Source organism: Saccharopolyspora griseoalba (genome assembly GCF_042665275.1).
GTDB lineage: Bacteria > Actinomycetota > Actinomycetes > Mycobacteriales > Pseudonocardiaceae > Saccharopolyspora > Saccharopolyspora griseoalba.
In genome coordinates this window covers 57,034-172,376 of record NZ_JBHTCJ010000003.1, presented here as the reverse complement: position 1 = coordinate 172,376, position 115,343 = coordinate 57,034, and the positions used below count along the sequence as shown (strand labels likewise).

Below are 115,343 nucleotides of genomic sequence, written 5' to 3'. Positions count from 1 at the left end.
CAGTCCGGTGACCGCGGAGGTCATGGCGCCACGACGCCCGCGGCCTGCACGCGCTCGGCGTCCTCCCGGTACTTCAGCACGGCGCCCAGCGTGGTCGCGGCGGACTCGGCGTCCAGCGCGTCGGCGCCGATGGCCTGCAGGGCCTGCGCCCAGTCCAGCGCCTCGGCCACCCCGGGCGGCTTGAGCAGCTCCATCTGGCGCATCCGCTGCAGCGCGGCGGCGACCTGCTCGGCGAGCCTCGCCTCCAGCCCGGGCAGGCGGCGGCGCAGGATCGCCACCTCGCGCTCCAGGCCGGGGTGCTCCAGCCAGTGGTAGAGGCAGCGGCGCTTGAGCGCGTCGTGCACCTCGCGGGTGCGGTTGGAGGTCAGGATCACCACCGGCGGTTCGGCCGCGCGCACCTCGCCGTACTCCGGGATGCTCACCGCGTACTCCGAGAGCACCTCCAGCAGGAAGGCCTCGAACTCGTCGTCGGCGCGGTCGATCTCGTCGACCAGCAGCACGCACGGCGCCTCCTGCAGGGCGCGCAGCAACGGTCGGGCCAGCAGGAATCGCGGGGTGTACAGGGAGGATTCGGCGGCTTCGGCGTCGATCTCGCCGCCGGAAGCGGCTTCGAGGGTGCGCAGGTGCAGCAGCTGGCGCGGGAAGTCCCAGTCGTAGAGCGCCTGGGCGGCGTCGATGCCCTCGTGGCACTGCAACCGGATGAGGTTCACGTCCAGCGCGGCGGCCAGCGCCTGGGCCAGGGCCGTCTTGCCGGTGCCGGGCTCGCCCTCGCACAGCAGCGGGCGACGCATCTGCATCGCCAGGAACGCCGCCGTGGCGATCCCCTCGTCGGGCAGATATCCCGTTTCGTCCAGCTTCGTGGACACCTCGGACGGGGATTTCATCCGGAACGCGTCAGCCTCCGCCATGCTTCGAGCCTATGCGACCGAACCGCGCGAGGCGATGGCTCACCGCGTCCTCCCCGGCGCGGCCGGCGCGCCCCGATCGTCCACATGCGACCGAGCGGGCGCCGGACCGGGCCTCGTCCCGGGCCGTAGGATTCCCGGGCATGAGCAGGTTCGCCGGGTTCCCCGCGCACGTCGAGCAGCACATCGGCCGAGTCCGCGGCGCCGAGAGCAGCGTGACCGAGTCCGGGCGGGACCGCGGCTACTCCCTGGTGCTCTGCGACCACTCGGACGGCGCGCACGTGACCGTGCTGACCAGCGGGCTGCGCGACCGCACCGCCGGGGCTCCGCTGCCGCAGGAGCTGCTGTGCACCCTGCGCGCGGACCAGGAGATCTACGCCAAGCACCTGGTGGGCGTGATCGCCGAGCTGCTGACCGAGTCGAAGAGCCGGGTCGGCTACGGCGCGCTGATCATGAACGACCGGGTGCTGCTGCCGGACAGCGAGGTCGCCGGCGCGCTCGCGGCCCCGCACCCCTACCTCGGCGACGACTTCGACGTGCTGCTCGACGGCGAGGAGCCGGCGCTGCAGCTGATCACGCTCATCCCGATCTCCCGCAGCGAGGCGCAGCTGGTCTCCCGCTACGGCCGCGACGCCCTCTACGACCAGTGGGAGAAGCTCGAAGCCGACCTCACCGACCTCACCCGCCCCACGGCGTCCTGACGCCACCACCGCGACCACGACGCCCCCGACCGGGCGGACCTCCGAGAACCCTCGAATTCCACCCCTCGAACTCGAGGCGATTCGGCGGGCGGAGTTCGAGGGCTCTTTCGGCGGGGTCAGGTGAGGGTGCTGGGGGCTCGTCGGACGAAGGTGTCCAGGACGCCGTCGGCCAGCATGATCGGGCCCTCGGGGCGGACCTGCGTCGGGTCGGCCTGCAGGGCGCCGGCCCGGTCGGCGGCTTCCTCGGCGCGCTGGAAGGCGTCGCGCGCGGCGCCCTCCTCACCGTCGGTCCTTGCCCGGAGCCCGTCCACTGTGGCCAGCAGGGCGTCGCCCCAGCGGTCGGTGGCGGTCAACCACGGCTCGGAGTCGGCCACGAAGTCCGCGGCCGCGCCCCGCCGGATCTGCTCGGGGGCGTCGGCGATCGCCCGCGCGTACCGGCGCAGGTCCTCCAGGGCCTGGTCCCGGGTGCCGTTCTGCCAGCCCGCGCGGAAGCTCTCCAACCGGCGGGCCAGCTCGGGAGCCGGGTCCTGCCAAGGACTTCCGCTGGCCAGCGGGGCCATGTGGTTGAGGTCGAAGAAGACCAGGAGCGCGTCCGCGGTCTTCGGGTCGGCCGTCAGCCCGGGCTCGCCACCGGCGAACCGGTCGCCCGCGAGGTACTCGGCAGCCGCCCGCGAGGCGCGCTTCGGGTCGAACTTCTCGTCGTTCCAGGCGAAGTCGGCCGCTCCGATCTCGACGACCTTGCTCGCCGCCGCCTGGTTCATCGGGTTGACGACCGCACCGGTGAGCTGCTCGGACAGTCCGTTCTGCCGCTTGGCGTACGGTCCGAGCAGCAACCGCCCGGCCGAGCCGTCGAAGTCGTTGACCGGGTAGTTGTCCCACAGGAACAGCTTGCGTCCCCAGACCTGCTCGGCCTTGCGCGCGTCCTCGACGGTGATCCGCGGCGGGATCACGCCGTCACCGGTCCACATCACCAGCACCCGCGGATCCAGCACCTCGCGGATCGCGGTCTTGTACCCGGAGTCCTCGACGTCGGAGTACTCGGTGGGCACGAACTGCAGCGGGGTCGAGCCCGGGTGGGTGTCGACGAACTCGTGCTGCACCCGGTTGAGCAGGTCGGCCTGCGCCCGGCCCGCGGCCTCCTCCGACGGCGCGCCGTAGGCCTGCTGGTCGCCGGAGCAGTTCCAGCTGGTGTAGGAGATGTCGTCCAGCGGCAGCGAGAAGTCCCGCACGCCGGAGTCGTACATCACCTGGAGCTTGGCGAGCAGCGCCTGGAAGTGCGCGGGATCGCTGTAGCAGATCGAGTTGCCCGGGGAGAGCGCGTAGGTGAACCGAACGTGGTGGCGCTGCGCCTGCCCGATCAGCTCCTGCACCTCGGCCAGCTTCTCCGGCGGGTACGGCTGGTCCCACTGCTCCCGGTGGTACGGGTCGTCCTTGGGCGCGTAGATGTAGGTGTTGAGCTTCATGTCGCCGTAGAAGGCGAGCTGGTCCATCCGCTCCTGGTGCGTCCACGGTGGGCCGTAGAAACCCTCGATGGCGCCGCGGTTGGGCATCGCGGGCTCGTCGAGCACCCCGACCCCGGCGATCCGGCCCGGCGAGGCGATCTGGCGCAGCGTCTGCACGCCGTAGTAGACCCCGGCCGGGTCGCCCGCGCCGATGATCAGCGCCGGGTCCTCGCCACCGCTGGCGGCCAGCACGTAGCTCTCCGGGTCCATGTTCGCGGGCGCGCCGTAGTGCATCGCCTGCAGGCCCTTGACGATCATCGGGGAGTTGCGGCCGCCGATGCGGATCCGCAGGTCGGCCTCCGGGCTGCGCTGCCCGGGCTGGCGGACCAGCACCTCCGAGGCGCCTGCCATCCGCAGCACCTGGGTGGCCAGGTCGATGGTCGGCTGGTCGGCGATCGGGTCCACGATGACCTCGACGGTGCCGTGCACCGCGATGTCGTCGCCGAGCCGCGTCATCTCGGTCGGCTGCGGGGTCACCTGGGGCACGCCCTCGCCGGGCAGCGAGACCGGCGCGTCCTCGGCCGGCTGCTGCCCCGGCTCGGGTGGTGGCGCGTTGGTGCACCCGGCCGCCAGCACCCCCACCGCCGCGAGGACCACCGCGACGGACCTGGTCTTGAGACGACGCATCAACCCACCTCACCTGGAGCTGCGGAACCAAACCAGGAGAACACACCGGCGAACCGGCCCGTCGCGGGGACCCGGAACGCGCAGAAGGGCCGCCCCCGCGGACGGGGACGGCCCTTCGAGCGTGCGGAACCTCAGGCTCCGAGCACGGCGGTCATCACATCATGCCGCCCATGCCACCCATCGGGTCACCGCCGGCGGCAGCGGCGGCGCCGCCGTTCTCCTCCGGCTTGTCGGCGACCACGGCCTCGGTGGTCAGGAACAGCGCGGCGATGGAGGCCGCGTTCTGCAGCGCGGAGCGGGTGACCTTGGCCGGGTCGATGACGCCGGCCTCGATCAGGTCCTCGTACTCGCCGGTCGCGGCGTTCAGGCCGGTGCCCGGGGTGAGGTTCTTGACCTTCTCCGCGACGACGCCGCCCTCGAGGCCGGCGTTGACCGCGATCTGCTTCAGCGGGGCCTCGACGGCCAGCTTGACGCTGTTCGCACCGGTCGCCTCGTCGCCCTCCAGCTTGAGGCCGTCGAAGGCGGTCTGGGCGGCCTGCAGCAGGGCGACGCCACCGCCGGCGACGACACCCTCCTCGACGGCGGCCTTGGCGTTGCGGACCGCGTCCTCGATGCGGTGCTTGCGCTCCTTGAGCTCGACCTCGGTCGCCGCACCGGCCTTGATGACGGCCACGCCGCCGGCCAGCTTGGCCAGCCGCTCCTGCAGCTTCTCGCGGTCGTAGTCGGAGTCCGAGCGCTCGATCTCGGCGCGGATCTCGTTGACCCGGCCGGCGATCTGCTCGTCGTCGCCAGCGCCCTCGACGATGGTGGTCTCGTCCTTGGTGACGACGACCTTGCGGGCCTGGCCCAGCAGCGGCAGGTCGGCGTTCTCCAGCTTGAGGCCGACCTCCTCGCTGATGACCTGACCGCCGGTCAGGATGGCCATGTCCTGCAGCATCGCCTTGCGGCGGTCACCGAAGCCCGGGGCCTTGACGGCGACGGACTTGAAGGTGCCGCGGATCTTGTTGACCACCAGCGTGGACAGGGCCTCGCCCTCGACGTCCTCGGAGATGATCAGCAGCGGCTTGTTGGCCTGCATGACCTTCTCCAGCAGCGGGAGCAGGTCCTTGATGTTCGAGATCTTCGAGCTCAGCAGCAGGATGTACGGGTCGTCGAGCGACGCCTCCATCCGCTCCGTGTCGGTCACGAAGTAGGGCGAGATGTAGCCCTTGTCGAAGCGCATGCCCTCGGTGAGCTCGAGCTCGAGCCCGAAGGTGTTGCTCTCCTCGACGGTGATGACGCCTTCCTTGCCGACCTTGTCCATCGACTCGGCGATGAGCTCGCCGATCTGGCGGTCGCCGGCCGAGATCGCGGCGGTGGCGGCGATCTGGTCCTTGGTCTCGATCTCCTTGGCGTTCTTGAGCAGCTGCTCGGAGATCGCCTCGGTGGCCTTCTCGATGCCCCGCTTCAGGGCGATCGGGGAAGCGCCGGCCGCGACGTTGCGCAGGCCCTCGCGCACCAGCGCCTGGGCCAGCACGGTGGCGGTGGTGGTGCCGTCGCCCGCGACGTCGTCGGTCTTCTTGGCGACCTCCTTGACCAGCTCGGCCCCGATCTTCTCCCACGGGTCCTCGAGCTCGATCTCCTTGGCGATCGAGACGCCGTCGTTGGTGATGGTCGGCGCGCCCCACTTCTTCTCGAGCACGACGTTGCGGCCCTTCGGGCCGAGCGTCACCTTGACGGCGTCGGCGAGGTTGTTCATGCCGCGCTCAAGACCGCGGCGGGCGTCCTCGTCGAACGCGATCATCTTGGCCATTGCGGTGTGGTCCTCCACCTATCAGGACGCCGCGGTGTGGATTCACACGCCACGGCAGGACTCGTGCTCGGCCAGGCTCGGTGCCCGCGACGGACGACCGCTCGGCGACCACCGCCATTCGGGGTCGCCGGGGGCGGCCTCACCGTCCCGACCTGGCACTCGAACTTGCTGAGTGCCAGTACCGTGTTTAGCACTCACGCAGGGCGAGTGCAAGCAAGGCCCCGCCCGAGGGGCGTCGGAGGTCACTCGCCCGTGCCCGGCACGGCCGACCTGTCGCGAAACGCCCCTCACACGGACGTGGCCATCACCGCGAAGACGATCACGATGACCGCGAAGGCCAACCCGGCCAGCAGCGGGACGATCCACTTCGCCGAACCGCCGGAGGAGGGCTTGGCCAACGAGGCCGAGCTGGCCGGCATCGGCGGGCGCAGCCGCTGCGGCCCCTGCTGCACCGGCGGAGCGCCCTGCTGCGGCGGGCCCGGCCGGGGCGGGGCGGGCTGCGGCCCGGGGACGACCGGCTGCGGACCGGAAGGCGGGCCGTGCGGGCGCATGGCCCGCGAGGGCGCGGGCACCTCTCCCGGCGCGGGCCCGCACGCGGCGCGCGCGGCGGTGATCATCTCCTGGCAGCTCGCGAAGCGCTGCTCGGGACGCTTGGCCATCGCGCGGCGCAGCACGTCGTCGACCGGCGGCGGCAGCGCCACCAGCGCGCCGGGCGCCGGCGGCGCGGCGGCGAGGTGGCCCTGGATGATCTCGGGGACCTGCCCCTGGAAGGGCGGGCGCCCGGTCAGGCAGGCGAACAGCATGCAGGCCAGCGCGTACTGGTCGGTGCGGCCGTCGACCGGCTCGCCGCGCAGGTGCTCCGGGGCCGCGTAGGTGGGCGAGCCGAGGAAGTCGCCGCCGGCGGTGCGGTGCCCGGTCGCGCCGCGCCGGGTGAGCCCGAAGTCGGCGAGGTAGACGTGCTCGTGCGCGGACTCGCGCGTGGTCACCAGCACGTTGGCCGGCTTGAGGTCGAGGTGCACCAGCCCCTGCTCGTGCAGGGTGTCCAGCGCCTCGGCGATCTGCCCGAGCAGCTCCAGGGCGCGCTTGGGCGAGATCGGGCCGTCGGAGACGAGGCTGGCCAGGTCGGACCCGTCGACCAGCCGCATCGCGATGTAGAGCATGCCGTCGACTTCGCCGAAGTCGTAGAGCGGCACGATGTTGGCGTGGTCGATGGCCGAGGTGTTGCGGGCCTCGTCGACGAAGCGCTCGCGGAACTCCGCGTCCCCGGTGATGTGCTCGCCCATCACCTTCAGCGCGACCTTGCGGCCCAGCCGGATGTCGGTGGCGCGGTACATCACGCTCATCCCGCCGCGGCCCAGCACTCCTTCGATCTTGTAGTGGCCGAGCCGCTGCCCGGTGAGATCTTCCGACACATCGGGCACCCTAACGCCCGCCTCGCGCACGCGGGGGCGGGTTGGCGCACTCGAACGAACGCCGGCCCGGCTCCCAGGGGAACCGGGCCGACACCTCGCGGTTGTGCTTTCGGTCGTGCTGGCCTGGGCGCTGTTGGTCGCTGCTCGATCCCGCAGCCACGCCGGACGAGACCGGAGGCAGTCCGGACGCTCAGACCTTCGTGACACCGTCTGCTTGCGTGCGGCCGTCGCGGCCGGCCTTGACTTCGAATTCCACGCGATCCCCCTCGGAAAGCGTGCGGAACCCGGACATGTTGATCGCGGAGTAATGGACGAACACGTCGGACCCACCATCAGTGGCGATGAATCCGTAGCCCTTCTCCGAGTTGAACCACTTGACCGTGCCGACCGCCACGGCGTCCTCCTAAAGAAATGTGATGCACGGCGCGAGCGCCGCTGGAGCAACGGCCAGACTACCCCCGAAATTCGGTGTCGTCTCGGGGTCCGCAATACAACTTTTCCGTTAAGCGCTGGGCCGAACGGGTGGCCCTCTCAGCCACGGAACGTTATCCGCCGCAACCAATTCCCCCGCTTGCACCAATCCTTTTCCACTCCCGGCGAAACCATTGCCGAAAGCCTTTGTTCGGCCGATCGAACGAGTCCGGCCTTCCGCCTCGCGGAACGGTGCTATCCGCGCTGCGGGCCGAGCCCATTGGACTTCAGCCAGGAGACCAATGCCCGCGGATTGCGCGTTTGGGTCAGCACCTGGCCCGGTCCGGCGAAATCGAAAACCAGGCCCTCCCCGCTCTTGAGCGATTGAGCCGCGCCCTGGTGCAGCTGGCGCAGCCGGCTCTGCGCGGTGTCGGCGTAGGCGACCACGTGCCCGGTGTCGATCGTGACGTACTCACCGGGCTGCAAGGTCACCACGTCCAGCGCGCCGTAGCAGGCCACCAGCGCCGACCCCTGTCCGCTGAGGTGGGTGAGGAACCCGCCCTCGCCGCCGAAGAGGTTCTGGAACCCGCCCCACCGGGTCTCCAGCTGCACGGTGGCCGCCGCGGCGAGCCAGCAGCCCTTGGTCACGCACCACCCGGTCCGCCCGTCGAGCTCCAGAACGTTGAGGTCGCCGGGCAGCTGCGGCGCGACGTCGACCCACCCGCCCTGCTGCGGCGCGGTGTAGGTGGACACGTAGAACGACTCGCCGCCCATCGCCGCGCGGGCCAGCGACTTGAGGAAGCCGCCCTGAGCCTTGGCCTCCGCGGTCACCCCGTAGCTGGTCGCCAGCATCGAACCGGACTCGACCAGCACCGGCTCGCCGGGCGCGAGCACCAGCCTGCCGACGCCGTAGGACGGCGTGTGCCGAGTGCGAACCTGCACCGCGATCCCCCGCTCCGCCGGCACCCTGCCGGCTCCGGGGAATTCTAGGTTCGCGCGGACCCCGTCGGCGGGGGCCGCGCATTCTCGCATCCGGACAGCCGAGATCGACTCACCGCCGCCGACGACAAGGAGGGGTCCGATGACCGATGATGCGTACGTGTCGTCTCTCAACTCCCCCTCAGAGCTGACGCCCGTCGAGGAGCACCGGGCCAAGGTCGCCGCCCTGCTGCGCCGCACCCCGGTGGAGACCAGGCCGCTGGCCGACTGCCTCGGGCTCGCGCTGGCCGAGGACCTCGTCGCGCCGATCCCGTTGCCCTCCTTCGACAACTCCGCGATGGACGGCTACGCCGTGCGGTCGGCGGACCTGGCCGCCGCCAGCGCCGAGGAGCCGGTGAAGCTGCCGGTCGTCGAGGACGTCCCGGCCGGCCGGGTGGACGTGCCGCCGCTGCGGCCGGGCACCGCGCACCGGATCATGACCGGTGCGCAGCTGACGCCGGGCGCCGACGCGGTGCTGCCGGTGGAGCGCACCGACGGCGGCACCGACGAGGTCGCGCTGTTCGCGAGCGTCCAGCCCGGCCAGCACGTGCGGCGCGCCGGGGAGGACCTGACCGCCGGCACCACCGTGCTCACCGCGGGCACCCGGCTCGGCGCCGCGCAGCTGGGCGTGGCCGCGGCCGTCGGCGCGGCCGAGCTGCCGGTGCACCGGCCGGTGCGGGTGCTGGTGCTGTCCACCGGCTCCGAGCTGGTCGAACCGGGCGAACCGCTGGAGCGCGGGCAGATCTACGAGTCCAACGGGCTCATGCTGGACGCGGCCGTCCGCGAGGCCGGCGGCGATCCGACGCTGCTGCGCTTCGTGCCCGACGACGTGGACGCCTTCCACGCGGCGCTGGCCGAGCACATCGGTTCGGCCGACCTGCTGCTGACCTCGGGCGGCGTGAGCGCCGGGGCCTACGAGGTGGTCAAGGACGCGCTGCGGGGCAACGGCGTGGAGTTCAGCAAGGTGGCGATGCAGCCGGGCATGCCGCAGGGCTGCGGCCGCTACCGGGACGCGTTCGCGGTGGTCACGCTGCCCGGGAACCCGGTGAGCTCGATGGTGTCCTTCGAGGTCTTCGTGCGACCCGCGATGCTGGCGGCCGCCGGGCACCGGGAGACCGGCCGCAAGGTGCGGCAGGCCGCGCTGGCGGAGTCGCTGAGCGCTCCCGCGGGCAAGCGCCAGTTCCGCCGCGGCGTGTTCGACCCGGCCACCGGCGAGGTGAGCCTGCAGGGCGCGCCCGGGTCGCACCTGCTGGGCAGCCTGGCCAGGGCGAACTGCCTGCTGTCCATCCCGGAGGACGTCACCGAGCTCGCGGCCAAGTCCACTGTGGACGTGATGTTGCTGGACTAGCTCCGTTCGATATCGCTTGACACACCCCCGTTGACGATGCGACGAGCGGTCGCGAAGACTGCGAGTCCCGTCCCCCCGATTCCCCTCGGAGTTTGAGCACGTGCGTGGCCCTTGGCGCGCCGCCGTAGCGCTGGCATTGCACATCGGTTTCTTCCTGGCGTCGGTGATGCTGGTCATCGGCCTGGTGATGATGGCGGGAATGACCTTCCGGCACTCCACGACCACCGGCCTGAAGGTGCTGTTCGCAGCAGTCGTGGTCGGCGCCGTGGTGGCCATCGGCCTGCGGGCCGTGCTGCGCACCCGCGTGCGCGAGCGCGGCGCCCCGCTGGACAGCGTCCAGCAGAAGAACCTGTGGCGGCTGACCGAATCCATCGCCGAATCCACCGATTCGCCGATGCCCGACCAAATCCGCATCACCTCCGAACCGGGCATCGCGATCCGCGAGGACACCGCGCTGCTCGGCCTGCGCACCCGCACCCGCTACCTGGAGATCGGCTTACCGGCGCTGGCCGCGCTCAACTCCGCCGAGCTCAGCGCCGGGATCGCCCGCGCGGTCGGGCGGCTGACCGGCCGCAGCAAGCTCACCGTGCTGGCGCACCGGGCGCTGGCCAGCGTGCGGCGCACCGTCGACGGGCTCACCACCGGCCCGGTGAAGTGGCTGTTCGCCGGCTACGCGCGGGTGTTCACCGCGATCGCGGCGACCACGACCAAGGACCTGGTGCAGGCGGGCGACGCGGCCGCGGTCCGGGTGGCCGGGCGCAAGGTCGCGGTGATGCAGCTGCGCAAGTCGGTGGCCGTCGACCTCGCCTGGCCCGAGTACAGCGAGTCCTACCTGAGCATGGCCGCGGCGATCGGGCACGCGCCGGACGTGCTGCTGGGCTTCCGCAACTTCGTGGAGCACCCGGTGCGCAGGCCCGACCTGGCCGAGCGCGCCAAGCGGACCATCGCCGAGGACCCCGGCGACCCGCCGCTGCGGACGCGCATCGAGGCGATGAAGCGGATGCCCGGCGGCGGGGAGCCCGAGCCCGACGAGCGGCCGGCGTTCGCGCTGCTGCGCAAGCCGCGCAAGACCGTCCCGGAGCTGGAGGACCAGCTGCTGGTCAACGACCTCCAGCAGCGCCTGCCCTGGCCGGAGATCGCCCGGCAGGCGGGTGCCGCGCAGGTCGCCGAGCAGGCGGCGCGGCTGAGCGCGGCGGTGGCCCAGTCCGGGCTGCCGATCGAGCCCTCGATCGCCGGGGTGCTCGCCGCGATCCACCGCGGCCAGGGCCGGGAGCTGGTCAACCCGGTGCTCAACCCGGGCCTGCACCCCTCGCTGATCGACCAGGCAGCCGAGGACACGCTCACCGAGCTGCTGGGCGCGGCCGCGGTCGACGCGCTGATCTGCGCCCGCCGGGCGCACCACGAGCTGGACTGGGGCGGGCCCTCGGTGGTGCGGCTGGCCAACGGCCGCCCGCTGGACCCGGACCGGCTGGTGCGGCCGGCGGTGGCCGATCCGCGGCTGATCCCGGGCCTGCACCGGGTGCTGGTGGACCTGGGCGTGCCGCTGACGCACAGCCGCGAACCCGCCGCCGAGCCCGAGCCCACGCTGGCGGGCATCGTCAGCCCGATCCAGGCCTCGGGCAGCGGTTACGACCTGCTGGTCACCGACCGCGGCCTGCTGCTGCTGCCGAGCTCGGCCACGGCCACCAAGAGGCTGATGGCCGGGGCGCTGGCCAGGTTGCGCGAGGCCGAGCAGGAGCAGCTGGGCGAGCTGGAGGCCACGCCGATCGAGGAGCTGCGCGGCCAGCCCGGAGCGCAGTGGGTGGACAGCCGGGACGTGGCCAGCGCCCGGCTCGACCAGGACCGCACCGGCTGGGTGCTGGAGCTGGACCTCTACCTCGACGAGTACGCGATGTCCACGCTCGACGAGCTGTCGGTGACCGAGACCGGAGGGGTGTCCACGCTGGTGCTGCGCAGCAGCGCCGACGGCGTCGAGCACGGCGCTCCGTACCACGGGCTCGGTGAGCTGATGGGCGCCCGGATGGAGCTGGAGGAGGCCGCGGCGGCCACCGACTGACTGCCCCACTCCCGAGCGATGGCGACGGAGCTTCGTTGACGCGGAGTTACGAAAGATCTAGCCAATGTCCTCCGATAGCGGCTACGGACATGATGTGAACTCAATTACACTAGAAGTCACGTCACGATTGGTTGATCAGCACATCTCCATCATGTCCGTCCCGACACCTTCGCTTGCCAGGTGCGGCGGACTTGCCGAAGGTCCGTGTGCCGTCGGGGGGCGCACGGACACCCAGAGGACCCGCGGGGACGTCTACGGGGAGACGCACCGCGGGTCCTCTGCTGCTCGCGCGGTACCGCTGCGCGGCGGTGCGGGCGGCCAGGCCCCGGCGCGCCACCGCGCGGCGGACCGCTCGCGCGTGCGGGGGACTACCCTTTTCGGCTAGATGTCCGTGCAGGTCGCGCGGCTCCTTCTTGATCGACTGCGCCCCCTGGCGCAGGTCGCGCCGAAGCGTCCGCGATGCTGTACGACAACAGCGCGCACGCGCGCGGGGAGACCGCCGCGCAGCGCTGACCTGACCGCCGACGCAGGGGCGCGACACCTCGAGATGAGCACCGAACCGAACAAGAACCCGCTGGCGCACCTGGTTGCGCTGGCCCGCGACACCATTCCCCCGATGCACCCGGCCGGCAAGCCGTTCGTCCTCGGCGCCGCCGTCGCCACGCTGCTGCTGCGCAGGCTGTGGCGGCCGGCCGGAGCGCTCGGCGCGGTGCTGACCGCCTGGTGCGCGTGGTTCTTCCGCGAGCCCGCCCGCGCCACGCCCGCCCGCGAGGGCCTCGCCGTGGCCCCGGCCGACGGCACCGTCTCGCACGTCGAGTCGGCCGTGCCCCCGCCGGAGCTGGGCCTCGGCGACCAGCCGATGACCCGCATCAGCGCGTTCCTGACCATCTTCGACGTGCACGTCCAGCGGATCCCGATCAGCGGCAAGGTGGACACCCTGGTCTACCGGCCGGGCAAGTTCCTCTCGGCCGACCTGGACAAGGCCAGCGAGGAGAACGAGCGCAACTCCGCGGTCATCCGCGGCGAGGACGGCACCCGCGTCGCGGTGGTGCAGATCGCCGGGCTGGTGGCCCGGCGGATCGTCTGCGAGATCGGCGAGGGCGACCTGGTGCGGGCCGGCAACACCTACGGCCTGATCCGCTTCGGCTCCCGCGTGGACCTCTACGTGCCCGCGGAGAGCAAGATCCTCGTCGAGCCCGGTCAGCGGACCATCGGCGGCGAGACCGCCCTGGCGGAACTGCCCCGGCGATGAGCATGCGCACCACGCCCGGCGTCCGGCTGCTGCCCAACGCGATCACGGTCCTGGCCATGTGCGCGGGGCTGTCGGCGGTGCAGTTCGCGCTCGACCAGAACCTGCCGGGGGCGATCGCCGCGGTCGCGACGGCCGCGGTGCTCGACGGGCTGGACGGCCGGATAGCGCGCCTGCTGGACGCGACCTCCAAGATGGGCGCCGAGCTGGACTCGCTGGCCGACGCGATGTCCTTCGGCGTGGCCCCGGCCCTGACCCTCTACGCCTGGCACCTGCAGAACAACCGGCTCGGTTGGGTCATCGCGCTGCTGTTCGCGGTCTGCATGGTGCTGCGGCTGGCCCGGTTCAACACGCTGCTCGACGACGAGGACCAGCCGCCCTTCGCCAAGGAGTTCTTCGTCGGCGTGCCCGCGCCGGCCGCGGGCCTGCTGGCGCTGCTGCCGCTGACGCTCACCGCGCACTTCGGCTACCAGGGCTGGTGGGCCAACCAGGTGCTGGTGATGATCTGGATGGTGCTGGTGGCCGCGCTGGCGGTCAGCCGGGTGCCGACGCTGTCGCTCAAGACCGCCAAGGTGCCGCCGCGCGCGGTCGCGCCGCTGCTGGTGCTGGTGGCCGCGCTGGCCGCGGCGATCATCGTCTTCCCGCTGATCTCGCTGGCGATCGCGATGGTGCTGTACCTGCTGCACGTCCCCTACGCGGTCTACCGCTACCAGTGGCTGGCCAAGCACCCCGAGGCCTGGAGCGCCCCGCCGCGCGAGCGGCGCGCCATCCGGCGGCGCTCCCGCAGGCGGCTCGGGCTGCGCCCGCCGCGCAACATCGCCGGTGCCGCCCGCCGGGTCCGGCTCCCCCGTAGGCCGACCGCCCCCGGCGGCCCGCGCCGCTCCTGGCGACGCCTGGAGCTGCGCCGCAACCGCGAGGACTGAGCCCGCGCAGAACGGGGCGCCCGCGCCGGGCGCCCCGTTCTGCACGTCCGGAGCCGGTTTTGCGCATAGGGTCGGGGCGTGGCTTCGATCGGGTTGACTGCTCGGGTATCGGGTTCGGCGCGGGACTCGCGGCGCGGGGTGGTGCGGCTGCACCCGGAGGTGCTCGACGCGCTGGGGCTGCGCGCGTGGAGCGCGGTGCGGCTCACCGGTGCGCGGGAGACGGTCGCGCTGGCCGCCGCGGCCGACGCGGCCGGACCGGCCGGCGTGGTGCTCGTCGACGACATCGCGCTGATGAACCTGGGCATGACCGAGGGCTCCGAGGTCGTCGTGTCGCCGACCGAGGTCGACGTGGCGCAGCACGTCGCGGTCAGCGGCTCCCGGATGGCCGAGGCGACGGTCTCCCCGGAGACCGTCCGGATGGCCCTGACCGGCAAGGTCTTCACCACCGGCGACACGGTCTCGCTGCTCCCCCAGGACGTCGCCCCCAGCACGGCCACCAACGCCGCCGAGGTCCGGCGCAAGATGTCCACCTCGATCGGGGGCACCTGGACCACCGAGCTCGTCACCATCACCAGCACCACCCCCGACGCCCCCACCACGGTCCACCCCACGACCGCGATCACCTGGCACCGCTCCGACCGCGAAATTCCAGGGAGTTCCACCGGCGAAGTTCGAGGGAGTTCGGCGCCTGCCCCAGGGCCGGGTGACACCGGATCGGGTGGTTCCGAGGCGGAGCCGGTCCTTCGGGTCGACGAACTGGTGGGGAGCCAGGAGAGCGCTCGCCGGTTGGGCGAGTGGTTGCGGCTGGCCTTCGAGCAGCCGGAGCTGCTGCGCCGGCTGGGCGCGGATCCCCGGCTGGGCGTGCTGGTGAGCGGACCGCCGGGGGTCGGGAAGAAGACCCTGGCCCGGGCCGTGGGCGCCGACGTCGGGGCCGAGGTCGTGGAGGTCCCGGCCGCCGGGATCGCGGCGCTGGAGGCGCGGACCGCCGCCGAGCGGCTGCGGGAGGCGATCGGGCGCGCCACCTCCGCACCGGGCGATCGGATACTGCTGCTCACCGACGTCGAGGCGCTGCTGCCGGAGAACGACCCGCCGCCGCTGGCCACCGTCGCGCTGGACGCGATCCGGGAGGCCATCGGGCAGGACCGGCTGGCCGTGGTGGTGACCAGCTCGCGCCCGCAATCGGTGGATCCGCGGCTGCGCGAGCCGGGCGTGGTCGACCGCGAGCTCACCATCGGGCTGCCCGACGACCGGACCCGCGCCGAGCTGCTCACCTCGCTGCTGCGGCACGCACCGCTCGACGACGACGTGCACGTGGACGAGATCGCCGAGCGCACACCGGGTTTCGTGGTCGCCGACCTGCTCGCGCTGTGCCGGGAGGCCGCGGTGGGCGCCGCCCTGCGGCACAGCGAGGACCCGGACGCGGCGCGCATCCGCAGGCAGGACCTCTTCGACGCGCTCACCTCGGTGCGCCCCATCTCGATGTCCACATCGGACAACCTGCAGACCGGCGGCCTGACGCTGGCCGACGTCGGCGACATGGCCGAGGTCAAGCAGGCCCTGACCGAGACCGTGCTGTGGCCGCTGCAGTACCCCGACTCGTTCACCCGCCTGGGCGTGGACCCGCCGCGCGGCGTGCTGCTCTACGGCCCGCCGGGCTGCGGCAAGACGTTCCTGGTCCGCGCGCTCGCCGGCAGCGGCAGGCTCAACGTGCTCACCGTCAAGGGCGCGGAGCTGATGGACAAGTGGGTCGGCGAGTCCGAGCGCGCGGTGCGCGAGCTGTTCCTGCGCGCCCGCGGGGCCGCGCCCGCGCTGGTCTTCCTGGACGAGGTCGACGCGCTCGCCCCGCGGCGCGGCCAGTCGAGCGATTCCGGGGTGGGCGATCGGGTGGTGGCCGCGCTGCTGACCGAGCTCGACGGGGTCGAGCCGATGCGCGAGGTGGTCGTGCTGGCCGCGACCAACCGCCCCGAGCTCATCGACCCCGCCCTGCTGCGACCGGGCCGCCTGGAACGGCTCGTCCAGGTCCCGCCGCCGGACGCCGATGCGCGCCGGGAGATCTTGGCCTCGGCGGCGAAGAACACCCCGCTGGCCGGCGATGTGGACCTGACCTCGCTGGCCGCCGACCTGGAGGGCTACTCGGCGGCCGACTGCGCCGCCCTGGTCCGGGAGGCGGCGCTGACCGCGATGCGCGAGTCGCTCGCGGCCGCGGAGGTCACGGCCGCGCACCTGGCGACGGCCCGCCGGAGCGTGCGGCCCTCGCTGGACCGCGCGCAGCTGGAGGCCCTCGCCGCGTACGCGGAGAACCAGCAGCGCTGACCGAAACTTTCAGGCGCACAGCACCCGTTTGCGGGCGATCATCACCTTGACCCCCGCGTGCCGGAACCGCATCCTTTCTCCGATTTCCCCCGGAGGAGGAGCTGGCAGATGCGACGAGGTGCGTGGCGAAGGTTATTGAAAGTTTCGACGGCGCTGGTGGCTCCCGTGGCGCTGGCGGTGGGCCTGCTGGGCCCCGCCGCCGCGGCCGAGCCGCCCGCCGACGGCGCGGGCTCGGACTCGGGCTCGGGCTACGACGACTCCTACGACGGCTCGCAGATGTGGCTGAACTACGTCCGCGTCGACGACGACGAGCTGCGCGAGCAGTACGCGCGCCGGGCGGGTTCGGTCGTGGTGCAGAACGCCGACGCGAACGAGTCCTACCGGCACACCCCCGACCTGCGGATGGCACCGGGCTCCGACGAGCGCCTGGCCACCTCCACCCTCGGCGCCGCGCGCGACGAGCTCACCCGCGGGCTCAGCGGCCTGCTCGGCGAGGAGGTCCCGGCCCGAGCGGTCCGGGGCTCGCAGGCCCCGGACGGCGCCGTGGTGGTCGGCACCCCGGAGAGCTCGGAGATCGTGCGCGCGCACGCCGGCGACCTCTCCGGCCTGGCCGACGACGGCTACCGGATCCGCACGGTGCGCGACGGCGGGACGGCCTTCACCGTCGTGGCCGCCAAGACCGACATCGGTGCCCTCTACGGCAGCTACGCGCTGCTGCGGCGGATGCAGACGCACGAGTCGATCGCCCACCTCGACGCCGACCGGTCACCGAAGATCGACCGTAGGCACCTCAACTACTGGGAGACCACGCGCCTCTACGCGGGCAACGACGCCGACGGCACCGGCGGGCTCGACGGCGAGAGCGGCGCCATCTTCAACTTCGACGCCACCGGGGCCAGCGCTGACCGCAACCTGCCGGTCGTCCTGGACCGCTACATCGTGATGGCCCGCGCGCTGGCCTCGGTCGGCATCACCGGGATCACCATCAACAACGTCAACGCCGAGGCGAAGTACCTGACCCCGGAGTACGTCGAGCAGGAGGCCGCGCTCGCCGACGCGCTGCGGCCCTACGGCATCCGGCTCGCGCTGTCGATCCGCTACGACGCCCCGACCGACGAGCGCTTCGCCCCGGACACGCTCACCGAGGACCAGCTCGACCCGACCGGCCGCCCCTTCCGCGACTGGTGGAACCGGCACGCCCGCCGGGTCCAGGAGGCCATCCCGGACCTGCAGGGCTTCACGGTCAAGGCGAACTCGGAGGGCGAACCCGGGCCGCAGGACTTCGGGCACGACCACGGCGACGGCGCCAACGGCATCGCCGCCGCCCTCGAACCGCTCGGCATGACGGTGGACTGGCGCACGTTCGTCTACGACCCGGAGGTGGACGACGACCGGCTCAAGCGGGCGTACCTGGAGTTCAACCCGATCGACGACGAAGTCCAGCCCGACGGCACCAGGGGCCGGTTCGCCGACAACGTGTTCCTGCAGACGAAGAACGGCCCGCTGGACTTCCAGGCCCGCGAACCGCTCAACCCGATGTTCGGGCGGATGGAGAACACCAAGCAGGCCATGGAACTGCAGATCACCCAGGAGTACACCGGCCAGAGCACGATGCTGGACTACCTCGCCCCGATGTGGCAGGAGGTCCTGCGCACCGACACCCGCGCCACCGACGTCCCGCCGGGCGAGCGGCTGGCGGGCGACATCGTGGACGGCAGCGCCTACGGCGGCAGGGAATCCGCGATCGTCGGCGTGGCCAACCTGGGCAACGCGGACAACCTGACCGGGCACCACTTCGCCCAGTCCAACCTGTTCGCCTTCGGCAGGCTGGCCTGGGACTGGGAGCAGGACGCGCGCGACATCGCCGCCGACTGGACCCGGATGACCTGGAGCAACGACGAGCACGTCGTGAACACCGTCGTGCGGATGATGATGGGCTCCAACGAGGCCCTGGTGGACTACCAGACCCCGCTGGGCGTGGCGCACCAGTTCACCGCCGACCAGCACTACGACCCGAACCCGTCGCAGTTCGTGCAGAAGGACGACTGGAGCCCGCGCTACTACAACAAGGCCGACACCGCCGGGCTGGGCTACGACCGCTCCCCCTCCGGCAGCGACTTCACCTCGCAGTACTTCCCCGCGCTGGCCCAGCGCTACGGCACCCTGGAGAGCACCCCGGAGGAGCTGCTGATGTGGTTCCACCACGTGCCGTGGGATCACGCGATGGACAACGGGAAACCGTTCTGGCGGGAGCTGGTGCACCGGTACCAGCGCGGCGTGCAGTACGTGACCTGGATGCGCGAGGCCTGGGCCGGGCTCGAACCGCACCTGGACGCCCGCCGGTTCCAGGAGGTCTCGGCCAAGCTCGCCGAGCACGAGGCGGACGCGGCCAACTGGCGGGACACCTGCGTGGCGTACTGGCAGGAGTTCAGCGACCGGCCGATCCCGACCGACGACGGGCTGACCTCGGCGTCCATCACCGTCGGCGGCACCACGTTCGACGGCTTCGACCTGTCCCAGGACTCCTACCGGATCCCCGTCGCCGCGGGCGGCTCGCCGGAGATCACCGAGGTGCGCACCGCCGATCCGCGAGCGCGGGCCGAGATCGTCTCGCAGGCCGGCGAGGTCCCGGGCACCGCGGTGGTCAAGGTCCGCTCCGCGGCGCCCTACGGCCCGGTGGTGAAGAACTACCGGTTCGAGATGGTGCCGGACACGACGCTGCGGAGCCTGTCGGTCAACGGCAAGCCCCTGGAGTCCTTCGACCCGAACCGGCTCGACTACGACGCCGTGCTGCCCACCGGCAGCGAATCGGCCGCTGTGGACGCCGTGGCGGCGGACCCGGCTGCGACCGTCCACATCGAACAAGCCCGGGGCGCGACCGGAACCGCTGAGGTCGTGGTGTCCAACCAGGACACCAGAACCACCTACGAGGTGCAGCTGTCCACCGCGATCGACGGCAGCGACGAGTTCACCGGCGGCGCGCTCGGCGAGCGGTGGAACTGGGTCCGCGAGGACGCCGCGAACTGGCGGCTCGGCGGAGGCGCCCTCTCGATCACCTCCCAGCGGGGTGACCTGCGAGGCGGCACCAACACGGCGAAGAACCTCGCGCTGCAGGAGGTCAACGGCGACTGGTCGGCCGAGACCGCGGTGCGCCTCTCCCGCCCGGTCGAGCAGGAGAACGAGCAGGCCGGACTGCTCGCCTACGCCGACGACGACAACTACGTCGAGCTCGCCTGGGAGATGGCCGATGCCGGAGCGGAGATCGACCAGCGGCGGCTCGTGCTGCTGAGCGAGCGCGACGGCGAGGTCAGCACGCAGGAGATCACCGGGGCCAACGCGCAGCGGCTGCTCGACGGCGGCGTGCTGTGGCTGCGCCTGACCAAGTCCGGTGACGCCTACCGGGCGTACTACTCCACCGACGGCGAGACCTACCGGTTCTTCGGCCCGGCGAGGATGGACCGGGATCCCACCGGGGCGGGGCTGACGGCCTTCAACCGGGCGGGCGAGTCGACGGACCTCACGGCCTCGTTCGACCACTTCCGCGTCCGCAGCGAAGGGGAGGAGGTCCCGGCCGCCTGAGGGACCGCGGCCGCGACGGGAACGGCCCGCAGCGCTCCGCGGAGCGCTGCGGGCCGTTCCGGCTCACTTCACCTTGCTCGGCCCCTGGTAGTCGTTGGTGATGATCGCGATGATGCCGTCTCCGGAGCGCTCGATCTCCGGGAAGCGCGGCTTGGCCTCCGCGCCGAAGTAGGCGGCGACCTCCTCGGCCAGCTTCTCCTCGGAGGTGCCCGGCCGGTAGTAGAAGGTCGTGGTCGGCACCGTGGTCCGCGCGTAGTTGCCGACCTCCGGCACCTCGTACCCGGAGCGCTTGAAGTCCTCGGCCGCGCGGTGCGCCAGCCCGCTGATGGTGCTGTTGTTGAACACCCGCACCACGATCTTCTGGTCCGGCCGATCCGGGGCCTGCTCCGACGTCGTCGGCGGGCGCTGCGAAGTCGTCGGCGGCTCGGCGCTGGAGGTGCGCGGCGGGGGCGTCACCTCCGGCGGGGGCGGCGGCGCGAGAACCGAGGTCTCCGGCGGGGTCTGCGCGGGCGGCGGCTGCACCTGCGACGTCTTCGGCGGCGCGGCGGCCGAAGGACTCTCGTCCTCGGACAGCAGCGTCACCGTGCCGAACCCGGCGGCGACCACGCCGACTCCGATCAGCCCGAAGCCGAGCAGCTTGGCCCGGCTGGGCCCGCCGGACGGTTCCCCAACACTCATCAGTGCAACTCGATTCCCAGTCGTTGGGCGGCCCGCGCCCGTTGCCGTGCCGCCCTGGCCTTGCGCAATCTCTTGATCAGCATAGGGTCCGCCCGCAGCGCGGCCGGAGAGTCCAGCAGGGTGTTGAGCAACTGGTAGTAGCGCGACGCCGACATGTCGAACAGTTCCCGGATGGCCGCGTCCTTCTTGCCGGAGCGCTTCCACCACTGCGCCTCGAAGGCGAGGATCCCGCGCTCCCGATCGGTGAGCTCGCGGTCGGTGACCGGCTCCGGCGCGGGGCGCGGCTCCGGCGGCGATTCGACGACCGGCTGGACCGGCTGGGTGACCGGCTCGGCCAGGCGCAGCCGCCTGCGGTCCGGAGCCTGCCGGTGCTGCGCGCGCGCCAGTTGCTCGCACTGACGAGCGATCTCCTGCGCGGTCAGCATCTGCGCGGCGTCCATAAGCTCCTCGCGCGGTCGCCGGAATCACACGACTGTCATTCCGCCCCAATTACACCATGCCCGGGCTCGTCCGGTGAGCCGATCACGACACGACGGCGCGGACAAGTACCCGCCGTTCCCCCGCCCGGGGAACCGATAAAGTCCCCCGCATGGCTGTTCACCCCATCCGCGTGTACGGGGACCCCGTGCTGCACCACCCGACCCGCCGGGTCGAGGAGTTCGACGACCAGCTCAAGGCGCTCGTCGAGGACATGTTCGAGACCATGGCGGCGGCCAACGGGGTGGGGCTGGCGGCCAACCAGATCGGCGTCGACCTGCGGCTTTTCGTCTACGACTGCCCGGACGACGAGGGGGTCCAGCACCGCGGCCTGGTGGTCAACCCGGAGCTGACCACCTCGGACGTCCCGGAGACCATGCCGGACCCGGACGAGGACCAGGAGGGCTGCCTGTCGGTTCCCGGCGAGTCCTACCCGACCGGACGCGCGAGCTGGGCCAAGGTCACCGGGTCGGATGCGGACGGCAACCCGGTCGAGGTCGAGGGCACCGGCTTCTTCGCCCGCTGCCTGCAGCACGAGACCGATCACCTGGACGGCTACGTCTACCTCGATCGGCTGATCGGTCGGAACACCCGCGCCGCGAAGAAGATGATCAAGCGCAACGGCTGGGGCGCGCCCGGGCTGAGCTGGGACCCCGCCACCGAGGGCGACCCCTTCGGCGACTGATGAAGTCGCGCTCGGTGCTGCCATCCGGATGACGCGGGGTTGGCAGCACCGCGCGCCGGCCGTAGGGTCTGCGTCGCAAACCACAAATCCGCGGGAGCTCGCACCGGAAGCGGGCTGAGAGGGCGGCTGGAGATCAGCGGGGCCGCCGACCGCAGAACCTGACCGGATAATGCCGGCGTAGGGAGTGAACGGCCGTGGCCGACGTGCGTCCGAATCCGTCCGGGATCACCACCGGAGCGATCAACGGATCTCGAAAAGTCTTCAGCAGCACCGAATCCGGGCTGCACGTGCCGTTCCGCCGCATCGAGCTGACCAACGGTGAGCACCTCGACGTCTACGACACCTCGGGGCCTTACACCGACGAGACCGCCACCATCGACGTGCACGGCGGGCTGCCTCGAACGCGAGCGGGATGGACCGACGGACGGGACCACCGGACCCAGCTGAGCTGGGCGAAGGCGGGTGCGATCACCCGCGAGATGGAGTTCATCGCCGAGCGCGAGGGCGTGCCGGCCGAGCTGGTGCGCGACGAGGTCGCCGCCGGCCGCGCGGTGATCCCGGCCAACCGGTGCCACCCGGAGAGCGAGCCGATGATCATCGGCAAGAACTTCCTGGTCAAGGTCAACGCCAACATCGGCAACTCCGCGGTGACCTCCTCGGTCGAGGAGGAGGTGGAGAAGATGGTGTGGGCGACCCGCTGGGGCGCCGACACCGTGATGGACCTGTCCACCGGCAAGCGCATCCACGAGACCCGCGAGCGCATCCTGCGCAACTCGCCGGTGCCGATCGGCACCGTGCCGATCTACCAGGCGCTGGAGAAGGTCGACGGCGATCCGGCCTCGCTGACCTGGGAGATCTACCGGGACACCGTGATCGAGCAGTGCGAGCAGGGCGTGGACTACATGACCGTGCACGCCGGCGTGCTGCTGCGCTACGTGCCGCTGACCGCGCAGCGGGTCACCGGCATCGTCTCCCGCGGCGGCTCGATCATGGCCGCCTGGTGTCTGGCGCACCACCAGGAGAGCTTCCTGTACACCCACTTCAGCGAGCTCTGCGAGATCCTGCGGGACTACGACGTGACGTTCTCGCTGGGCGACGGCCTGCGCCCCGGCTCGATCGCCGACGCCAACGACCGCGCGCAGTTCGCCGAGCTGGAGACCCTCGGCGAGCTCACGCACATCGCCCGCGAGCACGACGTGCAGGTGATGATCGAAGGCCCCGGGCACGTGCCGATGCACAAGATCGCCGAGAACGTGCGGCTGGAGGAGGAGCTGTGCGGGGAGGCGCCCTTCTACACGCTCGGGCCGCTGACCACCGACATCGCCCCGGCCTACGACCACATCACCTCGGGCATCGGCGCGGCGATGATCGCCCAGGCCGGCACCGCGATGCTCTGCTACGTCACGCCCAAGGAGCACCTGGGCCTGCCCAACCGGGACGACGTCAAGACCGGCGTGATCACCTACAAGATCGCCGCGCACGCCGCCGACCTGGCCAAGGGCCACCCGCGCGCGCAGGAGCGCGACGACGCGCTCTCCACCGCGCGCTTCGAGTTCCGCTGGACCGACCAGTTCAACCTGTCGCTGGACCCGGACACCGCCAAGGAGTTCCACGACGAGACGCTGCCGGCCGAACCGGCCAAGACCGCGCACTTCTGCTCCATGTGCGGGCCGAAGTTCTGCTCGATGAAGATCACCCAGGACGTCCGCAAGTTCGCCGAGGAACGCGGGCTGACCAGCGTTGAAGCCATCGAGGAGGGCATGCGGGAGAAGTCCGAGGAGTTCACCCGCACCGGCGGCGAGGTCTACCTGCCGATCGCGGCCGACAACTGATCCGGCGCTGGGGCGGCTCCACCCGGAGTCGCCCCAGCGGCCTCAGAAGGCGCGGTCACCTCCTGCGTCGTTGTCGTCTCGCACAGCAATCACCACCTCTGGCGATCTTGCGATCTTCCTGGTCACGAGCGCATCCGGAAACGTTCGAGCCGTCGGCAGCTGGGCAATTCCGGCGCATCGGCGGCACGTAGCATCGTGGGAATGCACGACAAGACCGCTCCGCCCACCGCGCTGACCATCGCCGGGTCGGACTCCGGCGGGAGCGCCGGGATGCACGCCGACCTGCGCACCTTCTTCGCCTGCGGGGTGCACGGCACGACCGCCGTGACCGCGGTGACCGTGCAGAACACCGTCGGCGTGACCGGGCTGGTGGAGATCCCGCCGGAGACGGTCGCCGCGCAGGTCGAGGCGGTGGCCTCGGACATCGGCGTGGACGCCGCCAAGACCGGCGTGCTGGCCTCGGCGGCCACCATCGACGCGGTGCTGGAGGTCTGCGACCGGCACGGCATCGGGCGCGGCGGGCGGTCGCCCTTCGTGGTGGACCCGGTGGCCGCCTCCCGCAGCGGGGAGCCGCTGCTGCGCGAGGACGCCCTGGACGCGCTGCGGCACCGCGCCTTCCCGCGCGCCACGCTGGCCACCCCGAACCTCGACGAGGTGCGGCTGCTGACCGGTCTCGACGCGCGCAGCCGCGGCGACCTGCTGGACGCGGCCAAGGCGATCCACGACTTCGGGCCGCAGTGGGTGCTGATCAAGAGCGGCCACCTGCCGGACGATCCCGAGTGCGTGGACCTGCTCTTCGACGGCGAGACGGCGCTGGAGCTGCCGGGGCCGCGCTACTCCACCGAGCACACCCACGGCGCGGGCGACGTGTTCGCCTCGGCGATCACCTCGGCGCTGGCCAAGGGGGCGTCGGTGCCGGACGCGGTCCGCGCGGGCAAGCGGTTCGTCACCCGCAGCGTCGCGGACGCCTACCCGCTGGGCGCCGGCGTGGGACCGGTATCGACCTTCTGGCGGATCAGTCCCCGCTCGTACTAGTGATCGTTGCCGCCTGATGGGGTGATCGTCATCCGGTTCCTGTAACCCAATCGGTGTGGTTCATCGACAAAGAAGCGGAGAGGCGCGTAAGCCCCAGGGCGTTGGGGCGCGGGCTGCGTGCGAGCGATGACAGGGGTTTGAAGCGGCGTGGTCAATTCGGTGCGGACTTGGGTCCGGGGATGGCTCACCAACGAGGCGGGCGTGCCCGATCCCCGGCAGCGGCAGTACGCCGTGCTGGTGCTGATCACGGTCGTCGCGGGCACTGTGCTCGGCTGGTTCTTCGAGCTGCAGGCCCCGGCGCTGATCGCGGGGCTCACCGCCGTGCTCGCGCTGACCGCCACCAGCGGCCAGTCGTTGCAGTCCGACCTGCACCGGTTCGCCTGGTTCGGCCCCGCCGTGGTGCTGATCATGGCGATCGGGCCGGTGCTCACCGAGGTCCCGGTGCTGGCGGGCGCCGCGGTGGCCCTGGTGGTGTTCGGCACCGGCATGCTGCCCGCGCTCGGCGAGCACTACCGGATCGGCGGGCAGATCTTCGCCGCCGCGACGCTGGTGTCCACCACGACCGGCATCGGCATCCGCGAACCGTTCCCGGTGCTGCTGGCCGCGGCCGTGCTCGGCGGGCTGCTCGCGCTGGCGCTGCGGATGCTGATGGGGCTGTCCGACCCGGGCCGCGCCACCCGGCACGCGGTGGCGGGCACGCTGCTGCGCCCCGGGCCCGGGGTGCTCGAGTCGGCCGCCGCGGCATGGCGCGCCGACGGCTCGGCCACCTGGCTCGGCGAGGTGCTGGCGGGTGCCGCTCGATTCCGCGCGGCGCGGGAGACGCTGCTGGCCCAGGCCCAGCAGAGCGACCGCATGGAGGCCGAGCGGCTGCGCGCGATCGTCGCCGAGGCCGACGCCGTGGCCGGCGAGCTGGCCCGCGCGGTGCGGGCCCGCGCCTGCACCGGCCTGCCGATGATCGCCCGGCGCGACCCGGCCGAGGCGGTCCTGGCCCGGGGCGGCCGGCAGGACCTGCCGGACGCCGCGCGGGGCCTCAACCAGGGCTTGGAGCGCATCCGCGCCTCGGTGGTGCGCCGCGACGAGACCTCGGTGCCCCCGCCCGCCGAGGGCCAGCGCAAGGAGCGGCTGCTCGCGGCGGTGCGCGCGCACCTGTCGTTCCGCTCCTCGCTGTTCCGGCACGCGCTGCGCTGCACCCTGGCGGTCACCGTGGGCATGGTGATCGTGCTGCTGCTGCGCGACCCGTCGGCTTCGAGCCTGCTGCTCGGGCTCTACGTGGTGCTGGCCCCCGCGGCGCGGGACAGCATGACCGGCGCCCTGGAGCGCACCGGCGGCGCGGTGCTCGGCGTGACCGCGCTGGCCCTGCTGATCAGCCTGGTCCCGTTCACCTACCTGCTGATCCCGGTGGTGGTCGCCGGGATGCTGCTGAACATGCCGAAGCTGCGCGCGGAGTTCCAGGTCGTGCTGAGCTGCCTGATCGTGGTCACCGTGGTCGACCAGGCGCTGGTGCTGGACCGCCCGCTGGTCAACGTGGGCATCAGCTTCGCGGCGAACACCGCGGTGGGCGCGGCGATCGCGCTGTTCGTGGGCTACGTGAGCTACCTGGTGCTGCCCAGCAGCATCCTGCCCGACGTGCGCGGCGCGGTGCGCTCCACGGTGTGGGCGGTCTCCGAGCTGCTGCGCAGCGTGCGGGCCTCCGGCCAGGGCGCCGACCTGCCGAAGGCGCTGCAGGCGGCCAACGTCCTCGCGCTGCGCCGCACGCAGGACCTGCTGGGCATGCCCGCGCTGCTGGACGGCACCGGCGAGGAGACCGACGACGACCGCGCCACCCGCAGCGCCGCGATCGCGCTGGACTCGCTGCGCCAGGACGTGGCCACCCTGGCCTTCCGCCCCACCGAGGAGCGGGAGGTGGCCGTCCCGGCGCTGCGCGCGGTGGACGACCTGCTCGGCGGCAAGCCCACGGCCAAGATCCCGGACGTGCCCACCGGCAGCGCGGTGGCCTCGGAGCTGCTGGCCAGCTCCCTGGTGGAGAACGCGCTGCACGCCCGCCAGGCCATCGACCAGGCATTCGGCCTGACCAACCCGTGGAAGAGCTACACCATCACGTTCCTGCGCCCGGAACGCCTGCACATCCGCTGACGCGCGGGTCGTGCGCTCTTTTCATCAGAAGAAGTCCCCCCGAGCACTTCGCGCTCGGCGGGACTCCTGATGAAAAAGTGCTTCCGCCGCCGAAGCGTTCAGCCCATCGGCCTGCCGGGGCTGGAGGCCTGGGCCCAGTAGCGCTGCGGGATCCGGCCCGCCTGGGACGCGAGCCGGCCCGCCTCGACCGCGGAGCGCATCGCCAGGGCCATCCGCTCCGGGTCCTGCGCCCTGGTGACCGCGGTGGCCAGCAGGACCGCGGAGCAGCCGAGCTCCATGGCCTGCGCGGCGTCCGACGCGGTGCCGATCCCGGCGTCGAGGATGATCGGCACCGAAGCTCGGGAGACGATCATCTCGATGTTGTGCGGGTTGCGGATGCCCAGGCCGGTGCCGATCGGCGAGCCCAGCGGCATCACCGCCGCGCAGCCGACCTCCTCCAGCTTGAGCGCCAGAGCGGGGTCGTCGTTGGTGTAGGCGAGCACGACGAAGCCCTGGTCGACCAGCTGCTCGGCGGCGTCGAGCAGCTCCACCGGATCGGGCAGCAGGGTGTCCTCGTCGGCGACGACCTCCAGCTTGATCCAGTTGGTCTCCAGCGCCTCGCGGGCCAGCTGGGCGGTCAGCACCGCCTCGGCCGCGGTGCGGCAGCCCGCGGTGTTCGGCAGCGGCTCGATGCCGTGCCTGCGCAGCAGGTCGAACACGCCCGTGCCGCCCTCCGCGTCGACGCGGCGCATGGCCACCGTCGTCAGCTCGGTACCGGAGGCCAGCAGCGCGCGCTCCAGGATCGAGAGGTTCGCGGCCCCTCCGGTCCCGGTGATCAGGCGGGAGCCGAACTTCCGGTCGGCGATCACCAGTGGGTCGTCCATGCTCATCCTCCTTGGACCGCGGTGAGGACCTCGATCGTGGCGCCGGGTTCGAGGGCGGTGTCCGGCCAGGACGCGCGCGGCACGACCGCGCCGTCGACGGCCACCGCGACCCCGCGTTCCGCGACGCCGAAGTCGTCCAGCACCGACGCCAGCGTGGCGTCGGCACCGACCTCCTTGGCGTCGCCGTTGATGACGACGTTCACTGCTGTCCTCCGAATCGACTCGGATCGGTTGCCTTGATCAGCGCGTCCGGTTCCTCGCCGCGCAGCATCGCGAGCACGGCGCGCACCGTGACCGGGGTGAGCAGGAAGCCTCCGCGGTGGTGGCCGGTCGCGGCCAGCACCCCCGGTTCCAGCTCGCCGATGATCGGCAGGTTGTCCTCGGTGCTCGGGCGCAGGCCCGCGGTTGCTTCGACCAGCTCGTACTCGGCGATGCCCGGCATCACGGTCTCGGCGTCGCCGAGCAAATCGCGCACGCCGCCGACGGTGACCTCGGTGTCGAAGCCGACCTCGTGCTGGGTGGCGCCGAGGACCAGTCCGCCGTCCGCGCGCGGCACCAGGTAGGTCGGGCGGCCGTGCACCGGGCCGCGCACGGTGCGCACCGGCGGCGGCAGCGCGGTGCCGCGCCTGCGCAGCCGCAGGATCTCGCCCTTGACCGGGCGGATGCGCTCGGCCAGCGCGGGGTGCAGCGTCCCGGAGCGCGCACCGGCGGAGATGATCGCGAGATCGCACTCCACCGCCGAATCGGCGAGGTCCACCGCACCCGGGCGGACGCGGGTGGCCGCCTCCGCGACGAACTCCGCTCCGGCCGCGGCGGCCGCGGCCCGCAGCGCTTCCAGGGCGACGCGGTTGTCCACCGCGAGGTCGCCGGGCACGTCCAGACCGCCGCGCACGGCGGGCCCCAGCGAGGGTTCGAGCTTGCGGAGCTCGCGGCCGGTCAGCCGGGTCACGCTGCGGCCCAGGTCGGCCAGGTGACCGGCGACGCCGTCGAGCTCCCCGCGATCGGCGGTGTCCACGCCGATCATCAGCGTGCCCTCGCGGCGCAGGCCGGACTCCCGGCCCGCGGCGCGCGCCAGCTCGTCGGCGAACTCCGGCCAGAGCTCCAGCGACGCCGAGCCCAGCTCCAGCAGCTCCTCCTCGCCGGGCCAGGCCTCGGCCAGCGGTGCGAGCATCCCGCCCGCCACGTGCGAGGCGCCCGATGCCGGTGCGGGGTCGATCAGCCGCACCCGGTACCCGGCCGCGGCCGCCTTCCAGGCGATGGAAAGGCCGATCACTCCGCCGCCCACGACGGCGACGTGCTCGATTCGCTGCAACAACACTCCACGCTCCCTGCGCCGGCATGACCCGGTTCAGGTTCGACGGTCGGGGCCTCGTGCCCCCTCTCAGCCCGGTAGCCGGGCTCCCGTGCTCACCGCCCACCACGGTACCCCGCCGCAGATCACCCGTCATCGACCAGCCCGTCCCAGCAGAACCCGGAACCTCCATCGCGCAACCCAACACGCCGCCACCCCCATCCCCCGATCCACCGAACCTCCGAATTCCCTCGAATTCGACCGGCGGAATGGAAGGCAATTCGGGGGACGGAATCACCTCCCATTCCGCCCGCGGGGTGGTGGGCGTTGGGAGGGAAGGATGCGGGTGGGGCGGCTAGGGTTGGGGCATGCCTGGAATGGACGGGGTTGGGATCCGGAGCCGGCTCAACGAGGCGCGGCTGTACCTGTGCACCGATGCGCGCTCGGAGCGCGGTGATCTGGCGGAGTTCGCCGACGCCGCGCTCGCCGGCGGGGTGGACATCATCCAGCTGCGGGACAAGGGCCCGAGCGGAGCTCCCCTGGAGGCCCGGCACGAGCTGGCCGCCCTGGAGGTGCTGGCCGACGCCTGCGTCCGGCACGGCGCGCTGCTGGCGGTCAACGACCGGGCCGACGTGGCGCTGGCCGCGGAGGCCGACGTGCTGCACCTCGGCCAGGACGACCTGCCGGTCGAGCACGCGCGCCGGGTGATCGGCGAGGAGGTCGTGGTCGGCCGCTCGACGCACGACGTGGCGCAGGCCGACTCCGCCGCGACCGAACCGCGCGTGGACTACTTCTGCACCGGCCCGACCTGGACCACCCCCACCAAGCCGGGCCGGGAGGCCGCGGGGCTGGACCTGGTGCGGCACGCCGCCGAGCACGGCGGGCACGGCCGCCCGTGGTTCGCCATCGGCGGCATCGACGCGACCAACCTCGACGAGGTCGTGGCGGCGGGCGCCGAGCGCATCGTGGTCGTCCGGGCCATCACCGAAGCCGAGGACCCGCGCGCGGCCGCCGCCGCGCTGCGCGAGCGCCTGAGCTGATCGCGGACGCGGAGCGGCCCCCGGAAGCGAGTTCCGGGGGCCGCTCGCGTCGCACCGCTCTCGACGCCCGGGGCGGCCGGAGGCCGCTACCCGGCGGGACGAGCGCGGAGATCGGTCATTGGGTGACGAGGTTGACGCCGTAGGCGCTGAGGGCCTCGTTGACCGGCTGGAAGTAGGTGGTGCCGCCGCGGGTGCAGTCGCCGGAGCCACCGGAGGTCATGCCCTGGGCCTGGTCGCCCGAGATGAACGAGCCGCCGGAGTCGCCGGGCTCGGCGCAGACGTCGGTCTGGGTCAGGCCCGAGACGGTGCCCTCGGCGTAGCGCACGGTCTGGTTCTTGGCCTGCACCGTGCCGCAGTGCCAGCCGGTGGTCGAACCGGAGCGGCAGATGGACGCCCCGACCGCGGCCTCGGAGGAACCGGAGACCGCCTGCTGCCCGCCGTCGTAGGTGTTGACGTAGGGCTGCGGGCTGTCGTCCGAGCCGGTCTCGATGTAGGAGTAGTCGTCGCCGGGGAAGGACGAGCCGGCGAAGGTGCCGCTCGGGTTGGAGGTGCTCGACCCGGTCTGTCCGCAGTGTCCCGCGCTGACGAAGCCGCCGTCGACGGAGAAGCCGACGGAGCAGCGAGCGCTGTTGTCGATGGTGTAGGCGTTGCCGCCGACGACGTCCATGAAGGTCCGCGGTTGCGCGGCCGATTCGACGACCTCGATCGCGGCGGCGTCGCCGGAGGTCCTGGCGAACTCGGTCGCCTCGGCGACCCCGCCCGGCTTGACGGTCATGACCACCGAGTTCTGCTGCGGGTCGACGTACCAGCCGGTCACCGCGCCGGGGGCCTGCCGCTGCGCGGCGTTGAGCGCCGCCACCGCGCCGTCGAGCCGGTCCTCGCTGAAGGCGACCTGCTCGATCCGGGCACCCGCGGCGCGGACCGCGTCGGCCCGGGCCGCATCGGTCACGCCGACCACGAGCTCACCGGTGGCCTGGTCGATGTAGGAGCCGCCGTAGGCCCCCGCGAGCTTGTCCTCCAGCGCCCGCGCGGTGCGGGACGCCGCGGTGTCCCGGGCGATCCTCGCCTGCGCCTGCCCGGCGGTCAGGCCGAGGTCGCGCTGCATGGCGGCCAGCATGGTGCCCGAGGGTTCCTGGGCCTGCTGGGTGGCGCCTGCCGGCATGGTCAAGGCCGCGACCGTGCCCGCGGTGGCGAGCACGGTTCCGGCGATTCGAGCCGCGAGTCTGCTTGTCATCTGGCATCTCCCTAAAGAAGTGACCTGATCTCTCTAGGCCCCGTCGCCGATCCAGTATCGGAACCCCTTTGGGAAAAACCATCCAACATTTAGCCCAATACGCCCGAAACGCCCGCGAAAACTTCACGTTTGCCGGGAAATTCGGTGCGCTTTCACAATTTTCGCCAGTTTCCGCCGGAGCGCTCCGGGTCCGGCCGCGAGGAGCGGGGATTCAGTCCGGCGGGTTGAGTCGGGCGACGAACTTGTAGCGGTCACCGCGGTAGATCGAGCGCACCCACTCGACCGGATGCCCCTCGGCGTCGAAGGAGTGCCGGGACAGCAGCAGCATCGGCAGGCCCACGTCGGCGCCGAGCAGCTCGGCTTCCTCGGGACTGGCCAGCGCGGTCTCGATGGTCTCGTCGGCGTGCCCGAGCTCGAGCTCGTAGCTCTCCCGCAGGACCTTGTACAGCGAACCGCCGGATTCCAGCTTCGCGGTCAGCCCGCGGAAGCGGCCCAGCGGCAGGTGGGTGGTCTCGATGGCCATCGGCTCGCCGTCGGCCAGCCGCAGCCTGCGCAACCGGAGCACGGCCGAGCCCGCCTTGGTGCCCAGCAGCACGGCCAGCTCCTCGTCGGCGGCTTCCTCGACGACCGCGAGCAGCCGCGAGGTGGGCTGGCGACCCTGGGCGCGCATGTCCTCGGTGTAGCTGCTCAGCTGCAGCCGCTGGGCGACCTTGGGCTTGGCCACGAACGTCCCCTTGCCCTGCACCCGCAGCAGCCTGCCCTCGACGGTCAGCTCGGCCAGCGCCTGGCGGACCGTGGTGCGGGAGACGTCGAACTCGGCGGCCAGCGAGCGCTCGGTGGGGATGGGCGTGCCGGGCGGCATGGTCCGGAGCAGATCGAGCAGGTGCTGCTTGAGCCCCCAGTACTTCGGCTCCCGTGGCGCGCGCCCCTGCGAGTCCGTACCGCCGGGCGCGGTGGTGTCGAGCATCGGTTCCTCCTGCCGCCGCAACCTGCGAACGCCGTTCCTGCCGCTTGGCCGTCGAGCATGCCCGAAGGCGCGCGCCGGGCCAACGCCCCGGGTAGCCGACGCGCGGTGACCGCGTCAGTCTTCGGCGTGCGTGCACACTAGCGCCCATCGGTGTTGCCGCAGGGTGTCGAGCACCACATTTTCGCCCGCTCCACCGCGGGGGCGGGTGCTCGGGCCGCCGGCACCAGTAGGATTGGTCTGGACCTCTACGGTGAAGGGATTGGCCCATGCCCGCCGGCAAGCACATGACCGACGAGATCGAAATCCAGCCCGAGATCTTCGCGAACCTGCTCGACGCGCGCGGCGAGATCGCCGAGGTGGCCGCGGCCGTGGCCCGCAGGCGCCCCCGCTTCGCGCTGCTGGCAGCGCGCGGCTCCAGCGACCACGCCGCCCTCTACGCGAAGTACCTGATCGAGGTGCTGCTGCAGCTGCCGGTCGGCCTCGCCTCCCCCTCGACCACCACCCTCTACGGCGCGCGCCCCGACCTCACCGACGTACTGCTGATCTCGGTCAGCCAGAGCGGCGGCTCGCCCGACCTGCTCGCGGTCACCGAGTCCGGCCGCGCGCAGGGCGCGCTGACCGTGGCCATCACCAACACCGCGAGCTCCCCGCTGGCCGAGGCCGCCGAGCTGTCGCTGGACATCCGCGCCGGGCAGGAGCGGGCGGTGGCGGCCACCAAGACCTACAGCGCGACGCTGCTGACGCTGTACCTGCTCGTCGACGCCATCCGCGGCGGCGACGGGACGCACGCCGAGGCTCTGCCGGAGCTGGCGTCGACCGCGCTGTCCGAGCGCACCGCGGTCGACGAGGCGGTGCAGCGCTACCGGTTCGCCGACCGGATGGTCACCACCGGGCGCGGTTACTCGCTGGCCACCGCGCAGGAGGCCGCGCTCAAGCTCGCCGAGACCAGCTACCTGTCCGCCCGCTCCTACAGCGGCGCGGACCTGCTGCACGGCCCGGTCGCCGCGATCGACCCGGAGACCGCCGTGCTGGCGCTGACCAGCAACGGCCGGGGCGGCGAGTCGATCCGCGAGGTGCTGGACGCGGTGCACGAGCGCGGGGCGGACGTCTGCGCGATCGGGTCGGCCGCGCCGCAGGCGCCCGCCGCCCACCGCGTCCCGGTGCCCGACTGCGCCGAGGAGCTCGCCCCCGTCCTGGAGGTGCTCCCGGTCCAGCAGCTGGCCCTCGGCCTGGCCCTGGCCCGCGGCTTCGACCCGGACGCCCCGCGCGGGCTCGACAAGGAGACCAAGACCCGCTGAGACCGCTCAGGAGGTCAAGCCGTAGACCTGGCGGGCGGTGCCGTCGAAGATCGCTCGGCGCTCGCCGCGGGTGAGGTGCTCGGTCAGGCGCTCGGCCAGCTGCAGGACCTCGGCGTAGTCGGCGGCCAGCAGGCACACCGGCCAGTCCGAGCCGAACATCACCCGGGCCGGGCCGAAGGCCTCCAGGACCACGTCGGTGTAGCGGCGCAGCCGGTCGGCGTCCGGCTGGCGGGCCCAGTCGTCGCCGGTGACCAGCCCGGAGAGCTTGCACACCACGTTCGGGAACGCCGCCAGCGCGCGGATCTGCCCCGCCCACGGCTCCAGCTCGCCCTCGGCGATGGCCGGTTTCGCGCAGTGGTCCAGCACGAAGGTCAGCTGCGGGAAGCGGCCGACGGCCTTGATCGCCGCGGGCAGCTGGTCCGGCCGGATCAGCAGCTCGTAGACCAGGCCCGCGTCCTCGACCGCGGCCAGCCCGGTCTGCACGTCCGGGCGGATCAGCCAGTCCGGGTCCGGCTCGTCCTCCACCTGGTGCCGGACGCCGCGCAACCGGCCGCCCGACGGGTGGGTCTGCAGCCTGCCGAGCCGCTCGCGCGCGTTGCGGGCCGTGAGGTCCACCCAACCGACCACCGCCCCGATCTTGTCCACGGTCTCGGCCAGCACCAGCATCTCGGGCGTCTCGTCCGGATCGGGGACGGTCTGCACCAGCACGGTGCGGTCCACCGAGCTCCCCTTGATCGCGGCGAGCAGGTCCGGCGGCAGGAAGTCGCGGCGCAGCCGATCCATCTCCGGGCCGGTCATCCAGGTCTGATCGCGGACGTCGAGGTCCCACAGGTGGTGATGGCTGTCCACCGTCATCGAGCGCCACCGTCCGCTCCGGACTCCGCGGCTGCCGCGTGCTGGCCCATGCGCTCCGACCCCCGACCTGTCGACGACGCCCGATGTATAGCCGCTCGACCTCCCGGAAGCCAAGGGCGCTGACCACTTCACGTCTCAGCTCATCTCCTCGGCACCGCCGCCCGGGTACAAATGGCGCATGCGCGACGACGAAGCCGGACTGGTACTCGGCCTGGACGTCGGCGGCACCAGCAGCCGCGCCCTGGTCAGCGATCTCGCGGGCCGGGTGCTGGGCACCGGTGTCGCGGGCGGCGGAAACCCGAACTCCCGCCCGCCCGGGGAGGCCGTGGGCCGGATGGTCGAGGCCGCCCGGGAGGCGCTGGGCGAGCTCGACCCGGCCGCGGTGCGCGGCTGCGTCGTCGGGATGGCCGGGATCACCAAGCTCGCGGACCCGGACTTCCGCGAGCTCTTCCGCGCCGAGTGGGCCCGGCTCGGCCTGCGCTGCGCGGTCGAGGCGGTCGGCGACGGCGACGTGGCGTTCGCCGCGGGCACCCCGGAGCCCGACGGGGTGGTCCTGATCGCGGGCACCGGGGCGATCGCGGCGCGGGTGCGCGAGCACCGCACCGAGGCGAGCGCGGGCGGCTGGGGCTGGCTGCTCGGCGACGAGGGATCGGCGTTCTGGCTGGGCCGCGAGGCCGTGCGCACCACCCTGCGCGCGCTCGACGGCGGCGTCCGGCCGACCGGCCTGGCCGCGGCGGTGTGCGAGCGGCTGGGCGCGCACGACCGCGACTCGGTGATCACGGCGGCGAACTCGGGCCCGCCGATCCGGTTGGCCGAGCTCGCACCGCTGGTCACCGAGTGCCCCTGCGAGGCCGCCGAGGACGTGGTGCGCCGCGGGGCGCGGCTGCTGGCCGACACCGCGGAGGCCGCCGGTCCCGGCGACGACCCGATCGTGCTGGCCGGCAGCCTGCTGGCGCCGGGGAACCGGATCGGCGAGGCGGTCCGCGCCGAGCTGCGCGCCCGCGGCTTCGCCGATCCCCGATCCGCCGGGTCCGGCGCCGCGGGCGCGGCCTGGCTGGCCGCCCTCCCCCACGCGCCGGTCCCCACCGCGGTCCACGCGGCGCTGCTGGGGGCTCGTGGCCGCGTTCAGCCCTGAGCCCTCTTTCAGCAGAAGTCCCGGATCACGTGGCGAGCGCGGCGTGGACACGGAGGACTTCTGATGAAAAAGGCACACCGCCGCACCCGCGCATGCGCACGCCCTTGTGCACTCGGGCGCGCTCGCCCGCGCGCGTTAGCGCAGGCCGACTTCCGCGAGGGCCCCGCGGATGACCGCGAGCTCGGTCTCGTCGGCCTCGACCAGGGGCAGGCGCGGGGCGCCCACGCCGTGGCCGAGGAGGTTGAGGGCGGCCTTGACCGGGATCGGGTTGGTGGTGACGCTCAGGGCCGAGTACAGCGGCTTGAGCTGGGCGTCGATCTCCGCGCGGTTCTCCGGCTCGTCGACCATCCGGCGCATCTGCGGCCCGGCGAGGTGGCTGGCCACCAGGATTCCGCCGCAGGCGCCGAGGTCCAGCGCCGGGGCGAAGGCGTCGTCGTTGCCCGCGTAGAGCCCGAGCCCGTCGATCTGGGCCAGCGACGAGTTGTCCGCCTGCTTGACGTAGTCCAGCCGCTCGACCTGGCCGAGCTCGGCGAGCAGCTCGTTGTCCAGGGACAGCCCGATCCGCGAGGGCACGTTGTAGAGCACCACCGGCTTGTCGGTGGCCTTGCTGATCTCGGTGAAGTGCCGGATCAGGCCGCGCCGGTTGGGCTTGTTGTAGTACGGGGTGACCGACAGGATGCCGTCCGCGCCGAGCTCGGTGGCCCGCTCGGTCATCTCGCAGGCGTGCGCGGTGTTGTTCGAGCCGGTCGAGGCGATCACCGTGGCGCCACCGGGGCGCTCGGCGCAGGCCAGCTCGACCAGCCGCAGGTGCTCCTCGTCGGAGAGGGTCGGCGCCTCGCCGGTGGTGCCGCAGACGACGACGCCGTCCGAGCCGTGGGCCACCAGGTGCCGGAACAGGGCGAGGAAGGCCGTTTCGTCGACGCCCCCGCGCTCGTCGAAGGGGGTCACGATCGCGGTGATCACACTGCCGAGAGACATGTGCAGATTGTGCGCCCCGCGCCCGGCGGTGTCACGTTCGCGGGTGCCGCAGCCCCGGGTGATCCGCGGGCAGCGACTTGCGCAGCGCCCACCAGCTCACCGCGACGCACAGCGCGACCAGCGGCCAGGTCAGCACGACCTGCGCGATCGTCAGCGCGCCGGTGGCCCCGACCAGCCACAGCGGGATGAACACCGCCAGCCGCACCGCGTACTGCCCGACCCACACCCAGCTGGCGCGGCTGTAGGCCTTGAGCAGGTCGGGATCGCGCCGCCAGGTCTTGCCCCGGCCCAGCGCGGTGCCGACCACGACGCCCAGCAGCGGCCAGCGCACGCCGATGCTGATCATCCACACCAGCGCGGACAACGCGTTGCTGGCCAGCCGGGGCAGGAAGAAGTCCGAGGCGTCCCCGGTGCGCAACGCGATCAGCGCGCCCAGCAGCACGGCGAGCAGGCTGAACAGCACCGCCAGCGGGCGAGCGCCCTTGACCAGCCGGTAGCCGCCGATGATCGATCCGACGGCGATGGCGGCCACGCCGCCGATCTCGATCGACTCGCCGCCGAAGAACCACCCGAGCCCGAAGGCGACCGGGGGCAAGCTCGCGTCGATGGCGCTGTTCCGCCCGCCGAGGAGCTGCATGAACGAGTCGCGGTCGTCCACGGCCCCCTCGTCCGTCGTCTCGCGCTGATGAGTCACGGACCCAAGCCTGCCTCACCTCAGCGCGCGACCGCGACCGCCCTCCCGGTGCTCAACCGCGCGCTTGTTCGAGCAGCGCGCCGAGCTCGGCGGCGATGGTCGGCTTGTCCGCGGGCTGGCAGGTGAGGGCGTCCTGCGCCTCGGTCCGGTCCCCGCGGAGCGCGTAGCGGCCCTGGTCGGTGTCGAACCAGATCAGGTTGGGCACGCGGGTGCCGCGCGGGCCGGTGATCACGTAGTGGCCGTAGCGCAGCTTCGGGCGGGAGACCACCGCCCGCAGCTCGCCGAGGCCGCTGATGCCCGAGTCGGCGGGCGGTCCGCTGCGCCGGTCGGCCACCGCGGTCACCGGGGCTGCCCCGCCGACCGGCGCGTCCGGCAGCAGGTCGGTGGCGGCGCGCGGCAGCGCGCTCGGGGACAGGAAGGTCATCCGCAGCGCCCGCCCGTCGTGGACGCCGAGCACGCCGACCTCGCCGGTGGCCACCACCCGCGCGGACAGCCGGTGCCCGTTGCGCACGTCGAGCAGCCCGGCCGCCGCGATCGAGACCTCCGAGCTGCACAGCAGGTACAGCGCGTCCTCGACCTCGGGCTCCGGGCGGCCGTTGCGCGCCAGGCCGCCCGACTCCAGCTCCTGCCAGACCTGCCGGGCCACCTGCTCGGGGCCCTCGGGGAAGTCGGCGATGCGCGGCAGCTCGTAGGGGTACCGCCGCACGGTGAGGTTCAGCTGCTCACCGAGCAGGTCGACCGCGGGGGCCGACAGCGTGATCGTTTCCACCATCCCCATGCTCTCCTCGGAAGTGCGGCGTCAGCCGCGTGCGGTGCGGGCCCCGGCGAGCTACCGCGGCGTCCGATGCCCCGTCACCCGCACCGCGCACCCGTCCTGGAACCCGCGCTCAGAAGTCCCGGAAGCTCGACGGCGACTCGCCGAGGACCGGCGGGGCGACCAGGCGCCCGCCGCCGTCCTCCTCGTCGTCGAAGAGCTCGTCGGCCTCGATCAGGAACTGCGGCACGGCACTGCTGCCCGACTCGCCGGGCTTGTACCCGGCACCGACGCGCAGGTCGTCGTCCTCGCGGCGTTCTTCCTTGAAGTCCTCCGCCGACCAGGACGGGTTGCGCCCGTGCCCGGCCTTGCCGGAGCCGGCGGCCCAGGTGCCCGCCGACCCCATCGGACCGAACCCGCCGTCGGCGCGCTCGACCGGCTTCGGCACCCGCGCGGCGGGGCGCGAAGGCTGGGCCTCCTGCTGCTGAGCGGGCTGGGCCTGCTGCTGCGGGGGCTGCTGGGCCTGCGGCGCCTGCTGCGGCGGTCGCGGTGGCTGCGGCGGTTGTTGCTGCGGCGGACCCGCGGCCTGCGGCGGCGCCGGCGGCCACCCCGCCGGCGGACCCGGTGGCCTGCCCGCGGGAGGGCCCGGCGGCTGCCCGCCCCGCGGAGGCCCGGGCGGCGGGCCGGGAGGCTGCGCGCCGTGCGGCGGTGGACCGGCCGGCGGCGCCGGCGAGGGCTGCTCGGCCTGCGGCGGCGCGGGACGGCCCACCTGCGACGAGCCGGGCTGCGCGGGCTCGGCCGGGGGTGGCGGCCCAGCTGGCTGCGACGGCTCGGCGTGCGGTGGCGCACCGGCCTTCGCGTGCCCGGCCTGCGGTGGCTCCGCCTGCGGCGGCGGACCGGACAGCGGCGGACCGGGCTGCGATGACGGACCGGCCTGCGACGGCTCGGCCTGCGGCGGCGGGCCGCTCGGCACGGCGGGCGCGGGCCCGGCCGGGGGCTGCGGCGGACGCGGCGGCTCCGGCGCGCCGTGCCGGTTCCCGGCTTCCGGGGGATGCGCTGCCGTGGCGCTGCGCGGGGCCATCGCGGGCGGTGCGTCCGGGGCGGGCTGCTGCGGAACGGGTCCGCTCGGCGGGCCGACCGGCTCCGCGGGCACCTCGACGGCCTCCGTCGGCCGGGGCGCCTGCGGGGGCTCGGGCACCGGCGGGGCGGACAGGTCGCCGCGCAGCGGTCCGCGCTGGTCCTCCTCGCGCGCCTGCGGGTCCGGAGCCAGCGGGCTGCTCTCCGGCTGGGGCGGGATCAGCGAGCCGGACAGCCCACCGGTGAACTCGGGACGCGGCGCGGGCGCGGGCTCCAGCGAGCCCGACATCTCCTGCGGCGGCTGGGCCGGGCCGCCGAGGTCGCCGGACAGCGAGGGCAGCCCGCCGCTCGACGGCCGGGACGGAGCGGCGGGCGGCTGGGGAGCCGAGCGGTGCTCGCGCTCGAACCGGTCCGGCAGCTGTTCGAGGCGCTGCCAGAACGCGAACGGGTGCGGCTCGTTGGCCAGCGCGGCGAACTCCGCGCGCAGGTCGAAGCGCGGCGCGGGCCGCGGCGGCGCACCACCGGGCCCGGCATCGCTCAGCGATCCGCGCATCGGTTCGGCGCGGCGGTGTCCACCGGATTCCCGATGTGCGTCGAAACCCGCCGGCCCCGGCGCGGAGGCCGGATTCTGCGGTGCCGTCACGATTCCCCCAGGTCTGCAGGACAATCAACGCGGCTCGCGATCCCCCGGATCGCGGCCGCACCGGAACAGACGCGCACGTGCATCTCTTCGTTCCCGTCAACCGATCACGATGGCGTGGCCCCACGACCCCGAAAGCGCCGCAGGTAAAGCTGTGACCTGCGCCGATCGTGACATCGTGGACCCCCGTCGTGTCTGCTACCGACGAAGGACAGTAGCAGCCACCCGACCCGCGCATCGCCGTTTAGCCGGAATACCCCGCACCCGGCGAGAGTTTGTTCCCGGCGGACGCGAGCCACCGGGAGGACCGGGCGGCCGAATCGGACATAATTACTAGACCGCTCAGTGCCGTTTATCACTGGGACGCAACCTTCGGTGGCGTAGGTACCGATTCGAGCGCAAAAGTGGATCTGAAGCAGACGTGCGCGGGCAGTACGGAGGGACGAGGGACATGGGATCGGAGCGCGGAGCCGGCGAAGCGGAAGGCGGCTCACCCCGCTGGAGCAGCTTCGTCGCCCTGGGCGACAGCTTCACCGAGGGATTGGCCGACGCCGACGGCGACGGCTTCCGGGGGTGGGCCGACCGGCTGGCCGAGCACATCGCCGCCGGCAACCCCGAACTGCGCTACGCCAACCTCGCGGTGCGCGGGAAGCTGATCCGCCAGATCGTCACCGACCAGGTGCCGCAGGCCATCGAGCTCCGACCCAGCCTGGTCGCGCTGACCGCGGGCGGCAACGACATCATCCGGCCCGGCAGCGACCCGGACCTGGTCGCCGAGCTCTTCGACGACGCGGTCGGCAGGCTGCGCCGGACCGGCGCCGAGGTCCTCATCGGCACCGGTTTCGACACCAGGGGCACTCCGGTGCTGCGCCACGTCCGCGGCAAGGTCGGCACCTACAACGCGCACCTGCGCTCGATCGCCGACAAGCACGGCGCCCACGTGATGGACCTGTGGTCGATGACCGTCCTGCAGGACCCCCGCGCCTGGTGCGGAGACCGCCTGCACCTCAGCTCCGAGGGACATCGCCGGGTCGCGCTGCGCGCGTGCGACGCGCTGGGCATGCCGACCGCCGAGGACTGGAACGAGCCCTGGCCGGACCCGCCGGAGCACAGCTGGAGCGAGCTGCGCGCCGAGGACATCCGCTGGGCCCGCGAGCACCTCGCCCCGTGGATCAGCCGCCGCCTCCGCGGCATCTCCAGCGGCGACGGCCGCGAACCCAAACGCCCCTGCCTGGAGAAGGTCACAGCCGACCACTGACCTAACGAGAAACCGGACGAACCGCGAACCGGGATCCGGGAACGGAACCCCACCGAGCCCCACGGCGAAGCCGCGAGGACACGACGCAAGCGGCGAAACCACGAGCGGCGGACCGCAAGCGGCGAAGCCGCGAGCCGAACCCCACCCGAGCAACCGGCAGCGCCGCGGGTTCTCAGCGACCCTCCGGCGAGGACAGCCGCGACGCAGCGTGGATCGGCTGCTCAAGGAGCGGATCCCGCAGCCGGAGGGCCGCTGAGGTTCCGCCACCCGCACCGCCGAGCAGAGCGACCCGACGACCGGGTGAAAGAAAGAGAGCGAACTTTCGGCTTCCCTCAAGGCCGAAAGTTCGCCCTTCCCCCTCACAACATCCGGTCGCCCGAATGACCCCCTCACGGTCGTCCCGGCCGGCGGACCGGCCGGGACGACCGGGGCGACAATCCCCCCTTGGACTCCCCCCAGAGCCGCCCGGTGCGCGCATCACGCACGGATTGATCCGCGCACGATTCATAAGGTCCCAGCCGGGCCTACACGTCCGCTAAACGCGCGCTAAACGCGCTCAGCAGGCTTCCCGCGAGATCTCCTCGAGACGCCCGCGAACCTCGGTGACCTGCGGCGATCCCTCCGCCTCGAAGATCGACAGCGCGGTCTCCCAGCGGGTGCGGGCGACGTTGACATCACCGCGCAACCGCGCCGCGTCGCCCAGCCCGAGGTAGGCGGCGGCCTGCCGCATCGCCGATCCGCACTGCAGCGCGACGTCGAGGGCCTCGTGGTGGAAGCGCTCGCCGTCGTCGAGGCGGCCCAGCTCGATGCCCACCTCGCCGCAGTTGTTCAGCACCATCGCGAGGGTTTCCAGGTCGTCGGCGTCGCGGTAGAGCGCCTCGGCCTCGCGCAGGTGCGCCAGCGACTCCTCCAGCTCGCCGTTGACCTGCTCGACCATCGCGAGGTTGTTCAGCGCCCCGGCCGCGAAGTAGCGGTCGCCGAGCTCGCGGTAGACCCGCAGCGCGTCCTGGCAGTGCGCCTTGGCCTCGTCGTAGCGGCGCAGCCGGAAAAGCACGCTGGAGAGGTTGACCTGGGTCATGGCCAGCCGCTCGGGGTTCCCGGTGGTGACCGCCACGGCGTAGGAGTCCTCGTAGTGCCGCAGCGCCTGGTCCAGCTGGCCGGAGCGCGCGTGCGCGACCCCGAGGCCGGCCGCCATCAGCACCTGCCCGGCCGGGTCGTCGACGGTGCGCGCGGAGTGCAGGCCGTCGGTGTAGACCCGGATCCAGTCCTCCCAGGGGCAGCGCACCATGAGGTAGTTGAACTGCAACCGGACCAGCGGCCAGGCCAGGTCGTGCAGCCCGCCGGCGTTGGCCGCGCGGATCGCGGCGACCAGGTTGGGCCACTCCGCGTCGAACCACTCCAGCGCCTGGGCGCGCCCGGTGATCTCGGGGCGGGGCTCGCCGGTGAAGTCGAGGTCGTCGCGGGTCGGGCGCAGGAAGCGTCGGGCGTGGTCGGCGGTGCCGAGGTAGTGGGCGAGCAGCCCGCGCAGCGCGGCGGTGTCGGTCTCCGGGTCGCCGGGCAGCTCGCGCGCGTAGGCGCGCAGCAGGTCGTGCATCCCGAAGCGGTCCGGCTCGGGTTCGGCGACCAGGTGGGCCAGGGCGAGCGCGCGCAGCCTGCGCTGCGCGGAGGCCGGGTCGATGCCGCACAGCGCGGCCACGGCGTGCGCGGTGAAGGTGTGCCCGGGGACCAGGCCCAGCAGCCGGAAGGTCTCGGCGTGCACCGGCGGCAGGCTGCGGTAGGAGATGTCGAAGGCGCGGCGCACGCTGGTGTCGGCGTCGTCGTCGATGTCCAGCGCGTGCAACCGGTTCCGCTCGTCGGTGAGCTCGTGGACCAGGTCGGACACCCCGCGCGCGGGGTTGGCCGCCAACCGGGCGGCGGCGATGCGCAGCGCCAGCGGCAGCCCTCCGCACAGGTCGGCGAGCTCGGCGGCGGCGTCGGGCTCGGCGGCGGACTTGCCGGGAACGCCCGCGCGGTCGAGCACTTCGATGGCGGCCGCGGTGGGCAGCGTCTCCAGCGGCAGCACCCTGGCGCCCGCGCGCACCACCAGGCCGTCGAGCCGACGTCGGCTGGTGACCACCACCAGCGAGGAGGCGCTCCCGGGCAGCAGCGGGCGGACCTGGTCGGAGTCGCGGGCGTTGTCGAGCACCACCATGACCCGGCGCTTGGCCAGCAGCGAGCGGTAGAGCGCGGTCCGATCGTCGAGCTCCACCGGGATCGCGTCGGCTGCCACACCGAGGGTCTTGAGCATGCTCGTCAGCGCCTCGCCCGGGGTGAGCGGGTCGCGCTCGGAGTCGAAGCCCCGCAGCGAGGCGTAGAGCTGGCCGTCGGGGAACTCCTCGGCCGCGCGGTGCGCCCAGGTCAGCGCGAGCGCGCTCTTGCCGACCCCGGCGGTCCCGGTGAGCACGGTGATCAAGCTGGAGCCGCGCTCGCGGCCGTCCAGGATCTCGTCCAGCGCGTCCAGTTCCGCGTCGCGGCCGACGAAACCGGCCGGGGCGGGCGGGAGCTCGGCGGGAACCGGGCGCTTCATGCCGAGGCCGGGCACGTCGTGGCGCGCGGGGGTGCGCAACCCCGGGTCGTCGCGCAGCAGCTTCTCGTAGAGCTCGCGCAGTTCCGGGCCCGGGTCGAGGCCGAGATCGTTGGACAACCGGTGGCGCAGCTCGTGGTAGCGGTCCTGCGCCTCGGCCCGGTGCCCGGCCCGGTAGTTGGCCAGCATCAGCTGCCCGGTGAGCCGCTCCCGCAGCGGGTAGCGGTCGACCAGCGTGGACAGCTCGGCGATGAGCTGCTGGTGCCGCCCGAGTTCGAGGTCCGCCGCGATGCGCTCCTCCAGCGCGAGCAGCTGCAGCTCCTCCAGGTTGGGGGCGATGGTGCGGTAGAGCCTGCTGCCGTCGATGTCGGCGAGCACCGGGCCGCGCCACAGGCGCAGCGCCTCGGAGAGCAGCCGCGCGCGTTCGGCCGGTTCCAGGCCGTGGGCGCGGCTGATCTGGGTGCGGGCGCGGTGCGCGTCGACGCGCTCGGGGTCCACGCGCAGCAGGTAGCCGGGCGCGCGGGTGATGATCTCCGGGCCGTTCTTGCCGAACAGCTTGCGCAGCCGGGAGACGTAGCCCTGGATGATGGTGCGCGCGCTGGCCGGCGGGTCGTCCTCCCAGAGCGTGTCGATCAGCCGGTCCATCGGCACGACCTGGCCGGGTTCCAGCAGCAGGCATGCGAGCAGCGCGCGGACCGGGCTCCGCCCGACCTCGACCGGGGCGCCGTCGACGAGCACCTCGAGCGGGCCGAGCAGGCGGAACTCGAATCCCGCCCCCGGCGCCGGAGATGCGTTGCCGTGCGGCGTCATTGGTGCGTCCTGTTCGCCTCGCGGTGGTGGATCAAGTTTCGGTCACGTCGTCCCGGATCCCGCACCCGGGTGCGGCCGACACACGGTAACGGCAGGGAGCGCGACGAATGCGGCACCGCGTTCGAGGCTCACCCCAATGGAGCATGAGCGAATTGTCCGCAGAATCCCGATTCGTCCGTTCCTCGGAACCGCGATCGCCTCCCGATCGGCGAACACGGCAAGTAAAGTTTGCATACGTCGATCACCCGAACGAGTGGGCGTGTGTGGCACGCCACGGAAGGAGACCTCGCTGTGCCGACGCCGTCCACAGTGGTCGACCGCGCGATGGGCTGCCTGCTCGGCGGAGCCCTGGGCGACGCCCTCGGCACCCCCGTGGAGTACACGCCGCTGGACGACATCCGCGCCGGGTTCGGCCCCGACGGGGTGACCGAGCCGCCGCCGCAGGCGCTGCTCGGCGACGCCACCCAGATGGCGCTGTTCACCGGCGAGGGCTACCTGCACGCCTGGACCAGCGGGAACAACGGTGGCCCGTGGCGACCGGTGGAGTCCACCGCGGCCGCGCTGCGCCGCTGGCTGCTCACCCAGCAGGAGGAGAAGCCGCAGCCCCGCGCGACCGGCCTGCTCGCCGAGCCCGAGCTCTACGCCAGCCGCGCGCCCGGGCTCACCATGCTGCGCGCCCTGCAGGAACCCGAGCTCGGCACGCCCGAACGGCCGCGCAACACCTCCAAGGGGTGCGGCGGGCTGGACCGCAGCGCACCGATCGGCTTCTCCCCCACCGCGGAGATGGCCTACCAGCTGGCCTGCCAGTGCGCCGCGCTCACCCACGGCGGCCAGGGCGGCTGGGCCTCCGGCGGCGCCTTCGCGCTGATCGTGCACCTGCTGGCGGTGCAGCAGCGCAGGCTGCCCGCCGCGGTCGACCAGGCCGCGGGGCGGGTGCTGCGCGAGGACTTCGAGACGGCCAACGGGCTGGCCGAGGCCGCCACGCTGGCCCAGCTCGGGTCGAGCACCGGGCACGTGGAGCGGCTCGGCGGCGGCTGGGTCGGGCCGGAAGCGCTGGCCATCGGCGTCTACTGCGCGCTGGCCAACCCGAAGCCGGAGCAGTTCGGCGACGCGCTGCGGCTGGCGGTCAACCACTCCGGGCACAGCGACACCACGGCGGCGATCACCGGCAGCATCCTCGGCGCCCGCCACGGCACCGCGGTGCTTCCCCGCGCCTGGCTCAACCGGCTGGAGCTCGCCGACGTCATCGAGCGCATCGCGCACGACCTCGGCGCCAGCTGCGCGGGCCAGCAGTTCAACGAACGGCGCTACCTCGGCCTCACGGCCTAACCCACCCACCCGAACGGGCAATTCTCCAAGAACCCTCGAATTCGCCCATCCCAATTCGAGGGTTCTTCGCCGGTCGAATTCCCTCGAATTTCGCGGGGGGTCAGGCCCGCGGGGTGGTCAGGCCGGGGTCGGGGTCGGGGTTCGGGTGGAGCCGCGCAGGCGGCGGGTGCCGATGGTGCGGCAGACCAGGTAGATGACGAACGAGATGATCGTGACGAAGGCGCTCACCGGGGCGCCCGGGGCCAACGACAGCAGGATGCCGCCCAGCACCGCGGTCTCGGCGAAGACGACCGCCAGGACCGTGGCCTTGACCGGCGAGGCGGTCACCCGCGCCGCGGCCGCGCCCGGGGTGACCATCAGGGCCAGCACCAGCAGCGCCCCCACGGTGTAGACGCCCAGCGCCGTGGACGCGCCGACCAGCACCGCGAACAGCGGGGTCAGCAACCGGGTCGGCACCCCGCGCGCGGTGGCCACGTCCGGGTCGACGCTGGCGAACAGCAGCGGCCGGTAGACCACCACCAGCACCAGCAGCACCACCAGCGCCGAAGTGCTCAGCAGCAGCACGTCGGAGCTGTCCACGCCCACGATCTGGCCGACCAGCAGGCTGAACTTGTTCGCCGTGCGCTCCGGGTTCAGCCACAGCAGGAACACGCCGACGCCCAGCCCGAAGGACAGGATCGCGCCGATCACCGAGTCGCGCTCGGTGTCCTTCTGCCCCAGCAGGCCCAGCAGCAGCGCGGCCACCACCGCGCCCGCCAGCGCGCCCGCGCCCACGCTCGCGCCGATCAGCAGCGCGGCGGCCGCACCGGTGAAGGCCATCTCCGCGGTGCCGTGCACCGCGAAGGACATCTTGCGGGTCACCACCAGCGGCGCCATGCACCCGGACACCAGGCCCAGGGCCGCCGCGGCCAGCAGCGCCTGCTGCACGAACGGGTAGCCGAGCAGGTCGATCGTGGTGCCGAAGTCGAGCACCTTGCCCAGCGCCTCGTACAACTCGTTCACGCTTCGTCCGCCTCCGACACGTGGTGGTCCTGGCTGTCGCCGCCGGCGACGACCAGCCTTCCGCCGACCCGGGCGACCTCGACGTCGGTCCGGTAGAGCTCGGACAGCGTCGCCGAGTTCATCACCTCGTCCGGGGTGCCCAGCCGGAACCGCCCGTCGACCAGGTAGAGCACCTTGTCCACCATCGGCAGCACGGGGTTGATCTCGTGGGTGACGAACAGGACCCCGGCTCCGGAGCCGCGCGCCCGGTCGGCGATCAGGCGGCTGACCTTGCGCTGGTGGGAGATGTCCAGCGAGAGCAGCGGCTCATCGCACAGCAGCACGGCCGGCTCGCCGACCAGGGCCTGCGCCACTCGCAACCGCTGCTGCTCGCCGCCGGAGAGCAGACCCAGCGGCTGCCGCGCGTACGCCGTGGCCTCCACGGCCTCCAGCGCGGCGTCGACCCGCTCCTTGCGGTGCTTGCGGCCCTTGATGCCCATCCCCCAGTGGTGCCCGTCGAGCCCCATGCCGACCAGGTCGCGCCCGCGCACCGTGACGTTCGCGTCCAGCGCGCGCTGCTGCGGGATGTAGCCGATGCGGTTGCTCCCCCGGCGGGCCGGCTCGCCGCCGATCTCGACGGTGCCGGAGTTGAGCTGCTGCAACCCGAGCAGCACCCGCAGCAGGCTGGTCTTGCCGGAGCCGTTGGGCCCGAGCACCGCGACGAACTCGCCGGGGGCGACGTCGAGGTCCAGCCCGGACCAGAGGGGACGCTCCCCGTAGGCGAGGGTGGCGCCGCGCAACCGCACGGCGGGGGCGAGGGCGGTGCCGAGCTCGACCGCTTCGGTCTGCGATCCGGTGGTCAACTCAGCGCGCCCCGTTCAGCGCGGACCGCAGCGCGGTGATCTGCCCGTCCATCCACTGCACGTAGTTCTTGCCCTCGGGCAGCGTCTCGGTCATCTCCACGACGGGGATCCCCTTGGCCTCGGCGGTCTTGCGCACGTCCTCGGTGACCGGCGACGCGGTCTGCGGGTTGAACAGCACCGCCTGCGCCCGGCCGGCGTTGAGCGCGTCCTTGATCTGGGCCACCGCGGCCGCCGACGGATCGGTCTCGGACTCCACCGCGCGCACGAACTCGGGCGGGGTGACGTCGTCGACCCCGGAGGCCTCGACCAGGTAGTGCGCGACCGGGGCGGTGACCACGATCGGCTTGCCCCGGTCGGCGGTGGCGATCTGGTCGAGCTTCGACTGCAGACCGGCGACCTCCTGCTTGAAGCCCTCGGCGTTGGCGGTGAACTGCTGCGCCTTGCCCGGCTGCAGCTTGCCCAGCTGCTCGGCGACCTGGCCCGCGACGTCCTCGACCGCGTGGGTGTCGTACCAGACGTGCTCGTTGACCGAGTGGTCGTGACCGGCGTGGCCCCCGCCCTGCGGCTCGGCGTGCTGGCCGCCGCGCTCCTCGTGACCACCGCCCTCGTGACCACCGGCCTCGCCGCCGTGGCCCTCGTGCTCGGTCTCCACCGCGGTGACCACCGGCTTGTCCCCGGCGCTCTGCAGGATCTGGCCCATGAACTCGTCGTAGCCGCCGCCGTTGCGGATCACCAGGTCCGCGTCGGAGATCTCGGCGGCCTCGCGCGGGCTGCTCTCGTAGGAGTGCGGGTCGGCGTTGGCGTCGTCGATGATCGAGGTGACCTCGACGGCGTCCCCGCCGACCGCCTTCGCGACGCTGCCCCAGACGTTGGTGGAGGCGACGACCTTGATCTTGTCGTTCGGCCCCGGCGCCTCACCGGCGCCGCCCTGCCCGCAAGCGGTGAGGGTCAGCGAACCGACCGCGAATCCGGCTAAGACGGCAGCAGCAGTGCGACTGCGGACGGTCATCAATCCACTCCCGGGTGATCAAGGCGTCATGCCTGGGCCTGAAGTCCTCTTGCGAACGGTAACGGAAACCGTTGTCAACTACAGTCTAAGCACCGCCCGGCACAACGCTCCACCGTCCGGGTTACTTCCCCGAGCGAAATACGCCACTCGACGCAGCGAGCCCCCGCCCGGCTCCGGGCGGGGGCCCGCTGGGCGCATCAGCGCCACCGCTCGTCACATCCCGCTTCCCGATGCCGGCGCCCGAGCGACCGGCACCGCCGCGATCACTTCGTCAGGCGCTCGCCGGTCTCCGGGTGGAAGAGGTGCACCTCGCTGTTGTCGCGGAGCTGGACCTTGACCTGCTGACCCAGGGCGGGCGGGGTGCGGCCGTCGGCGCGGACCACGAAGCGCTCCTGCGAGCCGCCGATCGCGATCGAGCCGTGGATGAGCGCGTCGGCCCCCAGCTCCTCGACCAGCTCCACGGTCATGCTCAGCCCGTCGCTCTCGGCGGAGGCCAGGCTCAGCGCCTCCGGCCGCACCCCGAAGGTGACCTCCTCGAGGTCGCCGGCGGCCGACAGGACCTCGCGGGACAGCGGCACCGCGGTCCCGTCGAGCAGCGCGCCCTCCGCCGACAGCGGGGCGGTCTTGAGGTTCATCGCCGGCGAGCCGATGAACCCGGCCACGAACGCGTTGGCCGGGTTCTCGTAGAGCTCGCGCGGGGTGGCGGCCTGCTGCAGCAGGCCGTCCTTGAGCACCGCGACGCGGTGCCCCATCGTCATCGCCTCGACCTGGTCGTGGGTGACGTAGATGGTGGTGGTGCCCAGCCGCTGCTGCAGCGCGGCGATGTTGGCGCGCGTCTCGACGCGCAGCTTGGCGTCGAGGTTGGACAGCGGCTCGTCCATCAGGAACACGCTGGGCTCGCGCACGATCGCGCGGCCCATCGCCACGCGCTGGCGCTGACCGCCGGAGAGGGCCTTGGGCTTGCGGTCCAGGTAGTTCTCCAGGTCCAGCATCTTCGCCGCTTCGGTCACCTTCTGCTTGATGACGTCCTTCGGCGTCTTGCGCAGCTTGAGCGCGAAGCCCATGTTCTCGGCGACCGACATGTGCGGGTAGAGCGCGTAGGACTGGAACACCATCGCGATGTCCCGCGACTTCGGCGGCGTGTTGGTGACGTCGTTGCCACCGATCGAGATGCCGCCCTCGTCGATGTCCTCCAGGCCGGCGAGCATGCGCAGCGCCGTGGACTTGCCGGAGCCCGAAGGACCCACCAGCACCAGGAACTCGCCGTCGGCGACGTCGAGCTGCAGCTGGTCAACCGCCCGGACGGGCGGATTTCCCGGGTAGACCCGCGAGGCGTTTACGTAAGAGACCTCAGCCATGTGTGACACCCTTCACTACGAACGGTCCCCAAGAACGTAGCGCTTAACGAACTTAACGTCACCCCCCGGACTGAATCATTTCGGAGGGTGACAACGATGCGCCGCTGCGTGTTCACCGCTCGAACATCAGTGGGATGTAGGTCATGCTCGCTTCACGGTCGGGTACTGAACCGTTACGGTTCCTCCATGGCGCGGTCAACGAATGCCCGGCGGCCTGCGACGCTCGCGTCGCTAGCTGCGGAACTCGGGGTTTCCCGGACGACGGTCTCCAACGCCTACAACCGTCCGGATCAGCTGTCCCCCGAGCTGCGTAAGCGTGTCCTGGAGACCGCTCGGCGGCTCGGCTACCCGGGACCGGACCCGGTCGCGCGCTCGTTGCGCACCCGCAAGGCGGGCGCCGTCGGGCTGCTGCTGACCGAGAACCTCTCCTACGCCTTCCGCGACCCGGGCGCCGTTCAGTTCCTGGAAGGACTCGCCCTCGCCTGCGAAGACGCCGGGCAGGGCCTCACCCTCATCCCGGCGAGCCCGGAGCGCGAGGACGTCGCGGCGGTGCACCGCGCCGGCGTGGACGGCTTCGTCGTCTACTCGGTGCCCGAGGACGACCCGCACCTGGCCGCCGTGCTCGAACGCCCCGTCCCGGTGGTGGTCTGCGACCAGCCCCGCCTGGACAACCTGGACTGGGTCGGCCCGGACGACCGGCGGGCCATCAAGGGCATCGCCGATCACCTCATCGGGCTGGGCCACCGCCGGATCGGCGTGCTGTGCATGCGCCTGGCGCGCGGCCGCAACGACGGCCCGGCCTCGGTGCAGCGGCAGGCCAACGCCAGCTTCCACGTGCAGAAGGCGCGGCTGACCGCGCTCGCCGAGGAGTTCAGCGAGGCGGGCGTGGACTGGGCGCAGGTGCCGGTGGTGGAGCGCTTCGACCACACCCTGGACTCCGGTGCGTCCGCGGCCGCCCAGCTGCTGGAGATGGACCCGGAGATCACCGCGGTGGTGTGCACCTCGGACATCCTGGCGCTCGGTGCGCTGCGCGAGGCCCGCAACCGCGGCCTGCGCGTCCCGGAGGACCTCACGATCAGCGGCTTCGACGGCATCCCCGAGGCCGAGCGGCAGGGGCTGACCACGGTGCGCCAGCCGTGGCTGGAGAAGGGCCGCGCCGCGGGCCGCCTGCTGCTGGAGACCGGAGAACCCAGCAGGCCCCGGCACATCCAGCTGGAGACCCAGCTGCTCACCGGCGAGACCTCGGGCCCACCCCGCTCCAAGGAGGAGTTCTGGTTCGGGCCCTGAGCCTCTTTTCATCAGAAGTCCCCTGCGAACGGCGTTCGCAGGGGACTTCTGATGAAAAGAGGCGTCCTCAGTAGTTCACCCACTCGCCCTTGGCGTAGTCGAGGATCGTGGGGTGCATCAGGGTGCTGGGCCGCAGGCCGGGGATGCGGTCGCGGTCCGGCGGGAAGACCGCTGCGGCGTCCAGGGCCGCCTGGTCGAGGCTGCGCAGCGGCGGTGCGTCCGCGGGCAGCTCCGGGTGCGGAGCGGTGGGGCCCTTCGCGGCCAGGTGGAATCCCCACTCCCCGAAGCTGGGCACGTTGACCTCGTAGGGCGTGGTGACCATCCCGGCCGCGCGCAGGGTGGACTCGATGCACCAGTAGGCCTTGGGCGCGAAGTAGGGCGAGCCCGACTGCACGACCACCCGCGCGTCGTCGGTCATCGCGTGCCGGACCAGCCCGTAGAACTCCGAGGAGTAGAGCTTGGCGGTCGCCGTCGAGTCCGCGTCGGGCATGTCCACCAGCACCACGTCGAACTTCGCGCGGTTCTCCCGCAACCAGCTGAACGCGTCACCGGCGACGGCGCGCACCCGCGGGTCGGCGAAGGCGTCGCCGTTCAGCGACCGCACCCGCGGATCGGTGCGCGCCAGGTCCAGCACCGCGGGGTCCAGGTCGACCAGCGTGACGTGCTCGACATCCGGGTACTTCAGGACCTCCCGCAGGGCCAGGCCGTCGCCGCCGCCGAGCACCAGCACGCGCCCGCGCGGGCCCTTCATCGCCGGGTGCACCAGCGCCTCGTGGTAGCGGTACTCGTCGACCGAGCTGAACTGCAGGTCGCCGTTGAGGTAGAGCCGGGTGTCCCGCGCGCCCGCCAGCGCCGTGTTCTCGGTGAGCACCACGTCCTGGTACTGCGAGCGCTCAGCGCGCACCACCGGGTCCGAGTACAGCGCCTGCCGCGCGGTGACCTCGAAGTCGTCGGCGAACGCGTAGGCGCCCACCAGGATTCCGCCGACCAGCACCGACGCGGCCAGCAGCAGCCACCGCGCCCGCCGCGCCATCTCGCGGCGGAACACCGTGAGCACCAGTCCCAGGCCGGCCGCGGCGTTGAGCATCCCGACCACCAGCGCGCCCTGGATCTGGCCGAACAGCGGCAGCAGCAGGAACGGGAAGGCCAGCCCGCCGACCAGACCGCCCACGTAGTCGGCGGCGAACATGTCGGCCACCGCCGAACCCGCGTCCTGGCTGCGGATCCGCTGCAGCAGCACCATCAGCAGCGGGATCTCGGCGCCGATCAGCAGCCCGAGCACCAGCGCGGTGGCGATCAGCGCGGGGAGGTACAGGCTCAGCCAGGCGAAGGCCGCGTAGAGCAGCAGCACGCTGAGCCCGCCGAGCAGCGCCAGCACCAGCTCGATGGCCGCGAACGACGCGGCGGCCCAGGGCTGCAGCGGTTTGGCGACCAGCGCGCCGACGCCCATGGCGAACACCATCAGCGACAGCACGATCGAGGCCTGCCCGATGGTGTCGCCGATCAGGTAGCTGCCGAGCGCGACCAGCGCCAGCTCGTAGACCAGGCCGCAGGCCGCGCAGACGAAAACCGCCACCAGCACGGCGAAGCGGGCCAGCCGGCCCCGCTGGGGACCGGGGCCCGCTTCGCCGTCCGATGTGGACTCGGGTGCCGCGGTTCCGGCGCTCACCGCCATGATCCGGTCACCAGATCGCGGCGGCGATCACCACGGCGATCACCACGTGCGCGCTCGCCGACACCCAGGTGGCCGGGTGCAGGTTCGGCGCGGAGAGCTCGTCGCCCAGCTTCCCCGGGGTGACCGCGTCGATGATCAGGAACGACAGGCTCATCATCACCAGGCCGAGGACGCCGTAGGCCAAGGTGCCGATGAGCCCGGCGACCAGGTCGTCGGCGCTCGCGGCGATGGCGGTGGTCAGGATGATCCCGACGCCCAGCAGGCCGGAGACCAGCAGCAGCGCGGCGTTCGGGTTGCGGTGCACCCAGATCAGGTCGCGCAGCTTGCCGGGGGTGGCGATGTCGACGAGGACGTAGCCGAGGGCCATCATCGCCACGCCGATCACCCCGTAGGCGACCGCGGCGAGCAGCCCGGTGAGCAGTTCCTGGAACAAGGTGGTGCCCTTCTCGTGTCGTGGTCGGTCAGCGGGTGGGTCCGGCAGGCGGTGGTCCCTGCGGCGGACGTCCCGGAGGCGGTCCTTGCCACGGGTGGCCCGGAGGAGGCCCCTGCGGCGGGTATCCAGGAGGCGGACCCTGCTGCGGCGGCGGTCCCTGCGGCGGATATCCCGGCGGCGGTCCCTGCGGTGGCGGTCCCGGAGGCGGCCCCGGAGGCGGCGGGGTGTCGCGCTTCTGCTTGGCCATCGAGCGGAAGCCGAGCACCGCGGCCAGCGCGGCCACGATCCCGAGCAGCACCAACCAGATCCACACCGCGACGCTCGACCCCGAGCCGTCCCCGGAGGGCAGCGGTTGCGACGGGGCGCCGCCGGACTGGCCGGTCTCCGCGGGCGGAACCGGCAGCACGCCCGCCTCCACCAGCAGCAGCGGCGTGGCCATCGCCGCCTGCCCGGTCGCGGCGGCCGGGTCGGCGACCAGCGCGTCGGCGTTGATGCCCAGGTCCGCGTAGTCCTCCTCGCTCGGCAGCTGGGAGGCCTCTGCCGAGAAGTCCGGGGAGACCTCGACCTCGATGTCGGCCGCGTCGAGGTCCACGTCGTAGGCCACGAAGGCCTGCGTCTCCACCCAGCGCGCGCAGGTGTCGACCGGGACGTTCGGGCCGCGGCTGGAGCCGCGCTGCACGTCCCCGTCGCCGCCGTCGGTGAGCCTCCAGCCGAAGCACACGCCGCCGTTGCGCCGCTCGGCCTCGGCGAGCCGGTCGGCGAGCTGCTGCGCCTCGGTCGAGGTGAAGCCCGGGACAGGCGAGCCGACGTAGGTGCCGCCCTCCCGGTAGTAGGTGGTGTCCTCGGTGGAGAACCCGGTCGACCCGGAGTCGCCGAACAGGCTCAGCGGCACCAGCACGAGGACCAGCACGCCGAGCACGACGGCGACGAGGATTCCCTTGATCTTCATTTGCCCGCCCCCGGTCCGCGGCCGCGGAAGCTCTCCCCGTGAGTGCCGATCCAGCCCCAGTAGTGGCCGACGTGGCCGTGGTACCTGCGGTAGGCCTCGTCGACGTCCATCACGTGGATGACGGATCCCCGCTGGCGCGGCTGCACGATCACCGCGTCGTCGGAGTAGCGCAGGTAGACGCCGGAGGCGTCGGTGGTCTGGGACTGCGGGCGCCACTTCCGGGTGATGTCGGCGACCACCCTGGTCACCGGGTCGGGGCTGGTGTAAGCCCGGTTGTCGTCGTCGCCGCGGATGTCCAGGTGCGCCGCGCGGGTGTAGTGGTTGTGCACGTAGCCGCGCGGGCCCGTGCCGGTGGAGAAGATCATCACCAGCGCGATGACCAGCGCGAGAGCGGCGGCCAGCCCGGCCACCAGGAACCAGTACCTGGGTTTCATCGATCAGTCCGCCGTCGGGTAGATGAGCACGTCGTAGCGGCCGAGTTCGGTGCCGGTGCTGGCCTCCCAACCGGCCTCCCCGTAGGCCTCGAAGCTGAGCAGCGAGCCGTCGGACGCCTCGTAGTCGTGGTAGCGAACGGTGCCCCGCTCGTCGAGACCGGTGGTCGCCTCGCTGCGGAACTCGGCCGAACCGGACTCCTCGGAGCTATAGGTGCGGCCCTCGAACTCGATGGTCTTCGGGCCGGGCTCGGGCGCGTCGGCGACCGGGGTCCAGGTGGCCATCTCCAGGTCCGGGTCCTCCTCGACGCTGAGCCACAGCTGGCCGCCCTTGGAGTCGTCGAGCAGGTGCTCGTCCCACTTCCAGCCGCCCTCGTCGAGGCGCAGGCTGCCGCGGACGGTGTAGGTGGTGCCGCGGATCTCGACGATGTCCCCGGCCTTGAGCTCGCGCGGATCGCCGCGCAGCGAGTCCTGGTCAGCGGTGCTGAACGGGTCCTTCGGCGAGTCGGTGCGCGCCGCGCCCGCGGCCTTGCGCGACCGCATCCCCATGACCACGGCGACCACGACGATGATCAGCAGCACGATCACGAGGATCAGCAACCCGTCCAATCCGTTCACCCCAATGCGCCCGTTGCGTCCGAATTCGGCACGAGGGTATCCGCCGTGGATCACCCGTGCGGCCGAAACACCGAAACGTGACCGAGCCCGTCTCGCGCAGAAGTCCCGCCGCGCGGTGCGCGACGGGACTTCTGCGCGGAGGTCGTCCGTTCCGAGCGGCTCCTAGGCCGACAGCAGCTGGGCGCAGCGGATCAGGCCCAGGTGCGAGTAGGCCTGCGGGTGGTTGCCCAGGGAGCGCTCGGCGATCGGGTCGTACTCCTCGGACAGCAGGCCGGTCGGGCCGGCGGTGTCCACGATCTGCTGGAAGAGCTCCTCGGCCTCGGTGCGACGGCCGATGAGCAGGTAGGCCTCGATCAGCCAGGCGGCGCAGAGGTGGAAGCCGCCCTCATCACCGGGCAACCCGTCGTCGCGCCGGTACCGGTACACGGTGGACCCCGAGCGCAGCTCGGCCTCGATCGCGGTCACGGTTGCCTGGAACCGCTCGTCGGCCGGGTCGATCAGCCCGGAGAGCCCCACGTGCAGCGAGGCCGCGTCCAGATCGGACCCCTCGTAGGCGGTGGTGAACGCCTGCACGTCCGGGTGCCAGCCGTTCTTCACCACGTCCTCGGCGATCTGCTCGCGCAGCGTCACCCAGCCGTCCTGGACCTCGCGGCCGTAGGTCTCGGCGATCTTGACGGCGCGGTCCAGCGTCACCCAGCACATCACCTTGGAGTAGACGTGGTGGCGCGGGACGTCGCGCTCCTCCCAGATGCCGTGGTCGGGCTCGAACCAGCGCTGCCCGACGGCCTCGGCCATCGCCTTGACCAGATCCCAGTCGTGGTCGCGGATCGAGCCGGTGGCCGCGGCCAGGTGCGCGATCAGCTCCACGACCGGGCCGAAGACGTCCAGCTGGACCTGCTGGTCGGCGAGGTTGCCCACGCGCACCGGCCGGGAACCGGCGTAGCCGGGCAGGCTGTCGATCACGGCCTCCGGGCCGAGCCCGGTGCCCTGCAACGAGTACAGCGGGTGCAGCCGCTCCGGGCCGGGGATGGACTCCAGCACCCGGTGCAGCCAGTCCAGGAAGGACTCGGCCTCGGTGGTGGATCCCAGCGTGACCAGCGCTTGCGCGGTCATCGCGCCGTCGCGCAACCAGCAGTAGCGGTAGTCCCAGTTGCGCACGCCGCCGATCTCCTCGGGCAACGACGTGGTGGCCGCGGCCATGATGCCGCCGGTGTCGGCGTGGCAGAGCCCGCGCAGGGTCAGCGCGGAGCGGGCCACCAGGTCCCGCTCGACCTCGGGCAGCACGAGCTGGTCCATCCAGTCGGTCCAGTACGACTCGGTCGCCGCGCGGCGGGCCGGCTCGTCGGACGCGGTCAGGTCGTCGGTGCCCGTGCGCAGTTCCAGCACGATCGGCTGGCCCTCGGCCAGCTCCAGCACCGCGCTGGCCGACTCGTGCATCCCGTCGGAGGTGACCTCCCAGGCCACGCCCGGCGAGTGCAGCACCATCGGCTCGGAGGTCCCCTGCACCCGCAGGCCACCGGCCTCCGGGGTGAGCCGCACCGGCACCTGCCCGAACTCCGGCCGGGGCGCGAACTCGACCTCGACGGCGGTGCCGCCGCTGATGGTGCGCACCAGGTCGGTGCGGTGGCTGTCGGTGCCGTGCGCCAGGTAGTCGGTGACCAGCAGCCGCGACCAGCGGGTCTCCACGGTCATCGTGTTCGGCACGTAGCGCTGCCCCAGCGGCAGCGGGCTGCGCTTGTTGCCGTTGCCGCCGCTGTGCGGGCGGACGCTGAAGTGCCCGGCACCGGGGCCGCCGAGCAGGTCGGCGAAGGCCGCTGCCGAGTCCGGGCCCGGGTGGCACATCCAGGTCAGCCGCGCGTCCGGGGTCAGCAGCGCGACGTTGCGCTCGTTGGCCAGCATGGTCAGCCGCTCGATGGGCGGGGCCTGCTCGCCGTAGAGCCAGGTGCGCCGCTCCTCCATCAGGAAGGCCAGCACGGTGGCGACCTCGCCGGTGGTGGGGATGCGGTGGTCGGCCAGGGTCTCCCCCTCGCCGACCTTGATCCCCAGATCGGGGCCGGTCAGCCGGGCGAAGGCCTTCTCGTCGGTGACGTCGTCGCCGACGAAGATCGCGGCGGTCGCACCGACCTGGTGGCGCAGCGCGTCGAGCGCGTTGCCCTTGTCGGTCTGCACCACGGCCAGCTCGATCACCGCCTTGCCCTCGGTGACCTGCACCCCTTCCCACTGGGCCGGCCCGGTGCGCACCGCCTCGAAGACCCGCTCGGCGAGCTCGGGTTCGGCCCGCCGCACGTGCACGGCGACGCTGGCCGGCTTGTTCTCCAGCGTCACGCCGTCCTTGCCGCGCACGATGTCCTGCAGGGCGACCTGCAGCTCGGTGCGCAGCTGGGTGGCCTCGGGGTCGAGTTCGTGCACGAATCCCACGTCGAATTCGGAGCCGTGGCTGCCGACCAGGTACACCTCGGCGGGCAGGCGGGAGAGGGTCGCCAGGTCGCGCAGGGCGCGGCCGGAGATGACCGCGGTCGTGGTGGCGGGCAGGTCGGCCAAGGACCGCAGCGCGTGCACCGATTCGGGCAGCGGTTTGGCCTGGGTCGGGTCAGCCACGATCGGCGCGAGCGTGCCGTCGTAGTCGCAGGCGACCAGAAGTCGAGGTGTCCGCGCGAGCTGCACGATCACGCGGCGCAGCTCGGCAGGCAGGGCTTCGGCGGTCAACGCCATACTCCTTGGAAGAGCGGGTCGGGTCTCATCAGGATCCGGTTCGCCTCCGGCGTTGGGGTGAGTTCAGATGGCGACCGGTGTTGCTCCAGTATCACCGACGCATTGCCCGTCCGTGTTGCGGACCGGTTACTGCCGGCTACTGCTCAGCGAGCGGCGTGCCCAGCGCCTCCAGGAACGACCGCGCCCAGCGGTCGACATCGTGCGTGAGCACTTGCCTACGCAGAGCGCGCATCCTACGGCGGCCCTCGGCCTCGTCGATCTCCAGGGCCGACAGCAGGGCGTCCTTCACACCGTCCAGATTATGCGGGTTCACCAGGAACGCGCTCGTCAGCTCGGCCGCCGCGCCGGCGAACTCGCTGAGCACCAGCGCGCCGCCCAGGTCGAAGCGGCAGGCGACGTACTCCTTGCAGACGAGATTCATCCCATCGCGTACCGGTGTCACGACCATGACGTCGGCCGCCGCGTAGAAGGCGATCAGGTCCTTCCTGTCCACCGAGGTGTGCAGGTAGTGCACGGCGGGGTGGCCGACCCGGCCGAACTCGCCGTTGATCCGGCCGACCTGGCGCTCGATGCCCTCGCGCATCTGCTTGTAGTGCTCGACGCGCTCGCGGCTGGGCGTGGCGATCTGGATCATCGCCACGTCCTCCGGCTTGATCTTGCCCTCGTCCAGCAGCTCGTGCATGGCCTGCAACCGCACGTCGATGCCCTTGGTGTAGTCGAGCCGGTCCACCCCGAGCAGGATCCGGCGCGGGTTGCCCAGCTGCTCGCGCACCCGCTTGACCCGCTGCTGGATGTCCTTGGTGCGGGCGGTCCTGTCCAGCTCTGCGGAGGCGATGGAGATCGGGAACGCGCCCACCCGCACCGGGCGGTCGCCGACCTGCACCACGCCCGGGCGCGACCGCACGCCCACCTGGCCGCGGCTGGGTTCGAAACCGGCCAGCCTGCGGGCCAGCCAGAGGAAGTTCTGCGCGCCGCCCGGCCGGTGGAATCCGACCAGGTCCGCGCCGAGCAGGCCGCGCACGATCTCGGTCCGCCAGGGCAGCTGCATGAACAGCTCCACCGGCGGGAACGGGATGTGCAGGAAGAAGCCGATGCGCAGGTCGGGGCGCAGCTCGCGCAGCATCGCCGGGACGAGCTGCAGCTGGTAGTCCTGCACCCACACGGTCGCGCCCTCGGCGCTGACCTCGGCGGCCGCCTCGGCGAAGCGCCGGTTGACCCGCTGGTAGGCGTTCCACCACGAGCGGTCGAACACCGGCGGGACCACCACGTCGTGGTACAGCGGCCAGAGCGTGGCGTTGGAGAAGCCCTCGTAGTACTCGGCGAACTCGGCCGCGGACAGCTGGACCGGGTGCAGCTGCATGCCGTCGTCGGTGAACGGCTCCACGTCGACGTCGGCCACGCCCGGCCAGCCGACCCAGGCGCCGCGCCTGGCCCTCAGGAACGGTTCGAGCGCGGTGACCAGCCCGCCGGGGCTGTGCTTCCAGCGCTGGGTGCCGTCCTCGAGCTTCTCCAGATCGACCGGCAACCGGTTGGCGACCACAACGAAATCCGCTCGGTTCGGCACGCTCACCGATCAACCTCCCGACGGGTATCCACCTGTAGTTGCGAGGCTACTCAACCGAACCGCCCCGCGCGTCCTGCGCGGCACGGCGAATTCGCGCGAAGTTGAACGCTCCGTTGCCATTCGGACGCCGCACCACCGGCTCGCCTCGCCCGTTCAGTCCAGCCGGCGCTTGCTCGGGTGCACCGGCCCGGACATCCGCGGGCCGGACATCCGCCGCTCCAGGCGACCGAGCCGGGTGCGCACCGGGGAGGCGAGGTACTCGCCCAGCACCACGCCGGCGCCGAGCGCGAGCCCGGTGGCGATGGCCAGCATCAGCGTGGCCAGGCCCTTGGTGTCGCCCTGCACCGAGAGCTCGAACAGGCCGCGGTAGGTCGACAGGCCGGGCAGCAGCGGCGCGACGCCGGAGACCGCGATGACCAGACCGGGGATCCGCAATCGCCGGGCCACGATGCCGCCGGCGAAGCCCACCACCATGGTCGCCACCGCACCCGCCAGCACGGTGTGCACGGCGAGGCTGACGGTCAGCACCGAGTGCACGCCCGCGGCCACCGCGCCGCCGATTCCCGCGATCACCAGCGGCCGCGGCGGGGCGTAGCTGGCCAGCGCGAAGCAGGCCGAGGTGGACGCCCCGGCCAGGCACTGCACGAGCAAGGTCAGCCCGGCGGCGCCGCTGACCTGCGCGCTGCCCAACGCCCGCACGTCGAGTCCTCTGACCCCCTCCCCGCCGATGCGCAGCGAGATGTAGAGGGCCAGCACGACACCGGCGATCAGCCCGGCCGACATCACCGCGAGCTCGGCGATCCGGCCCGCCGCAGTGACGTTGTAACCGGTGATCGCGTCCTGCATGGAACCGACCACGGTCATCCCGGACAGCAGCACGATGATGGCCGTGGCCACCGCCAGCGACGGGCTGCTCAACCAGCCCAGCGCGTACACGCCCATCGCCACGGTGGTCGCGATCGCCCCGCCCACGGCCTGCTGGAAGAAGAACGGCAGCGCGCGCTTGTTCAGCAACCTGCCGACCCGGTCCACCAGCGCGGTGCTGGCCGCCGCGAACACCGGCAGCCGCCAGTCCTCGCCGCCGCCGAGCAGCACGGCCAGCGAGGCGGCCATGCCCGCCCAGGACAGCGTGGCCACCCAGCGCGGGAACGGGTGCGCGGCGGTGGTGATCCGGTCCAGGTCCGCGTAGGCCTCGGCGGCGGTGATCTCGGCGGCGGTGATCCGCCGCAGCAGCGCCTCGACGTCGGCCAGCCGCGTGTAGTCCACCGAGCGGTTGCGCACCACGCGCAGCGAGGTGATCGGCGGCACCTCGGTCCCCCGGTAGCAGGAGACGGTGATCGACGTGTAGATCACGTCGACCTCGCAGTGCGGCAGACCGTAGGCGTTGACCACGCCGGTGATCGTCGCCGTCACGTCCGAGGCGCCGGCGCCGCTGGCCATCTGCACCTCGCCGATGCGCAGGCCCAGGTCCAGCACCAGGTGCACGGTCGCCTCGTCGGGCAGCGCAGGACCGAAGACGGCGTTGCGCGAGCCGGGGACGATCGTCTCCTCCTGCTCGCGTCGCCGCAGCACACCCCGAGCGCGCCGGGTGATTCCCACCGCGGTCTTTCCTTCCTGCCGCGACCCGCGAGCGGGCCGCCGCCGTGGCTGGTCTTCCTCTCGGGCATCGCCTGTCATGAGCCTGCCGTTGCACTCGACGCGTGTGGCTTCCATCACCGATCGGAGCGCTCGTCGCGAACGCGCTACCGACCTGCTGCGAACGGTGGACGGTGCGCTGATCCGCCCGCCGTCCCGCCGACCAATCATCGGCCAGATCACCCCGGACCGCGCGCACGCAGCAGGCGCTTGTCGGCCTGCCCGGCGAGCCACTTACGATGTCCTGGCACGACGTTGCAGGCCGCTGTAGCTCAGCTGGTAGAGCGCCCGCCTTGTAAGCGGATGGTCAGGGGTTCGAGTCCCCTCAGCGGCTCCGAGTCTACCGGGCTCGAAGCGCGGTCCCGCCAGCGAGAATGCCATGCCCGAGCAGGTCGCACGGCGCCGGCCGGGCGATCGTGGCAGCCCTCCTCCGCCCGGGCGAGAAGACCTCAGTACCGGCGATCGATCACCGAGTTGTTCGAGGCGTACCAGCGGATGTAGCCGTGCTGGAAGTCGTTCCGCCTGCCGCCGGGAACCGAGTACTCCCCGCTGGTCGGGTAGCCCAGGTACGAGCGCTCCCAGCCCAGGGCCGCCCACCGCTCGCGGATCCGGCCGTAGACCTCGTGCGCCCCGGTGCCCGGGCTCCAGTAGATCGAGGACGCCTTGCTGAAGTGGTTGTAGCGGCCGACCCGGTCCGGGGTCGCGGTCTCGTCGGTCGTCGGATAGCCCATCGGACCGGTCTCCCAGCCCAGCCGCCGCCACTCCGCGCGGATCGCGCCCCACACGCCGTGCGCGCCGGTGCTCGGCGTCCAGTAGATCGAGGACGCCTTGCTGAAGTGGTTGAACCGCCCCACCCGATCGGGCGTCGTGGTCTCGTCGGTCGTCGGATAGCCGATCGGGCCGCTCTCCCAGCCCAGCGCGGCCCACCGGGCCCGGATGTCGCCCCACACGCCGTGCGCGCCGGTGTCCGGGGTCCAGTAGACCGAGGCCGGCTTGGCGAAGTGGTTGTAGCGGCCGACGCCGTCGGGCGTCCTGGTCTCGTCGGTCGTCGGCGGGCCGGCGAACGCGTGCCCGCCCAGCTCCAGGAACTTGCCGAGGTTGGCGCCGTGCACCTCGTGCACCCCGGTCTCGACGCTCCAGTACAGCCTGCCGTTCTGGTAGCTGCGGTGGTGCACCGGGCCGTCGACGACCTCGGGGCCGGTCGGCCCGCCCAGCAGCGCGCGCAGCTCCGGCTCGGCGTCGTAGCGCCGCTGGATGGGCGAGACGTACTCGGCGGTGAGGGTGCGGTCGTCGCCGCCCATCGTGATGAACCTGGACCGCTCGGTCGTCCCGTCGACCCATCTCGCGAAGGTCGAACCGCCGTCGGTGGCCGTCTCCGCGGCCAGCACGTCCAGCCGCGCGCCCTCGGTCACCATCGCCGAGCTCGCGCCGCCCTCGGACGGGATCTGCAGCACCGCGGGGACGTTGCTGGTCAGCGTCAGCAGGTGCTCGCGCGGCTCGGCGACGTAGGACCGGGTGGTGGTGACGCCCTCGGCGTCGGTGGCCGCGGCGGTGAACCTCATCCGCGAGTCCGGGTGCGCGGTGAACTCCGCGGCGAGGTCGGGACCGCTCGCGCCGGGCCCGGGGTGGTCGTGGCAGGTGGTCTCCTCCGCGCAGTGCACCACCGAACTGGTCCAGGTCACGTCGAGCGGCCCGTCCTCGGCGTCGGTGGCGCGCGCCGAGAGCGAGATCGGGTCGCCGACGGCGAAGTCCTCCTGCGCGGGCGGGGTCAGATCCAGCTCGGGCGAGTTGTTCGACGGGGCCACGACGAACTCGACGGTGTCCGATGCGGACAGCGGGTCGCGCACGGTCAGCCGCGCGGTGAACCGGTCCGCCCCGGGCGCGTAGGTGTGCGTGGCGCGGACCCCGGTCGCGGTCGCGCCGTCGCCGAAGTCCCACTCGTAGGTGAGGGCGTCGCCGTCGAAGTCGATCGAGCGCGACCCGTCGAAGGTGACGGTGCGCGTGGCGGGGTCGGTCGTGGTCGTCGCCTCGGCCACCGGCGGGTTGTTGGCCGCGGAGTAGCTCAGTCTGCGGAGGGATCCGCTGCGCAGGTCGGCGAACACGACGTCGCCGTTGGGCGCGGCCTCGAACTTGACCGGCCCGCCGATGTCGGTGCCCAGCGGCGGGCTCTGCGGGGGCTGCACCAGCTCGCCCCGCGCGTCGAGCCGCAGGCTCCACAGCTTGTTCTCGCTGTAGTCGCCGAAGAAGTACGCACCGCGGTAGGCCTCCGGGTAGCTCTCCCCCTGGTAGACGATGCCGCCGGTCACGCTGTTGCCCTGATCGACCCCGCTGCCGTGGCGGTACTCCCACACCGGCGGGGTGTTGGCCACGTTGCGGCACTCGGCGCGATCGGCGTACCCGGGCGCCGGGTGCTCGCCCTCCCAGCACGGCCACTTGTAGTTCTGCCCCGGCCGCACGACGTCGACCTCCTCCCAGGCGCCGTAGCCGACGTCGCCGACGATCGGCGTTCCGGTGGAGGGATCCAGGGAGAGCCGGAACGGGCTGCGGAAGCCGTTGGCGTACACGCGGCTGCGCCAGGACGAGGGGTTGGCCGACGAGTAGTGCGGGTTGCTCGCCACCCCGCGACCGTCCGGGCTGATGTGCAGGATCTTGCCCGCCGGGGAGTCGAGGTTGAAGGTCTGGAAGGCGGCGGGGTCGGTGAAGCGGAAGTCGGCCAGGTCGCCGATCGAGACCCACAGCGTTCCGTCCCGGGCGGCGATGATCCCGGTCATCGCGTGCACGTCGGAGAAGCTCCTGGCCTCCAGGATCACGCGCTCGTCGGTGATCCGCGTCGGCTCCGGGCTGCCCTCCACGGTCCAGCGCGCCAGCCGCAGCAGGTGGCCGTCCGCCGCGTCCGGCACGGCGCGCACCAGGTAGATGTGCCGCGAGGTGGCGTAGTCGGGGGCGGCTGCCACGCCGACCAGTCCCAGGTCCTGCGCGGTGTCCACCTGCAGCGAAGCGAGCTGGTTGACCTTCCCCTCGGGCGAGGCCCAGGCGACCTTGCCCTGCTTGCCGGTGCTGATCGTGCTGTTGTCCGGCAGGTGGGTGAAGTCGGTGAGGTCGTAGGCCGCCTGCCCGCTGGGCCGGTCGTTCAGCACGAAACCGGGCGGCAGCGACGGCGCGGCAGCGGCCTCCGGCGGGCTCACCAGCAGCAACGAGGCGGCCATCGCGATCGTGCACAGGAGGGCACCCGCGATCGAGCGCTTCCCGTCGGCGACCATCCCCATCACGCACCCCCAGCTCGGTGCCACCAGTGCAAGGATCGTCCCCCACCCGAGGCCGGAAAAGGGCACTTCGTCCTGAACCGCCCAGCTGGACCGGTTCCGCGGGCCGCGGCCGCCCGGCGCGCCGCAGCGGCCAACCCCGGAATTTGGTACCGGGACCAGCGAAAATGGCTCCGACTTTGGACAACTGCGCTAATCGGGGAGAATTCGCACTCCTGGCACCCCGGCGGTGGACCCGGTCCGCTGGCGCCCTATATGGTCGCGACCGCAAGCTGAACGCGAATTGCTGGGGGCTGCGTGCGAATCGCCGTCGATGATCTCTCCGACCCGGATATCGTCGCGTTCCTGCACGGGCACCTCTCGGAGATGCGGTCGATCTCGCCACCCGGCAGCTCGCACGCGCTGGAGCTCAGCGCGCTCCGCCGACCTGGGGTTACGTTCTGGTCCGCGCGGGAGGACGGAGCCGTCGTCGGCTGCGGGGCGATCAAGGAAATCGACCTCGACCACGCGGAGATCAAATCCATGCGGACCGCGCCTTCCCACCAGAAGCGCGGAATCGCCTCGCAGATCCTGCTGCACATCATCGGCGAGTCGAAGCTCATGGGGTATTCCCGGCTCAGCCTCGAAACGGGATCCGGCGAATTCTTCGAGCCGGCCAGGCGGCTCTACCTCAAGCACGGCTTCTCGTTCTGCGAACCCTTCGCCGAGTACCGGCAGGACCCCAACAGCGCCTTCATGACCCTGGAGCTGCACCCGGACCACCGCTGATCGACCGCACCGGGCGGCAGCGATCCGGCGCGAGCGGCGGCACGGGCACCCGGCGCGGTCCCGAGTCACCAGGCGCCGCAGCCAATTCCGCGAAATTCCACAGATCCCACCCGCGGCCTCCCCGCGATCGGCGGAAACGCGGTTCCGGCAATTCCCAGCGGTTGGCGAGTTGTGCTCAGCCGATGGACCCGCTCGTCGCGGGCGGGGAAGTCTCGATTTCGGTTTCGCTCGCCAAACCGAAGGAGAAGCAACGTGTCGCTCGTCCGCAACCTCACCGGCCTCGCCGCCGGCCTGCTCGTGGCCGGGGCCGTCGCGGCGGCGCCCGCCGCGGCCGCCCCGGCGAGCCCCGACCAGGGCGCCTCCCCGCAGGACGTCTCCCCGACGATCATCGACGGTCGGGAGGTGGACAGCGCGCCGTGGGCGGCGCGCCTGTTCGTCGACGACCAGCAGACCTGCTCGGCCTCGATCATCGCGCCGGAGTGGGTGCTCACCGCGCAGCACTGCGTCGCCGACGCCACCGACGGCAACGGCCTGAGCTTCAACATCGGCGACGTCGACCAGACCAAGGGCGAGCGCGCCAACGCCGTGCCCGGCGAGGTGCACATCCACGACAGCGCCGACCTGGCCCTGGTCAAGATCGACCACGCGGTGCAGACCGAGTACGCCCCGCTGGGCGACCCCGGGGCGGTCAGCACCGGTGACACCGTGCAGACCTACGGCTGGGGCGCGACCTGCACCGACCGGCCCGAGATCGAATGCCAGTCGCAGATCCTCAAGGTCGCCGACGTGACCGTCACCGCCGTCGACGGCGACTGCACCGATTACCGCGGCGGGAAGGCCGTGTGCGCGCAGTACGGCGACGGCATCCCCGCGGGCGGCGACTCCGGCGGGCCGATGTTCGCCGGGGAGGAGCAGGTGGGCGTGGCCTCCACCAGCGACCGGCAGAGCAACACCGCCTACACCAACATCACGCAGTACCGCGACTGGATCTCCTCGCTCGCGGGCGTGTGACGCCTGTTCGCGACCGGTGCTCGAGCGCCGCGACACGCGCGGGCGCACCCGAGGTGGGCAATGCCGCCGATCGGGTGCGCCCGCGCCGCCGTTCCCCCGATCCGGCAGCGCGAGGCGGCAGGAAGATTTCCTGCGCACGCCGCCGCGGATCACCAAATCTTCCGGGGTTTCCGCAGGTCAGGATATGCCGTAAATTGTCCGGCAATTGCGCACATCTGCTTGGTAACACTCCGCTGGAACGCAAATCAACGTTTCTGTAGTGCTTCTCACGTGTAAAATCGAGAATCGCCTGGTAGATGACGCAGGAAAGGCGCGAGTGCCTGACGACCTGCGGATGTTCTGTTAAGTTGGCAAAGCATGACCGGCGACAAACCGAGCCATAACAACGAAGATCGAAATGGCAAGAGCGGTTCAGCCGGGCGGTTGGAGATCGACGCTCCGGTCGTCGCGGACGGCCCTGAGCTCTACCGAATCACCCGCGATTCGGCAGTGCTGGATGTGAACTCGTCCTACGCATATTTGTTGTGGTGCCGCGACTTCGCGCAGACCTCCGCGGTGGCGCGCGTCGACGGCGCGGTCGTGGGGTTCGTGACCGGGTACGTCCGGCCCGACGCCCCGGACACCCTCGTGGTGTGGCAGATCGCCGTCGACGCCTCCCAGCGCGGTGGTGGCGTGGCAGGCCGCCTGCTCGACCACCTGGTCGACCGGGTGCGCCCGCGCGGCGTCCGCTACCTGGAGACGACGATCACCCCGGACAACTCGGCCTCGATCAAGCTGTTCACCGCGCTCGCGCGCAAGCGCGCGGCGAACATCGAGAGCAGCGAGCTGTTCACCGCTGACCTCTTCCCGGACGCGCACCTCGGGGAGGACCTGTACCGCATCGGGCCGTTCGAGCCGGCGGACGTTCCCGCCGAGGCCGCTGCCCGATAGCCCGCCCGCGCACCGATGCGCACCAGAGCTCTCTTCACCTGCGCCGGGGCACACCCGTGCCGACCGGCCGAACGGAGGATTTCGTGAACGACATCTTCGCCACTTACGAGTCCGAGGTCCGCAGCTACAGCCGAACTTGGCCCGCGGTGTTCGACCGCGCCCTCGGCAGCTACCTCTACGACGAGGACGGCACGCCCTACCTGGACTTCTTCGCCGGCGCGGGTGCCCTCAACTACGGGCACAACAACCCGCTGCTGAAGAAGAAGCTCATCGAGTACATCGAGCGCGATGGCGTCACGCACGGCCTGGACCAGGCCACCGTGGCGAAACGCGACTTCCTGGCGACCTTCAACGAGAAGGTGCTGCAGCCGCGCGGCCTGAACTACAAGACCCAGTTCCCCGGCCCGACGGGCACCAACACCGTCGAGTCGGCGCTGAAGCTGGCCCGCAAGATCACCGGCCGCGAGTCGATCATCAGCTTCACCAACGCCTTCCACGGCATGACGCTGGGCTCGCTGTCGGTCACCGGCAACTCGATGAAGCGCGGCGGCGCGGGCATCCCGCTGGTGCACGCCACCCCGATGCCCTACGACGACTACTTCGACGGCCAGGTGCCCGACTTCCTGTACTTCGAGCGGATGCTGGAGGACAGCGGTTCCGGCCTGAACGAGCCCGCGGCGGTCATCGTGGAGACCCTGCAGGGCGAGGGCGGCATCAACTCCTCGCGCCCCGAGTGGCTGCGCGGCCTCTACGACCTCTGCCAGAAGCACGGCATCCTGTTCATCGTCGACGACGTGCAGATGGGCGTGGGCCGCACCGGACCGTTCTTCTCCTTCGAGGAGGCGGGCATCCAGCCGGACATCGTCTGCCTGTCGAAGTCCATCGGCGGCTACGGCATGCCGCTGGCCACCACGCTGATCAAGCCCGAGCACGACGTCTGGGAGCCGGGCGAGCACAACGGCACCTTCCGGGGCAACAGCCCGGCGTTCATCACCGCCGCCGAGGCCTTCCGCCAGTACTGGAGCGACGACGCGCTGGAGCGCTCGACCCTCGCCAAGGGCGAGCGGGTCGGTCAGGTGCTCGCCGAGATCGCCGAGGAGCACGGCGGTGCCATCGCCAAGGGCCGGGGCCTGGCCCGCGGCCTGGGCTTCGAGGACAGCAACGTGGCGGGCAAGGTCTCCAAGGCCGCCTTCGACCGCAAGCTGCTGCTGGAGACCTCCGGGCCCTCCAGCGAGGTCGTCAAGGTCATGCCGCCGCTGACCGTCTCCGACGAGGAGCTGGAGCAGGGTCTGCAGGTCATCCGCGACTCGGTGAAGTCCGTCCTGGCCTGATCCGGCCGCACCCCGGGGGTCGGGAGTGCGAAATCCGCGCGACGCGCGCGATTCGCGCTCCCGGCCCGCGCTGCGTTTGCGGCAAGCTGTACTTCGGGCGTTCCCCGAGGCGCAGTGCACAACGAGGAAGATTCCACTGGAGGAAAACGTGATCGTCCGCCACCTCTCGGAGATCGAGGACACCGAGGCCGACATCAAGACGGAGAACTGGCGCAGCAAGCGCATCATCCTCGCCAAGGAGAAGCTCGGTTTCTCGGTCCACGAGACCACCCTCTACGCGGGCACCGTGAACGACTTCTGGTACGCCAACCACATCGAAGCGGTGTTCATCACCGAGGGTGAGGGCGAAGTCGAGGACAAGGCCACCGGCGAGGTGCACGAGCTCAAGCCCGGCTCCATCTACGTGCTGAACAACGCGGACAAGCACCAGGTCCGCCCGAAGACCGAGATGAAGACCGTGTGCGTGTTCAACCCCCCGGTGACCGGCCGCGAGGTGCACGACGAGAACGGCGTGTACCCGCTGGTCGTCGAGGACTGAGCAACTCCGCTCGCGATGCTTGCTCGACGCCGGTGGCGGGTACTCCTGCGGGTGCCCGCCACCGGCACGTCGGGCATCGTCCCCGCTCGCGGGGGCACGGGCACGACGAGTGCCGCTTCTGGAACGAGGAACCGAGAACTGGCGGCGGTGCCACCCAGGCATCGACCGCTCCGGCGGGAATTCGCTAAGGAGGCACACCCCTATGACCGTCGCTGATCTGCGGACCAAGGACCGCTACCCGTCCCGGGGCGCGACCTCGGAGCTGATCGAGCGAACCGACCCGACCGTCTGGCCCGGCGTGTCCACCGGCCCGGCCACCAGCGAGGAGCTGGCTTCGCACGAGGCCAAGGGCTTCCACGTCGTGGAGGGCCTGCTCTCCCCGGCCGAGGTCCAGACCTACTGGCAGGAGCTGGAGCGGCTCTGCCGCGACCCCGCGGTGCGCGACGACGAGCGCACGATCGTCGAGCGCTCCTCCGACGAGGTCCGCTCCATCTTCGAGGTGCACAAGACCAGCTCGCTGATCGCCGAGCTGGCCCGCGACCCGCGGATCCTGGACCGCGCGCGGCAGGTCCTGGGCTCGGACGTCTACGTGCACCAGAGCCGGATCAACTACATGCCCGGCTACCGCGGCACCGGCTTCTACTGGCACTCGGACTTCGAGACCTGGCACACCGAGGACGGCATGCCCGCGCCGCGCGCGGTGAGCACCTCGATCGCCCTCACGGACAACTACCCGTTCAACGGCGGCCTCATGCTGATGCCCGGCGCGCACCGCACCTACGTCAGCTGCGCGGGCGAAACCCCCGAGGACAACTACAAGTCCTCGCTCAAGGCCCAGGAGGTCGGCGTCCCGCCGGAGGACGAGATCACCGAGCTCGCCTACGAGCACGGGATCGAGCAGTTCACCGGCCCGGCGGGCTCGGCGCTGTGGTTCGACTGCAACTCGATGCACGGTTCGGGCAACAACATCACGCCCTACCCGCGCTCGAACATCTTCCTGGTGTTCAACAGCGTGGAGAACACCCTGGTCGAGCCGTACGCGGCGAAGTCCCCGCGGCCCAGCTACATCGCGTCCAGGGACTTCGAGCCGATCCGCCGCTGACGGAGCCCTCTTTCATCAGAAGTCCCCGCGAGCGTCGCTCCGCTCGCGGGGACTTCTGATGAAAAAGGCACGTGGTCACCCCACCGGGTGCTGGGCGAGGACCTCGCCGACCTGCTCGGCGACCTCGGCGTCGAGCATCGGGTAGCGGCCGCCGGCCACGAAGCGCTCGGAGAGCTCGAAGGCGACCACCTCCCCCTCGGCCAGGAACCGCCCGGCGGACCGCGGGTCCAGGGCGAGGTTGTCCGGGTGGGTGATCGCGATGTCGGTGTTGGTGGCCGCGAGGTACGGGCTGGCGAACTGGCTGAACGAGTCGCCGACCATCCGCACCGGCCGGGTGTTCATGCCGGGCCGCGCGTCGGATCGCAGCCGCAGCGGCTCGTGGAAGTCGCTGGGGCGGAAGCGGGTGTTGTCCGCACCGCCGTCGGGGGCCAGCGCGTAGGCCTGGATCGGCACGGTGCGCTGCTGCCCGAGCAGTTCGGGGATGTCCGCGCTGTGCGGGTAGGTCCGCGACGGGGTCACCCGCCAGCTCGCGGTCGAGCCCGGCCGGAGGCGTTCGGCCAGCAGGCGGGCCATCTCGATGCCGCCCTCGTGGGTCCAGTGCGTGTCGACGTCGTGGTAGATCGGCCGTCCGCCGCGCCGCTCGGCCTCGCGCAGCGGGCCCCGCATGTCGATCGCGCCGGTGGCGCGCGGAACGCGGTTCCAGAACTCGGCGCGCTCGGCGGTCGAGCACTCCTCCCCCGCGTAGTCGGCGGGCAGCCGGTCGGGGTACATCGTGGACTTGTCCGGCGCGATGATCAGCTGGAACTCCCGGCCGGAGTCCTCCACCGCGCTCCGCCAGCGGCGCAGCCCGGCGATCACCTCGTCCAGACCGCGCTTCGGCACGCACCGGTAGGACACGTCGTGCCCGAGGAAGAGCCACCCGCCCCGCCCCTCGACGACCGGCGGGAACAGGTTCTCGTCCAGCGGCGGGTCCGGGTCGGGCCGTCCGGCCCCGATCGGCGAGCCGTGCGCCGAGCCGTGCACCGGGGCCGGCTCCCCGAAGACTTCCCGGCTGATCGCCCCGACCGCCCGCACCGCCTGCTCGCGGAACGGCAGGTGATCGGTGGCCCAGGCCCCCAGCCCGGTGAAGAAGCCGAAGCCCTCGGTGACGCTGGGGAACTCGGCGAGCGGCCGGTTCTCCACCGGCTCCGGGCGCGCACCGAACAACCAGCTCGACAGCGGCGCGCTGAAGAACACCAGCGCGCACACCAGAGCCACCAGCTGCCTGCGACCGTGCCGCGGTCGGTGCAGCGGGTGCTCCCGCGGCAACCAGGCCTCGTGCACGGGAGGCAGTCCGGGCGATCTCACCGCCCCACGATATCCACCCGAGGACCCGCCCCACCTGCGGTTCGACGAGGAAGCGCCGGGATCTCCGCGGTTCGCGCCGGCTACGGGTTCGACGGGCGGCGGAAGACGAAGGTGCGCTGGGCGAGGAAGTTGAAGGTCGTCGCGACCGCCTGCGAGATCGCCCAGGCCAGGGTGATCCGCCAGGCCGAATCGGGCAGCACCCGCAGGCACAGCGAGTTGACGCCCGCGACCAGGCCGAAGGTGATCACCAGCACGACAGCCAGCCGGACGACCTCGGGAGCGTTGCGCCGCGAGGTGAAGGTCCAGCGGCGGTTGACCAGGTACACGGCGGTGCTGCCGACGACGAAGCTGAGCACGCGGGCGAGGTCCGGCCACGTGCCGAGCACGAGCAGCGCGCGGAGGCTGCCGTAGTCCACGATCGCCCCGCCGATCCCGACGAGCCCGAACCGCAACGCCTGCGTGAAGAACCCGCGCTGGCCCGTCACATCTCCAGCCTCGCTCGTCGATCTCGAAGCCAACCGTCCTCCTGGAGCACTTGCGCGCCGAGCGCGGAACGTACCAGCGGGGACCGGTTCGCACCGGCCGCCGGAACGAGCGCGGTTCAGCTCAGCCGGTGAACGGTCGGCCGATGTAGCTCTCCCCGGCCAGCGTGGGCAGGCGCTCCCAGCCGGAGCGCGCGCGGTGCTGCTCGGTCAGGTCGACCTGCGCCGGCGGGTGCTCGTAGACGACGCGTTCGACGCTTCCCCACGGCGCGGTGGGCGGTCCACCCGGCAGGTCCGCGGTCATCCGCACGAACGTCGCTGCGTGACCGATGCTGCCCCGCGTGCCACCCCACGCGCGGAACGAGTGGTTGTTCAGGACGCCGGGATCGATGTTCTCCGCCGCCAGGAGCCTGACCCCGGCCGGGCGAACCATGCCGTTGCTGATCTCAGCGTGGTCCACGTTCGGCCAGAGGGGCGCGGAGAGCTGATCGGCGAAAACCTGCTCACCGTCGGTGACGCTGGTCACCGGCCGCCAATCGGTGAGACGCGGTCCCCCGACGGCCATCCACGCGGCGGCCCGCTGTTCGGCGACCACGCGAACCGCGCGGATGTCGCGGTCGGGCAGCGCGACCGCGAGTTCCTGCCAATGACTGCTGCCGAGCGCGGGATCCGGTTCCAGCGGCAGGTCGACCACACCGCGCGGTGTTTCGGCCTGCACCAGCAACCGGTGCGCCGCGACGTCGTCACCGAGCACGGGCACGGTGATGTGCGTACCGTCGCCGCTCGGCGGAACCGGGTACCAGCCCGTGCTCAGGGTTCCGGTGCCGGCGGCTTCCGGGGTGCTGGTGTGCCAGACGGGACCGGGCCCCGGAGGGGGCACGGGGGACGGATGCGCTGAGGCGTCGGCGAAGTCTCCGGTCAGGTGCGGCTCTCCGGTCGGCGGTGCGAGTGGCGCAGCGGCATCGTCGAGGACCCTCACGTGGTCGGCCAGCCCGGCGGTCCGCCCGTCCCGGACCGCGTGCAGACCGCCCGAGGCGACCGTCCAGCCCGGCCACTGGCGGACCGGGGCGTGGACGAAGACCGCGACCACGCCGACCACGAGGATCATCGAGGCAGCGGCCAGCACACCGCGTTCGGGACGCAGCAGCACGCCGCGGTGGTTCTTGCGGCGCCACAGGCCGATGCCGGCGATCAGCGCCGCGAGCCCGATCCAGAGGGCGATGTCGCGCAGGAACACGTCGCCGATGTGCGGGGCGAGTTGCTCCAGCTCGACCTTCGACGGAGCCGGGTCCACGTGGTTGCCGAACGGTTGCCCGCGGTCGCTGTAGGGCTTCCACGAGTTCGGACCGGCGAAACCGGCCACCGCGAGCGCGATCAGCACGCCGGTGCCGGTGATGCCTGCGACGACACCGGTCCCCCGCGGCAGCGGTGAGCGCAGCAGCGCCATCGCGAGCAGCACGATCGCCGGAGCGGAAGCAGCGCCGAAGTGCAGGACCCACTTCGTGGGGCTCAACGCCAGCAGGGCCAGAGCGAGAGCGGTGATGACCGCGCTGGTGAGCGTCAACCACCAGATCGTGCCCGGCGCGCACCGGCGCCCTCGTCCGAGAGCCACCAACAGCCCCACGCCCAGCGTCAGCAGCAGCGGCAGGCGCAGCGCCCACGGCGCGGCCATCAGGGTGCTGAGGTGCCGCCACTCCTCGTACCAGGAGAACGACGCGTAGTACCAGCGGTGCACCTTGGTGGCCTCGACGACGTCACCGAAGGAGGCGTCCGCGAAGCCGACCGGTACGAGCGCCGTTCCCGCGGCGGCGAGCGTGAGCACGGCGGCCGCGCGCGCGAGCGCGCTCTGCTCCCGCATCCAGCGCCACAGCCACGGCAGGCCGAGCACGAGCGGTGCCCACGCCACCAACCCCGAGGGCGAACAGCTCACGGCCAACACCGCGACGACGGTGGCGGCGACCGCCGCGGCGACGCTGCGCCGCCGCCGCGCCACCTCGGCCAGCAGCATGGCCGCAGCGCCCAGGCACATGATCAGGGGTTCGGGGCGCAAGGTCATGCCGTAGGGCAACCACCACACCAGGAAGGCCGAGGCAAGCGCCCACGGCACCCACGGGGAGCGAGCTGTCCGTCCGAGCACCGCGGCGAGCAGGCAGCGCAGCATCGTCCACGCGAACAACCCGTACAGCAGCGGCAGCAATCGCAGCCACCACAACGAGAACCCGCCGAGCCACCCCCAGAACTGCATCAAGTACTGGCCGAGCACGAACGGGTTCTCGGTCACGTTGAACATGTAGACGTAGTTGCCGATGTAACCGGCTTCGGAGGCGTTGCGCGCCATGAGCGCGTACCACGCGTCGTCGTACTGGAGCGGGCCGAGGACGACCCACGACGCCGCGACGCCCGCGACCAGCGCGTCGGCCCAGCCCGGCCTCGGCCACCGCAGCCCTCGACCCGACCCGCGCCACAGCCGCGCGGCCAGCAGCAGAGTGATCGCCAGGGAAATCCCGTGCAGCACCAGCAGCAGCAGCTTCAGGGTGCTCGGCTGCGAGGCGTACCGGTCGTCGGTGCGCACCTGAACCGCGAGACCGGCTTCGGCAGCCCGCCCTTCGGCATCGGTGATCAGCGCGGACACCTCCGGCACCGCGACGTCGGGCAGCACGATCGGTGGTGCGGCGTCGGGCGCGACGCGGAGGCCATCGGCACCGGCGCTGATCCGGTACGCGCAGTCTCCCGTCGCCGGAATCGGTTCGTCCAGGGCGGTTCGGCCGTCCGCGCTCACCGCGACCCGTCCCGAGTCGGCGCGCACCACGAGTCCGCCGGCCGGGTTCACGTGCGCGGGAACGGTGCGCAGCACGGCGCCCGTGCCGACCGCGCGCAGCGCCGAACACGGCACCGTCGCCTCCAGCGACAGCGGTCGCGGCGGGTTCAGCGGCAGCGCGGTGGAAGCCGGCGCACGCCCCTCGCGCGGCCAGCTCAGAACTGACTCCGAGGCCATCACCGGTGCGAACGGCACGGCGACGCCCAGCAGCACCGTCAGCGCCGCCAAGGCGCACAACCAGCGCACCCCTCGACGTCGCCGAGGAACCGGAGCAGAACCGGAATCAGCGATATTGCCGGACGCGGGCGTCAATTCTGAAATGACCACGGCGTACGGATATCACGAGGAATTCGACGCCGATGGCGCGACTCGAGCAGCACCGACCCCTGAACGAGAAGGGCGCAGCCCTCGTTCCGTCGGCGTTTCCGCAGTACAGAGGGCCGCGGAGAGAGATCGTGAATACGCATCGCGATTCATCAGCGCTTTGCCGACTTCCGCCAAATCGGCAGTGTCACACAATATGATTAGATTCGTCCGAGTTGGATTTTTCGCCTGCCAAAAATGTGAGCAGTTCTCGCGAGTTGAGCGGAAGGACGACCCGAATCCGTCGCCCTGGAACTGGCAGCAGGCGGAGCGGACGCCCGCGCCTAGAACTGGTAGTAGAGGAAGGGGCTGAAGGAGCCCGTGGCCACCAGGAGGCCGGAGTAGGCGAGACCGGCGGTGAGGACCGCGGCGCGCAGCGCGTAGGCCTGGCGGGTGCGGACCGCTTCGAGGAGCGGGCCGGTGCCCGCGTTGGCCGGGAGGACGACCACCACCAGCGCCACCAGCAGGAACACCGCGCGCTGGTTGGTGACCGAGGCGGCGACGACCTCGGTGAGGCCGTCGAGGTCCGGGACCAGCATGTGGCCGAGGATCGTCAGGGCGGTGGCCACGTCCGGCGAGCGGAAGAACACCCAGCCCACCACGACCAGCAGCAGCGTCGCCGCGCGGCGGGCGACGCGGGCCACCTTGTCTTCCGGGGCCGCCGCCCAGCCGAAGCGGCGCTCGACGACCAGCAGCGCGCCGTGGAACAGGCCCCAGATCAGGAAGGTCCACGCCGCGCCGTGCCAGAACCCGGTCAGCACGAAGATGATCAGCAGGTTGCGGTAGGTCGTGGCCGTGCCCCGGCGGTTGCCGCCCAGCGGGATGTAGACGTAGTCGCGGAACCAGCGGGACAGCGACATGTGCCAGCGGCGCCAGAACTCGGTGATGGTCACCGAGGAGTACGGCCGGGCGAAGTTCTCCGGCAGCCGGAAACCCAGCATCCGCGCCAGGCCGATCGCCATGTCGGAGTACCCCGAGAAGTCGAAGTACAGCTGCATCGCGTAGCCGATCGCACCCAGCCACGCGACCGCGAAGGTCATCTCCTCGCTCGGCGTGGCGAAGCAGGCGTCCACCATCGGCGCCAGCGTGTCCGCGATGACGACCTTCTTCGTCAGGCCCCACGCGAACCTCGGCAAGCCCGCGGCGATGTCGTCCAGCCGGTGCTCGCGCCGCTGCGGCAGCTGGTCGGCGATCTCCCGGTAGCGCACGATCGGACCGGCGACCAGCTGCGGGAACATCGAGATGTAGGTCGCGAAGGCCACCGGGCTGCGCAGCGCCGGGCGCTCGCCGCGGTGGATGTCCACCACGTAGGAGATGTGGTGGAAGGTGTAGAACGAGATCCCGATCGGCAGCGCCAGGTGCAGCACCGGGAAGTCGCCGCCGAACCAGCTCGCCAGCACCCGCAGCTGCTCGGTGGCGAAGCCCGCGTACTTCCACACCAGCAGGATCGCCAGGTCGAAGCCGATCACGCCCGCGAGCAGCCACTTCTGCCGCACCCGCTCGGCAGGCCACTCGCTCGGCTCCAACCGAGGCCCGGCGACGTAGTTGACCGCGATGCAGGCCAGCAGCAGCAAGGTCGTGCCGCCTGCGCCGCTGGCGTAGAACAGCAGGCTGCCGACCGCGACCACCGCGTTGCGCGCTCCGCGCGGTGCGACCAGCACCGCCACCAGCAGCAGCGGCAGGAAGTACCAGAGGAACAGCGGAGAAGCGAACGACATCGGGGCCTCGGGGTGCGGGAGGCCCACGCCTCCCCCGTGCGGGTTACCGCAGGAGCCTAACCGAGCCGCCCTCGACGGGTGCCCGAAATGCGCGAACGCCCCCGGCGGGAACCGGGGGCGGAGCGGGTCAGCGGACGCGCCTGCGGCGAGCCACCTCGGAGAGCACGACGCCCGCGGCCACCGAGGCGTTCAGCGACTCCACGCCGGTGGCCATCGGGATGGACACCGTCTGGTCGCAGGTTTCCCGGACCAGGCGGGACAGGCCGCGCCCCTCCGAGCCGACCACGACCACCAGGGGTCCGGTGGCCAGGTCCAGGTCGTCGGAGGTGATGTCGGCGTCGGCGTCCAGGCCGACGACCATCAGGCCTTCCTGCTTGAAGTCCTTGAGCGTGCGGGTGAGGTTGACCGCCTTGGCCACGGGCAGCTGCGCCGCCGTGCCCGCGCTGGTGCGCCAGGCGACCGCGGTGATGCCGGCGCTGCGGCGCTGCGGCACGATCACGCCGTGCGCGCCGAACGCGGCCGCCGAGCGGATCACCGCACCCAGGTTGCGCGGGTCGGTCACCCCGTCCAGCGCCACGATCAGCGGCGGCAGGCCGGTGTCGACCGCGGTGCGCAGCACCTCCTCCGGGTGCCCGTACTCGAACGGCGGCACCTGCAGCGCCACGCCCTGGTGCAGCGCGTTGCTGGTCATCCGGTCCAGCTCGGTGCGCGGCACGTCGACCACCGGCACGCCGCGGAGCTTGGCCTCGCGGACCGCTTCCTCCACCCGGTCGTCGATGTCGATGCCCTGCGCCACGTACAGGCCGGTGGCGGGCACCCCGGCGCGGACGCACTCCACCACCGGGTTGCGCCCGGCGACCAGCTCCGGCGAGTTCTCCGCCGCCTGCTGGCGCTTGGCGCGCTGCTGCTCGGCCTTCGCGCGCGCGTCGGCCTTCTTCTTCGCGGGATGGGCGACCCGGTTCTCCGCCTTCGGCGTCGGGCCCTTGCCCTGCAGGCCGCGGCGCCGCTGCCCGCCGGAGCCGACGACCATGCCCTTCTTGTTGGACTTGCGCACGCCACCGCGGCGCTTGTCGTTGCCGGCCACGTCTTACCCGTCTTTCAGTGTCCAAGTCGGGCCGTCGGGGGTGTCCTCGACGGCGATGCCGCCCGCCTGCAGCCGATCGCGCAGCAGGTCGGCGGTGGCGAAATCGCGCTCGGCGCGCGCCTTCTGGCGCTGCTCGAGCACCAGCTGCACGACCTCGCCGAGAGCGTCGTGCGCGGCGTTGCCCGAGTCCTGCGCCCACTGCTCGGACAGCGGGTCCAGACCGAGCACGTCGGTCATCGTCCGCACCGAGGCCGCCGCGGTGCGCGCGGTCTCGTCGTCGCCGCGGTCCAGCGCCGCGTTGCCCTCGCGGACCGCGGCGTGCACCGCCGCGATCGCCTGCGGGGTGCCCAGGTCGTCGTCGAGCGCCGCGGCGAACTCCGGCGCGACCTCGCCCATCGGCACCGATCCGGTGCGGTCGGCGACCTTGCCGACGAAGTTCTCGATCCGGCCGTAGGCCGCGGCGGCCTCGTGCAGGCCCTCGTCGGAGAACTCGATGGTGGAGCGGTAGTGCGGGGTGACCAGGTAGTAGCGCACCTCGACGGCGCGGGCGCGCTGCAGCACCGCCGGGATCGCCAGCACGTTGCCCAGCGACTTCGACATCTTCTCGCCGCTCATGGTCACCCAGGCGTTGTGCATCCAGTACTGGGCGAAGCCGTCCCCGGCGGCGTTGGACTGCGCGAGCTCGTTCTCGTGGTGCGGGAAGACCAGGTCCAGCCCGCCGCCGTGGATGTCGAACTCGCCGCCCAGGTAGTAGGTGGCCATCGCCGAGCACTCCAGGTGCCAGCCCGGCCTGCCCTGGCCCCACGGGGTCGGCCAGCTCGGCTCGCCCGGCTTGGCGGCCTTCCACAGCGTGAAGTCCCGCGGGTCGCGCTTGCCGCCGGTGGTGGCCTCGCCCTGCTGCACCTCGTCGAGGCGCTGGCCGGACAGGCGGCCGTACTGGTCGGCGTAGGAGTTGACGTCGAAGTAGACGTCCCCGCCCGCCGGGTAGGCGTGGCCCTTGTCGATCAGCCGCTGGATCAGCTCGACCATCTGCGTGATGTGGCCGGTGGCGCGCGGCAGCACCGAGGGCGGCAGGCAGCCCAGCCGGTCGTAGGCCGACTCGAAGGCCCGCTCGTGGGTGGCCGCCCACTCCCACCAGGGCCGGTTCGCCTCGTCGGCCTTGGCGAGGATCTTGTCGTCGATGTCGGTGACGTTGCGGACCAGGCGCACGTCGTAGCCGGAGTGCTGCATCCAGCGGCGCAGCACGTCGAAGTTCAGCCCGCTGCGGACGTGCCCGACGTGCGGCACTCCCTGCACCGTGGCGCCGCAGACGTAGATCGAGGCCACTCCGCCGATGCGCGGGTGGAACTCTCGAGTCGTCCGGGTCGCGGTGTCATGCAGGTGCAGGCTCACGACCCCGATGGTACGGGCACCGGTGGTGCCCCAATCACGACAGGGTTGTCGGGTTCAGCAGGTGGCCCACCGCGTCGAGCAGTCCGGTCGGGCGCTGGGCGGTGGGCAGCGGGTCGACGATCGCGACCTGGCATCCCACGGCGTCCGCACCGCCGTCGGCCTCCCGGCTGTCGCCGACCATCAGGGCCTCCTCAGGGGCGACGCCGAGGCGCTCGCAGGTCCGCAGGAAGATCTTCGGATCCGGCTTGATCACCCCTTCGAGGTACGACAGCGTGAAGACTTCGACGTATCGGGTGATCCCCGCGCGTTCGAAGGCCGGCCGGATGTCGAAGGCGATGTTGCTGATCACGCCGATCCGGTAGTCCGCCTCGTGCAGCCTGCGCAGCACCTCGGCGGTGTCCGGGTACGGGGTCCACTGGTCCGGGTCGATCAGGCGCGCGTACAGCGCTGCGGCCTGGTCGCCCGGGACGCCGGAGCTGCGCAGCACCTCCAGGTAGACCTTGCGGTGCTCGACCGGGTCCAGGTCGCGGTTCTCCCAGGCGTCGACGTACTCGGCGCCGAGCTCGACGACCTGCCCGCTGGGGGCGGTCATGCGGCGCATCACCTCGGCCTGCTCGGCGAGGTCGAACGGGCGCCCGCCGCGGTCGGTGAGGTCGCCGAACCAGGACTCGTCCTCCTCGAGGCGGAACAGGGTGCCGGAGAAGTCGAAGATCACCGATCGCACAGTCACTCCTACACGGTACGGCACGCGGACGGCGCGACGGCGCGTCAGCGGCAGGGGGTTCGCTGGTCCTCGAAGGGCCGGGAGCCGGTGTGCATGGGCCGCAGGATCGCCGCGACGGTGATCGCGGCGCTGATCCACAGCAGCAGCACCGCCGCGGCCAGGGCGAGATCGTCGCCGGTGGACCACAGGACGAAGGACAGGGGCCAGATCAGTGCCGGTTGCGCGACGAGAAACCGACGCACCCACCGGTTCCGCTCGATCACCATGATTCGAGCATCGCGCGCGAGCGTCCCGGACCATAAGGGTGCGAGCCCTGAGTTTTCCCGGACTCCGCTCAGTCGTCACGCACGGGTAGCGCGCCGTTACTCAGCGGAAAACCAGCGCGGTGGCGATCGCCGCGACGCCCTCGCCGCGGCCGGTCAGCCCCAGGCCGTCGGAGGTGGTGCCGGAGACCGAGACCGGCGCGCCGACGGCCTCGCCGAGCACCCGCTCGGCCTCCTCGCGGCGCTTGCCGATGCGCGGGGCGTTGCCGATCACCTGCACCGCGGCGTTGCCGATGCGGTGGCCCTCGGCGGTGATCCGGGAGCGCACCTCGGCCAGGAACTCCGCACCGCGCGCACCCGCCCAGCGGTCGTCGTCGGTGCCGAACACCGCGCCCAGGTCGCCGAGGCCCGCCGCCGACAGCAGCGCGTCGCACAGCGCGTGCGCGGCGACGTCGCCGTCGGAGTGCCCGGCGCAGCCGTCGGCCTCCGGCCAGCGCAGCCCGGCGATCCAGCAGTCCCGACCGGCGCGCACCGGGTGCACGTCCACACCCTGGCCGACGAAGGGCAGTCGTTCGGACAAAGTCGAGTTCTCCAGCTGTTCAGGACCGGGCGAGCACGGACTCGGCCACGGCCAGGTCGAAGGCCGTGGTGATCTTCAGGGCGTCCGGGTGCCCCTCCACGGTGCGCACCTTGCCGCCGATCCGCTCGACCAGGCCCGCGTCGTCGGTCGCGATGTCGCCGGCCTCGGCGTAGGCCTGGCGCAGCACGTCGATGGCGAAGCCCTGCGGCGTCTGCACCGCGCGCAGCCGGGAGCGGTCGACCGTGGCGACGACGTCGCCCGCCTCGTCGACCTCCTTGACCGTGTCGGACACCGGCAGCACCGGGATCACGGCGGGCGCACCGTCCTCCACGGCCTCGACCACGCCGCGGATCACCGAGGCCGGGGTGAAGGCGCGCGCCGCGTCGTGCACCAGCACCACGCGGGCGTCCGGGGCCAGCTCGGGCACCGCGTCGAGGGCCAGCCGCACCGAGTCGGTCCGCTCGGCACCGCCGGGCACCACGTGCGCGGCGGGGAGCTCGGCGAGCTCGGCGGTCACGAGCTCGACCTGGTCGGGCGGTGCGGCCACCACGACGCGCTGAACGCGACCCGAGGAGAGCAGGCCCCGGGTCGCGCGCAGCAGCAATGACTCACCGTTGACGGGGACCAGCGCCTTGGGCCGTCCCGCGCCCAAGCGGACCCCGCGGCCGGCCGCTGGGACCAGCGCGACAACGCTCACACTCGTTTCCCGATGTCAGACCGCGGTCGCGAGGACTTCGTCCAGCAGCGTTTCCGCTTTGCCCTCGTCAGTGCCCTCCGCCAGGGCCAGCTCGCTGACCAGGATCTGACGGGCTTTCGCCAGCATTCGCTTCTCGCCTGCGGACAGGCCACGATCCTTCTCGCGTCGCCAGAGGTCGCGCACCACTTCGGCCACCTTGTTCACATCGCCGGAGGCGAGCTTCTCCAGGTTGGCCTTGTACCGACGAGACCAGTTCGTGGGCTCCTCGGTGTGCGGGGTCCGCAGCACGTCGAAGACGTGATCGAGTCCCTCCTGCCCGACGACGTCCCGAACGCCGACGATCTCGGCGTTGTCCGCGGGAACGCGCACCGTCAGGTCGCCCTGCGCGACCTTCAGGACGAGGTACTGCTTCTCCTCGCCCTTGATCACACGAGTCTCGATTGCTTCGATGAGCGCGGCACCGTGATGCGGGTAGACGACGGTCTCTCCGACCTTGAAAACCATGTGTCCTCTGCCCCTTTCGCTAGGCCCACTTTAGCACGGGAGGGCAACCGGGCAGCGACCACCTCTGCAAACATCTTCGCAGGTCAGCCCGTGGACAGGACTTGACAAGAAGCACCCGGACGTGCAAGACGGAGCCCTTCGTCCCTGTGAAACCGTCCTTAATGGACGACCTCGCTGGGCGGCCCGCCAGGCCCGCGATGAGTAGTTGGGCTAGCCCCTGGAGCGCGCCTCCGGGGGAGGGGATTAAGCTCCACGTGGTTGTCCGGCAATCAGGAAGGACGCTGCAACCGTGAGCCGCCCTCAGCACCTCAAGGCCGTCCGCCTGCGGTTGATCCCGGCCGCACTCGGGCTCGGCGCCGTCGTCGCCCTCGCAGGGTGCAGTGCCGGTCAGGTGACCGAGACCGACACCCAGGTCGCCGCCGTCAACGGCGGCAGCGGCGACGTGAAGGACGTCGCCGTGCGCGACGCTACCCTGACCTTCCCGTCCGACGCCTCCTTCTACCCGGCCGGCGCGTCGGCACCGATGGAGCTGGTGCTGGCCAACCAGGGCCCGGACGACCGGCTCGTCTCGGTCGCCAGCCCCTACGCGGCCTCGGCGACGGTGAGCGGCGAGACCAGCCTGCCCACCAACTCCGCGCTGCACGCGCTCGGCGGGAACGAGCAGCTCGACCCCGGCGAGGACGCCCGCACGGTGAAGATCACCCTGCAGGGCCTCAAGCAGCAGGTCGGCGCGGGCGTGACCGTCCCGGTCACCTTCACCTTCGAGAAGGCGGGCCAGGTCACCGTCCAGGTCCCGCTCGGCAAGGACCACAACCCGCGCCCCGAGCACGGCAACCCGCCGGCCGAGGGCGAGAGCGCCGGGCACTGACGCCCCCGGTCGCCGCCCCGGGCGGCCGATCACACCTCGCGCGAGGCCCCGGATCGCAGGTCGCGGTCCGGGGCCTCGGTGTGTCGGGAGGACCGGAGCCGGTGATCGTCGGGGACGGCGTCTAGCCTCGCCGCGTGGCCTCCAAGACCCGATCTCCCCGCCCCGCCTACCGCTGCGCCGATTGCGGCCACGAGGTCGCCAAGTGGGTCGGTCGCTGCCCCTCCTGCCAGGCCTGGGGCACGATCGACGAGACCGCCCCGGCCCGCCCGGCGCTGGCCAAGGTCTCCGCAGGCGCCCCGTCGACGCCCGCGCGCCCGATCGCCGAGGTCGACCTGGACTCGGCGCGCTCGGTGTCCACCGGCATCGGCGAGCTGGACCGGGTGCTCGGCGGCGGGATCGTGCCCGGCGCGGTGGTGCTGCTGGCCGGCGAACCAGGTGTGGGCAAGTCCACACTCCTGCTCGAGGTCGCGCACCGCTGGGCCTCGGGCGAACCGCCGGGCCCCTCGCTCTACGTCACCGGCGAGGAGTCGGCGGGGCAGGTGCGGCTGCGCGCCGAGCGCACCGACTCGGTGCACCCCGAGCTGTTCCTCGGCGCCGAGAGCGACCTCTCGGCGGTGTTCGGGCACGTCGACGCGGTCAAGCCCGGGCTGCTCATCGTGGACTCGGTGCAGACCGTGCAGTCCGCCGAGGCCGAGGGCACGCCGGGCGGCGTGACCCAGGTGCGCGCGGTGACCACGGCGCTGGTGGCGCTGGCCAAGGAGCGCGGGCTGCCGGTGGTGCTGGTCGGCCACGTCACCAAGGACGGCGCGGTGGCCGGCCCGCGGGTGCTCGAGCACCTGGTGGACGTGGTGCTGCAGTTCGAGGGCGACCGGCACTCCTCGCTGCGGATGCTGCGCGGGGTGAAGAACCGCTTCGGCCCGGCCGACGAGGTCGGCTGCTTCGAGCAGCAGGACGACGGGATCGCCGAGGTCCCCGACCCGTCCGGGCTGTTCATCAACCGGCAGGAGACCGCGGTCGACGGGACCGCGGTGACGGTCATGGTCGAGGGCAAGCGGCCGCTGCTGGTCGAGGTCCAGGCGCTGACCATGAAGACCGAGATGGCGATGCCGCGCCGCTCGGTGAGCGGGCTGGACTCGGCGCGGGTGTCGATGATGCTGGCGGTGCTGGGCAAGCACGGGCACATCTCGACCGGCTCGCACGACGTGTTCGCCGCGACGGTCGGCGGCACCAAGATCGGCGAGCCCGCGGCGGACCTGGCGATCGCGATGGCGGTCGCCTCCTCGCAGACCGGCCGTCCGCTGCCGCCGAACCTGGTGCTCGTCGGCGAGGTGGGGCTGGCCGGGGAGATCCGCCGGGTCAACGGCGTGGGCCGGAGGCTGGCCGAGGCCGCCCGGCTGGGGTTCGACCGCGCGCTGGTCCCGCCCGACCCGGGTCCGCTGCCCAAGGGCGTGAAGGCGACCGAGGTGGCCACGCTCAAGGACGCGTTGAAGCTGGTGCGCGGCAAGCGCTCCGGCTGACTACTCGGCGACGACCTTGAACGGGGCGGGGTCGCTGGTGATCTCGCCGAGCTTGGCCACGGCGGTGTAGTCGCCGGGGGCGATGCGCTCGCGGATCGGACCGCAGTCGGGGGTGGAGGTCAGGCCGGGCCACACGACGTCGTTGCGAACGGGCTGGCCGGGCCGCAGCAGGGGCTTCTCGTTGGTGGACTCGATGACGCAGTCGTTGCTGCCCCAGACGTGCTTCCCATCGGGGCCGAGGACCTCGATCTCGCGCTGCACGCGGTTGAGATCGCGCACGCAGGGCCGCTGGCCGGTGTTGGTGACGACTAGGCCGAGGCTGATCTTCTCGCCGGTCTTGAAGCTGGGGCGACCGACCTCGGCGGCGACGCGGATCGCGTCGTCCGGGCATTCCGGCGGTGGCGCCGCGGCCTGCTCGGCAGGGGGCTTCTCCGCCGGTTTCGAGGCGGTGGCCGGCGCGGCTAAGCGCTCGGTGGCTTCGGGCTCGGCGCCGCCGAACAGCAGCGCCAGGCACCAGCCGAGCAGGACCGTGACCGTCAGCGCCAGCGCGAGCGCGATCGCCCGGCGTCGCCAGTAGACCGTGGGCGGGAGCGGACCGTTCGGATCAAGCACGCACCGAAGGTAACCCGATCACTACTCCGAATGGCCGCTCAAATGATCGCCCGATCGGGCGCATCACTGATCGTTGACGCGAGAATCTCCCTCACGAGCCGATGTTCACCCACGCGCACAGCGTGAACTCGCCGCCCCGGACAGGCGACGGCGCACTCCCCCGCGTTCTCCCCCTCGGATTCGCCCACGGCGCGATCGTCGCAGGTGGTCGCGGGTATTCTGGTTCCAGCATGGTCGAGGTTTGCGGATCACCCAACGTGATCGACTCGGGCTTGCTGCGGCGGCCCGCGGGGCGCCTGGCAGGATCGGCATCGCCATGAACAGTCCCACCACCTCCGCCGACACCCGGCTCGACCTCGACGAGCTCGTCGACTGGTTCGCGCGCACCGCCCGCCCGCTGCCCTGGCGGTCCGCCGGGGTGACCGGCTGGGGCGTGCTGGTCAGCGAGACGATGCTGCAGCAGACCCCGGTCAACCGCGTCCAACCGATCTGGGAGGAGTGGATGCGGCGCTGGCCGCGCCCCTCCGACCTGGCCGCCGAGCCGCAGGGCGAGGTGCTGCGCGCCTGGGGCAAGCTCGGCTACCCGCGCCGCGCGCTGCGGCTGCACGAGGCCGCCGCCCGGATCGCCGCCGAGCACGGCGACGTCGTGCCCTCCGACGTGGACGTGCTGCTCGCGCTGCCCGGCATCGGCACCTACACCGCCCGCGCCGTCGCCGCGTTCGCCTACGGGAAGCGGGCCCCGGTGGTCGACACCAACGTCCGGCGCGTGGTGGCCCGCGCCGTGCACGGCGCCGGCGACGCCGGACCGCCCTCGACCAAGCGCGACCTCGCCGACGTCGAAGCGCTGCTCCCCGAGGAGGACACCACCGCGGCGAGGCTGTCGGCAGCGCTGATGGAGCTCGGCCAGGTGGTGTGCACGGTCCGCTCGCCGCGCTGCGCCGAGTGCCCGATCGCCGCCGACTGCGCCTGGCAGCACGCGGGCCGGCCGGCCTACGCGGGACCGCCGAAGAAGGTGCAGAAGTTCGCCGGCACCGACCGCCAGGTGCGCGGCAAGCTGCTGGACGTGCTGCGCGGCTCCGAGGGCCCGGTCGAGCGCGAACGCCTCGACGCGGTGTGGTCCGACGCCGGGCAGCGGGATCGCTGCCTGGACTCGCTGCTGGTCGACGGCCTGGTCGAGCAGACCGACGACGGGCGCTTCGCGTTGCCCGGGGAGCGCTGATGGCCGAGGCCCTGGCGTTCTTCTTCGACGAGGAGTCCGAGCGGGAGCTGCGGCGGCTGCGGCGGCGGTTGTCCGACGCCGGCGTCCCGGTCGGCGACCAGCGGCCGAACCTGGTGCTGGCCTCGGCGGGCGCGATCCCGGCCGCGGCGCGCAAGGCGCTGCGCGCCGAGCTGCGCCTGCTGTCCATCCCCGACCTGTGGCTGCAAACGCTGGGCACGCTGCCCGGCGAGGAGCGGTCGTTGCTGCTCGGCGCGGTGGTCGACGCCGAGCTGCTGGCGGTCCACTCCGCGGTGCACGACGTGCTGGCGGGCAAGGTCCGCAGCCCGTCGGCCTACTACTTCCCGGGCGCATGGATCCCCTGCCTGCCGCTCGCCCGGGGCATCTCCGAGCGGCAGCTGGCCGAGGGCTTCGCGGCCCTGCTGCCGCCGGAACCGGTGCGCGCGGCGGTCGCCGAGCTCGGCGTGATCGACACCCGCACCGGAGAGGCCGAGATCGTGCGCTGAGCACGGGTCCCCTTCCGCATCGGACGTCGCCTTCTCTCATCAAAAGGCGACCCGGCGCGTCCGGTGGTCGATCTCCGGTTGCCGATCTTCCCGGTAGCGGCCACTTTGGACGCACCGAGGGGAGGATGCGGATGTACGTCCACGGCGTGAGCATCCTGGGGCAGGGCGTCGCCGCCGAAGGCCCCGAAGGGCTGGTGTTCTCCGATCTCGACCTGCGCGTCGAACCCGGCTCGCTGACGGCCGTGACCGGGCCCGGCGGATCCGGGCGCACCGCCGCGCTGCTGGTGCTCTCCGGGCGGATGCGCGCCGTCGCGGGCTGGTTGGAGGTCGACGGCCACCGGTTGCCGCGCAAGGCCCGCAAGGTGCGCGGCCTGGTGCGACCGGCGCGGATCCGCCCCGGCTGCGAGCTGGAGGAGTGGCACACGGTGCGCGAGACGATCACCGAGCGCAAGCTGATCGGCGACGCCAACGCCAAGACCATCGACTCCGCGTTCGCGCTGGTCGGGCTGGACCTCGACCCGCACGACCTGATCGGCGAGCTGCCCGACGACGAGCAGCTGCTGCTCGCGGTCGCGCTGGCGGTGGCGGGCGCGCCCGGCGCGATCGTGGTCGACGACGTCGAGCGCGGGCTGCCCGCCGAGCAGCGCGCCCGGGTGTGGGCGGTGCTGCGCGACCTGACCCGGATCGGCATGACGGTGATCGCCTCGTCCACCGATCCGCCCCCGGGCGGGGCCGACGTGATCAGGCTGGCCGAGTGATGAAGGCGATCCGGCTCGCCTGGCTGGAACTGCGGCGCTTCCGCGGGCGGTTGCGCAGGTTGATCCCGATCGTGCTGATCACGATCCCGCTGCTCTACGGCGCGCTGTACCTGTGGTCGAACTGGGACCCCTACGGGCGCCTGGACCAGGTACCGGTCGCGGTGGTCAACAACGACGAGCCGGTGGACGCGCGCGGCGAGCACATCGACGCGGGCGCCATGTTCGTCGAGCGGCTCAAGGCCAACGACGTGTTCGCCTGGCACTTCGTGCGGCCGGGCACCGCGCGGCGCGGCCTGGAGGAAGGTCGCTTCTACTTCAGCATCGAGGTCCCCCGCGACTTCAGCGCCAAGCTCGCCGCCGCGGCCGACGGCGACCCGCAGCGCGCGCACGTGCGGATGGTCAAGAACGACGCGAACGGCTACATCGTCGGGATCATGGCCGACACCGTGCAGACCCGGCTGCAGGAGGAGATCAACGCCGCCGCGCACGCGGGCTACACGCGCGCGCTCTACGGCGAGATGGGCCGCATCCGGGAACGGCTGACCACCGCCTCCGAGGCCACCAAGCGGTTGGTGGGCGGCACCGAGCTCGCGCAGCAGGGCACCGATGGGCTGCGCCGCGGGCTGGCCGGGGTGCGCGACGGCACCGGCATGGTTTCCCGCGGCGCGCAGGACGTTTCGAGCGCGGTCGAGCAGCTGGACGCGCGGCTGAACGACATGGCCGACTTCGCCGCCGGGCAGCTGCCGGACGCGGTGAACGAGCTGGTGCACGCCAGCGAGGTCGCGGTCAACGCGCTGACCGGGATCTCCTCGGCCACCGACTCGGTGCGGCGCGACGCGGCCGACGGTGTCTCCGCGGTGCGCCAGCTCGGCGACCGGTACCCGCAGCTGCGCGGTGACCCCGCGTACCAGCAGGCGCTGCGCGCGGCCGGGCGCGCGTCGGAGAGCGCGAGCTCCGCCGACGCGGAGGCGCAGCGGGCGCTGGCCGACGCGACTCGCGCCAACCGGCAGGCGCTGGCGCTGCAGTCGAGCATCGGACCGCTGCAGCAGCGGGTCTGGTCGATGACCGCGCCGGTGGACACGTTGCGCACCGGCACCGGCGAGCTGGCCGCCGGGGCGAGCGCGATCAACGGCGGGATGGACACGCTGACCGCCAGCAGCGACACGCTGCGCACCGGGGCGGACCAGCTCAACGGCGGGTCCACCCAGCTGCAGAAGCTGGTCGACGACGCGCTGCGCAGACTCCCGCCGACCAACCCGACCGAGGTCGCCAAGGCCGCCGACGTGCTCGGCTCGCCGGCGAAGCTCAGCAACAGCAACCTCAACCCGGCGCACGTCTACGGCCGGGGGCTGGCACCGTTCTTCTTCGCCATCGCGCTGTGGGTGTTCGGGCTGTTCGCCTACCTGCTGCTGCGGCCGGTGAACCCGCGCGCGCTGGCCGATCGGGTCAACGCCTGGACGATCGCGCTCGCCGGGCTGCTGCCCGCGGCCGGGCTGGGCGTCGTGGGCGGGATGCTGCTGTTCGTGGTGGTCGACTACGGGCTCGGGCTCGCCCCGGTGCACCTGTGGTGGACCATCGGGCTGATCGCGCTCGGCGCGGTGGCCTTCACCGCCATCGACCACTTCCTGCGCACCACGCTGGGCACCATCGGCGATCTGATCTCGCTGGTGCTGCTGGTCCTGCAGCTCACCGCGGCGGGCGGGCTCTACCCGATGGAGACCAGCCCGGTGTTCTTCCAGGCCATCCACCCGTTCCTGCCGATGACCTACCTGATCGACGGGCTGCGCGTGACGATCTCCGGAGGCCTGACCGCCCACCTGGTCCGGGACGCGGTGGTGCTCGGCGGCATCCTGGTCGTCTTCCTGCTGGCCACCACGATCGCGGTGCAACGCAGGAGGATGTGGACCATCGGCCGGCTCCACCCGCAGCTGGAGCTCGCCTGACCCGCGACCGCCCGCGCGACTCGCGGCACCGCCGTGCGGCGCGGGCGCGCGGGGCGGGACGCTCGTAGGGTGGCGGCATGGCCGTTGTGAAGATCAATGCTATCGAGGTGCCCGAGGGTTCCGGGCCGGAGCTGGAGAAGCGGTTCGCCGCGCGGCACGGCTCGGTGGACAGCGCGCCCGGATTCCTCGGGTTCGAGCTGCTGCGCCCGGTCAAGGGCGAGAACCGCTACTTCGTCTACACCCGCTGGGAGTCCGAGGAGGCCTTCCAGGCCTGGGCCAGCGGCCCGGCCAAGGAAGCCCACGCGGGCGAGGCGAAGAACCCGGTCGCCACCGGTTCCAGCCTGCTGGAGTTCGAGCTCATCCAGGAGTCCAAGCCGCAGGAGTGATCTCCGGCGCCCGGCCCGGCGGTCGGGGGTTCGTCCGCGCGACGAGCCCCCGACCGCCGACTCAGGGCATCACCCGCAGGGTGACCAGCACCGCCCGGTGATCGCTGCCCGGGACGTCGAGCACCCGGTAGTGCTCCGGGCGAATGTTGCCCGAGGTGAGCACGTGATCGATGGTCACCGGCGGCGGGAACCAGCCGGACGGCCAGGTGGGCAGCAGTCCCTGCCCGGTCGCCGCCGCGGCGTCGGTGTAGCCGCGCCCGATGAACTCCCGCATCCGGGTCAGGTCGAGGGTCGCGTTGAAGTCGCCGGCGAGCACCCGCGCCCGGTCGGTGCGCGACGGTCCGGGAAGCGCGCGCAGGTCCTGCTCCCAGGTCCCGGTGCCGGACTCGCCCATCGGCCAGAACGCGTGCACCGCGGTCAGCTCCACGTCGCGCCCCGGCAGGTCCACCAGCGCCGAGGGCTGAGCCAGCACCGTCTCCGGCATCTCGCCGAGCTCGCGCAGCGGGTACCGCGAGACGATCCCGGTTCCCTCCCCCGCCGGCCCCGGGTGCAGCACCCGGTGGGGAAGCTCGGCGAACAGCCCGGCGGCCTCCAGCCGGGAGACCAGCTGCGGGGTGAGCTCCTGGACGCTGAGCACGTCGATCCGGTTGCGGCGCACCTCGGCCGCGATCCGCTCGGCGTCCGCGCGACCGAGGTAGGCGTTGAACGACATCACCTTCAGCGGCGCGCCCGCCGCGGGCGGCACCTCGTCGGGCAGCGCGCGCGGAACCACGTAGTAGCTCAGCGCGGCGACCACCAGCGCCACCACCAGCACGTTCAGCCAGCGCCGCAGGAGCAGCGCGATCAGCAGCAGCACCGCGCCGGCGACCACCGCGTACTGGGTCAGCGCGGCCACCGCGACGGTGTAGCGGTCGCGGTCCAGCGAGGCCAGCGACAGCGCGGCCCAGCCGCAGAGCGCCAGCGTCAGCAGGGTCAGCAGCGCGGTCGCGCAGCCACCGCCGCGCTTGCGCGGCAACTCCTCGTCCTCCACGCCGACCATCCTGCCGTGCGGATCGGAGCTCATTCGCGGGGTTCGATGAAGCTGCGGACCATGCTGGGGAAGATCTCGGTGAACAAGGCGCTCTGCGTGGTCGCCTTGACCCCGGTGAACGCGGTGCGCTCCAGCTCGGCCTCGTAGACCGAGGTCAGCGCGCGCACCGCGTCCTTGGCGTCGACCACGATGCGCAGGTCGAGCCGGTCCAGCGCGCGCAGCATCAGATCGGCCACGGCATCGTTGAGCCGCTCCAGGTGCTCGCCCGCGCGCTCGCGCAGCTGCGGATCGCGCAGCGCGTGCGCGCGGAACTCGGTGACCAGCAGGTACCAGTTCTGGTCGGCGATCAGCGACTCGGCGCAGGCGGCGCCGACCTTGACGATGGCCTCGTGCAGGTCGCGCTCGTCCTCGATGCCCAGCGCGATGACCTGGTCGACGATGTCCTGGGTGCGCTGGATGCGCAGCGCCATCTCCTCCTCGTAGACGGCGAGGAAGAGGTCCTCCTTGGTGTCGAAGTTCGAGTAGAACGCCCCTCGGCTGTACCCGGCGGTCTCGCAGATCAGCTCGACCGGGGTGTCTCGGATGCTGTGCTCGGCGAACACCTCGCGAGCGGCGTCGACGAGTCGTCGCCGCGTCTCCGCGCGTCGCCGTGTTTCCCGCTGGCGCGGTTGACCGGTCATGGTCACCAATTCTCCCGCTTGGTGTTTCGGCTCACAGTTGCCCGTGGTCACGAGCTGGGTGGATCTCGGGAACTATACAGTCTGCATCGCATACACCGTGTATCGAGCGCGTGCGGGAGTGTTCCGGTTGTCTTCGTTGCTTTACCGGTTAGCGCGGGCCGTGGTCCGCGGCCGAGGCTGGGTGCTGGTCGGCTGGCTGGCTCTGCTGGCCGTGCTGGGCGCGGGCGCGGCGTTCTTCCAGCAGGGGATGGAGACCGAGTTCGAGATCCCCGGAGCCGAGTCGCAGGACACGCTCGACCACCTGAACAACGTCTTCCCGCAGATGAGCGGCTCGCGCGCGCAGCTGGTGGTGACCGCGCCCGACGGGCAGCGCATCGACTCGCCGCAGGCCCGCGCGGCCGTCGAGGACGCGGTGCACGAGATCGAGGGCTGGGACGGCGTCTCGGCGGTGATGAACCCGTTCGCCGACATCGTCGACGACCAGATCTCGCCGGACGGCAGCACCGCGCTGATCAACGCGCAGTTCGAGGCGCAGGCCACCCAGGTCCCGCAGTCGGCCAAGGACGCGCTGGTGCGCGAGACCGGCGAGCTGGAGCAGCGGCTCGGCCCGGGCAGCGAGGCGCACGTCGGCGGTGAGGTCTTCTCGATGAACGTGCCCTCGGTGGGCATGACCGAGGCCGTCGGCGTGGTGATCGCGCTGCTGGTGCTGCTGCTCATGCTGCGCTCGCTGGTGGCCGCGGTGATGCCGCTGATCACCGCGCTGGTCGGCGTCGGCGTGTCGATGACCTTCGTGCTGCTGTGCACCGCGTTCACCACGGTGTCCTCGGCCGCGCCGATGCTGGGCATGATGCTCGGCCTCGCGGTCGGCATCGACTACTCGCTGTTCATCGTCTCCCGGCACCGCGAGCAGCTGGCCGAGGGCGTGGAGGTCCGCGAGTCGATCGCCCGCTCGGTGGCCACCGCCGGATCCGCGGTGATCTTCGCCGGGATGACGGTGATCATCGCCCTGCTGGCGCTGGCGGTCCCCGGCATCCCGTTCCTGACCACGATGGGCGTGCTGGCCGGGGTCGCGATCGCGGTGGGCGTCGGCGTGGCGCTGACCATGATCCCGGCGCTGCTGGCCTTCGCCGGCGAGCGGCTGCGGCCCGAGCGACCGCGCAGCACCCGGCCGCGCCGGAAGTTCGGGCTGGTCTGGGTGCGCGCGGTCACCAAGGCGCCGCTGCTGACCGTGGTCGTCGTGGTCGCCGGGCTCGGCCTGTGCGCGATCCCGGCCGCCGACCTGCGGCTGTCGGTGCCCGACGCCGGCGCGCAGCCGGTGGGCACCCCGGCGCGGGACACCTACGACGCGGTCGCCGAGCACTTCGGCCCCGGCTACAACAGCCCGCTGATCGTCACCGCCGACGTCATCGGCAGCAAGGACCCGCTGGGCATGATCAACGGGATGGCCGACGAGATCCGCGAGCTGCCCGGCGTGGCCGCGGTCCCGATGGCCACCCCGAACGAGACCATCGACACCGGGATCATCCAGGTGGTGCCCACCACCGGCGGCGAGGCGCCGCAGACCGAGGACCTGGTGCACCGGCTGCGCGACATGAGCCCGCACTTCGAGCAGGAGTACGGCTCCGGGATCAAGGTCACCGGCATGACCGCGGTGGGCATCGACCTCTCGGAGAAGCTCAGCGACGCGCTGCTGCCCTTCGGGATCATCGTGGTCGGCCTGACGCTGGTGCTGCTGGCGATGGTGTTCCGCTCGGTGTGGGTGCCGATCAAGGCCGCGCTGGGCTACCTGCTGTCGGTGGGCGCGACCTTCGGCGCCACCGCGTTCGTGTTCAACCAGGGCCACCTGGCCGGTCCGCTGAACATCTCGCACGTCGGCGGCGTGATCAGCTTCCTGCCGCTGCTGCTGATGGCGATCCTGTTCGGCCTGGCGATGGACTACGAGGTGTTCCTGGTCTCCCGGATGCGGGAGGACTTCTCGAAGCACGGCGACGCCCGCCGGGCCATCGAGTCCGGGTTCGCCAACGTCTCCCCCGTCGTGCTCGCCGCCGCGGTGATCATGATCGCGGTGTTCGCGGCGTTCGTCCCGCACGGCGACAGCAACATCAAGCCGATCGCCTTCGGCCTGGCCGTCGGCGTGTTCGTGGACGCCTTCCTGGTGCGCATGACGCTGGTGCCCGCGGTGATGGCGCTGCTGGGCGACAAGGCCTGGTGGCTGCCCGGCGTCCTGGCCCGCAAGCTGCCCGAGCTCGACGTCGAGGGCGAGGCGCTGCAGCACGAGCTGCGGCTGGCCGGCTGGCCGGGCAACGACGAGGTGATCAGCGCGCGCGGACTGGCGGCGCACGACGACCGCGGCGAGTCGGTGGTCGGCAACGTGAACATCGCCCTGCGCCCCGGCGGCGTGCTGGCGGTCGCCGGCTCGAACGCGGAGGCCTCGGCGCTGCTGCACGCGCTGGGCGGCCGGGTTCGCGCGGTGCGCGGCGACCTGCGGGTGCTCGGGTACCTGCTGCCGCAGCGCGCCCGCGCGGTCCGCCCCCGGGCCGAGCTGGTGCGCTGCCGCGACTCCGCGGCGCCCGCCGCCGAGATCGCCGCGGCGATCGACGAGGGCGTGCCGCTGGTGCTCGTCGACGAGCTGGACGCGGTCGCCGACGGCCGGCAGCGCGCCGACATCGCCGACCTGATCGCGTCGGCCCCGGGCGTGACCTTCGTGGTCACGCACCAGAACCCCGCTCTCACCGACGGTCTGCTGCCCGCGGACCGGTCGAGCTCGTTGCGGCTCTCCGCGCGGACCGAGGCTCCGGCGGCCGGTCGTCTCCTGGAGGTTTGAGGCAAGTGCTGAACCCGTTCACGCGCGCGACCCGCCGAGCCGGCGGCTCGGTGGGCAAGCGCACCTGGTTAGGTCTGATCCTGGTTCCGGTGCTGATCGTGGGCCTGCTCGGCTTCGCGTTCTGGGCGCCGATGTCCGCGCACGGCTCGGCGAAGGTCGCGGTGGTCAACGCCGACGAACCGACCGAGATCGACGGGCAGCTTGCGCCGCTGGGCCGCGAGATGGCCGCGAAGCTGGTCAACAGCACCGACACCGGCTACGACTGGCAGATCACCGACTCCTCGGACGCCGAGGACGGCCTGGCCTCCGGCCACTACGCCGCGGCCGTGTTCATCCCCGAGGAGTTCTCCAGCAACACCGCCTCGGCGATGACCGGCGAACCGATGGACGCCACGCGCGCCGACGTGCGGGTGCGGACGTCCCCGGCGGCCGACCCCGCCGACGCGGCCGCGGTCGACGCGGCGGCGCGCAAGAGCGTGGCCAGGTTCAACCGGCAGATCGTCGAGCAGCTGCTCGACGGCTTCTACGGCGGCTTCGCCCAGATGCACGACCAGATGGGCAGCGCGGTCGACGGGGCGCGGCAGCTGGCCGACGGCAGCGACCAGCTCGCCGACGGCGCCGGGCAGCTCGCGGGCGGGACCTCCGAGCTCGCCACCGGCTCCGGGCAGCTCGCCGACGGCGCCCACCAGCTGGCCGGCGGTTCGCAGCAGCTCGCGGGCGGGCTGGGCCAGCTGTACGCGCAGGTCGAGCAGATGCCCGAGCAGACCGACAAGCTCGCCGACGGCGCCGAGCAAGTGGCCGCGGGCAACCGTCAGATGGCCGACCAGTTCGTGCCGCTGGCCGACAAGATCATCACGGTCACCGACAAGATGCCCACGGAGTCCAGCGCCGCCGAATCGCTGGCCCAGCTGGCCGACCGGTGCGCGCCGTCCGGGACGTCGCTGGAGCTGTGCCGGAAGCTGCGCGAGCAGGCCGAGGCGCTGCAGCAGCGCGAGGGCGCGCTGGACTCGCTCAAGCAGCAGATCCAGCAGCCCGCCAAGCAGATGAAGCAGGGCATGGAGGGCCTCGCCCACGGCTCCGAGCAGGTCGCCGAGGGCAACCGGATGCTCGCCGAGAACTCCCAGCAGCTCGTCGACGGCATCGGGCAGCTCAACGCGGGCGCGCAGCAGCTGGCCGGGGGCAGCGGCCAGCTCGCCGGCGGGCTCGACCAGTTCCACGGCGGCGTGCAGCAGCTCGACTCCGGCGCGCAGCAGCTGGCCGGGGGCAGCCAGCAGGTCGCCGAGGGCAACCGGCAGATGGCCGACCAGATGGGCGCGGGCGTCGACGACATCCCGAACTACGACGAGGCCGAGCGCGCCCACCTCAAGGAGGTGGCCGCCAGCCCGGCCGCGCTGGAGTCGAGCCTCCCGGGCTTCGGCAAGTCGCTGATCGCGCTGCTGGTGGCCATCGCGTTCTGGACCGCGGCGCTGGGCGTCTACGCGGTCACCCGCGCGATCCCCGGCGACGCCGCGACCTCGCGGAAGTCGACCTGGCGGCTGGTGCTGAGCTCGCTGGCGCCGGGCGCCGCGGTGGCGACGGTCGCGGCGATCGCGGTCAGCGCCGCGCTGGCACCGTTCCTCGGGCTGGGCTTCGGCTCCTGGGCGGCCTTCGCCGGGGTGACGCTGCTGGCGGCGCTGGCGTTCGTGGCGGTCAACCAGGCGCTGGTGGCGGTCCTCGGGTCGATCGGCCGGGTGGTGTCGATCGCGGTCCTGGTGCTGGCCGCGGCCACCGGGGTGATCTCCACGGTGCCCGGCGTGCTGGAAACCGTCGGCGCGCTGCTGCCCACCCGGGGCGCGGTGCAGGCGCTGTCCGCGATCGTCACCGGCGGCACCGGGGCGGCCGGGGGCATCGCGCAGCTGCTCGGCTGGCTGGTCGCGGGGGTACTGGTGTTCGCGCTGGCCGTGGACCGGGCCCGCACCGTCCCGGCCAGGGACCTCCGCCGCACGCTCCCGACCCCGACGGTCCGCCGAACCGCCTGGTAGACCAGCCACTTCCCGGTTCCGTCGAAGGTCCCCGCGCGCGGCGCTGCGCGCGGGGACCTCTGATGCGAAAAGGGTCGCGCCGCTCGCGCGGTGCGTGGTGGAGATCACTCCGCTTTCGGGCGTGTTGGGGTTGAGGGCTGGGAGGATGGGTGGGGACGGACTTGACCTTCCAGCCCGCCTCACCGGAGATCCCGAACATGGAACTGACGACACCGGCCGCCGCTTCCACCGAACCGACCGGGTTCGCCGGGTGGGTGGTGAACGTGATGGAAGCGCTCGGGGGACCGGGCGCGGGGCTGATCATCGCGCTGGAGAACCTGTTCCCGCCGGTGCCCTCCGAGCTGGTCCTGCCGCTGGCGGGCTTCACCGCCGGCCAGGGCGGCATGTCGCTTATCGGCGCGATCCTGTGGACCACGCTCGGCTCGTTGCTCGGCGCGCTGGCGCTGTACTGGGTCGGCGCGAAGCTGGGCCGGGAGCGCACCAGGTCGCTGGCCGCACGCCTGCCGCTGATCAAGCTGTCCGACGTGGACAAGACCGAGGCCTGGTTCGCCAAGCACGGCACCAAGGCGGTCTTCTTCGGCCGGATGCTGCCGCTGTTCCGCAGCTTCATCTCGGTGCCCGCGGGCGTGGAGCGCATGCGCCTGAGCACCTTCGCGCTGCTGACCACCCTGGGCAGCCTGGTGTGGAACACGGCGTTCGTGATCGCCGGCTACTTGCTGGGGCAGAACTGGCACCTGGTGGAGCACTACGCGGGCCTGCTCTCCCGCGCGGTCGTGCTGACCTCCCTGCTGACCGTGGCGGTGTTCCTGGCCGTGCGGGTGCGCAACAACCGGCGCGAGCGCGCCGCGGCGGAGGCCCCCACGATCCAGCTCGCCCGCGTGCCGGTCTCGGAATCCCCCACCGAGGAGATCCGCCGGATCGACTGACCCGGCGGATCACCCGGGCTACTCCTCCACCAGGCGCACGACGCCGGTCGCCCCGTCGACCGAGATGAGCTGGCCGGTGCGGATCTCCGTGGTGGCGTCCCGGACGCAGATCACCGCGGGCAGGCCGTACTCCCTGGCCACCGTGGGCCCGTGCGCCACCGGGGAACCGGTCTCGGTGACCAGCCCGCCCGCGGTCATGAACAGCGGCGTCCAGCCCGGGTCGGTGGTCGGCGCGACCAGGATCTCGCCCGGTTCCAGGCGCGCCCCCACCGGATCGCGCACCACCCTGGCCCGGCCGGTGACCTCGCCCGGCGCGGCGCCCATGCCGAGCAGCGCGCCCGGCTCGGCCGCGGGCGGCGGCGCGGCGGCCTCCAGATCGGTGCCGTCGGAGAGCACCACCATCGGCACCCGGGTGCGCCGCAGCTCGCGCTGGTGGGTGCGGCGCCGCTGGACGACCAGCTCGCGCTGGTCCGCCCCGGCCACCGCCGCGCGCGCCTCGCGCAGGTCCAGGAACACGACGTCCTCGGCGCGCTCCAGCAGCCCCCGCTCGGCCAGCTCGGCACCGACCAGCAGCAGCTGCTCGCGCATCGAAGCCAGGACGTGCAGCCAGCCGAACTTGCCCAGCTCGCGGAGTCCGGTGAGCTCGCGGCTGCGGCGCATCGCGAACTCGGCGAGCCTGCCGCGGATCGGCCGGGTCCGGCGGGCCCGGCGCACCAGCTCCTCCAGCTTGGCCTCGGCGTCGGCGGCGGCCCGCTCGAAGCGCCGCTGCGGGGACATCTCGGGGTCGGTGATCCGCAGGTAGTTCGCGATCGTGGTGAACACCGGGGTCGGGTCCTCGCCCCAGCGCGGCACCCCGATGTCGACCTCCGCGGCGGCGCGGTGCCCGTAGGCGGCCAGGAACTCCGCGAGCCCGATCTCCGGGAGCGCGCCCTCCCGGTACATCGCGGTCAGCTCCTCGGCCGGCGTCTCGGCGAACAGCTCCCGATGCCGCTCGTCGATGCCCTCGGCCAGCCGCCACAGCCCCAGGTCCATCTGCGTGGTGACGTTGTGCGGCAGCCCGCCGAGCACGGTGTTCAGCTCCGCTTCCGAGGCCACTCCCTTGAGCAGCGCCGAGGGGAGCGTCCCGGCCAGGATCCCGGCGAACAGCGGCCACATCAGCCCGTCCACGTCGCGGCCGACCATGAAGTGCCGCTGCACCTGCTCGGCGAACCGCAGCCGCTCGGCCGCGGTCATCCCGGCGGGAGCGATCGCGCTGGCGCGCAGCCGCTCGGTGGCGGCGAACGCGCGCTCGCGGGCGGACGCCGGGCGGGCGAACGCGCGCGGGATGCCCACCAGCGCGGGCAGCAGAACCCTGGTCTTGAACTTGACGATGCCGCGCAGCGTCGGCCGGAACGGCAGACCCGGCTGGGCGGCGAACCGCGGATCGGCCAGCAGCCGCTCGGTCATCTCGGCCATCCGCGGCCCGTAGATCGACATCGACTCCGGCAGCCGCCCGCGGGTCCACCTGCTGCGGATCATCCCGGTCAGGTCTCCGTAGAGCCTGCCGCCGATGTCCACGAACCCCGGCGTGCCGTCGACCGGGTCGCCCGTGCGCCCGAACATGCCGAAGTAGAGCGCGCAGGCGACCTTGATCGCCGACATGCCCATCGGCGTGCACGGGCGCAGCAGGCCCTGCATGTTGCCGAACTCGAAGTACGCGCGCGGCGCGGGCCTGCCGTTGTCCGGCGGCATCGGGAACAGCGTGGTGATCGCGCGCGACTGCAGCAGCCACAGCTCGCCGTCGGAGTCGATCGCCCACTCCACGTCCTGCGGGCTCCCGAAGTGCCGCTCGATCCGGGCCGCCGCCGCGCGCAGCGCGGACAGGTCCGCCCCGGTCAGGCAGCCGCCCGAGGTCTCGGGCGCGGATCCGTCGAGGACGTGGTGCTCCGGATTGGCCGAACCGTCGACCACCGCGGTGCCCAGCCCGGCCACCGCGTCCACGACCACCTCGGTGCGGCAGCCGGTGAGGGGGTTGGCGGTGAACAGCACGCCCGCGGCGCGCGGGGAGATCATGCGCTGCACCACGACGGCCATCCGCACGTCGTCCTCGGCGATGCCGTTGGCCGCGCGGTAGGCCACGGCGCGGTCGGTGAACAGCGAATCGCGGCAGTCGCGCACCGCGCGCAGCAGGTCCTCGGCACCGCGCACGTCGAGGTAGGTGTCCTGCTGACCCGCGAAGCTCGCCTCCGCCAGGTCCTCGGCGGTCGCGCTGGAGCGCACCGCCACCGGCCCGCCGCCCAGCGCGGCGTAGGCCTCGGCGAGCTCGCCCTCCGGCAGTTCGCCGTCGGCCAGGGCCTCGGTGGTCAGGCAGAACCCGGCCGGCACCCGCTCCCCCGCCGCGATCAGCTCGGCCAGTCCCGCGGCCTTGCCGCCGACCAGGTCGTGCATGCCGGGGTCGATCTCGGACAGCGCGATCACGTTCGCGCGCGCCGCTGCGCTCCGCCGGTCCATCGAAGCCTTCCTTCCCGCTCGGGTCCTCGTTGACTTCGCCGACCAGACTTCCCGGCACACCTATCCGGAGCCTACGCCTCCACACCGCTCCGGGGGACCCCCGTGGAACACGACTGCTCCCCGGGAGTCGGACTCCCGGGGAGCAGTTCGGTTCGCCGTCGCGCGCGGGTCAGGACTCGGAGTCGCCCTTGGACTCCTCCTCGCCCTGAGCGGAGACGCTCACCGGCGGGGCGTCCGGCACCGCCGACGGGCGGCTCTCACCGCGGAAGGTGAAGTGCGCCTTGTCATCGGAGCCCTCGCCTTCCCAGCCCTCGACGTCGACGATGACGATCTGACCGGGCTCGACCTCGCCGAACAGGATCTTCTCGGACAGCTTGTCCTCGATCTCCCGCTGGATGGTCCGGCGCAGCGGCCGCGCGCCCAGCACCGGGTCGAACCCGCGCTTGGCGAGCAGGCGCTTTGCCTTGTCGGTCAGCTCCAGGGACATGTCCTTGCCCTTGAGCGCCTTCTCCACGCGGCCCGCGAGCAGGTCGACCATCTGGACGATCTCGTTCTCGGTGAGCTGGTGGAAGACGATCACGTCGTCGATGCGGTTGAGGAACTCCGGCCGGAAGTGCTTCTTCATCTCCTCGTTGACCTTGGACTTCATCCGCTCGTAGTTGGACTCAGCGCCCTGACCACTGGAGAAGCCCAGGCCGACGGCCTTGGAGATGTCGCCCGTGCCGAGGTTGGAGGTGAAGATCAGCACCGTGTTCTTGAAGTCCACCGTGCGGCCCTGACCGTCGGTCAGGCGGCCGTCCTCCAGCACCTGCAGCAGGGTGTTGTAGATCTCGGTGTGGGCCTTCTCGATCTCGTCGAACAGGACCACCGAGAACGGCTTCCGGCGAACCTTCTCGGTGAGCTGGCCGCCCTCCTCGTAGCCGACGTACCCGGGCGGGGCGCCGAACAGCCGCGAGGCGGTGTAGCGGTCGTGGAACTCACCCATGTCGATCTGCACGAGCGCGTCGTCGTCGCCGAACAGGAACTGCGCCAGCGCCTTGGACAGCTCGGTCTTACCCACGCCGGACGGGCCGGCGAAGATGAACGAGCCGGAGGGGCGCTTCGGGTCCTTCAGGCCCGCGCGGGTGCGGCGGATCGCCTGGGACACGGCCTTGACCGCGTCGTCCTGGCCGATGATCCGCTTGTGCAGCTCGGTCTCCATGCGGAGCAGACGGGTGGTCTCCTCCTCGGTGAGCTTGAAGACCGGGATGCCGGTCCAGTTGGCCAGCACCTCGGCGATCTGCTCGTCGTCGACCTCGGCGACGACGTCCAGGTCGCCGGCCTTCCACTGCTTCTCCCGCTCCTCCTTCTGGCCGAGGAGCTGCTTCTCCTCGTCCCGCAGGCGGGCGGCCCGCTCGAAGTCCTGCGCGTCGATCGCGGACTCCTTCTCGCGGCGCACGTCGGCGATCTTCTCGTCGAACTCGCGCAGGTCCGGCGGAGCGGTCATCCGGCGGATGCGCATCCGGGCACCGGCCTCGTCGATCAGGTCGATCGCCTTGTCCGGCAGGTACCGGTCGTTGATGTAGCGGTCGGCCAGGCTCGCGGCCGAGGCCAGCGCGCCGTCGGTGATCGAGACGCGGTGGTGCGCCTCGTAGCGGTCCCGCAGACCCTTGAGGATCTCGACGGTGTGCTCCAGCGACGGCTCGCCGACCTGGATCGGCTGGAAGCGGCGCTCCAGGGCCGGGTCCTTCTCGACGTACTTGCGGTACTCCTCGAGCGTGGTGGCGCCGATGGTCTGCAGCTCACCGCGCGCCAGCATCGGCTTGAGGATGCTCGCGGCGTCGATCGCGCCCTCGGCGGCGCCCGCGCCGACCAGCGTGTGGATCTCGTCGATGAACAGGATGATGTCGCCGCGGGTCTTGATCTCCTTGAGCACCTTCTTCAGGCGCTCCTCGAAGTCACCGCGGTAGCGGGAACCGGCGACCAGCGAGCCCAGGTCGAGGGTGTAGAGCTGCTTGTCCTTGAGCGTCTCGGGCACCTCGCCCTTGACGACCTGCTGGGACAGGCCCTCCACGACCGCGGTCTTGCCGACACCGGCCTCGCCGATGAGCACCGGGTTGTTCTTGGTGCGCCGGGACAGGACCTGCATGATCCGCTCGACTTCCTTGTTCCGGCCGATGACCGGGTCGAGCTTGCCCTCGCGCGCAGCCTGGGTCAGGTTGCGGCCGAACTGGTCGAGCACCAGCGACGAGGACGGCGTGCCCTCGCCGCGCCCGCCGGCCTCCGCGGGCTCCTTGCCCTGGTAGCCGGACAGCAGCTGCAGCACCTGCTGCCGCACCCGGTTGAGGTCCGCACCGAGCTTGACGAGCACCTGGGCGGCGACGCCCTCGCCCTCGCGGATCAGCCCGAGCAGGATGTGCTCGGTGCCGATGTAGTTGTGGCCGAGCTGCAGCGCCTCCCGCAGCGACAGCTCCAGCACCTTCTTGGCCCGTGGGGTGAACGGGATGTGTCCGCTGGGGGCCTGCTGCCCCTGGCCGATGATCTCCTCGACCTGCTGGCGCACGCCCTCCAGCGCGATCCCCAGCGACTCCAGCGCCTTGGCGGCGACACCCTCACCCTCGTGGATCAAGCCCAGGAGAATGTGCTCGGTGCCGATGTAGTTGTGGTTGAGCATCCGGGCCTCTTCCTGGGCCAGGACAACCACCCGCCTCGCGCGGTCGGTGAACCTCTCGAACATTCGCACTCCCTGACTGCTGCGCCGGCGGTCTAGTTCCGGGACACGGCTTCAGCGCTACGCCGCTGTCCACGACGGGTTCAGCACTCTTGGGGACCACTGTAGTAGCCGACCCCGGTCGCGGTCCGTGCCCGCTGCACCACATTCTTGCCCGCCACCCCGACCAACGGCCCGCTGGCCTGCGAGATTCCTGATCTCGGAACATGTCCGCTGAGCGCGAACACCCCGGCCCCGCGGCGTCGATCACCCTGCGTGAGCACGGGCCTCGTTCCGAGCCTCCCGCGGCCGGGTGGATCCCAGTCGTCGGCTGCAACGCCCGGGTCGTGGCGGACGGGACGCCGAACACTCATTCGGCCCTGCGGCCCCCGATCGGGACCACCATCGGAGTACCCGCAACCGGGTCCTCGATTACCCGCGCGTTGAGCTCGAAAACCTCGTCGAGCAGTTCCTCGGTGAGCACCTCGGCCGGCTCGCCGGAGGCCACGACCGCGCCGTCCTTCATCGCCACCAGGCGGTCGGCGTAGCGGGCGGCGAGGTTCAGGTCGTGCAGCACCATCACGACCGTGCGACCGCTCTCCTGGTGCAGCCTGCCGACCAGCTCCAGCACGTCGACCTGGTGCGAGAGGTCCAGGTAGGTGGTCGGCTCGTCGAGCAGCAGCAGGTCGGTGCCCTGCGCCAGCGCCATGGACAGCCAGGCGCGCTGCCGCTGCCCGCCGGAGAGCTCGTCGACGGTGCGGTCGGCCAGCTCGGCGATGCCGGTCATGGCCAGCGCGTCGGCCACCGCTCCCTCGTCGTCGCTGGACCACTGCCGGTACCAGGCCTGGTGCGGGTGCCTGCCCCGGGCGACCAGGTCGGCCACCGTCAGGCCCTCGGGCGCCTGCGGGGACTGCGGCAGCACGCCCAGCACCCGCGCCACCTCCTTGGTGGACATCTTGTGGATGCGCTTGCCGTCCAGCAGCACCTCGCCGCGCTTGGGCTCCAGCAGCCTGCCCAGCGCGCGCAGCAGGGTCGACTTGCCGCAGCCGTTCGGGCCGATGACGGCGGTGATGGTCCCGCTGGTGACCTCGAAGTCCAACGCGTCGACGACCACCCGATCGCCGTAGGCCAACCGCAGGCCCGAGGCCTGCAATCGCCGAGTGGTCGCCTGCGTGATCTCGGTGGACGCGGTCATGCTCGGACCTCCCGGTACCGACGGATGAGCAGGTAGATCAGGTACGGGGCGCCCAGGATCGCGGTGACGATGCCGACCGGCAGCTCCAGCGACCCGAAGGCCAGCCGGGAGATGAGGTCGGAGCCGACCACCAGCGCACCGCCGAGCACCGCCGAGGTCAGCAGCGGCGGGCGCGACGTGCGCGCCAGGCGCAGCGCGATCTGCGGGGTCGCCAGCGCGACGAACTGGATCGGCCCGGCCGCTGCGGTGGCGATCGAGGCCAGCACCACCGAGGCGAGCAGCAGCAGGCCCCTGGCGAGGTCCATCCGCACGCCGAGGCCGCGAACGGTGTCGTCGTCGAACTGCAGGGCGCCGAGCACGTGCGCTCCGACCAGCGCGAGCGGGATCAGCACGGCCAGCGCGATGCCCGCCGGGACGACGTGCTCCCAACCCCTGGCGTTGAGGCTGCCGGTCAGCCACACCATCGCCCGGCCGGCGTCGGTGACGTCGCCGACGGTCAGCAGCCAGTAGGTCGCGTTCCCCGCCAGCGCGCTGACCCCGACGCCCACCAGCACCAGCCGGTAGGAGTCCACCCCGCGGTTGTAGGCGAGCAGGTAGACGGCCAACCCGGTGACCACACCGCCCACCAGGGCGACCAGCGGCAGGCCGTAGTCGGCCATGGCGCCGACCACGCTGCCCGAGGTGCCCCCGAAGACGATCACGGCCGTGGCCATGGTGCCCGCGCCCCAGGTGATGCCCAGCATGTCCGGGCTGGCCAGCGGGTTGCGCGCCAGCGCCTGCATGATCGCGCCGGCCAGGCCCAGGGCGGCCCCGACGCACAAACCGGTCAGCGACCGGGGCATGCGCAGCTCCCAGACGATGATGTGCTGCGCCCGGTCGCCCGCGCCGAACAGCGTCCGCAGCACCTCCAGCGGGCTGATCGGGTACTCGCCGAGGCCGATGTTGATCACGAACAGCGCCACCAGGGCGATCAGGCCGCCCAGCAGGGCGCCCACCGGCCTGGCGCGCAGCACGCCGGAGAACGGGCCGACCCGCAGCGGCCTGCGTCCAGCGATCGCGGGTCGTTCGGTGGTCGTCACAAGCGCACCAACTTCCGGCGTCGCACCAGCGCGATGAAGAACGGCGCGCCGACCAGCGCCAGCATCACCCCGACCTGCACCTCGCCCGGGCGCGCGACCACGCGACCCGCCACGTCGGCCAGCAGCACCAGCGAGGAGCCCAGCAGCGCGGCGAAGGGCAGCAACCAGCGGTAGTCGGCGCCGGTGAAGAAGCGGGCCACGTGCGGCACGACCAGACCGACGAAGCCGATCGGCCCGCAGACGGCCACCGCGCCGCCGACCAGCACCGCGATCGCCCCGATGCCCGCCCGGCGCGCCCAGACCACCCGGTGCCCCAGGGAGCGGGCGACGTCCTCGCCCAGCGACAGCGCGTTCAGGCTGGCGGCGTTGGCCAGCGCCACCACGACGCCCACCACCAGGAAGGGCAGGACCTGCGGGATCACCGACGCATCGGTGATCGCGATCGAGCCGACCTTCCAGAACCGGTAGGTGTCCATCGTCTGCTGGTCGGTGAGCACCAGCGCGGAGGTGATGGCCTGCAGCAGGTAGCTGATCGCCATGCCGGCCAGCGCGAGCGTGACCGGGGTGGGCCCGCCGCGCCCGATGGAGCCGATGGCGAACACCGCCAGCGCGCCGAGCAGGGCCCCGGCGAAGCCGAACCAGATGAAGCCGAACAGGCTGGAGATGCCGAAGGTGTACACGGCCAGCACCACGCCGAGGCCGGCGCCGTGGGTGATGCCGAGGATCCCGGGGTCGGCGATCGGGTTGCGGGTGTGGCCCTGCATCAGGGCGCCCGCCAGGCCCAGCGCGGTGCCCGCGAGCAGGCCGACGACGGTCCGCGGCAGCCGCAGCTCCTGGACGATCAGGTCGTTCTCGTCGCCGGAGGGGGCGACCAGCCCGCTCCACACCTCGGAGAGCGGGATGGTCTTGGCGCCGACGGCGATGCTCAGCGCGGCGCTGACCACCAGCAGCGCGAGGAGGACGAGGAGGCCGACCAGGCGGCGCTCGCGGCGCTGCTGGAGGCGCTCGGAGCCGGCTTCGGTCGCCGGGGATCCGGCTGGGCCGTCCACGGCCACCATGCGCGCCACGTCCCACTCCCTCTGCCAACTCGCCCGGACGAGACAAGGTTAGGACAACCTAAGCGCGATCAACAGGGCGGGGCGCGATGTCCGCGGTCACAGTCGGCCTGGCGGGCGAGGGGGGCGAACCGGAAAGCGAACGCCCCCGTTCCCAATTGCGGAGCCCCGGCATCCCTTTCCCGCGACGGGCAAACGGTGAAATCGGTTGTCCGAACGCAATGAGAGGCGTTCGCGCGCCCGGCGGCCGCGCAAACGCCTCTCTCGCGAAGGCTCTTCAGTTCGCCTGGTGGTACTGCTCGACGATGTCGGCGGGGATGCGGCCCCGGTCCGACACCTTCAGGCCCCGCTTGCGGGCCCATTCCCGAATGGCCTGGTTCTGCTCTCGATCGGCGCTCGTGGAGCCGCTCGAAGAACGCCCCGAACCCGGCCGCGGACCCGGCTTCTTGCGACCGCCCGCGCGACGCGCGTTGGACACGTAGTTGGCCAGCGCCTCGCGCAGGTCACCGGCATTGTCCGCGGAAAGGTCGATCTGGTAGGACACGCCGTCCAAACCGAACTCGACGGTTTCGTCGGCCTGCCCCCCGTCCAGATCGTCGACAAGGGTGACAGTGACCTTCTGCGCCATCTTCGAAGTCCTCCCCGGAGCAAAATTGTGCATAAGCGGGACAGCGACCACCTGGCCAGGAGCCGAGAACTCCCTCGCTAGTACGCCAATTGCCGTCACCGACACATTCTGCCGTCAGGTTAGCGCAGCGACTGCGATAATGCACTCATCCAGTCGGGAAAATTCACCGGCGCGCCTGATCGGGTCATTCCGGGCGGACCAACGGGAACAGGATCGTCTCCCGGATACCGAGACCGGTCAACGCCATCAACAACCGGTCGATACCCATTCCAACGCCACCCGATGGCGGCATTCCGTACTCGAGCGCGCGGAGAAAGTCCTCGTCAACCGGCATGGCCTCGTCGTCACCGGCGGCGGCCAGGCGCGCCTGCTCCTCCAGGCGCTCCCGTTCCACGACCGGGTCGACCAGTTCGGAGTAACCGGTCGCGAGCTCGAACCCGCGAACGTAGAGATCCCACTTTTCCGCCAGGCCCGGCGCCTCCCGGTGCTGACGGGTCAGCGGCGAAGTCTCCACCGGGAAGTCGCGCACGAAGGTGGGGGCGGTCAAATGGTCGCCGACCAGGTGCTCCCACAGCTCTTCGACGAGCTTTCCGTGCCCCATCGCCGGGTCGACCTGCAATCCGAGGGCGTCGGCGTGCTTGCGCAGCGTCTCGACCGGAGTTTCCGGAGTGACTTCCGATTCGAGCGCCTCGGACAACGACTCGTACATCGTCACCGACGCCCACTCGCCGGAAAGGTCGTACTCGGTTCCGTCGGCCCAGGTGACGACCTGGGAACCGGTGAGCCGCTCCGCGGCTTCCTGGATCAACGACCTGGTCAGCGCGGCCATGTCGTTGTAATCGGCGTACGCCTGGTAGAACTCCAGCATCGCGAACTCGGGGGAGTGGGAGGAATCACTTCCCTCGTTGCGGAAGTTCCTGTTGATCTCGAAAACCTTCTCGATCCCGCCGACCACGCAACGCTTCAGATACAACTCGGGAGCGATCCGCAGGAACAGCTCCATGTCGAAGGCGTTGGAATGCGTGGTGAACGGGCGCGCGGCCGCCCCGCCCTGCAGCGTCTGCAGCATCGGGGTTTCCACCTCGACGAATCCGCGCTGCTCGAAGGAATCGCGCAGGGAGCGCTGCACCGCGGCGCGGGTGCGGACCGTGTCCGCGGCCTGCTTGCGCACGATGAGGTCCACGTAGCGCTGCCGCACGCGCATCTCCTCGGCGAGCTCCTTGTGCATCACCGGCAGCGGGCGCAGCGCCTTGGCGGCCATCCGCCACTCGTCGGCCATCACCGACAGCTCGCCGCGGCGGGAGGTGATCACCTCGCCGTGCACGAAGACGTGGTCGCCGAGGTCGACCTCGCCCTTCCAGGAAGCCAGCGAGTCCTCGCCGACCTGCTTGAGGCTGAGCATCGCCTGCAGCTCGGTGCCGTCGCCCGCGCGCAGCGTGGCGAAGCACAGCTTGCCGGTGTTGCGCAGGAACATCACCCGGCCCGCGACGCCGACCTGCTCGCCGGTGGCGGTGTCGGGTTCGAGGCCGTCGTGGGTCGCGCGGATCTCGGCGAGCTCGTGGGTGATCGGCAGCGTCACCGGGTACGGGTCGACACCGGCGTCGAGCAGGCGCTCCCGCTTCTCCCGCCGGATCCGCATCTGTTCCGGCAGGTCTTCGACGCCGTCAGCGCTGGTTGCCGGGGGGTTGGAACGGTCCTGGTCAGTCACGCGACCAAGGGTACGGATGCGCCGAGATCGCCCCGCGACCAGGCCATCCATCGGCGGTGCGCGGGGCGGTGCGGGCGCGCGCCCCCTTTCGTCAGAAGTCCGAGACCCGAGGATCGGTTCACCGTCGCGCTCGGGGACTTTTGATGAGAGAAGGCTCCTCGCCGCTCCCTAGCGGAAGTTGCGGTCGTAGACCAGGCGGAGGCCGAGCAGGGTCAAGTCCGGGACGTGGTCGGTGATCGTCGCGGACTCCGAGACCACCAGCGGGGCCAGGCCGCCGGTGGCCAGCACCGTCGTGGGGCCGCCGTGGGTGGATTCGAGCTCGTCGACGATGTGCCGCACCAGACCGTCGACCTGCCCGGCGAAGCCGTAGAGGATCCCGGATTGCAGGCACTCGACGGTGTTCTTGCCGATGACCGACCGCGGCCGCACCAGCTCGACCTTGCGCAGCTGCGCGGCGCGCGCGGCCAGCGCGTCCAGCGAGATCTCCACGCCCGGCGCGAAGGCGCCGCCGAGGAACTCCCCCTTGGCCGAGATCACGTCGATGTTGGTCGAGGTGCCGAAGTCGACCACGACGCAGTTGGTGGCGTGCAGGTGGTGCGCGGCCAGGGTGTTGATCACCCGGTCGGCCCCGACCTCCTTCGGGTTGTCCACCAGCAGCGGGACCCCGGTTCGCACGCCCGGTTCGACCACCACCCGCGGTACCTCGGCCCAGTACCGGTCGAGCATCACCCGCAGCTCGCGCAGCAGCGCGGGCACCGTGGACAGCGCGGCGATGCCGGTGACCTGCTCGGCGTGCTCGCCGAGCAGACCGCGCATGGTCAGCGCCATCTCGTCGGCGGTCATCCGCGGCTCGGTCCGCATCCGCCAGTCGCGCACCAGGGTCGCGGCGATGTCCGGCGGATCCGCGACGTCGGCGTAGAGACCGAGCACGATGTTGGTGTTTCCGACGTCGATGGCGAGCAGCACCGCGCGCCGTCCTTCCTGGTCAGCTGGTGGCGGCCGAGGTGAGCAGGCCGGAGCCGGCCGGCGCGTGGCCCGGGTCGCTGCCGAGCTCGACCGCCTTGTTGTCGGCGTCCACGAAGATCACGTTCGGCCGGTAGGTCCGGGCCTCGGCGTCGTCCATCACGCCGTAGGCGATCAGGATCACGATGTCACCCGGCTCGATCAGGTGCGCGGCGGCACCGTTGATGCCGATCACCCCGGAGCCGCGCTCCCCGGTGATCACGTAGGTCTCCAACCGGGCGCCGTTGGTGACGTCGACGATCGCCACCTGCTCGCCCTCGAGCAGGTCGGCGGCCTCCATCAGGTCGGCGTCGACGGTCACCGAGCCGACGTAGTGCAGGTCGGCCTGGGTGACCGTGGCCCGGTGGATCTTGGACTTGAGCATGGTGCGGAACATGGGGGACCTCCCTCGAATCGCCGGCGAGTCACTCGCCCAGCAGCACCTTGGCGTTGTCGATCAGCCGGGTGGAGCCGACCTTGGCCGCCACCAGCAGGCGCGCCTCGCCCTCCTGCGGGGCGGGGCCGAGCTCGGGATCGCGCAGGTCGAGGTAGTCGACCTCGACCGCGGGTTCGGTGGCCAGCACCTCGCGCGCCGCCTCCAGCACCGCCCGCGGCCCGCGACCGCCCGCGTGCGCACCCGCGGCCAGCGCGGCGGAGAGCACCAGCGCCGAGGCGCGCTGCTCCTCCGAGAGGTAGGCGTTGCGCGAGGACAGCGCCAGCCCGTCGGACTCCCGGATGGTGGGGATGCCCTGGATGCGGGTGTCCAGGTCGAACTCGCGGGCCATCTTCCGGATCAGGGTGAGCTGCTGGTAGTCCTTCTCGCCGAAGAAGGCCAGGTCCGGGCGCACGATGTTGAGCAGCTTGAGCACCACGGTGAGCACCCCGTCGAAGTGCCCCTCGCGGGTGGCGCCCTCCAGCTCGTCGCCCAGCGGCCCCGCCTGCACCGACAGCTGCCGACCCGGCGGGTACATGTCCTCGACGCCGGGTGCGAAGATCAGGCCGACCCCGGCCTGGCGGCACGCCTCGACGTCGTCGGAGAAGCTGCGCGGGTAGCGGTCGTAGTCCTCGTTCGGGCCGAACTGCAGCGGGTTGACGAAGATCGACACCACGACCACGGCGTTGACGTCGCGGGCGCGGCGGATCAGCTCCAGGTGGCCGCGGTGCAGCGCGCCCATGGTGGGCACCAGGTGCACGGTGCGGCCGGTCGCCTGCAGGGCGCGAGTGACCCTGGCCAGCTCGGCCGGGTCGTGGTGGACGGTCAGCTCGCCACGCCGGAAGCCCGGGTTGTCGGCTGCGCTCATGGTGACTCCATCGTCTGGGTTCTCCGGGCTCACGACGGCTCCTCGTCGATGGCCGATGCCACTTCCTCGGCCGCGCCGGGCCGCAGCAGCCCGCTGCGGACGGCGCGGTCGGCGGTGCGGCGCGCCAGCTCGCGGTAACCACCGAGCACCGCCGGGTCGGTCTCGGACAGGGCGCGCACGTGCGCGCGCACGGTGTCCGCGTCGCCGCGCACCACCGGGCCGGTGATGGCCCGATCGCCGAAGCGCAGCGCGTTGTCCAGGGAGGCCGACAGCAGCGGGGCCATCACCCGGTCGGGCACTTCCACGCCCGCCTCGCGGAGCAGGCCCGCGCACTCGTTGACCAGGGTGATCAGGTGGTTCGCGCCGTGGGTCAGCGCCGCGTGGTAGAGCCGCCGGGACTCCTCGGGCACCTGCACCGGTTCCATGCCCAGCTCCAGCGCCAGCGCCTCGCCGACGTGCCAGCCCGCCTCGTCGACGTCGGCGGTGACCGCCATGCACGCGCTGGGCAGCCGCTCGACGTCCTCGGCGCGGCCGGTGAAGGTCATGGCGGGGTGCATCGCCACCGTGAGCACGCCCGCCTCGGCGGCCGGCGCGAGCACGGCCGAACCGTGCGCGCCCGAGGTGTGCACCAGCATCTGGCCCGGTCGCAGCGATCCGGTGTTGACCAGGCCGCGCACCAGGCCGGCGAGCTCGTCGTCGGGCACCGCCAGCAGCACCAGGTCGGCCTGCCGGGCGACTTCGTCCGGCGGCATGACCGCGGCACCGGAGATCAGCTCCTCGGCCCGCCGCTGCGAGGCCTCGGACACCGCGCACACCGCGATGACCTCGTGCCCCGCGCGCCGCAGGGCCGCGCCCAGCACCGAGCCCACCCGGCCGGCGGAGATCACTCCGACCCGCAGCCGAGGGCCCGCACGACCAGCAGGCATCGCCACGTCGTCCTCCCATACCGTTCCAGTCCCGAATTCCCGGGTACCGGACAGCAGCCGCGAGAGTAGCCCGCCGCGACCGGCCGGATGCATCCCAGGTGGCGAGAACCACGCCCGGCGAGCGCGGTCTCACACCCCGCCCGCGGTCAGTCCCGCGAGCGCGGCGGCGGCGCCTGCGGGCGCCGCGGCCGCTGCGGGGGTTGGGGCGATCCCGGCTTCGGGACGCCCCGGGTCAGCTCGTTGATCTTGATCCTGGCGGTCTGGATGGCCTCCTGCCGACCGGCCGCCGACCTCCGCGCCTGCTTGAGGTCCTCGATGAGCTTCTCCCGCCGAGCCCGCCGCGCGGCGCTGGTGGTGCGCCCCGCCTCCGCGCGGTGCTGCAGGAAGGCCAGCTCGGTGACCGCGATCTGGTAGTCGCGCACCGACTTGGCGGCCTGGCTGCCGGAGCGGCTGCGCACCTTGCGCCGCCAGCCCTGCCTGCCGGTGAGGCTGGCCAGCATCTCCATCTCGCTGCGCGCGATCAGCCCGGCGCGCTCCAGCTTCGGCAGCTGCTCGATGACGATGCGCTGCTCGCGCTTGCGCTGCCAGACGACCAGCGCGAACGTGCCGAGGAAGATCGGCACCATGATCAGGAAGTAGACGTTGATGAACTCGGTCCCGCCGAGGAAGGTCGCGCTGTTCCACACCGCGTGCAGCAGCACCGCGGCCAGGTAGCCGGCCACCAGGTAGCCGACCTGGGCCGCGCGGGTGCGCGCGCGGGAGGCGGCCAGCCCGACCGCGATGCCGAACATCGCGGTGAACAACGGGTGCGAGAACGGCGCGAGCACGCCGCGCAGCACGAACACCATCAGCCAGGGACCGCCGAGACCGCCGTCGGCGAAGGCCTTCCCGAAGTAGAGGATGTTCTCGGTGAAGGCGAAGCCCGCCGCCGTCAGCGCCGCGTAGACCACGCCGTCGACGAGGCCGTTGAACTCCGAGCGGCGGCGCCACCACAGCGCGAAGACGAACAGCGCCTTGGCCGCCTCCTCCACCAGCGGGGCCATGATCGCGGCGAGGAAGAACCGGCTGTCGGCGCCGAACAGCGCGTTGGACACCGAGATCGAGGTGTTGTTGAGCAGCAGCGAGCACGCCGTCGCCCCACCAGCTCCCCACAGGAACGCGCCGAGCATCAGCATCGGCGGCTCGGGCTCCCAGCGGTCCATCCACACGATCGCGGCGACCACGACGCCCACCGGCAGCAGCGCGATGATCGCGCCGAAGGCACCGGCCTCCGTCCCCACTCGGGAAGTGGCGACGCCGAACATCACCAGCCCGACCATGGCCAGCACGATCAGACCCGCGATCGGCCAGCCGACCGCGTGATGCTTCCGGCTCTGCAACCGCCGCGCGCGGGAGACGTCCCCGCCCGGCTCCACTAGATCATGACGCGACACGCCCCAGACCCTATTGGTCACCGCTCCCCGCGCCCCGAGTGCCGCGCCCGGCACCCGCGAAGCCCGCTCGTCGCGGGGAGCGTCAGGAACGCCGCCTGCGCCTGCGCTGGGTGCTGTTGCCGCCGTAGGCCGCGAGCAGGTCGTCGACCGAGGTCCCCTCGGCGTGCGCACCGGAGTCGTCCTCCGGCTCCGGCTTGGCGGGCTCGGCTCGGCGCGGCGCGCGCTCCGGCCGCGTCGGGGTCGGGCGGTCCGGGAAGGACTGCCCGAACTGCTGCTTCGGTCGCGGGCGCCGCGGACGGGACTCGTCCAGCGAACCGGAGATCCGCGAGATGACCTCGGTCTTCGGCTCCTGGCTCGCGGCGCTCCCGCCCTCCGGCTGCGCAGCGGGCGCGGAACGCGGTTCCGACGCGGGCGGGGCCGGCGGGGGCTTGGGCTTGGCGGTGATCGGCCTGCCGGGCGCCTGCTGCGCGGCGGCCATCGAGACCTGCTGCGTCGGGGCCTGCGGCTCGGACTGCCGCGCGGCCACGACCTGCCGGGGCTCCCCCGACCTGGCGGCGCGCGGGAACTGGGCGACCTCGCCGTCACCGCGCTCGGCAAGCGATCGCACCCTGGTGGACTCGGCGCGCAGGGCGACCCGCTCGAACAGCACGTCGCCGCCGACCACCTGCTCCAGAGTGGAGCGCAGCTTGGCCAGCTCGTCCTGCAGCGAGCGGATCTCGGCGGCCGACTCCGCGCGGGCGCGCCGCTGCGCCTCGGCCTCCGCGCGAGCCTCGAACTCCTGGCGGGCGGAGATCTCGCGCTCCAGCTCCAGCTCGTAGACGCGCTGGCGATCGGCCGCTGCCCGCTCGCCCTCGTCGACCCGATCGCGCAGCCGGGCCACCGCGAACGCACCGATCAGCGCCGACCACAGCGCCGCGACCAGACCCAGCCGCAGCAGCCGGGCGTCCCCGCTGAGCACGAGCACCACCGTCGCGGCGGCGGCGAGCACGAGCGCGCCGCCCCACAGCGCGGTGGATCGGCCGCCGGAGGATTCGGTCACCTCGTGACCCGGCTCGGACATGCCGCACACAGTACCCGTCGGTTATCGGTTCGAGACCTGAAGGTATGGCGAACCGCATCCACTTTGGTCATCGCGGCGGAGGGGGTGCGGGGCCGGATGGAGCAGCGCCGCGCCGGAGCGCGGCGCGGCCGCTACTCCTCGGGCTCGTCCGGCTCCTCCGGATCGTCGGGGTTCCGCAGCACGTGCTCCAGCCACAGGCCGGAAGCGATCAGCGCGGCCGCGCTGATCGCGCCGATGATCGCGGTGAGGGTGTCCTGGCGGGCGGCGTGCACGACCTCCAGCATCGGCAGCAGGTAGCCGAGCAGCCCCAGCCAGCAACCGGTCATGATCGCCCCGGCCAGCGAGGACGCCTTGGCCAGCGCCACCGCGCGGGCGGCGGTCAGCGACTCGACCGGCTCGGTCCCGGGCTTGCGCAGCACGCGGGGGCGCAGCACCAGCGCGAGCACCAGCTCGATCAGCGCGACCAGCAGCAACGTCACGCCGGAGAACACCGGCAGCGTCGGTAGATCGCTGTAGCCGAGGCGGGCCAGCAGGTAGGCCACGACCAAGCCGATCAGGCCGGCCCCGACCAGCTGCCCCGGCTGCGTGAAGCTCATCTGCTCAGTACGTCGCGGTGCCACGGCTCCAGCATCCCACGCCCGGCTCAGCGCAGGGCGAGGTCACCGCGGTACCGCACCCCGGCGAGGTCCTCGGCGGGCAGCGCGCCGACCAGTCCCGCGATGCGGCCGTGCCCGGGCAGTTCGGCGCCCGGCTCGATGGCCAGCCAGGGCACCAGCACCGTCGCCCGCGAGGGCGTGCCGGGGTGCGGCAGCAGCAGCTCCGGGTCGTCGCTGGTCACACCGTCCACAGTGACCACGTCGACGTCCAGGGTGCGCGGACCCCAGCGCTGCTCGCGCCGCCGCTCCGCCTCGCGCTCGATCTCCTGGCCGCGGCGCAACCAGCCCCACGCGTCGAGCTCCGCGGACTCGACGATCAGCACCGCGTTGAGGAAGTCCGGCTGGTCGGTCACGCCCCAGGGAGCGGTCTCGTAGACCGGTGAGACGGCGCGCACCGCCTCGCCCAACCCGTCGACGGCCAGCCGCAGGTACGCCGACCGGTCACCGAGGTTGGACCCGAGGGAGAGCACGGCTCGGCTCACGACGCGCCCCCACCGCCGCGACCGCCTCGGCGGGAGCGGCGGATGGTCACCGCGACGTCGGCGAAGTCCAGCGGGATCGGCGCGCGCGGCTTGTGGATGGTGACCTCGGTGGCGATGACCCGCGAGTCATCCATGATCGAGTCGGCGATCTCCGCGGCGACGGTCTCGATGAGATCGCGCGGCGGGCCGGCGACGACGTCCGCGGCCTGCTGGGCGAGCTCGCCGTAGTGCACTGTCTTGGTCAGGTCGTCGCCCGCCGCGGCCTCGCCCAGGTCCAGCCAGAGCGTGATGTCGACGAGGAAGTCCTGGCCGTCGCGCTTCTCGTGCTCGAAGACGCCGTGGTTGCCGCGGACCTTCAACCCGCTCAGCGCGATCCGGTCAGCCAACCGGGACACCTCCGCCGCGCCAGGCGGCCGTCACCGCGACCGCGTCCAACGACGCCCGCACGTCGTGCACCCGCACGCCCCAGGCCCCGCGGTCGGCCGACAGCGCCGAGACCA

At 72.1% G+C, this 115,343-nt stretch carries 97 protein-coding genes, 1 tRNA gene and 1 riboswitch (2 of these 99 only partly in view); of the genes, 34 read left to right on the top strand and 64 right to left on the bottom strand.

Annotated features, from left to right (window positions below):
• Both ACFQRI_RS07305 and ACFQRI_RS07300 read right to left on the bottom strand, forming a co-directional pair.
• Positions 1 to 24, bottom strand: partial view of a vWA domain-containing protein gene (locus ACFQRI_RS07305; protein ID WP_380665852.1) — the 5' end (the start) only. 1,113 nt of this gene lie to the left of the window's left edge; the window shows 24 of its 1,137 coding nt (coding positions 1–24); its start codon is at positions 22 to 24; its stop codon lies off the left edge, out of view.
• On the bottom strand, positions 21 to 908 hold the full coding sequence (locus tag ACFQRI_RS07300) for an AAA family ATPase (RefSeq protein WP_380665850.1): 888 nt from the start codon (positions 906 to 908) through the stop codon (positions 21 to 23). The genes ACFQRI_RS07305 and ACFQRI_RS07300 overlap by 4 nt, the downstream gene beginning before the upstream one ends.
• Before the next feature lie 140 nt (positions 909 to 1,048).
• On the opposite strand from ACFQRI_RS07300, the gene ACFQRI_RS07295 reads away from it, so the two are divergent.
• Positions 1,049 to 1,606, top strand: a complete 558-nt coding sequence (locus ACFQRI_RS07295; RefSeq protein ID WP_380665848.1) for a suppressor of fused domain protein — start codon at positions 1,049 to 1,051, stop codon at positions 1,604 to 1,606.
• Positions 1,607 to 1,722: 116 nt separating this feature from the next.
• On the opposite strand, the gene ACFQRI_RS07290 is transcribed toward ACFQRI_RS07295, so the two are convergent.
• From ACFQRI_RS07290 to ACFQRI_RS07270, 5 genes are all read right to left on the bottom strand, one after another.
• Positions 1,723 to 3,735: a beta-N-acetylhexosaminidase family protein gene (locus ACFQRI_RS07290; protein WP_380665846.1), complete on the bottom strand. Its 2,013-nt coding sequence runs from the start codon at positions 3,733 to 3,735 to the stop codon at positions 1,723 to 1,725.
• A 154-nt stretch (positions 3,736 to 3,889) separates the two neighbouring features.
• Positions 3,890 to 5,527 carry a chaperonin GroEL gene (groL, locus tag ACFQRI_RS07285; protein WP_380665844.1) on the bottom strand — a complete coding sequence of 546 codons (1,638 nt, stop codon included), beginning with the start codon at positions 5,525 to 5,527 and terminating at the stop codon, positions 3,890 to 3,892.
• 287 nt (positions 5,528 to 5,814) lie between these two features.
• Entirely contained in the window at positions 5,815 to 6,939 is a 1,125-nt protein-coding gene (locus tag ACFQRI_RS07280; RefSeq protein ID WP_380665842.1) for a serine/threonine-protein kinase, read from the bottom strand.
• A gap of 190 nt (positions 6,940 to 7,129) precedes the next feature.
• Positions 7,130 to 7,333 (bottom strand): cold-shock protein, encoded by a 204-nt coding sequence (locus tag ACFQRI_RS07275; protein WP_380665840.1) that lies wholly within the window; start codon positions 7,331 to 7,333, stop codon positions 7,130 to 7,132.
• 272 nt (positions 7,334 to 7,605) lie between these two features.
• On the bottom strand, positions 7,606 to 8,292 hold the full coding sequence (locus ACFQRI_RS07270; RefSeq protein WP_380665837.1) for a TIGR00266 family protein: 687 nt from the start codon (positions 8,290 to 8,292) through the stop codon (positions 7,606 to 7,608).
• Positions 8,293 to 8,431: 139 nt separating this feature from the next.
• Between ACFQRI_RS07270 and moeA the strand changes: the two genes are divergently transcribed.
• From moeA to ACFQRI_RS07240, 6 genes are all read left to right on the top strand, one after another.
• Entirely contained in the window at positions 8,432 to 9,676 is a 1,245-nt protein-coding gene (moeA, locus tag ACFQRI_RS07265; protein ID WP_380665835.1) for a molybdopterin molybdotransferase MoeA, read from the top strand.
• Positions 9,677 to 9,776: 100 nt separating this feature from the next.
• Positions 9,777 to 11,732 carry a M48 family metalloprotease gene (locus ACFQRI_RS07260; RefSeq protein ID WP_380665833.1) on the top strand — a complete coding sequence of 652 codons (1,956 nt, stop codon included), beginning with the start codon at positions 9,777 to 9,779 and terminating at the stop codon, positions 11,730 to 11,732.
• 547 nt (positions 11,733 to 12,279) lie between these two features.
• Entirely contained in the window at positions 12,280 to 12,984 is a 705-nt protein-coding gene (locus tag ACFQRI_RS07255; protein WP_380665831.1) for a phosphatidylserine decarboxylase, read from the top strand.
• Complete coding sequence (pssA, locus tag ACFQRI_RS07250; RefSeq protein ID WP_380665829.1) at positions 12,981 to 13,904, top strand: CDP-diacylglycerol--serine O-phosphatidyltransferase; 924 nt, start codon at positions 12,981 to 12,983, stop codon at positions 13,902 to 13,904. Before ACFQRI_RS07255 ends, pssA begins: the two co-directional genes overlap by 4 nt.
• Positions 13,905 to 13,982: 78 nt before the next feature.
• A complete protein-coding gene (locus ACFQRI_RS07245; RefSeq protein ID WP_380665827.1) occupies positions 13,983 to 16,217 on the top strand; it encodes an AAA family ATPase in 2,235 nt (744 codons plus the stop codon).
• A 156-nt stretch (positions 16,218 to 16,373) separates the two neighbouring features.
• Positions 16,374 to 19,796: an alpha-glucuronidase family glycosyl hydrolase gene (locus ACFQRI_RS07240; RefSeq protein ID WP_380665825.1), complete on the top strand. Its 3,423-nt coding sequence runs from the start codon at positions 16,374 to 16,376 to the stop codon at positions 19,794 to 19,796.
• A gap of 63 nt (positions 19,797 to 19,859) precedes the next feature.
• On the opposite strand, the gene ACFQRI_RS07235 is transcribed toward ACFQRI_RS07240, so the two are convergent.
• The gene (locus tag ACFQRI_RS07235; RefSeq protein ID WP_380665823.1) at positions 19,860 to 20,474 is read right to left on the bottom strand and encodes a LytR C-terminal domain-containing protein; all 615 of its coding nucleotides are present in this window, start codon (positions 20,472 to 20,474) and stop codon (positions 19,860 to 19,862) included.
• The gene (locus tag ACFQRI_RS07230) at positions 20,474 to 20,818 is read right to left on the bottom strand and encodes a DUF3263 domain-containing protein (protein WP_380666419.1); all 345 of its coding nucleotides are present in this window, start codon (positions 20,816 to 20,818) and stop codon (positions 20,474 to 20,476) included. Before ACFQRI_RS07230 ends, ACFQRI_RS07235 begins: the two co-directional genes overlap by 1 nt.
• Before the next feature lie 245 nt (positions 20,819 to 21,063).
• On the opposite strand from ACFQRI_RS07230, the gene ACFQRI_RS07225 reads away from it, so the two are divergent.
• The 4 genes from ACFQRI_RS07225 to ACFQRI_RS07210 all read left to right on the top strand — a co-directional run bounded on the left by ACFQRI_RS07225 (position 21,064) and on the right by ACFQRI_RS07210 (position 26,636).
• Entirely contained in the window at positions 21,064 to 21,636 is a 573-nt protein-coding gene (locus ACFQRI_RS07225) for a peptide deformylase (protein ID WP_380665821.1), read from the top strand.
• A 194-nt stretch (positions 21,637 to 21,830) separates the two neighbouring features.
• Entirely contained in the window at positions 21,831 to 23,468 is a 1,638-nt protein-coding gene (gene thiC, locus ACFQRI_RS07220; protein WP_380665819.1) for a phosphomethylpyrimidine synthase ThiC, read from the top strand.
• 201 nt (positions 23,469 to 23,669) lie between these two features.
• Positions 23,670 to 24,503: a bifunctional hydroxymethylpyrimidine kinase/phosphomethylpyrimidine kinase gene (gene thiD, locus ACFQRI_RS07215; RefSeq protein ID WP_380665816.1), complete on the top strand. Its 834-nt coding sequence runs from the start codon at positions 23,670 to 23,672 to the stop codon at positions 24,501 to 24,503.
• 159 nt (positions 24,504 to 24,662) lie between these two features.
• Positions 24,663 to 26,636, top strand: a complete 1,974-nt coding sequence (locus tag ACFQRI_RS07210; RefSeq protein ID WP_380665814.1) for an FUSC family protein — start codon at positions 24,663 to 24,665, stop codon at positions 26,634 to 26,636.
• 98 nt (positions 26,637 to 26,734) lie between these two features.
• Here the strand turns inward: ACFQRI_RS07210 and thiG are convergent, their stop codons facing one another.
• The 3 genes from thiG to thiO all read right to left on the bottom strand — a co-directional run bounded on the left by thiG (position 26,735) and on the right by thiO (position 28,811).
• On the bottom strand, positions 26,735 to 27,499 hold the full coding sequence (thiG, locus tag ACFQRI_RS07205; protein WP_380665812.1) for a thiazole synthase: 765 nt from the start codon (positions 27,497 to 27,499) through the stop codon (positions 26,735 to 26,737).
• A gap of 2 nt (positions 27,500 to 27,501) precedes the next feature.
• A complete protein-coding gene (gene thiS, locus ACFQRI_RS07200; RefSeq protein ID WP_380665810.1) occupies positions 27,502 to 27,702 on the bottom strand; it encodes a sulfur carrier protein ThiS in 201 nt (66 codons plus the stop codon).
• Entirely contained in the window at positions 27,699 to 28,811 is a 1,113-nt protein-coding gene (gene thiO, locus ACFQRI_RS07195) for a glycine oxidase ThiO (RefSeq protein WP_380666417.1), read from the bottom strand. The genes thiS and thiO overlap by 4 nt, the downstream gene beginning before the upstream one ends.
• A riboswitch (TPP riboswitch) is annotated at positions 28,808 to 28,914 on the bottom strand. Its footprint overlaps the gene before it by 4 nt.
• 244 nt (positions 28,915 to 29,158) lie before the next feature.
• Between thiO and thiE the strand changes: the two genes are divergently transcribed.
• On the top strand, positions 29,159 to 29,830 hold the full coding sequence (gene thiE / locus ACFQRI_RS07190; RefSeq protein WP_380665808.1) for a thiamine phosphate synthase: 672 nt from the start codon (positions 29,159 to 29,161) through the stop codon (positions 29,828 to 29,830).
• A 115-nt stretch (positions 29,831 to 29,945) separates the two neighbouring features.
• On the opposite strand, the gene ACFQRI_RS07185 is transcribed toward thiE, so the two are convergent.
• The gene (locus ACFQRI_RS07185; RefSeq protein ID WP_380665806.1) at positions 29,946 to 31,064 is read right to left on the bottom strand and encodes a S1 family peptidase; all 1,119 of its coding nucleotides are present in this window, start codon (positions 31,062 to 31,064) and stop codon (positions 29,946 to 29,948) included.
• A gap of 211 nt (positions 31,065 to 31,275) precedes the next feature.
• Entirely contained in the window at positions 31,276 to 32,031 is a 756-nt protein-coding gene (locus ACFQRI_RS07180; RefSeq protein ID WP_380665804.1) for a GntR family transcriptional regulator, read from the bottom strand.
• A gap of 266 nt (positions 32,032 to 32,297) precedes the next feature.
• On the opposite strand from ACFQRI_RS07180, the gene ACFQRI_RS07175 reads away from it, so the two are divergent.
• Complete coding sequence (locus ACFQRI_RS07175; protein WP_380665802.1) at positions 32,298 to 33,329, top strand: SIS domain-containing protein; 1,032 nt, start codon at positions 32,298 to 32,300, stop codon at positions 33,327 to 33,329.
• A 6-nt stretch (positions 33,330 to 33,335) separates the two neighbouring features.
• Here the strand turns inward: ACFQRI_RS07175 and ACFQRI_RS07170 are convergent, their stop codons facing one another.
• Positions 33,336 to 34,184, bottom strand: coding sequence for an amidohydrolase family protein (locus tag ACFQRI_RS07170; protein WP_380665800.1), 849 nt, complete (start codon positions 34,182 to 34,184; stop codon positions 33,336 to 33,338).
• Positions 34,185 to 34,362: 178 nt separating this feature from the next.
• Between ACFQRI_RS07170 and ACFQRI_RS07165 the strand changes: the two genes are divergently transcribed.
• Complete coding sequence (locus ACFQRI_RS07165) at positions 34,363 to 35,319, top strand: N-acetylglucosamine kinase (RefSeq protein WP_380665798.1); 957 nt, start codon at positions 34,363 to 34,365, stop codon at positions 35,317 to 35,319.
• A 135-nt stretch (positions 35,320 to 35,454) separates the two neighbouring features.
• Here the strand turns inward: ACFQRI_RS07165 and dapA are convergent, their stop codons facing one another.
• The 4 genes from dapA to ACFQRI_RS07145 form a co-directional block, all read right to left on the bottom strand.
• Positions 35,455 to 36,297 (bottom strand): 4-hydroxy-tetrahydrodipicolinate synthase, encoded by an 843-nt coding sequence (gene dapA / locus ACFQRI_RS07160; protein WP_380665796.1) that lies wholly within the window; start codon positions 36,295 to 36,297, stop codon positions 35,455 to 35,457.
• Positions 36,298 to 36,328: 31 nt separating this feature from the next.
• Positions 36,329 to 36,991, bottom strand: a complete 663-nt coding sequence (locus ACFQRI_RS07155; protein ID WP_380665794.1) for a DUF3159 domain-containing protein — start codon at positions 36,989 to 36,991, stop codon at positions 36,329 to 36,331.
• 52 nt (positions 36,992 to 37,043) lie between these two features.
• Positions 37,044 to 37,769 carry an ESX secretion-associated protein EspG gene (locus tag ACFQRI_RS07150; RefSeq protein ID WP_380665792.1) on the bottom strand — a complete coding sequence of 242 codons (726 nt, stop codon included), beginning with the start codon at positions 37,767 to 37,769 and terminating at the stop codon, positions 37,044 to 37,046.
• Between the two features lie 109 nt (positions 37,770 to 37,878).
• On the bottom strand, positions 37,879 to 39,375 hold the full coding sequence (locus ACFQRI_RS07145; RefSeq protein WP_380665790.1) for a hypothetical protein: 1,497 nt from the start codon (positions 39,373 to 39,375) through the stop codon (positions 37,879 to 37,881).
• A 538-nt stretch (positions 39,376 to 39,913) separates the two neighbouring features.
• On the opposite strand from ACFQRI_RS07145, the gene ACFQRI_RS07140 reads away from it, so the two are divergent.
• Positions 39,914 to 40,720, top strand: coding sequence for an SGNH/GDSL hydrolase family protein (locus ACFQRI_RS07140; protein ID WP_380665788.1), 807 nt, complete (start codon positions 39,914 to 39,916; stop codon positions 40,718 to 40,720).
• A gap of 556 nt (positions 40,721 to 41,276) precedes the next feature.
• Here the strand turns inward: ACFQRI_RS07140 and ACFQRI_RS07135 are convergent.
• Positions 41,277 to 44,093, bottom strand: coding sequence for an AfsR/SARP family transcriptional regulator (locus tag ACFQRI_RS07135; protein WP_380665785.1), 2,817 nt, complete (start codon positions 44,091 to 44,093; stop codon positions 41,277 to 41,279).
• A 291-nt stretch (positions 44,094 to 44,384) separates the two neighbouring features.
• Here ACFQRI_RS07135 and ACFQRI_RS07130 point away from each other — a divergent pair, with 291 nt between their 5' ends.
• Positions 44,385 to 45,422, top strand: coding sequence for an ADP-ribosylglycohydrolase family protein (locus tag ACFQRI_RS07130; protein WP_380665782.1), 1,038 nt, complete (start codon positions 44,385 to 44,387; stop codon positions 45,420 to 45,422).
• 117 nt (positions 45,423 to 45,539) lie between these two features.
• On the opposite strand, the gene ACFQRI_RS07125 is transcribed toward ACFQRI_RS07130, so the two are convergent.
• The 4 genes from ACFQRI_RS07125 to ACFQRI_RS07110 form a co-directional block, all read right to left on the bottom strand.
• The gene (locus ACFQRI_RS07125) at positions 45,540 to 46,424 is read right to left on the bottom strand and encodes a metal ABC transporter permease (protein ID WP_380665780.1); all 885 of its coding nucleotides are present in this window, start codon (positions 46,422 to 46,424) and stop codon (positions 45,540 to 45,542) included.
• Positions 46,421 to 47,266 (bottom strand): metal ABC transporter ATP-binding protein, encoded by an 846-nt coding sequence (locus ACFQRI_RS07120; RefSeq protein ID WP_380665778.1) that lies wholly within the window; start codon positions 47,264 to 47,266, stop codon positions 46,421 to 46,423. The genes ACFQRI_RS07125 and ACFQRI_RS07120 overlap by 4 nt, the downstream gene beginning before the upstream one ends.
• A 1-nt stretch (position 47,267) precedes the next feature.
• Positions 47,268 to 48,275, bottom strand: a complete 1,008-nt coding sequence (locus ACFQRI_RS07115; protein WP_380665776.1) for a metal ABC transporter solute-binding protein, Zn/Mn family — start codon at positions 48,273 to 48,275, stop codon at positions 47,268 to 47,270.
• Between the two features lie 263 nt (positions 48,276 to 48,538).
• A complete protein-coding gene (locus tag ACFQRI_RS07110; protein WP_380665773.1) occupies positions 48,539 to 49,633 on the bottom strand; it encodes an ABC transporter ATP-binding protein in 1,095 nt (364 codons plus the stop codon).
• 186 nt (positions 49,634 to 49,819) lie between these two features.
• Between ACFQRI_RS07110 and ACFQRI_RS07105 the strand changes: the two genes are divergently transcribed.
• Positions 49,820 to 50,920 carry a LacI family DNA-binding transcriptional regulator gene (locus ACFQRI_RS07105; RefSeq protein WP_380665771.1) on the top strand — a complete coding sequence of 367 codons (1,101 nt, stop codon included), beginning with the start codon at positions 49,820 to 49,822 and terminating at the stop codon, positions 50,918 to 50,920.
• A 67-nt stretch (positions 50,921 to 50,987) separates the two neighbouring features.
• Here ACFQRI_RS07105 and ACFQRI_RS07100 read toward each other — a convergent pair whose 3' ends face one another.
• From ACFQRI_RS07100 to ACFQRI_RS07065, 8 genes are all read right to left on the bottom strand, one after another.
• Positions 50,988 to 52,595 (bottom strand): polyamine aminopropyltransferase, encoded by a 1,608-nt coding sequence (locus ACFQRI_RS07100; RefSeq protein WP_380665769.1) that lies wholly within the window; start codon positions 52,593 to 52,595, stop codon positions 50,988 to 50,990.
• A 7-nt stretch (positions 52,596 to 52,602) separates the two neighbouring features.
• Positions 52,603 to 53,028 (bottom strand): DUF350 domain-containing protein, encoded by a 426-nt coding sequence (locus ACFQRI_RS07095; protein WP_380665767.1) that lies wholly within the window; start codon positions 53,026 to 53,028, stop codon positions 52,603 to 52,605.
• Between the two features lie 28 nt (positions 53,029 to 53,056).
• On the bottom strand, positions 53,057 to 53,977 hold the full coding sequence (locus ACFQRI_RS07090; RefSeq protein WP_380665765.1) for a hypothetical protein: 921 nt from the start codon (positions 53,975 to 53,977) through the stop codon (positions 53,057 to 53,059).
• Positions 53,974 to 54,411 (bottom strand): DUF4247 domain-containing protein, encoded by a 438-nt coding sequence (locus ACFQRI_RS07085; protein WP_380665763.1) that lies wholly within the window; start codon positions 54,409 to 54,411, stop codon positions 53,974 to 53,976. Before ACFQRI_RS07085 ends, ACFQRI_RS07090 begins: the two co-directional genes overlap by 4 nt.
• Positions 54,412 to 54,414: 3 nt before the next feature.
• Positions 54,415 to 55,026 (bottom strand): DUF4178 domain-containing protein, encoded by a 612-nt coding sequence (locus ACFQRI_RS07080; protein WP_380665761.1) that lies wholly within the window; start codon positions 55,024 to 55,026, stop codon positions 54,415 to 54,417.
• Positions 55,027 to 55,188: 162 nt separating this feature from the next.
• Complete coding sequence (otsB, locus tag ACFQRI_RS07075; protein WP_380665759.1) at positions 55,189 to 57,738, bottom strand: trehalose-phosphatase; 2,550 nt, start codon at positions 57,736 to 57,738, stop codon at positions 55,189 to 55,191.
• Positions 57,739 to 57,874: 136 nt separating this feature from the next.
• A complete protein-coding gene (locus ACFQRI_RS07070; RefSeq protein WP_380665757.1) occupies positions 57,875 to 59,308 on the bottom strand; it encodes an alpha,alpha-trehalose-phosphate synthase (UDP-forming) in 1,434 nt (477 codons plus the stop codon).
• 147 nt (positions 59,309 to 59,455) lie between these two features.
• Positions 59,456 to 60,901 carry a threonine/serine exporter family protein gene (locus tag ACFQRI_RS07065; protein WP_380665755.1) on the bottom strand — a complete coding sequence of 482 codons (1,446 nt, stop codon included), beginning with the start codon at positions 60,899 to 60,901 and terminating at the stop codon, positions 59,456 to 59,458.
• Between the two features lie 297 nt (positions 60,902 to 61,198).
• Between ACFQRI_RS07065 and ACFQRI_RS07060 the strand changes: the two genes are divergently transcribed.
• A tRNA-Thr gene (locus tag ACFQRI_RS07060) sits at positions 61,199 to 61,271 on the top strand.
• Positions 61,272 to 61,386: 115 nt separating this feature from the next.
• Here the strand turns inward: ACFQRI_RS07060 and ACFQRI_RS07055 are convergent.
• Positions 61,387 to 64,143 (bottom strand): PQQ-dependent sugar dehydrogenase, encoded by a 2,757-nt coding sequence (locus ACFQRI_RS07055; protein WP_380666415.1) that lies wholly within the window; start codon positions 64,141 to 64,143, stop codon positions 61,387 to 61,389.
• Between the two features lie 354 nt (positions 64,144 to 64,497).
• Here ACFQRI_RS07055 and ACFQRI_RS07050 point away from each other — a divergent pair, with 354 nt between their 5' ends.
• The 6 genes from ACFQRI_RS07050 (at position 64,498) to thpD (ending at position 69,880) form a co-directional block, all read left to right on the top strand.
• Positions 64,498 to 64,968 carry a GNAT family N-acetyltransferase gene (locus ACFQRI_RS07050; protein WP_380665753.1) on the top strand — a complete coding sequence of 157 codons (471 nt, stop codon included), beginning with the start codon at positions 64,498 to 64,500 and terminating at the stop codon, positions 64,966 to 64,968.
• Between the two features lie 252 nt (positions 64,969 to 65,220).
• A complete protein-coding gene (locus tag ACFQRI_RS07045; protein WP_380665751.1) occupies positions 65,221 to 65,979 on the top strand; it encodes a S1 family peptidase in 759 nt (252 codons plus the stop codon).
• A 423-nt stretch (positions 65,980 to 66,402) separates the two neighbouring features.
• Entirely contained in the window at positions 66,403 to 66,909 is a 507-nt protein-coding gene (ectA, locus tag ACFQRI_RS07040; protein ID WP_380665749.1) for a diaminobutyrate acetyltransferase, read from the top strand.
• A gap of 83 nt (positions 66,910 to 66,992) precedes the next feature.
• Positions 66,993 to 68,240 (top strand): diaminobutyrate--2-oxoglutarate transaminase, encoded by a 1,248-nt coding sequence (gene ectB, locus ACFQRI_RS07035; protein WP_380665747.1) that lies wholly within the window; start codon positions 66,993 to 66,995, stop codon positions 68,238 to 68,240.
• Positions 68,241 to 68,388: 148 nt separating this feature from the next.
• A complete protein-coding gene (locus tag ACFQRI_RS07030) occupies positions 68,389 to 68,778 on the top strand; it encodes an ectoine synthase (protein ID WP_380665745.1) in 390 nt (129 codons plus the stop codon).
• Positions 68,779 to 68,980: 202 nt separating this feature from the next.
• The gene (gene thpD / locus ACFQRI_RS07025; protein ID WP_380665743.1) at positions 68,981 to 69,880 is read left to right on the top strand and encodes an ectoine hydroxylase; all 900 of its coding nucleotides are present in this window, start codon (positions 68,981 to 68,983) and stop codon (positions 69,878 to 69,880) included.
• 75 nt (positions 69,881 to 69,955) lie between these two features.
• On the opposite strand, the gene ACFQRI_RS07020 is transcribed toward thpD, so the two are convergent.
• The 11 genes from ACFQRI_RS07020 to ACFQRI_RS06970 form a co-directional block, all read right to left on the bottom strand.
• The gene (locus tag ACFQRI_RS07020) at positions 69,956 to 71,227 is read right to left on the bottom strand and encodes an alginate O-acetyltransferase AlgX-related protein (protein ID WP_380665741.1); all 1,272 of its coding nucleotides are present in this window, start codon (positions 71,225 to 71,227) and stop codon (positions 69,956 to 69,958) included.
• A gap of 80 nt (positions 71,228 to 71,307) precedes the next feature.
• Complete coding sequence (locus ACFQRI_RS07015; protein ID WP_380665739.1) at positions 71,308 to 71,712, bottom strand: GtrA family protein; 405 nt, start codon at positions 71,710 to 71,712, stop codon at positions 71,308 to 71,310.
• 121 nt (positions 71,713 to 71,833) lie between these two features.
• Positions 71,834 to 74,764: an arabinosyltransferase domain-containing protein gene (locus ACFQRI_RS07010; RefSeq protein WP_380665737.1), complete on the bottom strand. Its 2,931-nt coding sequence runs from the start codon at positions 74,762 to 74,764 to the stop codon at positions 71,834 to 71,836.
• A gap of 410 nt (positions 74,765 to 75,174) precedes the next feature.
• The gene (locus tag ACFQRI_RS07005; RefSeq protein ID WP_380666413.1) at positions 75,175 to 76,608 is read right to left on the bottom strand and encodes an MBOAT family O-acyltransferase; all 1,434 of its coding nucleotides are present in this window, start codon (positions 76,606 to 76,608) and stop codon (positions 75,175 to 75,177) included.
• Between the two features lie 127 nt (positions 76,609 to 76,735).
• On the bottom strand, positions 76,736 to 77,692 hold the full coding sequence (gene rlmB, locus ACFQRI_RS07000) for a 23S rRNA (guanosine(2251)-2'-O)-methyltransferase RlmB (protein ID WP_380665735.1): 957 nt from the start codon (positions 77,690 to 77,692) through the stop codon (positions 76,736 to 76,738).
• Positions 77,693 to 77,695: 3 nt separating this feature from the next.
• The gene (gene cysS, locus ACFQRI_RS06995; protein WP_380665733.1) at positions 77,696 to 79,084 is read right to left on the bottom strand and encodes a cysteine--tRNA ligase; all 1,389 of its coding nucleotides are present in this window, start codon (positions 79,082 to 79,084) and stop codon (positions 77,696 to 77,698) included.
• A gap of 34 nt (positions 79,085 to 79,118) precedes the next feature.
• Positions 79,119 to 79,814 (bottom strand): HAD family hydrolase, encoded by a 696-nt coding sequence (locus ACFQRI_RS06990; RefSeq protein ID WP_380665731.1) that lies wholly within the window; start codon positions 79,812 to 79,814, stop codon positions 79,119 to 79,121.
• 38 nt (positions 79,815 to 79,852) lie between these two features.
• Positions 79,853 to 80,074 carry a hypothetical protein gene (locus tag ACFQRI_RS06985; RefSeq protein WP_380665729.1) on the bottom strand — a complete coding sequence of 74 codons (222 nt, stop codon included), beginning with the start codon at positions 80,072 to 80,074 and terminating at the stop codon, positions 79,853 to 79,855.
• Between the two features lie 100 nt (positions 80,075 to 80,174).
• Positions 80,175 to 80,651 (bottom strand): 2-C-methyl-D-erythritol 2,4-cyclodiphosphate synthase, encoded by a 477-nt coding sequence (ispF, locus tag ACFQRI_RS06980; RefSeq protein ID WP_380665727.1) that lies wholly within the window; start codon positions 80,649 to 80,651, stop codon positions 80,175 to 80,177.
• 19 nt (positions 80,652 to 80,670) lie between these two features.
• Complete coding sequence (gene ispD, locus ACFQRI_RS06975; protein WP_380665725.1) at positions 80,671 to 81,348, bottom strand: 2-C-methyl-D-erythritol 4-phosphate cytidylyltransferase; 678 nt, start codon at positions 81,346 to 81,348, stop codon at positions 80,671 to 80,673.
• Positions 81,349 to 81,363: 15 nt separating this feature from the next.
• Positions 81,364 to 81,852: a CarD family transcriptional regulator gene (locus tag ACFQRI_RS06970; RefSeq protein WP_380665723.1), complete on the bottom strand. Its 489-nt coding sequence runs from the start codon at positions 81,850 to 81,852 to the stop codon at positions 81,364 to 81,366.
• 289 nt (positions 81,853 to 82,141) lie between these two features.
• On the opposite strand from ACFQRI_RS06970, the gene ACFQRI_RS06965 reads away from it, so the two are divergent.
• A complete protein-coding gene (locus ACFQRI_RS06965; RefSeq protein ID WP_380665721.1) occupies positions 82,142 to 82,720 on the top strand; it encodes a copper chaperone PCu(A)C domain-containing protein in 579 nt (192 codons plus the stop codon).
• Positions 82,721 to 82,854: 134 nt separating this feature from the next.
• A complete protein-coding gene (gene radA / locus ACFQRI_RS06960) occupies positions 82,855 to 84,237 on the top strand; it encodes a DNA repair protein RadA (RefSeq protein ID WP_380665719.1) in 1,383 nt (460 codons plus the stop codon).
• On the opposite strand, the gene ACFQRI_RS06955 is transcribed toward radA, so the two are convergent.
• The gene (locus ACFQRI_RS06955; RefSeq protein WP_380665717.1) at positions 84,238 to 84,849 is read right to left on the bottom strand and encodes a hypothetical protein; all 612 of its coding nucleotides are present in this window, start codon (positions 84,847 to 84,849) and stop codon (positions 84,238 to 84,240) included.
• 316 nt (positions 84,850 to 85,165) lie between these two features.
• On the opposite strand from ACFQRI_RS06955, the gene ACFQRI_RS06950 reads away from it, so the two are divergent.
• The 5 genes from ACFQRI_RS06950 to ACFQRI_RS06930 all read left to right on the top strand — a co-directional run bounded on the left by ACFQRI_RS06950 (position 85,166) and on the right by ACFQRI_RS06930 (position 89,658).
• Positions 85,166 to 86,068 carry an HhH-GPD family protein gene (locus ACFQRI_RS06950; RefSeq protein ID WP_380665715.1) on the top strand — a complete coding sequence of 301 codons (903 nt, stop codon included), beginning with the start codon at positions 85,166 to 85,168 and terminating at the stop codon, positions 86,066 to 86,068.
• Positions 86,068 to 86,571: a 2'-5' RNA ligase family protein gene (locus ACFQRI_RS06945; protein ID WP_380665713.1), complete on the top strand. Its 504-nt coding sequence runs from the start codon at positions 86,068 to 86,070 to the stop codon at positions 86,569 to 86,571. The genes ACFQRI_RS06950 and ACFQRI_RS06945 overlap by 1 nt, the downstream gene beginning before the upstream one ends.
• Before the next feature lie 131 nt (positions 86,572 to 86,702).
• A complete protein-coding gene (locus tag ACFQRI_RS06940) occupies positions 86,703 to 87,329 on the top strand; it encodes an ATP-binding cassette domain-containing protein (protein ID WP_380665710.1) in 627 nt (208 codons plus the stop codon).
• A complete protein-coding gene (locus tag ACFQRI_RS06935; protein WP_380666412.1) occupies positions 87,329 to 89,272 on the top strand; it encodes a YhgE/Pip family protein in 1,944 nt (647 codons plus the stop codon). Before ACFQRI_RS06940 ends, ACFQRI_RS06935 begins: the two co-directional genes overlap by 1 nt.
• A 77-nt stretch (positions 89,273 to 89,349) precedes the next feature.
• Positions 89,350 to 89,658 carry an antibiotic biosynthesis monooxygenase family protein gene (locus ACFQRI_RS06930; RefSeq protein ID WP_380665708.1) on the top strand — a complete coding sequence of 103 codons (309 nt, stop codon included), beginning with the start codon at positions 89,350 to 89,352 and terminating at the stop codon, positions 89,656 to 89,658.
• Positions 89,659 to 89,719: 61 nt separating this feature from the next.
• Here ACFQRI_RS06930 and ACFQRI_RS06925 read toward each other — a convergent pair whose 3' ends face one another.
• Positions 89,720 to 90,721 carry an endonuclease/exonuclease/phosphatase family protein gene (locus tag ACFQRI_RS06925; protein ID WP_380665706.1) on the bottom strand — a complete coding sequence of 334 codons (1,002 nt, stop codon included), beginning with the start codon at positions 90,719 to 90,721 and terminating at the stop codon, positions 89,720 to 89,722.
• Complete coding sequence (locus ACFQRI_RS06920) at positions 90,718 to 91,368, bottom strand: TetR/AcrR family transcriptional regulator (protein WP_380665704.1); 651 nt, start codon at positions 91,366 to 91,368, stop codon at positions 90,718 to 90,720. Before ACFQRI_RS06920 ends, ACFQRI_RS06925 begins: the two co-directional genes overlap by 4 nt.
• A gap of 127 nt (positions 91,369 to 91,495) precedes the next feature.
• On the opposite strand from ACFQRI_RS06920, the gene ACFQRI_RS06915 reads away from it, so the two are divergent.
• The 3 genes from ACFQRI_RS06915 to ACFQRI_RS06905 all read left to right on the top strand — a co-directional run bounded on the left by ACFQRI_RS06915 (position 91,496) and on the right by ACFQRI_RS06905 (position 97,139).
• Positions 91,496 to 94,192, top strand: coding sequence for an MMPL family transporter (locus tag ACFQRI_RS06915; protein ID WP_380665702.1), 2,697 nt, complete (start codon positions 91,496 to 91,498; stop codon positions 94,190 to 94,192).
• A gap of 5 nt (positions 94,193 to 94,197) precedes the next feature.
• Positions 94,198 to 96,213 carry an ABC transporter permease gene (locus ACFQRI_RS06910; protein ID WP_380665700.1) on the top strand — a complete coding sequence of 672 codons (2,016 nt, stop codon included), beginning with the start codon at positions 94,198 to 94,200 and terminating at the stop codon, positions 96,211 to 96,213.
• Positions 96,214 to 96,410: 197 nt separating this feature from the next.
• Complete coding sequence (locus tag ACFQRI_RS06905) at positions 96,411 to 97,139, top strand: DedA family protein (protein ID WP_380666410.1); 729 nt, start codon at positions 96,411 to 96,413, stop codon at positions 97,137 to 97,139.
• A gap of 18 nt (positions 97,140 to 97,157) precedes the next feature.
• On the opposite strand, the gene ACFQRI_RS06900 is transcribed toward ACFQRI_RS06905, so the two are convergent.
• The 17 genes from ACFQRI_RS06900 to folP all read right to left on the bottom strand — a co-directional run.
• Positions 97,158 to 99,629, bottom strand: a complete 2,472-nt coding sequence (locus ACFQRI_RS06900; RefSeq protein WP_380665698.1) for a PEP/pyruvate-binding domain-containing protein — start codon at positions 99,627 to 99,629, stop codon at positions 97,158 to 97,160.
• A 169-nt stretch (positions 99,630 to 99,798) separates the two neighbouring features.
• Entirely contained in the window at positions 99,799 to 102,345 is a 2,547-nt protein-coding gene (locus tag ACFQRI_RS06895; protein WP_380665696.1) for an ATP-dependent Clp protease ATP-binding subunit, read from the bottom strand.
• Positions 102,346 to 102,688: 343 nt separating this feature from the next.
• The gene (locus ACFQRI_RS06890) at positions 102,689 to 103,513 is read right to left on the bottom strand and encodes an ABC transporter ATP-binding protein (RefSeq protein WP_380665694.1); all 825 of its coding nucleotides are present in this window, start codon (positions 103,511 to 103,513) and stop codon (positions 102,689 to 102,691) included.
• Positions 103,510 to 104,592 carry a FecCD family ABC transporter permease gene (locus tag ACFQRI_RS06885; RefSeq protein WP_380665692.1) on the bottom strand — a complete coding sequence of 361 codons (1,083 nt, stop codon included), beginning with the start codon at positions 104,590 to 104,592 and terminating at the stop codon, positions 103,510 to 103,512. The genes ACFQRI_RS06890 and ACFQRI_RS06885 overlap by 4 nt, the downstream gene beginning before the upstream one ends.
• On the bottom strand, positions 104,589 to 105,650 hold the full coding sequence (locus ACFQRI_RS06880; RefSeq protein ID WP_380666408.1) for a FecCD family ABC transporter permease: 1,062 nt from the start codon (positions 105,648 to 105,650) through the stop codon (positions 104,589 to 104,591). The genes ACFQRI_RS06885 and ACFQRI_RS06880 overlap by 4 nt, the downstream gene beginning before the upstream one ends.
• Positions 105,651 to 105,924: 274 nt before the next feature.
• Entirely contained in the window at positions 105,925 to 106,275 is a 351-nt protein-coding gene (locus ACFQRI_RS06875; protein ID WP_380665690.1) for a histone-like nucleoid-structuring protein Lsr2, read from the bottom strand.
• A 184-nt stretch (positions 106,276 to 106,459) separates the two neighbouring features.
• Entirely contained in the window at positions 106,460 to 107,914 is a 1,455-nt protein-coding gene (lysS, locus tag ACFQRI_RS06870; RefSeq protein WP_380666406.1) for a lysine--tRNA ligase, read from the bottom strand.
• Positions 107,915 to 108,151: 237 nt separating this feature from the next.
• Positions 108,152 to 108,949 carry a type III pantothenate kinase gene (locus ACFQRI_RS06865; RefSeq protein ID WP_380665688.1) on the bottom strand — a complete coding sequence of 266 codons (798 nt, stop codon included), beginning with the start codon at positions 108,947 to 108,949 and terminating at the stop codon, positions 108,152 to 108,154.
• Positions 108,950 to 108,968: 19 nt separating this feature from the next.
• Positions 108,969 to 109,382 (bottom strand): aspartate 1-decarboxylase, encoded by a 414-nt coding sequence (gene panD, locus ACFQRI_RS06860; protein WP_380665686.1) that lies wholly within the window; start codon positions 109,380 to 109,382, stop codon positions 108,969 to 108,971.
• Positions 109,383 to 109,410: 28 nt separating this feature from the next.
• The gene (panC, locus tag ACFQRI_RS06855; protein ID WP_380665684.1) at positions 109,411 to 110,286 is read right to left on the bottom strand and encodes a pantoate--beta-alanine ligase; all 876 of its coding nucleotides are present in this window, start codon (positions 110,284 to 110,286) and stop codon (positions 109,411 to 109,413) included.
• Positions 110,287 to 110,315: 29 nt separating this feature from the next.
• Positions 110,316 to 111,212, bottom strand: coding sequence for a Rossmann-like and DUF2520 domain-containing protein (locus ACFQRI_RS06850; protein ID WP_380665682.1), 897 nt, complete (start codon positions 111,210 to 111,212; stop codon positions 110,316 to 110,318).
• Positions 111,213 to 111,358: 146 nt separating this feature from the next.
• On the bottom strand, positions 111,359 to 112,666 hold the full coding sequence (locus tag ACFQRI_RS06845) for a PrsW family intramembrane metalloprotease (RefSeq protein ID WP_380665680.1): 1,308 nt from the start codon (positions 112,664 to 112,666) through the stop codon (positions 111,359 to 111,361).
• A 61-nt stretch (positions 112,667 to 112,727) separates the two neighbouring features.
• The gene (locus ACFQRI_RS06840) at positions 112,728 to 113,705 is read right to left on the bottom strand and encodes a DUF6779 domain-containing protein (protein ID WP_380665678.1); all 978 of its coding nucleotides are present in this window, start codon (positions 113,703 to 113,705) and stop codon (positions 112,728 to 112,730) included.
• Between the two features lie 131 nt (positions 113,706 to 113,836).
• Complete coding sequence (locus tag ACFQRI_RS06835) at positions 113,837 to 114,301, bottom strand: DUF3180 domain-containing protein (protein ID WP_380665675.1); 465 nt, start codon at positions 114,299 to 114,301, stop codon at positions 113,837 to 113,839.
• A gap of 47 nt (positions 114,302 to 114,348) precedes the next feature.
• The gene (gene folK, locus ACFQRI_RS06830) at positions 114,349 to 114,843 is read right to left on the bottom strand and encodes a 2-amino-4-hydroxy-6-hydroxymethyldihydropteridine diphosphokinase (RefSeq protein ID WP_380665673.1); all 495 of its coding nucleotides are present in this window, start codon (positions 114,841 to 114,843) and stop codon (positions 114,349 to 114,351) included.
• Positions 114,840 to 115,229, bottom strand: a complete 390-nt coding sequence (gene folB / locus ACFQRI_RS06825; protein ID WP_380665671.1) for a dihydroneopterin aldolase — start codon at positions 115,227 to 115,229, stop codon at positions 114,840 to 114,842. The genes folK and folB overlap by 4 nt, the downstream gene beginning before the upstream one ends.
• A protein-coding gene (gene folP / locus ACFQRI_RS06820) for a dihydropteroate synthase (protein ID WP_380665669.1) crosses the window boundary here: on the bottom strand, positions 115,222 to 115,343 show its final stretch. 727 nt of this gene lie beyond the right edge of the window; only the last 122 of its 849 coding nucleotides appear in the window; its start codon lies off the right edge, out of view; the stop codon is at positions 115,222 to 115,224. Before folP ends, folB begins: the two co-directional genes overlap by 8 nt.

Coding starts and splice junctions, on each gene's coding strand:
- ACFQRI_RS07300 (WP_380665850.1), bottom strand. CDS start 908: ATGGCGGAGGCTGACGCGTTCCGGATGAAATCCCCGTCCGAGGTGTCC.
- ACFQRI_RS07295 (WP_380665848.1), top strand. CDS start 1,049: ATGAGCAGGTTCGCCGGGTTCCCCGCGCACGTCGAGCAGCACATCGGC.
- ACFQRI_RS07290 (WP_380665846.1), bottom strand. CDS start 3,735: ATGCGTCGTCTCAAGACCAGGTCCGTCGCGGTGGTCCTCGCGGCGGTG.
- groL (WP_380665844.1), bottom strand. CDS start 5,527: ATGGCCAAGATGATCGCGTTCGACGAGGACGCCCGCCGCGGTCTTGAG.
- moeA (WP_380665835.1), top strand. CDS start 8,432: ATGACCGATGATGCGTACGTGTCGTCTCTCAACTCCCCCTCAGAGCTG.
- ACFQRI_RS07255 (WP_380665831.1), top strand. CDS start 12,280: ATGAGCACCGAACCGAACAAGAACCCGCTGGCGCACCTGGTTGCGCTG.
- pssA (WP_380665829.1), top strand. CDS start 12,981: ATGAGCATGCGCACCACGCCCGGCGTCCGGCTGCTGCCCAACGCGATC.
- ACFQRI_RS07235 (WP_380665823.1), bottom strand. CDS start 20,474: ATGAGTGTTGGGGAACCGTCCGGCGGGCCCAGCCGGGCCAAGCTGCTC.
- ACFQRI_RS07225 (WP_380665821.1), top strand. CDS start 21,064: ATGGCTGTTCACCCCATCCGCGTGTACGGGGACCCCGTGCTGCACCAC.
- thiD (WP_380665816.1), top strand. CDS start 23,670: ATGCACGACAAGACCGCTCCGCCCACCGCGCTGACCATCGCCGGGTCG.
- thiG (WP_380665812.1), bottom strand. CDS start 27,499: ATGGACGACCCACTGGTGATCGCCGACCGGAAGTTCGGCTCCCGCCTG.
- thiE (WP_380665808.1), top strand. CDS start 29,159: ATGCCTGGAATGGACGGGGTTGGGATCCGGAGCCGGCTCAACGAGGCG.
- ACFQRI_RS07185 (WP_380665806.1), bottom strand. CDS start 31,064: ATGACAAGCAGACTCGCGGCTCGAATCGCCGGAACCGTGCTCGCCACC.
- ACFQRI_RS07180 (WP_380665804.1), bottom strand. CDS start 32,031: ATGCTCGACACCACCGCGCCCGGCGGTACGGACTCGCAGGGGCGCGCG.
- ACFQRI_RS07175 (WP_380665802.1), top strand. CDS start 32,298: ATGCCCGCCGGCAAGCACATGACCGACGAGATCGAAATCCAGCCCGAG.
- ACFQRI_RS07170 (WP_380665800.1), bottom strand. CDS start 34,184: ATGACGGTGGACAGCCATCACCACCTGTGGGACCTCGACGTCCGCGAT.
- ACFQRI_RS07165 (WP_380665798.1), top strand. CDS start 34,363: ATGCGCGACGACGAAGCCGGACTGGTACTCGGCCTGGACGTCGGCGGC.
- dapA (WP_380665796.1), bottom strand. CDS start 36,297: ATGTCTCTCGGCAGTGTGATCACCGCGATCGTGACCCCCTTCGACGAG.
- ACFQRI_RS07150 (WP_380665792.1), bottom strand. CDS start 37,769: ATGGGGATGGTGGAAACGATCACGCTGTCGGCCCCCGCGGTCGACCTG.
- ACFQRI_RS07145 (WP_380665790.1), bottom strand. CDS start 39,375: ATGCGCGGATCGCTGAGCGATGCCGGGCCCGGTGGTGCGCCGCCGCGG.
- ACFQRI_RS07140 (WP_380665788.1), top strand. CDS start 39,914: ATGGGATCGGAGCGCGGAGCCGGCGAAGCGGAAGGCGGCTCACCCCGC.
- ACFQRI_RS07135 (WP_380665785.1), bottom strand. CDS start 44,093: ATGACGCCGCACGGCAACGCATCTCCGGCGCCGGGGGCGGGATTCGAG.
- ACFQRI_RS07115 (WP_380665776.1), bottom strand. CDS start 48,275: ATGACCGTCCGCAGTCGCACTGCTGCTGCCGTCTTAGCCGGATTCGCG.
- ACFQRI_RS07110 (WP_380665773.1), bottom strand. CDS start 49,633: ATGGCTGAGGTCTCTTACGTAAACGCCTCGCGGGTCTACCCGGGAAAT.
- ACFQRI_RS07105 (WP_380665771.1), top strand. CDS start 49,820: ATGGCGCGGTCAACGAATGCCCGGCGGCCTGCGACGCTCGCGTCGCTA.
- ACFQRI_RS07100 (WP_380665769.1), bottom strand. CDS start 52,595: ATGGCGGTGAGCGCCGGAACCGCGGCACCCGAGTCCACATCGGACGGC.
- ACFQRI_RS07090 (WP_380665765.1), bottom strand. CDS start 53,977: ATGAAGATCAAGGGAATCCTCGTCGCCGTCGTGCTCGGCGTGCTGGTC.
- ACFQRI_RS07085 (WP_380665763.1), bottom strand. CDS start 54,411: ATGAAACCCAGGTACTGGTTCCTGGTGGCCGGGCTGGCCGCCGCTCTC.
- otsB (WP_380665759.1), bottom strand. CDS start 57,738: ATGGCGTTGACCGCCGAAGCCCTGCCTGCCGAGCTGCGCCGCGTGATC.
- ACFQRI_RS07055 (WP_380666415.1), bottom strand. CDS start 64,143: ATGGCCGCCTCGTTGCTGCTGGTGAGCCCGCCGGAGGCCGCTGCCGCG.
- thpD (WP_380665743.1), top strand. CDS start 68,981: ATGACCGTCGCTGATCTGCGGACCAAGGACCGCTACCCGTCCCGGGGC.
- ACFQRI_RS07005 (WP_380666413.1), bottom strand. CDS start 76,608: ATGTCGTTCGCTTCTCCGCTGTTCCTCTGGTACTTCCTGCCGCTGCTG.
- ACFQRI_RS06985 (WP_380665729.1), bottom strand. CDS start 80,074: ATGGTGATCGAGCGGAACCGGTGGGTGCGTCGGTTTCTCGTCGCGCAA.
- ACFQRI_RS06970 (WP_380665723.1), bottom strand. CDS start 81,852: ATGGTTTTCAAGGTCGGAGAGACCGTCGTCTACCCGCATCACGGTGCC.
- ACFQRI_RS06950 (WP_380665715.1), top strand. CDS start 85,166: ATGAACAGTCCCACCACCTCCGCCGACACCCGGCTCGACCTCGACGAG.
- ACFQRI_RS06945 (WP_380665713.1), top strand. CDS start 86,068: ATGGCCGAGGCCCTGGCGTTCTTCTTCGACGAGGAGTCCGAGCGGGAG.
- ACFQRI_RS06940 (WP_380665710.1), top strand. CDS start 86,703: ATGTACGTCCACGGCGTGAGCATCCTGGGGCAGGGCGTCGCCGCCGAA.
- ACFQRI_RS06935 (WP_380666412.1), top strand. CDS start 87,329: ATGAAGGCGATCCGGCTCGCCTGGCTGGAACTGCGGCGCTTCCGCGGG.
- ACFQRI_RS06930 (WP_380665708.1), top strand. CDS start 89,350: ATGGCCGTTGTGAAGATCAATGCTATCGAGGTGCCCGAGGGTTCCGGG.
- ACFQRI_RS06925 (WP_380665706.1), bottom strand. CDS start 90,721: ATGAGCTCCGATCCGCACGGCAGGATGGTCGGCGTGGAGGACGAGGAG.
- ACFQRI_RS06920 (WP_380665704.1), bottom strand. CDS start 91,368: ATGACCGGTCAACCGCGCCAGCGGGAAACACGGCGACGCGCGGAGACG.
- ACFQRI_RS06905 (WP_380666410.1), top strand. CDS start 96,411: ATGGAACTGACGACACCGGCCGCCGCTTCCACCGAACCGACCGGGTTC.
- ACFQRI_RS06900 (WP_380665698.1), bottom strand. CDS start 99,629: ATGGACCGGCGGAGCGCAGCGGCGCGCGCGAACGTGATCGCGCTGTCC.
- ACFQRI_RS06895 (WP_380665696.1), bottom strand. CDS start 102,345: ATGTTCGAGAGGTTCACCGACCGCGCGAGGCGGGTGGTTGTCCTGGCC.
- ACFQRI_RS06890 (WP_380665694.1), bottom strand. CDS start 103,513: ATGACCGCGTCCACCGAGATCACGCAGGCGACCACTCGGCGATTGCAG.
- ACFQRI_RS06880 (WP_380666408.1), bottom strand. CDS start 105,650: ATGGTGGCCGTGGACGGCCCAGCCGGATCCCCGGCGACCGAAGCCGGC.
- ACFQRI_RS06875 (WP_380665690.1), bottom strand. CDS start 106,275: ATGGCGCAGAAGGTCACTGTCACCCTTGTCGACGATCTGGACGGGGGG.
- lysS (WP_380666406.1), bottom strand. CDS start 107,914: ATGCGGATCCGGCGGGAGAAGCGGGAGCGCCTGCTCGACGCCGGTGTC.
- panD (WP_380665686.1), bottom strand. CDS start 109,382: ATGTTCCGCACCATGCTCAAGTCCAAGATCCACCGGGCCACGGTCACC.
- panC (WP_380665684.1), bottom strand. CDS start 110,286: ATGAGCGCAGCCGACAACCCGGGCTTCCGGCGTGGCGAGCTGACCGTC.
- ACFQRI_RS06850 (WP_380665682.1), bottom strand. CDS start 111,212: ATGCCTGCTGGTCGTGCGGGCCCTCGGCTGCGGGTCGGAGTGATCTCC.
- ACFQRI_RS06840 (WP_380665678.1), bottom strand. CDS start 113,705: ATGTCCGAGCCGGGTCACGAGGTGACCGAATCCTCCGGCGGCCGATCC.
- ACFQRI_RS06835 (WP_380665675.1), bottom strand. CDS start 114,301: ATGAGCTTCACGCAGCCGGGGCAGCTGGTCGGGGCCGGCCTGATCGGC.